Here is a 115,343-nt window from a genome sequence, read left to right as displayed (position 1 = left end):
GACTACGTTCAGCGCCAATGGCCGGGAGCACACCGTGATCCAAAACGTGTCGCAATTGCAGGCCATCAATAAGCGCCTGGACGGCCATTATGTGTTGGGTAACAGCATGGGGGCCAAGGCCAACTTCCAGGCCATCGGCGGCGAAAGCGGCACGTTTTCAGGGACGTTCGATGGTCTGGGTCACACGATTGAAAACCTCTCGATAAAGGGAAGCGGCGCCAATCTCGGACTATTCGCAGCCTCGTCCGGCGTGGTCCGTAACGTCGTTCTGCAGTCGGTGACGGTCAGCGGGCCGCGCAATAGTCTGGCAGCGATGTCGATCGGCTCGCTGGTGGGCTTGAATACCGGAGACATCTACAACGTCAAATCCTGGAGCACGTTGGTAGAGGGTGCCGCGAATCGCGAAAGTGTCATCGGCGGCCTGGTCGGCACGAACGAAGGCGCCGTGATTCAACGAGCCACGGTGTCGGGCAACGTACGAAGCAACGGTCACACCCGAGCCGCAGGCGGTCTGGTGGGCGAGAACAAGGGTAGTGCTACAGGCCGCGGGACGATCCGGGACAGCGCGTCGACCGCTACCGTATCCGGCGACATGCATCGCGGCTCGACAGGCGGCATGGGAGGGCTGGTAGGGGTCAACAACCGTGGGGCTGTCCACCATTCGTCCGCCACCGGTAAGACGGCAACCCGCAGTGATGGCATTAATGTGGGCGGCTTGGTCGGCAACCACACCTACAGCTTAATTGAGTCGTCCCAGGCGGGAGGACTCGTCCAAGGCGGAAAGCTAGGCAACACCGGCGGTCTGGTAGGGGTCAACATCGGTGGCGCGATTTACCACGCGATAGCCAGCAACGCCGTCGAAGCCTACGGCGCTGGCAACACGGGCGGAGCGGTGGGCAGCAACATCGATGGCGGTGAACTGCATAACGTCAGAGCCGCCGGAAAAGTCGCCGATTGGGAGGGCCATAACGTCGGCGGGCTGGTAGGCGAGAACATCGGTAGCGATAGCCTGATCGAGGAAGGCCATTCCGCCGGACGCGTCGACGCTCGCAAAAGCCAGAAGGGAGCGCAAATCGGGGGGCTGGTGGGCTACAACAGCGGCATCATCAAAGACTCCGAATCGCACGCTTCTGTTGAAACCGGCCATAACGCATCGGCGGGTGGCCTGGTCGGCACCAACGACGGACGGCTGCTACGCGTGAGCGCAAACGGCAATGTCAGCGCCTACAAACATTCGTCAGTGGGAGGATTGGTGGGTACCAATAGCGGCAAGATCCATTCCGCCGTCGCGTCCGGTACGGTATGGGGCCACGATCAAAGCCGTATCGGCGGAATCGCTGGTGTGAACACGCGCGATGGGATTGTCTTCAACGCGACCACTCGTGGAACCCTGGAAGGCGCTGCCCACACGACGATCGGTGGCATCGCCGGATTGAATCAAGGGCAGATTGAAAGCTCTAGCGCCGCAGCCCACATCAAGACGCATTGGTACACGTGGTTGTTGGGCCAGACGCATGGCGCGGTCGCGGGAAAGAATACCGGCATCATTCGCTAATGGACTTCAAGCCCCTTTGATCGTCTAAAGCACTTTCTACGCAGAAGCTCCAGGGCATGAAAAAGGCCGTACGGGTGACACCGTACGGCCTTCTTTTATGCAACGCCGGCATCAGGGAAATTCGATGGTGAACTCGGCTGTTCCATTCGCATGTCCGCCTGCCATCTGGGCCGGGTGCGCGGCGGTGCGCAAATAGCTGGCGCGCAGAAACATGCTTGCGCTGTCCGCGCCGGCTCTCGCCATGTCATAGAACTTGCCGAATTCGATGCGCTTGTTGGTCGCCGCGTTAATCATCACAATGCCCACGCCTTTGGCCGGTGGCAATCCCCGGTCATCCGCTTTGGGATCGAGCTTCAGCACGGTCTTGTCAGCACTGGCGCCGTGTTTGGCGGTAAAGGAAATTTTGGGTTTGGCAAGGGCGCTGCATTTGCCCAGCGTGATATTAAATGGCCTTTCTTCAGAGGTGGCTCCTTGACTGGGAAAATCACGCAGCGAGTAGGAGCCCAGCTGCACGGTTTTGGTCTGTGTCAGCCCCACTTCGCAGGCGTTGGAAAATGCCACCTCGCTGCCACCCGCCCCAAGTCCCATGATGCCGCTTCCCAGCAAAGGGCCAAACTTAGAAGAGACGCAAACCGACTGTGATCCCGGATAAGACGGAAATTGCGGAATTGTTTGCCCGAGTTGATACATACCTTTCCGAAAGGTCATTGCATACATCGTAAATCCCGCGCCAATTGAGACACCGGTCACAACAAGAGGCCCCTCGGACGGCAACTGATCCAGCGGGGAGGCCAACACAAGCTGCTGGGTCAATGCGGTATGCACCGAATCTTGCTTCGACCCGAATTTTCCGTCGTTGACAGCCAGTGCATGCTTTGCGACCACCACCGGAAAATGGCCGGGAGTCACTACCTGGCCGTTTGCCGATATCGTCATGGAGATTCCGGGAATGTTGGTCTTGGCCCAGCCATTTCGATCCACGGCTGCTTGGGGTTCCCAAAATGCCGCCACGATCAACTCGTATTCCTCCGTAGACTCGCCGTATTCCACATAAGTAAAATCCGTTGTGACAGAGGCGCCTCTTTCAGACAGCACATCACTCACTTGCGCCGCACTGCTAAGTTGCGGCCTAAGCGGATTCCATCGCGAGCCTAGCTTATTGCTCCAGGTGCAATTCCCGGCGATAAGGCCCTTCTGCGTTGACTGGCCCCACGCCATCGGCGCTGCCACCGCCAGCAACACGCCCGCCAATCCTCCCGCGCCGAGACGCCGCAACACACCCCTGCTTGCCATGTTTGTCTTCCTAGTTTGATTGACGGCGGCTTACCGGCTCCCGCCGCCCTGCTTCACTTCATCGCGCCCGTTGCGAGCGCGCTCGCCCCCTTCACCATGACGCCGTCGTCCGTCGGCGCTTCAAACCGCAGTGCGTCCCGGCCGGCTAACGGGATGACGCCCGGCGCCAGCGGAAAGCGCGTTCCGCCCATAGGCGCCACGGTCAGTCCGTCCAGCAGGACGGGGCCGCCACGGGCCTTTAATTCCACGCGGGCGAACGACACGAAGTAGGCCGACGGATTCCACGCTTCCAGCACGCCCTCGCCCTGCGCCCCCTCTACCGCATTGCGATACGCCCACCTCACCTGATCAATGGCCTCACGCGACGATCCCGCCAAGCCCGATGGCCGGTACAGCACTTTCATCCGGAAGCGATGCGACAACTTCAAGCGATTCGGCGCGTCGCCCGCCACCGACGGCGTACTCGACGGCACGTTCAGAAAATTGATCCAGAACACGGATTCACGATCCGTGGGCATGGGTTCACCCGTGTGCCGCAGCGACACCGCCGCGCGTTCATGCGCGTTCAGACGAAACACGGGCGGCGCCACAACAAACGGCACGGCCAGCTGGCTGGGGTCCGCATCACGGCTTCCTTGATCCAGCCAGACCTGCACCAGAATCGGCCGCTCGCCCGTGTTGCGGGTTTGAATCGTCAGTGATTTGTCGTTTGCCGGGTAGACATGACGCGTACCCACCACAGCGAGATCGGCGCGCGCAGCCGCGCTCAGCCCCAGCGCCAAGGCAAGACACAGAATGACTCGGTAACCAGCAGGCAAGATAGGCGCATTCATCGCATCGTCAGCGCGTCGCCCGCCGCCGCCTTCAACACCGGCGTTGCCACCCCCGCGGTGCAGGCCAGCTCAAGCACGTCATAGCCCGTGGACGTGTTCCGCTCGGGCAATTGGTAGTCAATCAGGCATTGCTCATCGTCACCCGTTCCCCACTGCACACGCACCGTACCGCTGTCTTGTTCGGCGCGCATGACGATACGGCTGCCCTGCCCGACCACGCCCACCGGCAATGCGGTTGCCACATCGATGACCTCGGCGCCAAACGGCAGCGAAGCGCCGTCGGCCTGCGTGCTGCGAATCAGCAGTTGGCGGGCACGCAGCGTCGGGTAAACCAGTTTGGCGATGGCCCCGGCCCGGGGCGCGATGTTGACCGAGCTAGTCTTCAGTTCAATGTCGTCCGGAATATTCTTGGGGTCCAGGTCTACCGAGTTCAGGCGATACGGCGTCAGATGGCCAACGATGGCGTAGCCGCGAGCGTCCACCTGATTGAAGCCGTACCCTACCCGCGCGCCCTGAGCGCCCTTGGCCTCGACCAGCGCCACGGTCTCGCCCATTGCCTGGGCGAACGTCACGCCGCCGCCGTGCACCAAGACACCGCCATTGGCGCTCATGGATGCCTGGCGGTACCCCTGGCCCGCGCCTACGCTTGCCGACACCGATACCTGAGGGAATTGGTACGCCAGGCTGGCATCCGCCGTATTGGAGCCATTGCCGCCCGCGTGAGAGGCAGATACCGAGTAAGTGCCGGCGCTTTCCTCATCCAATGCGCCCGTCACACCCGTGGTGAGGCGCGTTCCAGACTGGCTGTCGCGGCTGTAGAACGTATTCAATCGGGGCGATCCGCCCGAGGCTGCGCTGCCCAAGGGGATGGAGATATTCAGCGTCACCTGCGTGCTTCGGTCACCATTGCCACGACGGTACCCGTCTGCGCCGCCCACGTTGTGCACCCGCTGCACGCCTAAGGAATACGAAATGCGGTTCCAAGAATTGCTGTAGCCCAATGCAAAGTTCAGGGCGTTGCCCCGTTCGCTCCAGTAGTTCGCCGCCGAGCCCGCCACATACACGCTGCCCCACCGCTCACCCAGCGCCTGATTGATGTTCGCGTCGAAGCGGCTGCGCATGCCGTTGACGCGAAATGGCCGGTAGCCGTCTCCGTACGACGTTCTCCCGGCGGCGAGGGCCTCTCCCAAGCCGACGTATCCGCTGGTGGAGTACCGGTACGCCAGCAACGAAAAGCTGGTGCCGCTGTTCGGCAAATCCTTGCTGTAGGTCAGCCGGTAGCTGGCGCCGCTGCGCTTGCCCGAACCCGGCAAATCAGCGCGCGCTGTCGTGACGTCCGCCGCAAAAGCGCCTATCTGCGTACTCATCGCCGCGCCCAACAGCATCGAGCGGTAATCGTCGGTAAAGGCCAGCCCGCCGTAGGCCGTCACGGCGTCGCCCACCCCGCGTTTGAGCGTTCCTTGCAGGACGTACTGCGAACTGCCGCGCAGCCCCGGGTCTGCTGCGCGGCCCGCAGTCAGGCTGTATTGGGTCGTGCCCGGTCTGAGCAACTGCACGATCGTGGCAAACGGCACCACGAAGCTGCGTGAGCTGCCATCGGCTTCCGTCACGCGTACGTCCAGGTCGCCGCCATAGCTGTTGGCGCGCACGTCTTCAATCGCAAACGGGCCGGGCGAGACGGTCGTTTCATACACAAGAAAGCCGCGCTGATAGACCGACACCTTGGCATTGCTATTGGCCGTGCCCCGCACGATGGGTGTGTAGTACCGCAAGGTCTCGGGCAACATACGGTCATCGCTGGCAAGTTGAACGCCCCGGAACGTCACCGAGTCGAACAGTTCGCCGCTGGTGGCGCTTTCCCCCAGCAGCAACTGTGATTGCCACGAGGGCAAATCAGTTTGCACATAGTAGGAACTGGCTTGATACCTGGCTCCGTTGCGGGTGGACCAGGTGACCGATCCCGTGTGCCGGAACCGCAGCGCGCCCACATTAACGCCCAGGTTCAGCCCCGAGTATCCCCGCGTCATGCGGCGCCCCGCGCCTTCGCTGGTGTACACGTTGGCCGTGTAGTTCAGTCGCGCCGCCGTCATGCCGCTGTCCCATTGCGACGGGTCCACATACCGGTGCGACGCCGCCAGCCGTTGCAGGTATTCGGGATAGGTGATGTACAGGCGCTGTTGCGCGATATCCAGCTTTATCTGACCGCCCGGCACGTATGCCGCCAGCTCTTCGCAGGTCAGCGCGTCCGGTAAGGGATCAACCCCTTCTGCACGCGACACCTTGTTCAGATCCAACCCGCCCCGGTCGAGAAAGGCGGTGTCATAGCAAGGCACGGCGCTATCGAAGCCCTCGATGTGACGGAATTCGATGTCCTCGACCCCGCGCCATTGGCCGTTGAAGTAGACATCCAAGTGATGCGTGCCGGCCTCGGCGTAATTCACGCGCTGAAACCGGCGCGTATCAATGGTGACGCCGCCGATGCCTTGCACCAGCATGTTCGGGTCGAAGATGGCGATTTCGTCCTGCGCGTTCGTGGCGGTTGCCGCGACACCCAGGGCGAAAGCCAGCGCCATCATGCCCCCGATTGGCCGCCGCGAGGGCGCGGCAGGCGCCGCGATCAGAGGCGATGGGCGTGCAGAGACGCGAACGAAAGTCCGCAAGCGTAAAGGTTCCATCTCGGGCGAATTGGCTCCTTGGCCCAACCACAGTCAAAGTGACGGGGAGTCAATCAAGCAGGCGCATATCCTGAGGCTGCAACCCGCCGTAGTCGTTGACAATTTCGTAGCGAACGCTCAGCCCTTTTTGGGTAGCTGAAATGCCGGCCGCGGGCAATTCAAAACGTGCGGTGTCAAAGGGCGCCACCATACCGCTACCGGCATCGACTCGACCGTTCTTGGAGAACAGCCCAATGCCCACCAACGTGACGTGGTACGGCGTCGGATTGGCGACTTCAAGCACCGTCTTGCCCTTCGCACTGCGCGCGAGCTTCCAGCCGAGCTTGCCGGGCGCGCCGCCCACCCCTTGCTTCAATGAGACCGGCCGAAAGAAGATCTTGATGCGCGTTCTGATGTTGAACATCAGTGCGTTCTCAGCACCCGCCACGCGCGGAGGCGTTTCCATCACGTTCAGATAGAACAGGCTTTCGCGATCAGCAGGCAGCGGTTCACGCGTGTACGAAATGCGAACCACCGCCGAACCACTGGGTTCTACCCGAACGATGGCCGGCGTCAGGATGAACGGCACATTGATATCCGCAGGCAAGGCGTCTTGCCGCCCGTCATCGATCCAGTTCTGCGCCAGCACGGGCACGTCACCCGTGTTCTGCATGCCAAGCGTGACACTGCGCGCATCGGACGAGATCACAACGCGAGTTCCGTCCAGCACGATCGCAGCTTGGACCGGGGTGGCCCAAGCTGCCAGGATCACTGCGGACGACACAGCAAGTAACGATGCGCCGCGCGCAAGGATTCCAGAGTCAAACGTCATGTCGCTGACAGCAATTAGCGGACGTTGACCGTAAAGTTCAGGCGCGCGTTACCATCGCCCGGCGTGACCGGAGCCGCGTTGTCCCGGCGCACATACTGCGCGAAGTACGAGTACTTCGCCGCGTTGTCGACGATCTCGGCTTCCACCGCGCCAACCTGGCCAAGCAGCACCTTGTCGCCCTTCACGCCGTTCGTGCTGTTGGAGATTTCGATTTGCACGTTGCCCGCACCGCCCGCATACAGCGGAACGTTGTTGGACACCAGGTCGACGTCGTTGCGGTCGAAGCTCAACATGGCCTTCTTGCCATTGGTGCAATCGGCCCCGCCACCCACGTTGATGTCGAAACTCAGGGCCGGCGCGGTGCCGGCAATGACGGCATCCGGTTTGACGGTGCCAAACCGCACTTCCGAGCCCGTGGCCGACGAAACATCGACGGCGCACGTCGTGTCGCTGATGTCACCGCGAAATTGAATAACCCCGTTGGCGGCATACGTCGATACGGGCGCCAACACGGCCAGGAGTAAACCGGAGGCGGCAAGGGTATTCACAATACTGCGCTTCATGCGAGTTCCTCTATGCAGAGATAAAAAAGTCCATTCGAAAAAAGGCACCGCCAACAGGCAATAGCTGCTTGCCGACGGTGCTTCAAATGGCTACCAACGCTGTGAAAAGCCCAGACACGGCAATGCCGTACACAAGGCTGAAAGGACATACACAGACCTGATTGGCGGACCAAGTCGTGGATCTGTGCAGACCCACGAACGATACTTTTTTGACACGCTCAAGGAACTAGGATGATGCTTAATTCAAACCCTGATTAATCAGATATTCCCCTCGAAATCTGAGGGTGATGCGCAGGCTGTATTACTGGATTGCAAAGCGCAGTGTCTGGGCTCAGCCATCTTGGCCAAGCCACAGTGGCGGTTCGGTGCTGAACGTTCCAGTACAGGCCGCGTCGACGCAATCCGCCAAGGACCCGAAGCGTACGTTCCTGTCCACCAGCCCCGGCCCGTAATGCGCGTACTTTCCGGAATTGGTCATGACCGTCTTGACGGCGGGGTCAAAGACCGGCGCCTGGATCACGCACCAACACGTGTCCACGACGAAACTGACGCCGAAGCTGCGCAATGCCGCAACGGGCCCGGCTATTGCCGCAGAACGCAGTACGTCGCCATGGGTCGTGACCGTGATGCCCACCGTGTCGCTCTTCTTCCGGCCGGCGCATCGCTCTGCCAGCGCCGTGATTTCTTCGGCAGAAAAGTGCGGATTACCCAACGCCACCCATTCCACCTGATCCCGCTCGGCCTTGTTGAAGGCCCGCCACGCGTTTCGCAAATCTGCAACCGTGATTCGTCGCGTTGAGTTGGGCTCCGCCCCGCCCAGCGCCGCCGCCAGATCAGGCGCTTCCGGGGTGACGCCCGCGATATGGAACATGGGTGCGGACGACGTGGTGGCGAACGCGGCGCCAAACGCACGCAGCGCGTCCAGCGTGGGCGACGCGGCCTGCAGTCCATTCACCACCGGCACATCGCGGCCCGCGCAAACGCCCACGAGATACCCCAGCAGGGGCCAAAAGCTATCGTCATGATCGGCCGGCGGGTCGATGTCCACCTGCAACACGGCACGGCGGTTCTGTGTCAGATGACTGCTGGCCGCGGCGGCGCGACCGGTCAGCGCGATGAATATGTCCAGGAAATCCGGATACTTGGCCGTGCGCGCGCCGATCACGCTGTTCGCATAGACAACCGCATTGGATTCCGCCCAGGCGATCTGCTCGCCGAACCTCGGCGCCGTGGGCAGGTGATAGGGCGCACAGGTGTAGGTGGGCGCCACTCCCATGGCCACATAGGCGTCGGCCAGCGCTTCGGCTGGCACGCCCAACGTTGCCGGCACGCCCTGGGCGCGCCAGGCGCAACGGTCCACGGAAATGGCGTTCATGGTCGTGGGGATCTTCACCTTCGCGTCCCAACTGGCCAGCCGCCGGGCGAACGCCAGGCCTGCCGGCCCGGTATAGATGCAGCCGTCGATATGGCCTTGCCGGATATCAAGCAGTTGCGTCGCACCCGCCGCGCGCGCCATGCGCACGATGATCTCCATCGCAACCCGCGCAGCCTTGCCTTCGGTCCCTTGCAACATCCGCAGGTCGCCTTCGCCCAATGCCACCACCGACCAATGGGATGCATCGGCAATGATGACCGCGTCGTCCGTCTGCGCGGGCATGGGCATGGGCATGGGCGCTTCCCCTGCCTGCACCCGCAGCGATGGGCGTTGCTTCAAGGCAAGAAAGGCCGAAGCGCCGACGCTGACCACGGGGATGCTCTTGCCGAACACCGCTTCGGCCACCAGCACGCCCAGCATGAGGACGTCGTCGCGGCCGGCCAGCACCAGCGCCCGCGGGGCCCGGCCGCCCAGCAGCAATTCAAGCATGACGGCGCTGCCGGTACACGAGCCCCGACTGCCCGGCAACACCAGGATGCGGTCTGAGAGGGTTTGCCCGTGCAACGGATGATGCTTGTCGATCACCACGCCCGTGCGTGGGTCGACGCCGCCCCAGAAGCTCAAGTCCATATCGGTCCAGAGCACCTTGCCTGACGCCTCGCCAGGAACCCAGGTCTTGCCCAGCAGTTTGGGCGTGTCCGACTGAAAGCGATCCACTTTTTTCTCCCTGTTGGTCCTATTCGTACCCGGCGCGCGCGCCACGTGGGCGGCGACGCGGTTGCCACAAGCGCCGGCCTTAGCGCAGTTGCCGCAGGCGCTGGCCTTAGTTCAGGACACGCTGCAAAAACTGCCGGGTTCTTTCTTCGCGCGGTGCGTTGATGACGGTTTTGGCGGGCCCCACTTCGCACAGGGTGCCTTGATCAAAGAAGGCCACCCGATCGCCGCTTTCGCGGGCGAAGGCAATATCGTGAGTGACGACGATCATCGTCATTCCGGATGACTTCAATCGGCGCAGCGTGTCCAGCACTTCGCCCACCAACTCCGGGTCCAGCGCCGAGGTGACCTCGTCAAACAGCATGTAGTCGGGCCGCATCGCCAGCGCGCGTGCAATGGCCAGACGTTGTTGCTGCCCGCCCGACAGCTTCACCGGGCGCAGCGTTGCGCGCTGGCTCAAGCCCACGTAATCCAGATACTCGGCAGCCAGCGCCAGCGCATCCTTGCGGCTCATGCCCTTGACCACCCGGGGCGCCAGCGCCACGTTCTCCAGCGCGGACAAATGCGGAAACGCGTTGTACTGCTGAAACACGATGCCAAGCTTCTGACGCAGCTGGTTCAGGTTCGTATGCTTGTCATGCACGTCCACGCCATCCACCAGGATCTGCCCGCTTTGTATCGGCTCCAACCCGTTGATGCATTGAAGCAGCGTCGATTTACCCGAGCCGCTGGCGCCGATCAGGCACACGACCTCGCCCCGTGCAATGGTCAGGTCTATGCCTTTGATGACCTCGACCTGGCCGAACGACTTTCTTACGTTTTTGATTTCGATCATGGGGTTGCCTTGGCAGGAGTGGCGCGGCGTCAAACGCCGTCAAGACGGCGTTCCAGCGCACGGCTGTAGCGGGACACCGGGTAGCAGATCAGGAAATACGCGATGCCCACGCCGGTCAGCAGCAGCAAGGCATCGTTGGTGCGCGTAATGAGGATCTGCGCCGCGCGCAACAGCTCGACATAGCCGACCACGCTCACCAGCGCCGTATCCTTCGTCAGGCCCAGCACCGTGCCGATCCAGCTGGGAAACACCGTCCGTAACGCCAGCGGCAGGGAAACATGACGAAGCTCCTGCCAATACGTCATGCCCAGAGACCGCGCCGCCCGCGTGAGCTCGGGCCGCACCGACCGTAACCCCGAGCGCACCAGTTCCGACGTCAGCACGCCCATATAGAGGCTCAAGGTCAGCACCCCAACTTGAAGCGGATCAAGCGGCACGCCCAACACCGAGAACGCGCTGTTCACCAGAATGAACTGGATCAGCAGCGGTATGCTGCGCGTGATGTCGACATAGGGCGCCAGCAACACTGACACGGCGCCATTGGCCTCTCGCGCCCAACCCAGCAGCACCCCAAGCAGCGTGCCGAAGGTGGTGGCTATTGCGGCCAGCAACAAGGTGCGGCTCAAGCCGATCAATACGAAGGTCATGTCGCCCCACTGCAACCCGGCGTAGGCAAATTGAAATTGCATGGATCATCCCCTTCCCATCAGGCGCCAGGCCAGCATGCGCGCCGCGAAGCTGATGCCCTTGGAGATCAGGTAGTACATCGCGGCGGCGACAACGAAGAATTCAAACGTGCGAAACGACTCCGCCAGTGAGGTCTGCGTGGCGCCGGTCAGTTCGGCCACCCCGATGATCGACCCCAGCGAACTGTTCAACAGCGCCCAATTCAGCTGATTGATGTACGGGAAGAACACCATCACGAAGACCTGAGGAAAAATGACGCGGGTATACGCCTGCGTGGCCGTCAGCCCCAAGGAGCGGGCGGCGGCATACTGAGTCGCGGGCACCGACGCAATTCCGCCACGGAATATTTCAGCCAGATAGCCCGCGTTGTTGAAGCTCAGCGCGGCCAGCAGAGAGGCGTAGCTGGGGATGCCGATACCGATGGCGCCCAGACCGAAATACGCCATGTAGATCTGAAACAACGCTGGCGTGTTGCGCGACAGTTCGACCCAGGCCGTCGCCACGTAGTACCCTACGCCGCCCGCGCGGTTGCGCATCAGCGCGAGCGGCAGCGCGATGCACGTGCCGATCAGCATCGATAGCGCGGTGATCTCGATGGTGCGGCGCGCGCCATCCAGCAGGATGGGCAGCTTTGCCCACACGACGGACCAGTAGAAGGTGTAATCAAGCATGGGGCGCGAGCACTCGGATCAGAAGTCCACACCGGCCACGTTCAGGGCGGGTGCGTTGGCGGTGCCGTAATAGGTTTCGTAAAGCGCTTGATACCGGCCGGTGCGAACCTGGTTCCAGACAAACACGTTCACCCAGCGCAGCAAGGCCGTATCGCCCAACCGCACCGCAATCCCGACGAGATCAGGCGGATAGTGAGTGGCGCCCTTGGTCACGAACGACGGAAACTGTCCGCTGCGTATCAACGCGTCCGCGGTATTGGAACTGGCCACCAACCCATCGATCTTCTTTTGATTCAGCGCCAGATAGGTCTCGGCTTCGGAACCATACGTGATGAACTTTCCGCGGGCGTCGTTCCAGGCGTCGAACGACGTACGCAATTGCAGCGCTTGCGTGGTGCCGGTGACGCCGCCGATCGTGCGGCCCTTGAAGTCTTCGTAGCGATTGATCCCCGCGTCGTTGCGCGTCAGCACGACGTTCTGAAGACTGAGATAAGGCTGCGAGAACGCCACGCTCAACGCGCGCTGCGGCGTGATCGACGTGGACGCAATCAGGACGTCGATGCGGTTCGACACCAGCGCAGGAATGCGCTCGGCCGACGGCGTTTCAATGATCTCGGCCTTGACGCCCAGCGCGCGAGCCATGTCCTTGCAATACGCAACGTCGTAGCCCTCGGGCTCGTTCTTGGGCGTGCGAAAACCGGCGGGCGGAAAGTCGAGCTGCACGCCGCACTTGAGGGTGTTGGCGGCCAGCACCTTTTCAAGCGTGGGGGAGCTTTGCGCGTGGGCGGCCGAAGCCAGGACAACACCCATCAACACGGCGCAAGGCGCCAACATCGCGGCGGCACGTGCCAAAAAACGGTAGGTCATATCGATTCCTGTGTAGATCAAACGCGGCGGTTATCCAGGGCTTGGGCAATGCCAGGGGCAATGTGGACCAACCCATCAAATTAAGTCACCATTGTTCTTTGGAATCGGGATTCAAGAATGACAATGTCGTTAACACGCCAGGCCCGCTGACAGCCGTCGCGCGGGTCGGGCCCTGCAACGCCACACTGGGAGGCGCCGTGAACACGGATCACATCCATCTTTCGATAGACCAGATCTACGAACTGTCGTTTGACGTACTGACACACAACGGTTTCTCGGCGGCTCACGCCGCAGCCATCGCAAAGACCATCACTGCCGGGCAGCGTGACGATTGCCAGTCACATGGCTTGTACCGTTTGCTGGTGTGCGTGCGCACGTTGAAAACGGGCTTGGTGGACGCGGCCGCCCTGCCCTTGATTACCCATCCCACTCCCGCCGTCGTACAAGTGGACGCGCAACGCGCGTACTCGCTGCTGGCGTTTCAGGAAGGCCTGCCGCATCTGGTTGAAAAGGCCAAAAGCAATGGCGTGGCCGTGCTGGCGATTAATAACTGCTTTCATTTTTCGGCGTTGTGGCCGGAAGTTGAAGCCATCGCCCAACACGGTCTGGCCGGGCTCGCCATGACGCCCAGCCACAGCTGGGTAGCGCCCGCAGGCGGCACGCGCCCCGTCTTCGGCACCAACCCGTTTGCCTTCGCCTGGCCACGTCCGGGCGGCTACCCCTACGTGTTCGATTTCGCGACCAGCATGGTGGCGCGCGGCGAGATCGAATTGCATCGCCGCAGCGGCCGCGCCATTCCCGAAGGCTGGGCCATCGACCGCGACGGGCGCCCCACCACCGATGCCGCAGCCGGCCTGGACGGCGCGATGCTGACCTTCGGCTCGTACAAGGGGTCTGCGCTGTCGACCATGATCGAACTGCTTGCCGGCCCGCTGATTGGCGACTGGACCAGCCTGCAATCCCAGGCGTTCGACAACGGCGCAGGCGGCACGCCCCTGCATGGTGAATTGGTGATTGCGCTAGACCCGGACATCCTGGGCCGCGGCCAACGGGCCATCAACGCCAGCAGCGCCGAAGCGATGCTGGACGCCATCAGCGGCCAAGGCGCCCGCTTGCCGTCCGAGCGGCGTTTCAAAGCCCGCGCGGTCAGCGAACGGGAAGGCGTCTGGGTTGGCCGCGCGCTTTACGACGATGTGGTGGCCCTGAGCACGCCGTCATCCTCTCGCCGTACTTGAAGCCATCACCGCGGGCAACGGCGCATCCTGCACGCGCTGCCCCGGCGCGTCACGCAGGGACATGCCGTAGATCAGGCTGCGCCGCGCGCCCGCAGCCTTACACCAGGTTCTTCGCACGCGGATCATGCTTGCCCAAGCGGGTCAGCAGATGATCCACTTCGGCCTTCGCCGCGGGCGTCAACGCGCCGCCCGGACGGCGTTGCGCCGCACTGGACAAGATGCCTCGGCGCATCATCACGTACTTGCGCACGGCCAGGCCCACACCCGGCTGCTGCTCATAGCGCAACAGCGGCAAGTGCGCGTCGAACAAGTCGTGTGCGGCTTCTGTTTTGCCCTCGCCCACCCAATTGACGAAGTCGCACAGCATGTCGGGGAAGCAATACCCGGTGTTGGCGCCATCTGCGCCGCGCGCCATTTCGTAGTCCAGGAACAGGCCGTTGTTGCCGCACAGGATCGAGATGTGGCGCATGGCGCCTTCGGCTTCGAAGCGGCGCAGCGCCGAGATCTTTTCCAGGCCGGGCCAGTCTTCGTGCTTGAGCATCACGCAAGAGGCCAGGTCCGTGACGATGCGGCGGATCACCGACGGCGCCATCTGCACCGAGAACGTCAGCGGATAGTCTTGCAGCACGAACGGCACGTCATCGCCAATGGCCTCGACCGCCTGGTGGTAATACGTGACGATCTGGTCATCCGTGCGCAAGGTGTTGGGCGGCGCGATCATCACGCCAGCGGCGCCCCGGTCCATCACTTCACGCGTCAACGAGCGCATGGACGCGAAGCCCGGCGCCGACACGCCCACCACGATGGGCATGCCGCCGGCCTTGCCGATCACCTGCGAGGCGATGTCCAGCGATTCCTTGAAATCCAGCTTGGGCGCTTCGCCCAACTGGCCCAGCACCGTCAGGCCGGTCGCGCCGCACGCTTGGTAGAAATCCATCATGCGGTCGATGGACGCGTGGTCCACCGCGCCGTCGTCAAAGAACGGCGTGGGCGCAATGGGAAACACGCCCTTGGCGTCAGCAGTCAGTTTCATCTTCAACATCCTTCAATGTCGCTGCCAAGTTCGGCAACGGTTGCGTTCAGATCAATGGCGTTCAGATACTGGCGATCAGGCCGCCGTCCACGCGGATCGTCGATCCGGTGATGTAGCTGGCGCGCGTGCTGGCCAGAAACGCCACCGCGTCGCCATATTCCTTGGGGTCGCCATAGCGTCCCACCGGAATCGTGCCGGTGCTTTCGCGGCTGACGTCTTCCACGCTGCGCCCTTCGCGCTTGGCGCGCGCTTCGTCCAGGAACGTGATGCGGGCGGTGGCGATGCGGCCCGGCAGCACGATGTTCGACGTGATGCCGTCCTTGCCGACTTCGCGCGCCAGCGTTTTGGACCAGCCCACCAGCGACATGCGCAGCGCGTTTGAAATACCCAGGTTGGCGATCGGCGCAATCACGCCCGACGACGTGCTGGTGATGATGCGGCCCCACTGCCGTTCACGCATGCCAGGCAGCACGCGGTCAGTCAGTTTGATGACGGACAGCACCATGCCTTCGAAGTGCTCGCGCCACAGATCGGCCGTCTGGCCCGAGGACGGTGTGGGCGGCGGGCCGCCCGTGTTGTTGACCAGAATGTCGACCGCGCCCACGTTGGCTTCAATCCACGCGACCTGGCTGTCGATGGCGTCAAGCGCCCGCAGATCCCACTGCAGGGCCACCGCCGTCAGGCCGTCGGCGCGGAGCTTGTCCGCCGTGGCCGTGGCGGCATCGAGGTTCAGGTCGGCCACCACCACCTTGGCGCCCTCCTGCGCCAGCGACGCCGCAATCGCGCTGCCCAGCCCGCCGCCACCGCCCAACACCAGCGCCGTCTTGTTCTTGATACCCAGATCCATCGTTGTCTCCTGAAGTCAGACGTTATTTTCCGTCAGGCGACGGGGCGTGAAAAACGGAAAAACCTCATGCAGATCATTCATTTTATGAATGACCTTTGACCGAACACGATTGATTCATCTCAATATATTCCAGCGTGCCGCGGTATATTGATGCCCCACCATTCATGTATTTACAGAATGAATCCGCGCCGTCTGACCCCGTCCATGTCGCTGCTGCTGGCCTTTGAGGCCAGCGCGCGCCACCTCAGCTTTACCCGCGCCGCGACCGAGCTCGCGCTGACCCAAAGCGCCGTCAGCCGGCAGGTGCAAGCGCTGGAGGATCTGCTGGAAGTGGCGCTGTTCCGGCGCGAGAAGCGGCGCATTCTGCTGACCGAAGCCGGCATGCGGTATCAGAAGGAACTGGAGGCCGCGCTACAGCGCATTCGCAGCGCGTCGCTGCAAGCGATCTCGCACCGTACCGGCCGCGGCGACATTCATCTGGCCGCGCTGCCCACCTTTACCGCCAAGTGGCTGATGCCCCGGCTGAACCGGTTCTACGCGCGCCACCCGGGCATACTCGTCCACCTGCATTCGCGCGTGACGCGGTTCGATCTGGATCTGGCTGGCATTGATGCCGTGATCGCCGTGGGTGACGGCGACTGGCCGGGTCTGACGCCGTATCGCTTGATGGATGAATACGTCATTCCGGTCATCAGCCCGGAGCTGGCGGTCAGCCATCCGACGCGTCAACCGTCGGACCTGGCGCAACACAGCCTGCTGCAAGTGGCCGCCCGCCCGGCAGTGTGGCAGCGCTGGTTTGATGCGCACAAGCTGCCCGTACGTTCGATGCGCTGGGGCGCGCAGTTTGAGCTGACCACGCATTTGATTCAGGCGGTGGCCTCGGGCATTGGCATCGGCTTGCTGCCGACCTTCCTGGTGGAAGACGAGCTGCGGCAAGGCGTGCTGGCGCCTGCGCTGGATGAGGCATTCAGTACCGGCGCGGGCTACTACTTTTTGGCGCCGCCAGAGAAATTGGCGACCTCACCCGTTGCCGCATTTCGCGACTGGCTGCTGGAAGAAAGCGGCCAGGCGGGTAACGGTATGGCCTGCGCTACACGATAGGATCACGCTGAAACTCAGGGCGGCGGCGCATCAGCCGCGCCAGCTTTTCCAGCGCATCCGCAAGCGCCTGCCGGTCTTTCACGCCGCCCAGTGAAATACGGATGGCATTCTGCGCCGCATTGCCCATCACAGCCGTGCCCACCTGAAACGCGTCCGACGACGCCACGCTCAAGCCTTCGTCACGCGCCACGCGCGCCAGATCTGCCGCCATCCATTGCGACGGCAGCGGCTGCCACAGATGAATCCCCACCGGGGCCGAACCAAACGGGCCGGGCAACAGCTTGCGCGCCACGCGCTGGCGCGCCTGCGCTTCGGCCCGCACCCCGTTCAGCACGGTCTGCGCGGTGCCGCTCACGATCCATTGCGTGGTCAGCGCGCCCATTAACGGCGTGGCCATCAGCGCGAAGGAACGCATGGCGGCCATCACGCGCGTGCGGCTGTCTTGATCCGGGCTCAGCACGAAGGCGGTGCGCAGACCCGGCGTCAGGCACTTGGCTAGCGTGGCGATGTGAAACACCGACGCAGGCGCGAGGCTGGCCAAGGGCGGCGGCGCGTCGTCCAGGAACAGCCGATACGGATCGTCTTCAATGATGCGTGCGCCGCAAGCGGATGCCGATCGCACCAGATCACGCCGGCGGCGCGCGCTCATCGTGTGCGTGGTCGGATTCTGCAACGTGGGATTCAGATAGACCAGCCGGCTGCCGCTTTCGCGGCAGGCGCGTTCCAGGCCGGCGGGCGTCATGCCGTCGTCGTCGACCTCGGCGGCCAGCACGTGGCGGCCCAGATGTTGCGCAGCGTTGAGCAGGCCGGGGTACACCAGCGGCTCGGCAATGATGCTGTCGCCGGGTTGGCTCAGCGCCAGGATCAGCGCGGCAAGCGCCGCTTGCGCGCCGGGGCAGACCAGCACCAGTTCGGGGTCGATCGGGCCCAACGCCTGCGCCAGCCATTGGGCGCCTGCGGCGCGGCCATCGGGGCCGCCGCCCGCCAGGTGATACGCCATCATCACGTTGACGTCGTGGCGGTCCATCACCTTGGCCAGCCCGCGTTGCACCAGCTCTTGCAAGTCGCATCCCAGCGGCACGGGCGGCATGTTCATGCCCAGGTCGATCAGCTGCGTGGACTGCGCGGCGGGCCGGGCGATGAAGGTGCCCAGCGCGCCGCGCGGGTCCAGCAGCCGGCGCTGCCCGGCTTCGGCATAAGCGCGCGTGACGGTGGTCAGATCCACCCCCAGCCGTCGCGCCAGCCCACGTTGCGGGGGCAGGCGGTCGCCGGGATGGAGTTGGTTTTCAGCGACGGCGCGCTCAATGAAATCTGCAATCTGGCGGTAGCGCGGGCCACCGCCACGGATCAGATGTTGCGGCCAAATTGCATACAAATCTTCGTCTTGCATGTGTTTTAGGTGCGCCGGAATGTCGCAATGTATGGATGATACTGCACCCATTCCTCACCATGGGGGCTGGCACCCAGCCAGTACCCGGCCGTCGATGCGAATGACCGTGGATGGCGGCGGCGTGGCGGCGAATGTCATCGCCGGCCGCCTCCCGCGGCGTCACGCCCGATCCGTTATCGCCGGCAACCCTGCAAGCAACTTGTCCAGCGTAATCGGATAGTCCCGCACGCGTACCCCGGTGGCGTTGTAGACCGCGTTGGCAATCGCCGCGCCCACGCCGCAAAGACCCAGTTCGCCCACGCCCTTGGCCTTCATCGGCGACGACGTCGGGTCGGTTTCGTCCAGGAACACCACCTCTTGCGATGGAATGTCGGCATGCACCGGCACTTCGTACCCCGCCAGATCGTGGTTGACGAAGAAGCCCACCCGATGGTCCACGGCCAGTTCCTCCATCAGCGCCGACCCCACGCCCATCGTCATTGCGCCAATCACCTGGCTGCGCGCCGTTTTGGGGTTCAGAATGCGGCCCGATGCGCACACGGCCAGCATGCGCCGGATACGCGTTTCGCCCGTGTCGGCGTCGACCGCCACTTCCACGAAGTGCGCGCCGAACGTGGACTGCTGGAATTTCTTGTCCAGGTCGCCGAACTCCACGCCGCCTTCCACCACCAGCTCGCCGTCGCTAGCCGCTTGCCGCAGCAGCGCCGCCCGGCCGCCGTCCTCGGTCACCGACCCGTCGGCGAACGTCGCGCCTTCCGATTTGAAACCCAGCTTGTCCAGCACGGCTGTGCGCAGCTTTTGGCAAGCCGCGTACACGCCGGCCGTGGCGCTGTTCGCGCCCCACTGCCCGCCCGAACCGGCCGACACCGGGAACGACGAATCCCCCAGCCGCACCACGACTTTCGCCAACGGCACGCCCAGCATCTCGGCGGCGGTCTGCGCAATGATGGTGTAGCTGCCCGTGCCGATGTCGGTCATGTCGGTTTCAACGATGACCTGGCCCGCGGCATCCAGCCGTACCCGCGCGGCGGAATCCATCACCAGGTTGTTGCGAAATGCCGCCGCCACGCCCATGCCCACCAGCCATCGGCCTTCGCGCCGTGTTCCCGGCTGCGTGTTGCGCGCCGTCCAGCCAAAGCGCTCGGCGCCTGAACGCAGGCACTCGATCAAGCTGCGTTGCGAGAACGGCCGATCAGGTTTTTCCGGGTCCACCTGCGTGTCGTTGCGGACGCGAAATTCGATGGGGTCCAGCTTCACGGCCTCGGCCATTTCATCGATGGCGATTTCCAGCGCCATCAAACCCGGGGCCTCGCCCGGCGCACGCATCGCGTTGCCTTCGGGCAAGTCCAGCTCCATCAGATTCAATGCGGTCAGCCGGTTGGCGCCGGCATACAGCAAGCGCGTCTGCTGCACGGCTTCTTCAGGCTTGCCGCCGGGCAAATCGCCCGACCAGCTTTCATGCCCGATGGCGGTGATCTTGCCGTCTGGCGTCGTGCCGATGCGGATGCGTTGAATGGTCGCCGGACGGTGCGTGGTGTTGTTGGCGATCAGCGGGCGTTGCAGCGCCACCTTCACCGCGCGCTTGGCCGCCCGCGCGCCCAGCGCCGCCAGCAGCGCATCCGATCGCACAAACAACTTGCCGCCAAAGCCGCCGCCGATGTAGGGAGAAATCAGCCGGACCTTGTCCTTGGAGATTCCCAAGGTCTTGGCGACGTCGCTACGCCCCCAATCGATCATCTGGTTCGACGTCCACAACGTCAGCGCATCGCCTTGCCACATGGCGGTGGACGCATGCGGCTCCATCATCGCGTGGGTGTGGTCGGGCGTGGTGTAGGTGTGGTCGATCTTCACGGCGGCTTGCGCGAACGCGCCTTCGAAATCGCCGACGCGATCCGCCTGCGGTGGCTTGCCGGCTTTGTCTGCGGCGTCTTTTTCCGCCGCCAGATCGAATGCCCCCCGCGCACGCTCGTACTGCACGCGAATCAAGCGGCTGGCGGCGCGCGCCTGCTCCAGCGTGTCGGCCACCACCAACGCAATGGCTTGGTGATAGTGTTCAACGTCGGGGCCGCCCAGCAAGGTGGCGGTGTTCATCTTGCCCTTGCCGAGCTTGCCCGCGTTTTGCGCGGTGACCACGGCCAGCACGCCGGGCGCGCGCCGCGCGGCCTCGATGTCCATGCTGCTGATGCGGCCCTTGGCAATGGCGGAACCCAGCACGTAGCCCACGGCGGCGTCTGGCGCCGTGTCGTGGTGTTCATACGCGTAATGCGCCGTGCCGGTCGTTTTCAGCGGGCCGTCAATGCGGTCAACGCCATGGCCCACGATCTTCAATTGATCGATGGGATTTTGGGTAGCGGGAGTATCGAATTTCATCGCGTCAGGCCCTCGCTTGCGCCAGCACTGCACTCAGGGTTCGCGCCGCCAAGGTCAGCTTGAAGGCGTTGTCGTCTGTGGGGCGCGCGTTGGCCAGCAGCCGGTCGGCCACCGCTTTCGCGCCTTGCGGCACGGCGGCATCTGCCGCGTCCATGCGCCACGGCTGCGGCGCAACGCCGCCCATCGCCACGCGCCCGCTGCCGTCCGCCTGCACAATCGCGCCCACCGACACCAGCGCAAACGCAAAAGACGCGCGGTCGCGCACCTTGCGGTAGACGTGCGTGCCGCCTGCGGGCTTGGGCAAGGTGACGGCCGTGATGAGTTCGCCCGCGTCCAGCGCGGTGTCGATGTGCGGCGTGTTCCCCGGCAAACGATAGAAGTCCGCAATCGGGATCACACGCGCCGCGCCGTCCGGGCGCACGGTTTCAACCTGGGCATCCAGCAGCCGCATGGCCACCGCCATGTCGCTGGGATGCGTGGCGATACAGGCATCGCTTGCGCCAATCACAGCCAGTTGGCGCGTCACGCCGCCAATGGCCGAACAGCCGCTGCCCGGCGCGCGCTTGTTGCACGGCATGTTGGTGTCGTAGAAGTACGGGCAGCGCGTGCGTTGCAGCAAGTTGCCCGCGGTGGTGGCGCGGTTGCGGATCTGCCCGGACGCGCCCGCCAGAATCGCGCGAGACAGCACGGCGTAGTCGCGGCGGATGCGTGTGTCCGCCGCCAGATCCGTATTGCGCACCAGGCTGCCGACGCGCAAACCGCCTTCGGGCGTCTCGGTGATCTGGTCCAGGCCCAGGCCGTTCACGTCAATCAGGTGCGCGGGCGTTTCCACTTCCAGCTTCATCAGGTCCAGCAGGTTGGTGCCGCCCGCGATGAAGCGCGCGCCACGCATCTGCGCCGCGCTGGCCGCAGCTTCGGCGGGCGTGCGGGGGCGCTCATAGGTAAAGGGCTTCATGATTTGCCCCCCGCCACGTCGACGATGGCGTCAACGATGTTTGAATACGCGCCGCAGCGGCAGATGTTGCCGCTCATGCGCTCGCGGATCTCGTCTGCGCTGAGCAGCGGGCGTTCGGTCAGGCTGGCGCTGACGTGGCTGGGCACGCCTTGGGACACTTCGTCCAGCATGCCGACGGCGGAGCATATCTGCCCCGGCGTACAGTAGCCGCATTGGTAGCCGTCGTGCTTCACAAACGCCGCTTGCAAGGGATGCAGCGCGCGGGGTGAGCCCAGGCCTTCGATGGTGGTGATCTCGGCGCCTTCGTGCATCACCGCCAAGGTCAGACAGGAATTGACCCGCCTGCCGTCCAGCATCACCGTACAGGCGCCGCATTGGCCGTGATCACAGCCTTTCTTGGTGCCGGTCAGGTGCAGATGCTCGCGCAAGGCGTCAAGCAGCGTCGTGCGCATGTCCAGCGATAATTCGCGCGCGGTGCCGTTGACGCGCAAGTTCACGGTGGACGACATGGGCAGCGTGCCGGCCTGGGCCGCCTGCTGCGCGTGGGCGATTGATGGCGTGGCCATTGCGGTGGCGGACACGGCGCCTGCCTTCAGCAGATTGCGCCGGGTGATCTTGAGTGCGAGCGAATTTTCCAAGGCAGCCCCTTCATGAATTTGCAAAAGCCAGCAAGCCGCATTCCTGCAACGCTGGCGAGGTGGCAGGCGCGCCATCCAAACTGCGGATCTGCGCCGTTTGCCGGATGCGTTCCGCCGTCAGCTCCGCCAGGATCGACACCGCGATTTCCGGCGGCGTGCGGCTGCCGATGTCCAGGCCCACCGGCCCGTGCAAGCGTTGGACGGTCTCGTCCGAAAAACCAAAATGTTCGACCAGCCGTTTGCGCCGGTGCGCATTGGTGCGCCGTGAACCCAGCGCGCCCACAAAGAATGCGGGCGACGGCAACGCTTCAAGCAGCGCCATGTCGTCCAGCTTCGGGTCGTGCGCCAGCACGATGATGGCGGTGCGGATGTCGGGCGCCAGGGCGGTGACCGCGTCGTCGGGCATGGCCGTCACCAGCTGAGTACCCGGCACATTCCACGACGCCGCGTATTCGTCGCGCGGGTCGCAGACGATGACGTCAAACTCCAGCGCCACCGCCATGGGAGCCACATACCGGGCGATATCGCCCGCCCCCACCAACAGCAGGCGCCACTGCGGCCCGTGGAGTGTCGTCAGCGATGCGCCGTCCCAACGGAAGCGGCCGCCCCGCTCCGCATGCGCCAACGTCGCGGCGCCATCCTTCAACGTGACGGTGCGGCCCACGAGTTCGCCGCGGCGCAGGCGCGTATCCAGCTGCTGCAACGCCGCCATGTCGGGGGCCGGCTCAATCAGCAGTTCCAGGATGCCGCCGCAAGGCAGGCCAAAATTCAGCGCCTCGTCGCGCGTGGCGCCATACGTCAATGCGTAAGGATGCGCGGCCCACAACGCGCCGCGCCGCATCTTGTCGATCAGGTCATCTTCAATACAGCCGCCCGAGACAGAGCCGGCGATTCGGCCGTCGTCGCGCACGGCCAGCCAGGAACCCGGCGGGCGTGGCGATGCGCCCCAGGTGGCGGCAACGGTGGCCAGTACCACGCGATGCCCCTGGCGATGCCAGTCGCGGATGGCGGACAGCACTTGTAAATCCAGACTCTGCATGACGGCGCCCCCCAGATAGTCGAACGAGTCTAACAACCGGCCCCTTTCGGGAAAAAGGGGCAAAATCTGCATACACCGTTGAAACTGACTCATCAATGCCAGCCTGGCTGGCCCCTTACCCTTAGCCTGTCGCGTCTTATCGGCAAACCGCCATCGGCAAGAATCATGCCCAATCCTCTGGCCGCTACCGAATCGTCATCAATGCCCGCCACGGCGTGCGTGGGCTTGCTGCTGGCCGCGGGCCATGGCCGGCGCTTTGCCGCGATGGCGCCCGGGCAGGACAAATTACTGGCGCCGCTCACACCACTCAGGCCGGGCTGGTCCGTGGCGCAGGCCGCCGCCACCGCGCTTTGCGCCGCCACCGGCCGGACCATCGCCGTGACCCGTGCCGACCAGGCCGCGCTGCGCACCCTGCTGGCATCAGCGGGGTGCGAGGTGCTTGTCGTCGGCCCCGATGCCAACGGCATGGGCGACAGCCTGGCGGCCGCCGCGCGCCACTTGCTGAACACGGCGGCGCCGGGCGAACAAACTTGCCTGATCGCCTTGGCAGACATGCCCTGGTTGCGTCACGACACCTGCCAGCACGTGGCTGCGGCGGCGCTGGAACATGCCATCGTCGTGCCCACGTGGCAAGGCCGGCGGGGCCACCCGGTGGCATTCAGCCGCGCGCTCTGGCCGGAACTCGCCACGCTGTCCGGCGACACGGGCGCGCGATCGCTGTTGGCCCGGCATCCGGTTACGGAACTGGCGGTGGACGACGCCGGCGTGCTGGCCGACGTCGACACGCCGCAGGACTTGCACCCTTCCGTCGATGGTCGGTCCCGTCCCTGACCGGGAAATTGTGTAAATCTATAAAGCGACGACGCACCCTTCTTCACACTTCTTAAATGGATTGAAGAAGGTTGCCACGCCCCTCCCGATACATTGCCCGCCAGCGGTCGCGTGACCGCAGCGCCATGCACGGGAGGAAGCGGTGTCGGAAGTCGTCGTCTATATCAGAAGCCAGCCGCAGTGGGGCGACCAGATCGTCGCGCTGCCCACGCTGTACCAGCTGAAAACGTGGTGGGCGTCTGAACGAATCCGCGTGGTGGCGCGCGACGACGTGGGCAGCTTTTACCGGGCCGTGCCCTGGGTTGATGAGTTTGTGCGCGTTGCCTCATTCGGCGACACCGTGCGCAGCCTGACGCCGAATACACAGATGTGCGTCAGCCTGCATCACAGCAGCGAACGCGTCGGCATGGCCACCCTGCTGCGGCCGCCGGCCATTCGGCTGGGGTTTCGCAATGCGCGCTTGAGCGACCTGATCTGGACGCACTGCCACCGCAAGACCACTGCCGAATACATCGGTCTGGCCAACCTGCGCCTGCTGGCCACCTACCGGCCTTTTGACGCCGAAGACGCCACGCGGCGCTGTTTTCAAACGCTGGCCGGCCCGCATCTGCGCTCGTCACCCAGTGCCGACGTCGTCATGATTCCCGGCGGCGGCGCGGGGGCGTTCAAACGCTGGGGGCTGATGAATTACCTGCGGCTGGCTGACCGGCTCACGCCCTTGCTGGGTGCAGACGCCCGCTTCCTGTTCGTGCTGGGGCCGCAAGAAGCCGCCGAACGCGAAGCGCTTGAAGCCATGCGCCGCCCGGACTTCGCCATCGCCTATTGCCGCACCCTTTCCGAACTCAGCGCCATCATGCTGCGCGCACGGCTGGTAGTGGCTAACGATTGCGGGCCTTCGCACATTGCGCAAGGCGCCTGTGTGCCCTACGTGGGCATCTTCAACGAACCCAATCCGGAATGGTTCTGGGACCGGCCCTACTCGGCGGCCGTCGTTCCCCCCCATCCTAAAGACGGCATTGACGCCATCACGCCCGACGACGTGCTGCACGCCTGCCAAAACGTACTGGATCATCATGCGCATTCTTCATACGCTGGCTGAACACAGCCTGGGCGGACTGGAATTCCGAACGCTTGAGCAGGCCAGCTGGCTGCAACGCACAGGCTACGGCGTGGCGATCGCGGCGCCCGCCGCCAGCGCCGTCAACCATGAAGCCCGGCGGCGCAACCTGGACGTGGTGGACATCGACTTCAGCCCCGCCTACGCGCCCAGTACGGTCTTGGCGCTGCGGCGCGCCGTCAAAGCGCTGAACATCAGCGTCATCGACAGCCACAGCCGCGCCGACGGCAAGACCGCGGCGCTCTGCCGCGACCTGTGCACGGTCGTGCGGACGCGCCACTTCGCCAAGCCGATGCGCACCTCGCCGCGCCGCAGGCTGGAATGGAAGATCGGCTGTGACCACGTCATCGCGACCAGTCTGACCGGCAGGCACGAGCTGCTGGCCGCGCGGTTCGCGCCAGAAGAACGCATCAGTGTGGTGGGGGAATGGGCCGCGGATGCCTTTTTTCAAACGGGCGGCACACCCGGCCCGCGCGTAAAAGCCCGGCGCGAACTGGGGCTGCCCGCGCACGATGCCGCCTGCGTCATCGCCACGATTGGCATGCTGCGCCCGGACAAACGGCAGGCCGACCTGCTGCGCGTCGTGCAGCGGTTGCGCGCGCAGGGCGTGCCCGCGGTGGCGCTGGTCATCGGCATGCCCACGCCCGCTACCCAGCCTTATGCCTACGAGCTTTACCAATTGGCCGTGGAGCTAGGCATCTCGGAACACACCGTGTTCGCCGGGCACCGGACCGATATCGCCCAGATCATCCACGCCGCCGATGTGGTGCTTGTGCCATCGGCCACTGAAGCCTGGTCGCGTATCGTGCCCGAAGCCTTCGCCTCGGGCCTGCCCGTGGTCGCAAGCAATGTGGGAGGACTGCCCGAGATCATCTCGCCGGGTCAAACCGGGTGGCTGGCCGCGCCCGGCAATGTCCGGGAATTCGCCGACTGCATCATGCAGATCCGCGCACAGCCGGCTGACGCGCAAGCCGTGACCGCCCGCGCGCGCGCCTATGCGGAGCAGCACTTTCGGCTGTCAGCCAAAATGATCAGCACCTTGGATGCCTATAAAAAGGCGATGGGCGCGCCGGTCAGCCTCGAATTCCGGTAACCGCGCGAAGGCGGTTGACGCTGGTTTGCCGTGCGCCGATGCATCCCGCACCCTGCGGCAATTCCCATTGGATAAATACGTCTTTTCGCATCAGCACGATTATCTTTGTGCTGGCTGGCGACGCCAAACATATTATTTGCTCCATTATTGTCGGTGACGGCCAAGCCGCAAGCAAAGACGCTATAGACACTACCACTGCATTGTTCAGCATCCGGATTCGCTATCTATACGGAGCGCGCAGTGTAGTGAGGGTTATGCCAAACCCACGCTAGGAAAGGCAAACAAAGAAAACAGAAAGTATCTAACACATTAACTATATTTCGATTTATTCCGCAATAAATAATTTTGCTTATCGAACCAGTCCTATATCCAGGGCCGGTGGTGGCTACTACATTCGGCACTGAACTTTCGCCGGTTTACCGGCGCCCGACTTTATTCCAAACTGAATGCCACTGAACCGCACCCTTAATGGACACGCCACCCCAGACTTCGAACCGAGTGCGTTGGGCCTCTCTGGCCGCGTCAGCGCTGATTTGCCTGGAGCCCAAGGGGCAACGGGCCATCCTGAACGCCATCAGAGCGTTGGCGAGCTCTCCCGAAAGTGCCAGCCTGCCACACGCAGGCGGTATCTCCCGGCGCATCTTGACGGTGTCCCACTTATGGAACGTGCATTATCAATGGGACAAAAATGGAATATTGATCAAGCACCTGGAACCGTCGCCCCCACTAATCAAACCGCGCCCGCCCCTCCCCGTGAATCGGCCCCGCTAACGTCACGCGTAGACGGTGAGCCCGCTTATGTGCTCTTGCATTACGACGAGTATCTGGAACTGCTGCAAGCCAAACTGCCGGGCAACGCCGCAACGGATTCGATTACCGCCCCGTTCATTCGAGCGCCGCTCGCATGGGCGCAAAGTGACTTACTAACGGCCGCCGCGAAACAGGATGCAAACCTGGCGCATTTGGCCAGTGAAGATGCGCACGTTCCCGATGACGGCACCATCCCACAGGACGTGCTGGAAAAAGTCATCCAGAACCGTTGGCCCTTGCCGCGCGCATGGCGGGAATACTTGAAACTGTCCAAGCAGGAAGTTGCCGCGCGCGCCGATATCTCAGACCGGCGTTACGGCGAACTGGAGGACAGCTTCGTCAGGCTCAGCAAACGGCGCAAGGCCATGATTGCAGACGGCCTGGCGCTGCAAGCGGCGCAATTGCTGGCGGAATAGAACGCGGAATAGAACGCGGCAGCAGGCAGCAGGTGGCCCGGCGATCACGGCAGCGGGCGGCCCGGCGATCACGGCAGCGGTTGGCCCGGCGATCACGGCAGCGGTTAGCCCGGCGATCACGGCAGCTGGCAGCGCGTAGCCCGGCGCTTTAACCGGACAGCGAGTTCTTGTAGATCTTGCCGTCCTTCATGATCACCCGCAGGTTCTTCTCCGGGTCGCCCAGGAAATCCAGATTGCGGGCCGGGTCGCCGTCGGCCACCAGCAGATCAGCAAACGCGCCGGGAACAATGCGCCCGAGCACATGCGGATAGGGATTGCGCGCGCCAGACAAGCCCAGCAGTTCGCCGTTGGCGCCCGTGGCCTGGGCAAGCGCCGTCAGCGGGTCATAGAAGCGCACCATCTTCGCCAACTGCCTGCCCTGGCTGGGCGTGTTCTTGGCGTTAAACAGAATGTCCGTACCCCATCCCGTCTTGACGCCGTACTTCTGCGCCAAGGCATAGGCGTTGACCGTGCCTTCGGAGACCAAACGCTGGCTTTCGCGCCGCTCTGCGTCGGGGTAGGTATTGGCGTCTTCGTCCATCAAGAAGGGCTGCAAGCTCCACCACACGCCTTCGTCGCGCATCATCCGCGCGCTGGCCTCGTCCGCCAGCTGGCCGTGCTCGATGCTTTTCACGCCGGCCTTGATGGTGCGCTGGATGCCTCGGGGCGTGTAGACGTGCGCCATCACATAGGTGTTCCAATCCGCCGCCGCATCCACCGCTGCACGCACTTCGACTTCCGAGAACTGCGTGCTGTCCAAGGGGTCGTAAAGCGACGCCACGCCGCCCCCGGCCATGATCTTGACCTGCGACGCGCCCAGCATCAGCTGTTCGCGCACGCGGCGCAGCACCTGGTCTGCGCCATCGGCAATCATCGCCACGCCGCGCTGCTCCACCAGATTGTGCGGCGTGTCGGAGCCGCGCGGCACCTCGCTGCGCAAGCGAAAATCGCCATGCCCGGCCGTCTGCGAAATCATTGCCCCGCTGGGGTAGATGCGCGGGCCGGGCACCATGCCTTCATCAATGGCGCGCTTTAACGCAAACGCTGGCCCGCCCGCATCGCGTATGGAGGTGAAGCCGCGCAGCAGCGTGCGCTCGGCCTCTTGGGCCGCCGCAATATAGAGATACCCAAGGTCGGCCGTCATGGCCGTGGTCTGTGCAATGGCGGCCAGCATCGTGTGCCAATGCACATCGATCAGCCCGGGCATCACCAGCTTGCCTTGGCAATCCATCACCTGCGCGCCTTCCACGGTTTCACCGGCAGCGGGCAATGCAGTGATCACGTTGCCCTGGATCAGCACCTGCACCCCGTCCTGCACCGGCTTGCCTGAGCCGTCGAACAGCCGCAGATTGGTCAGCAGCAGGGGGCGGTCAGACGTGGCGGGACGCCGCACAAGTTCGTCTGCCGCACGCAACGACGTAAACGGAATCAGCGTCGCGGCAATGCCGCCCAGAAACAGCCGGCGCGACATGTCGGCCGTGACGCGTTGATAAATCAGCGTGCAGGCCACGCTGCCACACTGGCAGACACGATTCCGGCGGGAGAGATAACCCTGCGACGTGTCGCGGCGGGACATTGCGGGCACGCCCATAGCTAACTCCTGATTGCGCTTATTTGGCGAACGCGCGGCGCAGCCGCTCCAATTCAGCGGTGTTCAGCCGTTTGGCTTCTTGCTCCGCATAATTGCGTTCCCCCGCATCATACGAGCCTTCGTAGATGCACCGGCTACGCAGCCATTTGCAGTTGTCGCTAACCACCCGTTCCGAGGCGGCGGCGGAGCTGGAGTTTGACGCAGCACCAGACGCGCCGGGCTTCACCGACGAACAGCCGGCAATCAGCGTAGCGAACAACAGCGCCACCCCGTAGCGGCTTAGCGTTTGAACAGACATTTTCTTCAGGCCTTACATCGCAAAGACACGGTTGTAGCAAGCGGCGCGTCAAATTGGCGTTCAACACGGGGGCCTCCCCGCCACCCGAGATTCGGCTTAGTCTTCCTCGGCGCCAGACAGGTCGGTGAAGTCCACCACCTTACCGTCCTGAATGTTCACCATGATGCCGTAGGGTTCGCAGATGGGAAACACGCCGTCTGCGAAAAGAATCGACCATTCGTCTGCGCCATGGAAAATGACTTCCGGCCCCTCCACGACGGGCACGCCCGCCGGAAGCGCGAAGGATTCGTCCGCACCCAGGGCCTCGGGGTCGGATCGGAAAACGCTTTCCAGATAGGCGTTGGCTTGCGCAATCCAGCCGCCCAGATCCGCCATGATGCGTTCAAACGCCGCCAGGCCGGCTTCATTGTCTTGCGAATCCGCCAGCACCTGCACGGACACATAGACCTTGCCATCGTTGATATCGGAGGCGGTGTCGTAGTTGCCCTGAAGATAGCGCAGGCCGTCTTCGCTGGTATTGAGGGTCAGGGCGGACAAGGGGGAATCGGGGGCGGTCATGGCGTGTCCTTGAAAAAGCGGAGTCAGGGTTCATTGTGCGCGAAGTGCGGGGCAATGGGGATGACAATAAAGGTGCAGGCTGAATGCGCCCTTATGGGATGGCCATGGGAATCCGTCTGAGATATGTCGATGATGGCGGCTAGATCATTGTGTATTATTGTGTAGCCCATAACATTGGGCTGATGAACAGCACCGATATCATCAAACGACTGAAAGCGGATGGCTGGTATCACGTGCACAGCGTCGGATCGCACCACCAGTTCAAGCATCCAACCAAGCGTGGCAAGGTCACCGTGCCCCACCCTCGCCGGGATCTACCCACGCCGACCGCGCACAGCATCCTCAAGCAGGCAGGCTTGCGGTAGGCGCGATCCGCCAGGAGAACCACATGCTTTACCCCATCTACGTCCACAAGGAAAAGGGCAGCGCCTACGGCGCGTCTTTTCCTGACTTCCCAGGTTGCTACGCGGCAGCCGCCACGCTACAACGCCTACCGTCAGCGGCCCAAGAAGCCGTGGAGGCCCATTTCTTCGGTGAAACCGAACCCATTTCGCCGCCCACCGCCCCTGATGTCTGGATGAAGACAAAAGCGTTCAAAGGCGGATTCTGGATGCTGGTCGAGATCGACTTGTCGAAAGTCAATGCCAAGGCAGTTCGGCTCAATATCAGCCTGCCCGAGAATCTGGTGCACAGGATCGATGCCGTGGCGAGAGCCCGGAAACTATCGCGGTCTGCATTTCTTGCGCTGGCGGCGGAACATGAGATGGAAGCGGCGTAGTCCTGCGCAACAAAGGTAGCGGCCCGCGCAACTGACTCACCCCTGCCCCCTACCCCGCCTCCAACGTATGCGACAAACAATAAACCTCTGACCAGGCCGCCCCGGCGCCGTAGTCGCGCAACTCAGGCGCATTCAGCACATCGCCGTCACACGCCGCCACCGCATTGATTTCGTAGCCGTTGATGATGTAGATCCAGTCGGCCGCTTGATCCTTGCCGCCGCGTATCTGCTGCTCGGTCGTGGCGGCGATGGGTGGGGTTTGTGTCATCAGCAGGTGGGCGCCTGAGAGGCCCGGTTGCAGGGACACGGACGCTGCATGCGCCTTCAGATACGCGCGCAATTCGTCTTGCGCGCCCTGCCGCGGCGACAGGCGGAGGGTGAGTGCGTAACGGGCCAGGCCGCCGCCAGCGCTTTCCAGCACCCGGCACTGGCTGCGGATCATGTTGCGATGCTGCGGCATCAGGGTCGTGGACCACGGCGTCGGACGATTGAGCCGGTTCAGGTAGGCGGGGGAACTCAACGTTTCGTAGGCATCCAGCTCGTACAGAACGAAGAACCCTTCCCCTCCCCGCGCGCTCACCCATCGCGACCCCCGCAAGAAGCCCGGCACATTCATCCGCTCAGGAAAGTGTTCATGGGAATGCCAGTCTTCGAACTCAGCGCGCCAAGCGGGCGAAATGTCCCACCACATGGCGATGGCGGCTTCTCCAAGCAGCGCCATGATCAGCGCTTGGCCCGCAGCGTGGAGAGTTCGGTGGCCGTCTGCTGCATGACTTCGGGGCCGATCTCTGCCGCAAACTTATCGACCACGGGCTTCACGGCGTCGCGCAGCTGGGTGACCTGATCCGGGGTCAAGCCATTGACCTGCATCAGCTTCTTCAGGTCGTCGATGGCCACGGCTTCCTTGGCTTGCGAGATCTTGCGTTCCTGCGCCTTGGCTTCCGCGGCCGCATCCAGAATGATCTGGCGCTCAGTTTGTGTCATGCCGTCCCACGTCTTCTTGCTCATCAGAAACGGCATGCCCGTGTAGATATGACGCGTGAGCGACAGGTACTTCTGCACCTCGGCAAACTTGGCAGACTGGATGACGCCCACGGGATTGTCCTGCCCATCAATCGCCTTGGATTCCAGCGCGCCATAGACTTCGCCAAAGGTCATCGGGACAGGATTGGCACCCAAGGTTTTGAACATCTCGATATACACCGGCGCGGCAATCACGCGAATTTTCAGGCCCTGAAAATCCTGCACCGTTGAAATGGGCCGCTTGCTGTTGGTCATGTTGCGAAAGCCCAAGTCCCAGATACCCAGGCCAATCAGACCGTGATCCGCCAATCCGCCCAAAAGGCGCTGGCCGACCGGCCCATCAGACACCGCATAGGCTTCTTGCGCATCGTTGAACAGGAACGGCAGGTCGAACACCATGAAGCGCTTGTCGATGCCGGCCAACAAGCCCGTCGCCATGGACGTGAAATCCAGCGTGCCGCCACGCACCGCCGAAAGGTTCTGCGGGTCTCCGCCCAACACCGCGTTGGCGTAGATTGACACCTTCATCTTGCCGCCGCTTTTCTCGGCAACAAGATCCGCGAATTTCTGCGCGCCCTGGCCTAGCGGATGATCCTGCGCCAGGCTGAAGGCGAACCTCAAGGTGCGCGTCTTGACTTCCTGCGCGGCCGCCGAGGCCATCAGCGCCAGGCCCGCCAACAGGGATGCGGCTGCCATTGCGGCAACGCGCGCGGGCGATTGCTTCGTCTTCATCTCCAACCCCTTATTCCATTTGGTGGTGGCAAGTGGTCCGCATCCATCGACAGCCGCAGCAGACCTTATCGTTGAATATTCGGCTGCGAGCATAGGGCATAATTTTGAATGCCGTTCAAAAATTGAGTGAATTCAAAATTTGAATAATCGGCGTGACGATCTTCAGGAGAAGGCGATGAGCGGGGCAATTGAAAAGACGCTGGCGCTACTTGAATACCTGGCGGACCACCCCGACGGCGTGGCGCTTGCCAACATCGCCGACGACTTGAATCAGCTGCGCAGCGGATGCCATCGCACGCTGCACGAATTGATGAAATACGGCTATGTGCGGCAGACGCCCGTACGCGGTGAATACGCGCTGACCACCAAACTGGCTTCCATGGGCTTGAGCTTTCTAAGCCGCTCGGGCGTGGTCGACATCGCGCAACCCGTCATCGACCGCTTCGCCTTGGCCACCGGTGAACTGGTTCGGCTGGCCATCGTTGACGGCAAGCGGCTGACGTTGGTGGCCAAGGCTCAGGGCGCAAAATCCGGCCTGCTTTACGACCCCGACATGGGCATCGATCTGCGTCTGTCGTGCAGCGCCGCGGGCCACGCCTGGCTGATGACCTTGCCCGAGGACCAAGCCATTGCGTATGTCACCGAACAAGGGCTGGGCAAGCCGCGCGACTTCGGGCCGAATGCGCCGACGTCGATACGTGCGCTGCTGGCCAGCCTGGACGGCCACCGCCGGCGCGGGTACAGCATCCTGCAAGACGTGTATGCCGCCGGCATGAGCGCGATGGCCGCGCCCGTACGCCGCCCTGGCTACGCAAGCACCGGCATCCTGGTGGTTGCCGGGCCATCGCAGCGGTTGACGTTGAAGGCAATGGAGAAGTTTGGGCCCGCCTTGCTGCGCGCAGCAAGCGAGCTTGCGCAAGCGGGGGACGCGTCGCCGTTGCTGCGATCAGCACGCGTGGGAACGTGGGGCAATGGCCCGGCTGACCCCGGCTGACCCCCGCTGACCCCCGCTGATAATCGCTGACAATGGCGAATGCCGAACGCCGAATGGCGAATGCCGAATGCCGAATGCCGAATGGCGAATGGCGAATGGCGAATGGCGAATGCCGAATGGCGAATGGCGAATGGCGAATGGCGAATGGCGAATGGCGAATGGCGAATGGCGAATGGCGAATGGCGACGCGGGCGGCGCCCCCGCGCCATTACTCACTTAGCGGTATCGTCCCCGGCATTGCGGCCCTGCATCGGAAAGCGCGTGCGGAACATGGGCGAGGCCAAGCTGGCCAGCGCCAGTTCCTCGGCCGCGGCCAACAAGTCCGGGCCCAGCTCCAGCATGCGCGCTTCGGTCAAACGCATCGCAGGCCCGGCAATACTCAACACGCCGATGGCGTCTTCGCCCTTGCGCTGCACGGGCGCGGCCATGGCGGTCATGCCCGGCGCGAACACTTCATTGATCATGGCGTAGCCGCGCTTGCGGCCAGCGTGCAGGATCTTGGTCAGGGCGGTGATGGTCGTCGGCGCATTGGGGCCATATTCCTCGGGCGTGCCGAAGCCCTGCCGCGAGACCAGATCCAATGCGCGCTCATCAGACATCGTCAGCATCCAGGCGTGCCCGGATGCGCTGCACGACAGCCGCGCGTCCGAGCCCATCTCGGGGTCATAACGCAGGCCGTGCCGCGCGCCTTGCGCCTTGGCCACCCACGTCAGACGTTCGTTGTCGACGATTGCCAGGCGCACGAGTTCGCCTGAGGTTTCCGCCAGACGATCCACCAGCGGCTGCGCGATATCGACGATGCCGGTGGCGGCCAGGTAGCTCAGGCCAATCGACGCCACGCGAGCCGTCAGTGCGTAGTCGCCGTGGTCACGCATCTGCCGCACGTAGCCGCAACGGCACAGGTCGGTCAACAGACGATGCGCGGCGCTTTGCGGAATCTCGAGCTCTTGAGCCAGGGACGCAAGCGGAACACCTTCCGGCCTGGAAGAGAGGTGCTCCATGACGGCGAGGGCGCGTTCGAGGATTCCGGCCATGACATCTCAACAAGTAGTGTGGTGATGGATGATAACCCTAGGTGGAAAACTATTCCACTCGGAATTACATTCCACTACCGAGTCTTGCAAGACATCGAGAACATTCCAAAAAAACCGGAAGGAGACAACCATGAAGACCAGCATTTTCCGCTTGGCTTTGGTAGGCGCCCTGTGCTCGGCCGCCATGACGGCCACCGCGCAGGACATCCAGGAACGCACGATCCGCTTCGGCCACCTGAACAACACCGACCACCCCGTGAGCGCGGGCGTGCAGAAGTTTGCCGAGCTGGTGTCCGCCAAGAGCGGCGGCAAGATGAAGGTCAAGGAATTCCCGGCGTCGCAGCTGGGCAATGAAATGCAGCAGCAGTCGGGCTTGCAAGGCGGCGTGCAGGAAATGTCGGCGCCCGCATCGACGTCGCTGGCCGGCATCGTCAAGGAATTCGGCTTGATCGACCTGCCCTTCTCGGTCACCGATTTCGGTCAGGCGGACGCGCTGCTGGACGGCCCGCTGGGCAAAGCGCTGATCGCCAAGCTGCCCGAAAAAGGCCTGGTTGCGCTGGGCTTCTGGGACCTGGGCTTTCGCAACGTCACCAACTCCAAGCACCCCATCACCAAGCCGGAAGACCTGGCGGGCTTGAAGATTCGCGTCATTCCCAACCCGGTGTTCCTGGATACGTTCAAGGCGTTCAAGGCCAACCCGGTGCCCATGCCGTTCGCGGAACTGTACGGCGCGCTGGAATCGAAAGCGGTGGACGGCCAGGAGAATCCGTACTCGGTGATCCTGTCGAACAAGTTCTACGAAGTGCAGAAATACGTCAGCGCGACCAACCATGTGTACGCCGCGAACATCGTGCTGGTCAGCAAGAAATTCTGGGACAAGCTCTCGCCCGCCGAGCAGCGCATCATGAACGAAGCCGCGGATGAAGCGCGCGGCTACCAGCGCAAGGTCAGCCGCGACGCCGCGCAGAAGGCGGTGGCCGAATTGCAGGCCAAGGGCATCCAATACAACACGATCGAGCCGGGTGAAAAAGCCCGCATGCAGCAGGTGGTCAAGCCCGTCATCGAACACTTCACGGGCAGCTACGACCCCGCCATCGTCAAGCTCTACAACGACGAACTCGCACGCATCCGCAAGTAAACGCACCGGCGTATCCATCATGAAGATTCTTGTTCTGCACGGCCCGAACCTCAACCTGTTCGGCCGCCGCGAGCCGCACATCTATGGCACCACCACGCTGGCGGAAATCAACCAGCGGCTGGCCGCGCTGGCCGGCGAACTGGGCGTTGAGCTTGCCACGGTGCAATCCAACCACGAAGGCGCGTTGATCGATTTTCTGCACGAGAACATCGACACCGCGCAAGGCGCGCTCGTGAACCCGGCCGGGCTGACTCAGCATGGCGTGCCGCTGCACGACGCGATCAAGGCCATGCCCTTTCCCACGCTGGAAGTGCATATGTCGAACATCGCGGCGCGCGAAGCGTGGCGGGCGCATTCGATCATCTCGCCTGCCGTGCGCGGCACCGTGCAAGGGCTGGGGCCACACTCCTACCTGACGGCGCTGCGCGGGCTGGTCGATATCGTCCGGGAAGCGCAAGCATGACGCGGCCGCACCTTCATCCGATTCTTCAAGGGGCCGCGCCATGGTCTACATAGACAGATTCATTGGAGGTATCTGCCGCGTGCTGGAACTGGCCATCGCGCTGCTGCTGGCGGCGATGGTAGTGCTGGTGTTCGGCAACGTGGTCGCGCGCTATGGCTTCAATTCGGGCATCACGCTGTCGGAAGAAATCTCGCGCTGGATGTTCATCTGGCTGACCTTCCTGGGCGCCGTCATCGCGCTCAAGGAACGCGGGCATCTGGGCATGGACATGGTGGTGGCCAAGCTGCCCACGGCGGGCAAGAAGATATGCCTGGTCGTGGGGCAGGTCATCATGCTGTACATCGTGGGCCTGATGTTCAAGGGCAGCTGGGAACAGGCCGTGATCAACGCAGATGTCAGCGCGCCCGTCAGCGGCTTGCCGATGGCGATTGTCTACGCGTCGGGCTTGGTGTTCTCGGCCTTGGCCGGGCTGATCATCGCGCTGGACCTCTACCGCGTGCTCTCCGGCAAGCTGCATGAGCAGGACCTGATCATGGTGCAGGAGTCTGAAGAAGCGGTGCAGCTCAAACAGATTCTTGACGACGCCCAACAAGGCGCGCCGGGGAGAAGCGCATGACCATCGCCGTCTTCATTGGATCGCTGTTGGGGGTGATGGCGCTGGGCGTGCCGATCGCGTTTGCACTGCTGGCAAGCGGCGTGGCGTTGATGTGGCACCTGGACATTTTCGATTCGCAGATCCTGGCGCAGAACGTCATCGGCGGCGCCGACAGTTTTCCGCTGCTGGCCGTGCCGTTCTTCATGCTGGCCGGCGAAATCATGAACGTCGGCGGCTTGTCGCGCCGCATCGTAGACCTGGCGTTGGCGCTGGTGGGCCACGTCAAAGGCGGGCTGGGCTACGTGACCATCATGGCGGGCTGCCTGCTGTCCGCATTGTCTGGTTCCGCCGTAGCGGATGCCGCTGCACTCACCGCGCTGCTGCTGCCCATGATGGTCGCGGCCGGCCACAAAAAATCGACGGCGGGCGGGCTGATTGCGGCCACCGGCGTGATCGGCCCGGTGATTCCGCCCAGCATCGGTTTGGTTATTTTTGGCGTGGCGGCCAATGTGTCCATCTCGAAGCTGTTCATGGCGGCCATCGTGCCCGGCCTGATGATCGGCGGCGCCTTGTGGCTGACGTGGGCATGGCTTGTCCGCCGCGAAAAAGTCGTGCCGCCACCGCGCAAATCCGCACAAGACATTGCCATCGCCTTCCGCAAAGCGCTGTGGGCGCTGATGCTGCCGGTCATCATCCTGGTGGGCCTGCGCATGGGCGTGTTCACGCCGACGGAAGCCGCCGTGGTGGCCGCCGCCTACGCCTTGTTCGTGTCTACAGTGGTCTACCGCGAGCTGAAACTCAGTCAGCTGTACGCCGTGTTCGTGTCGGCGGCCAAGACCAGCGCCATCGTCATGTTCCTGATTGCCGCGGCGATGGTCAGCGCATGGCTCATCACCGTAGCCGACCTGCCCGCCAAAGTGGTGGAGATGTTGCAGCCGTTCATGGGCAACAAGATCCTGCTGATGGCCGCCATCATGGTGCTGGTCATGGTCGTAGGCACCGCCATGGACATGACGCCCACCATCCTGATCCTGACGCCCGTGCTGATGCCGCTGGTGCGCGCGGCCGGGATCGACCCGGTGTACTTCGGCGTGCTGTTCATCATCAACAACTCGATCGGCCTGGTCACGCCCCCCGTCGGCACCGTCCTGAACGTGGTGGCGGGCGTGGGGAGGATGAAGATGGACGACGTCACGCGCGGCGTGATCCCGTTCATGGTGGCGGAATTCCTGATCATGTTCCTGATGGTGGCCTTCCCTGCCTTGGTGATCGTTCCCGCCCGCTGGTTCGGCGGCTGACGCCCGGCGCGTTTGCCTATTCGCTTATTCGCTTGTTCGCCTACGCCCGTTCGCCCGTTCGCCTATTCGCCTGTTCGCCCGTTCGCCAGTTCGCCAGTTCGCCCATTCGCCTATTCGACTGTTCGCCTATTTGCGCCGCCAGGGCCAGTGATCTGCCCCGGCGGCATTTCCAAGGAGATTCGCTGCAATGTCTCAACTTGCTCAATACCGGCGCCCGTTCTGGGATACGCAGCCGGGATACCGTTTCGATCCCTATGGTTCCACTCAGCTGCGGTCACCCAACGAACCGCTGATCGTCGTGCCGCAAACCTTGTCGGAGATCACCGGCCCGGCGTTCGGCGGCGCGTTCGTCAAACAAGGCGACAACGATCTCACGCGCATCGCCAGCGCGGACGCTATCGGTGAACGAATCATCGTGTCCGGCCGCGTGCTGGACGAGAACGGCCGGCCCGTGCCCGATGCGCTGATCGAAATCTGGCAGGCCAACGCCGCCGGCCGATACCTGCATAAACGCGACCAGCACGACGCGCCGCTGGACCCGAACTTCAGCGGCGAAGGCCGCACCGTCACCGACGCGCAGGGCCGCTATCAGTTCAAGACAATCAAGCCGGGCGCGTATCCCTGGGGCAACCACTACAACGGATGGCGGCCGCAGCACATCCATTTTTCCTTATTCGGCCGCGCCTACGCCACGCGCCTGGTCACGCAGATGTACTTCCCGGGTGACCCGCTGCTGGAGTTTGATCCCATCTTCCAATGCGTCCCGGACGTCAAGGCGCGCAACCGTCTCGTCGCCACGCTCGACTGGGAAACCACCGTGCCCGAATACGCGCTGGGCTATCGCTTCGACATCGTGCTGCGCGGCCGCAACGCCACCCCCATGGAGTAACGCATGCTCTACCCCACCACCTCGCAAACCGTTGGCCCTTATCTGCATATCGGCTTGTCCGGCCTGAACTGTGCGGACCTGTCCGCCGGCCTGCCCGACCAGGGCGCCCCCAAGGTCGTGATTGAAGGCCGCGTCATCGATGGGCAGGGCAACCCGGTACCCGACGGCATGATCGAAATCTGGCAAGCCGATGCGCGGGGCGTGTACCGGCATCCGGATGATCCGGGCTATGCCGGAGCCGATGACGCGCGCTCGGCGTTTACTGGCTTTGGCCGTTTGCCGACGGAACCCGACGGCTCGTTTCGCTTCACCACGATCAAACCCGGTCGCGTGGCTGGCCCGGGTGGCTCGTTGCAAGCGCCGCATTTAGTCGTGTCGTTGTTCATGCGCGGGTTGCTGAAGCATCTGTCGACGCGCATGTATTTTCCGGACGAAGTGCAGGCGAATGAGGAGGACTGGATACTGCAGCAGGTGCCTGCGGCCCGGCGTGCGACGTTGGTGGCGCAGCGGGTGGAGAACGGGGAGCTGCGGTGGGAGGTCGTGCTTCAAGGGAAGGGGGAAACGGTGTTTTTTGATATTTGAGGGTGCGTGTAAGCGGCGTGGCTCGGCGCAGTAGAGCAACTGTGGCGCCGCGACGCTCATAAAACGAAGCCACCTCTTGGTGGCTTTTTTAAATCCAACCCGCCTACTGCTTAATCGGCATCAACCTACGGCGAGGGATCTATAGCGCCGGACTGTATGCGGCCAGTGCTTTTTTCAGGTCTGAATGCGGGCGCTTGCCGGTTGATGTCGTAGACCGAGATCCGCGACCGAGAACAGCCAGCGGTACCGTATCCTACAGGATACTTTTATGTTGACATTCGTATCCTTTTGGCTACACTTATCTTTCCAGTTTTAGAAAGGAGGAAGCCTGCAATGATCGGCAAGAGACATGAAAGAACTAGAGAGCACCAAAGACTATGACGAGTTCGAAGCAGACCTGAAAGATCTGCGGGCTCGCGCGCGAATCCAGGCACGTATTCAGCGGTTGCGACACGGCAACCCGGGTGACCACCGAAACCTGGAAAAAGGGGTCTCGGAATTACGGATTGATGTCGGACAAGGGTACAGGGTGTATTACACACAGCGACGTGACGGAACGCTGATCATCCTCTTAGCGGGGGGCGGCAAGTCCAGTCAACAAGCTGATATTGCTAGAGCCTACAGGCTGGCTTCCAACCTTTAGTTCATTTCTTTAAAGAACGTCAAAGCGTGTTTGCACTTTCAGCAAACACGCTGTCATATCAGCTCCCTCGGATAGGAGCAAACCCATGAAAAAGCTACAGACAAAAAAATACGACATCGCGGAACGGCTTCGTACGGCCGAAGAGATGGCGCTTTATCTGGATGCATGCATCGAAGAGAGTGAAGGTGATGCCGCGTTTATTGCAAAGGCGCTGGGAGACATTGCGCGCGCACAGGGTATGACGAAGATTGCCAAAGAGACAGGAATGTCCCGCGAGAGCCTTTACAAAGCCCTCTCAGGCGACAGATCCCCTGATTTCGCGACCATACTCAAAGTCATGGGAGCCCTTGGCATTGCGCTACACGCAGCAGTCGCCAAACCGGCGAACTCCAACGTGGCTGCGTTTGGCAACATTGCGCTGCCGGCATAACAAATTCCAAGTAGAGATATTGGCGCGGGAAGCAGCATATGATTGCTGCCACATAAATTCCGTCAGGAATCACTCCCTTTATGCATATCGAAGAGCGCATCCACATTGCAGTCCCGGTCATGGTCGTCGATCGCATTTGGAGCGAGGTCGACCGGTGGCACCTATGGGACCCGGACACCAAGCAAGCCCGTCTTAATGGCGCATTCGCCGTGGGAACAAAGGGCCGGATAATTCCCCGCAAGGGCATGGGCGTTCCGATGGTTGTCACAGAGCGCTCCGAGGGCCGCTCGTTCACCGTGGAAGGCTACATCCCCCTCTTCCGGATGCACTTCGAACATACCGTCTCTGCCGTAGATGGCGGCTCGGAAGTCACTCATCGCGTGTGGTTTTCTGGCGCCCTTGCCTTTCTGTTCGGGCCACGCGTTGCCGCGCAGATTCGAGAGGGGCTTCCTCAAACCATGCAGTCGCTCAAAGCCTATGCTGAGCAACGACAAACGGCTCCCCTCACTGCCTGATCCCACCCGCCACACCAAGGGGGTTCCCCTTGGATGCGGCGGGTGACAACGGCTTAGAAGCGGCCGCGCAAGGTCAATGCGGCGCTGCGCGGCGTCCCGTAGAAGTTGCCGTAGTCCAGGTAACCGACCGTGCTGTAGTAAGTCTTGTCGAACAGATTGTTCACGTTGACCTGCGCCGACCAGTTGTCGCTGATCTGGTATTGGGCAAACGCATTCCAGATCGCGTAGCCGGGCTGCGTGAACTTGTAAGGCGTGCTTTGCTTGCTGAGGCTGCCGTCGGCATTACGCAAGTACGCGCTGCCGCTGACATAGGTGGTGCTTTGGATACTGACGCCGCCGCCCACTTTCCAGCGATGCAGTTCGCCCGGCAACTGATAGGTCGCAAAGATCTTGGCCATGTGCTTGGGCGTCAGGGGCTGATAGCTGCCCCCCGACGCATTGCGGTCGCGATTCTGGTTGTAGTTGTAGCTGGCTGTCAGTTGGACGCCCGGCGCCACTTCCCCGCTCAGTTCCGCGTCAAAGCCCTTGCTGACGATGTTCCCGTTGGGCAGGAAGCAGCAAGTCGCGCCGTTGCCCGCCCTGCTGGACGGATAGGCCGTATCGCGCACGGCGGCATTCTTACGCTCGATCTGATAAATGGCGAACGCGCTATGCAGCTTGCCGCCCAGATGCTCGCCTTTCAGGCCGATCTCGTAGTTGCGGCCGGTTACCGGGTCCAGCGGGTTACCGGGCGCGGGGCCTTGCAGGCTGTTGGCCTGTGATTTGAAGGTTTCGGCCACGCTGGCGTAGGTGGTCCAGGTGTCGTTCAGGTCAACCGTCGCGGCCACATAGGGCGTAAAGACATTGTCGTCCTGGTACTGGGTCACCGACGTTGCCGTAACCTCCCTGGCCGCATTCAAGGTCTGGTTTGTAAATGTGTAGTCGTACCGGCTCAGGCGGCCGCCCACAATGACATGCAGCGGGTCTGCCAGATGCATGTTCAGCGACCCGTACACGCCGGCCTGCCGCGTGTCGGTGGTCTGATTCCACATCGGCGTGAAGTCTGAGCCGCGCGGGTAATCGTAAGGATTGAACTCGAAGATGTCAGGCACCGCCTGGCCGCGGTTGGACGGTTTGGAACCATAAGTGCTGGGCCGGAAACGTTCCCAACTGGCGCCCACCACCACCTGGTGGCGGCGGCCCCACAGGCCAAACGAACCATTGGCGGACAAGTCGATGGACGTGTTCTTGAAGTGCTCGTTCTGGTCGCTGGCGGCGTCGAACAGCCCGCTCCCCGTCACGGGGTCGATCGCGCCGGAGAAATAGTGATCGAAGCGGTCCTGGTGCGAGTTTTCCTGGTTGATGTCCAGGTTGGCGCTCCAATCGCCTCCAAGCTGCTGCGTCACATGCCCGAATAGATTGACGATGGTCCGGGTCGCGTGATCATCGGCGCCGCTCAGGTAGGTATTGCGGGGAAGCTTCAGGTCCTCGCCGGTGACATATCGCGGCAAACCGTAGCCCTGATAGGACGAATCCCGCTTTTGATAGGACGCCCCGACAAAGGCCGTGGTGGTGCTGGTCAGATCCGCTTCAAGAATGCCGTAGCCCAGCGTGCGGCGGCTGTGCGCCACATCGTAGAAGAAGTTCTTGTCTTCATAGGCCAGCACGCCGCGCCCACGCAACTTGCCGTTTTCCGTCAGCGGGCCACTCACGTCCAGATCCGTACGCTTATAGGCCCAACTGCCTACCTCGGCCTGCGCGATGATCTGCAATTCCGGGGTGGGTTTCTTGCGTACCAGGTTGATCGTGCCGCCCGCTTCGTTGGCGCCGCCAAACAGGCCGTCAGCACCGCGCAGCACTTCGACGTGGTCATAGAACGCCATGTCATCGTCCGCACCGAACGAGCGGTACATCGACGCCCCACCATCCACGCGCATATTGCCGATTGCGAATCCGCGCGACAGGTAGTTGCTGCTGAGCATCGCCCCCTGGAACATCGAGATGCCCGGCGTGGCGCTCATCACGTCGTTCAGGCTGACCAGACGCCGGTCTTCGATCTCTTGCCGGGTGATCACCGATACGCTTTGCGGCACCTCGCGCAGCGCTTGCGCCGTCTTGCCCCCCACCGTGGCCGAACTGGCGGTGAAAGAACCCGTGTTTTCGGTCACGCCCGCGCGGCCCAGCACGGTGACAGGCTCAAGCTGCGTCACGCCGGGCGGCGGCACGCGAACCAGGCGATACCCGTCACGCTCGGGCAGCGCCTCCAGACCCGTGCCGCGCAGCAGCGCCACCAGCCCTTCCCTGACGCTCATCACCCCGTCCACGCCCGGACTCTGCAAACCCGACGTGACGGCGGGATCGCTTGCGATCAACACCCCGGCCTGAGCGCCGAAGCTCAACAAGGCGGCATTCAAGCCACCCGCGTCAATGCGATAGGCGCGACGTTGATCGTCGGCTGCCGCCTGCGCCCAAGCAGAAGACGGCAGATGGGGAAGGATTGCGCCAAGCAATACCGACGCAAGAAGGGTGTGGCGGGCGGCTCGGGGAAAGGCCATGACTCAGAGTTCCTAGACGGTGATGGAAAACAGATACGCCGGTGTGTTGGCGCCGTTCTCTATCTCTTTCGCTTGAACGCTGAATTTCCGCCTTTCCTGTAACAACTTCGCCGCGCCATCAGCGGGCGGCGCTCAGGGTCACCCAATACCGCGTGCGGTAATGCACCCGCACGGGCAACACCCGGGGCAGCATCGTCAGGATGCTGTCGGTGTCCGCCAACGGATACGTGCCCACCACTTCCAGCCGCGCGATGGCGGGATCACAACGCAGCACGCCCGTCCGATAGCGGGCCAGTTGCGCCACGAAGTCGCTCAACGGCATCCGGTCGGCCAACAACATGCCATGCGTCCAGGCGTCCGCGCCCGGCGCCACCGGCAGCACCGGACCGGCGCCCAACGCTTGCAGCGCCGTATGCTGGCCTGCCAGCACCCGCGTCACCCGCCCATCGGCGCGCGCGACGATATCCACCGCCCCTTCGAAAACGGCAATCTCATAGCCCAGGTCATCCCCGTTGTCGCGCACGGAATAGCGCGTACCGACCGGCGTCAGCACGCCGTCGCGCGTCATCACCGACAGCGGGCCCAAGTCGTTGGAACTGGCGCTGGTGATCAAGATTTCACCCGAACGCAGCACCAGGGAGCGAGGCCGCTGGTTCAGGCGCAGGTCCAGCGCGGTGCCCGGCCCCATGACGATGCGCGTGCCGTCATCCAATGTCAGGGTGCGCAGCTCGCCCGTGCCCGTGCGCTGATCCGCCAGCAGGACGGGCCAGCGCTCCCACGGTTCGGCGGCCCATGCCAACCCGGCCACGGCACCGCCCGTCACCATCCACTTGAGCGCGTCGCGGCGCGCGCGGCGCATCGCGGCCCGCTCGATCAATTCGACCGCAACCGCAGGCGTCGCCACGGCACAGCGCGCCGCAAGATCGCCGCGCATGGCGCACATCCGCTGCCAGATGGTTTCGTTGTCGGGATGCGCCTGACGCCAGCGCAGACAGGCGGCCACCGTCGCGTCGCTGGGCTCGCCTTGCAGCCGGGCCATCCAGTCGGCCGCCTGCGCCAGGCGCTTGCGATCGACCGGCAGGCCGTCCGGGGCACGCTTGCTCAGCATCGCGGCGTCAGCCATAGATCGCCAGATAGCAATGCTGCAAGGCCTTGGACAAGGCTTTCTGTACGGCGTTGGTGGAAATGCCTAGTTCGCGGGCGATGTCGGGCTGCGACAGGCCTTGCACCTGCGCCAGCATGAACACCCGGTGCACGTGCACCGACAAGCCATCCAACACGGCGCACACCGCCGTCACCGCCTCGACCACCAGCGCCTGCTCTTCCGGCGAAGGGGCCACGTCGACGGGCTGGCGCGCCAGCACCTCGCAATAGGCCGCCTCGACGGCCGCCCGGCGGAAATGGCCGATAGTCAGCGTGCGAGCGATGTTGGTCAGGCAGGCGCGCGGCGCCGCGATGATGGCGCGGATATCGTCACGCAAGACCCGTTCGAAGGTGTCGTGCGCCAAGTCGGCCGCCTGGTCGACGTTACCCGTCTTGCGCCGCAGTAGTGTCACCAGCCAGCGGTGATGGACGCGATAAAGGTCCTCGACCGCCTGGCCTTTCATAACATCGGATGAGGAAGACACGGCTGCGCCCGCACCAAAATGGAACAATAACGATTCGCATTATAGACACAGCGCCCAGATGATTTCTGGCATTCGGCCCGTGGCTGAGAAAACCATCTGGGCCATTGAGACGATGCCCGGCATGAAGGGCTGGTTTGACGCCGAAGGCGCCACAGAATCCTTAAGCCTGCCTTCACCTGCGCCTTGGCCCTATCCCGAGATCCCAGAGCAAGAGGTGCGCGCCCTTCCTCCGGCTCAGTTGAGCGCCCTTCAAGACTTGGTCGACGAGTAAGAAGGATTTGGAGCGTCTCACAAAGAAGGGATTGCTGATGCTTCAACCCGGCGATTATGTTCGAGATCCTAAAGCTACGTATCGGATCGCCCCGCGGCGGTCGTAGACCGAGCCACGTAGGCGCGCAGGCGCGGATAGGCCCAGGGCTCAACCCGTTACCCCTGAAGAAGATCGACGGCTACCAGGTCGCGCCTGGCTCCGGGAGTGGCGCTATAGAACGCGGCTTGGTTGAAGAGGTGCCAGCCAGCGCTGCGAGTCAGCGCTTACCGAAACGGTCCCACCTCCGTTAAGGCGAAACACCGAACCTACTTGGACTGAAAGAAAGCCCGATACCACTTCTGCGTGGTGTAGTCACCCAAGCCACGTGCGAGGGGGCACATTTCGTCTTCGTCCCAGTCTGGAGCCAGTTGCGTTCCGACCAGCGTCCATGACGTTCGATACGGATTGACGTATATCTGGATTTTCCATTCGGGGGTCTGCGCGCGCTCGGCAGAAGGCTCTTGCTTATGCATCGCCTTTAGCGCTTCAGGCAGGGCATAGCTGCAGATCGGGTTCTTTTCAAGCCCGTACTCGTCAAACACAGGCACGTGAGGAGGTGCCCCGACGGCCGCCATGGAGAACGCTGCACACAGAACAATGATGCTGGTTCGGGCACATTTGCTCATAAGCATCTCCGGCTAGATGTCGCATAAGTCGAGTGAAGGCCGGCTCGGCCGCTCTTCGTTCCAGATCATCTTAGGCCTGCTGGAATCGACATGTCACCCCAACGCGAATGTCTATCCCCAGCCTCTACCTATGCCCCGCGTGCGGGGTATCGGCAGGCGATGCCGCCCTGGAACTGGAATTCCCCGCGTTATTTCATCTTTGCGCGCTCCGCCTTGCAATCGACTTCCAGTACCACTTTTCCAGTGCCTTTTTCTGTCACCTTGGACGCCAAATTCAGGTCTTTGGGGTTACCCCGATCTTTGCAAGTTTCGTATGCATAACCCTCGGCCAAAGCGAGATTTCCCCCAGGATCGGAACCAAATCCGTGCGTCCATCTACCGAACGTATCTTGCCGGGAAACTTGGTAAGTCGTAGCACTTGAAGACGGGACTGCCCCAGGTTGACCCTTCTTTGTCTTGGTGCGCTCCGCGTTGCAATCTAGTTCTACGAACACCTTTCCTGTCGCCTTCTCCGTCACTTTAGCTGCACGGTTCCAAAGCTTGGGATTACCTCGGTCTAAGCAAGCTCGGTGCGCGGCTCCGGCTGCAAGCTCAAGGTCCGTCCCCGGCTGACTCTCCGCAGGGCCTTTCCACACTCCCGCAGGGTCCTGCCAGGTGGCGATGTATTGCGCTGCCACCGGGCCAGTCAACAGCATCCCCACAATGCCCGCACCGCATAGCCATCTCTTCATGACGATCCCCTCGTTCTTTTTGCGAACAAACAGGGTAGTCGCGGAAACGGTTTACGTAACTCCACCAAAAGGGGCAGTCCAACCCGACTAGGCAGCAATTGACGCCGCAAGCCTAGACACCCCGGAAAGACGGGAACCATCAAGCCCGATCACTGCCAACGACCATGTCGCGCATGGTTAGACGTTGGATGCGTGTATTTCCGCTCTTCGGAGACGCGTCCATTCCTCAAAACCGGTTTGACCGATGACGGCGTCAGCGTCCTTTCGAGCAAGCGAAAGAAGGGGCAGGTGGAAATACTGAAGATCCGGGAATGGTCAACGCGGCTTCGTGTTGTCGTCGCCATGCTGACCCGTCCACAACCCACAAACACTACGATAGGCGGCTGGTGAAACGGGCTACGGCAACTGAGTAAAATTCTAACGCAGGCATTTTTATTCTAATGATTAACCTGCTAGCGAATTCAAAACTCACATAAAGCCTAGTATTTGCTAGATATTCTGGCGCGGCAGGAGGGGCTCGAACCCCCGACCCCGGGCTTAGAAGGCCCGTGCTCTATCCAGCTGAGCTACTGCCGCGCAGTCTTTTGACGACCCGGAACATGTCCGGGCGCCGAATTTTACCTTGTTGCGGAAAAAGGTGGGTGCGGCCTGATCCGGGCGCCTGAAGCGGCCCAGATACCGGCCCAAATACCGGCCCCTGCCGCACGCCCTACTCTTCCTCAATATCCGCGTGCGTCGACACCCACAGCACGATCGCGTCTTCCGGGCTCAGGCTGATGACCCGGTGTCCCATACGGCTGTCTATATAGAAACTCTCGCCGGCTTTCAGGCGGGCGGGTTCGTAGAATTCCGTGTACAGCTGCACCTCGCCTTCCAGCACGTAGACGAATTCTTCGCCGCCGTGGCGGCTCCAGTCTTGGAATTCGTCGAACGAGCGGGCTTTGACGCGGGTGTGGAACGGCATCATGCGCTTGTGTGACAGCGCGGTGCACAGCAGGCGGTGGTCGTAGTACGGGGTGTCGTATTGGCGGCCTTCGCCTTGGCGGCTGAGGCTGCGGCGGCCGGTGCCCATGTGGGCGTCGGACGCGGTGAAGAGTTCGGCCACGTCCAGGTCGAGGCCGGCGGCGATCTTGATCAGGTTGTCATAGGTGGGCGACAGCAGGCTGTTCTCGATTTTGGACAGCGTGGACGCGGCCACGCCGGTGGCCGCCGCCAACTGCTTCAGAGTCCAATCGCGCTCTTGGCGCAGGGCTCGCAGCCGTTGTGCCAATGCGCTCTGTTTGTTGCCTTGCATCCTGTGTACCTTGTCATGCCCGCGATGAGCGCTCCCGCCACCAGTCGCGCGCCTGGTAAGACCAATAAGTCAGTTGAACCGCCGCTGTCCCCAGCCCGCCGCCGTTCCACGCCAGCCCGAACGGTTCGAACAGCTTGTAGCGCTGCGTGTCGCCGCTGATCCCTTCGGCCACGACGCGTCCGCCGATTGAGGTGGTGTTCATGCCGTGCCCGCCAAACGCCGTGCAATACCAGACGTCCGGCGCCAGCCGGCCGATCTGCGGCATCAGGTGCCGGGCGTAGGCCATGCGCCCCGACCATGCGGTCTCGACGCGCAGCCCCTGCAATTGGGGGTAGACGGACAGCAATTCGCGGCGCAGGGACTCGGCCAGATCGGGCGGGTCATCGACACGGGTGGTGATTCTACTGCCCCAGCCGATGCGGCCGCCATCCAGCACGCGATAGTAGTTGCCGGCGCGGCGGTCATCGCCAATGGCGGCGGTGCTGCGGATGGCTTCATGCACGCGGTCGCCCAGCGGTTCGGTCAGCATGATGTAGGTGGCGATCGGCAGCATCGCGCGGCGCAGCGCGGGTACAACGTCGCCCGTGTAGCCACCGGTGGCCAGCACCACGGTACGCGCATCGATCTGGCCCTGCGCCGTCTTCAGATGCTTGATGGCGCCTTCCAAGGTGACGCCGGTGACCGGGGAATCTTCATGGATGCGCACGCCCAGCCGGACACATTCGCGGGCCAGCGCGCGGGCGTAGTTCAGCGGATGAAAGTGAAACGAGCTCGGGTCTTCCACGCCTTGGTGGTAGACGTCGGACACCAGGCGTTCGCGCACCTGGTTGCGCGTCAGAAAGCGCACGTCACGGCCGAAGTCGCGGCGCTGGGCGTCGCACCACTGGTTCAGCGCATCCGTGGCTTCGTAGCGCACCACGCGCAGCCGGCCGTCGACCTTGTGCGCGTCGGCGATGGCGAGCGTGCGGATGTTGTCGCGGATGATCTCCACGCCTTCCATCGACAGCCGGTACAGCTGGCGGTAGTGGTCTTCGTCCACGTGCTTTCTGATGGCGTCGGCGCCGGCCGAAAACGCCGGCGAGACCGAGCCGCCGTTGCGGCCCGACGCGCCCCAGGCCACGCGCTGCGCTTCCAGCACGGTGACGTTGCGGCCGCGGCGCGCCAGTTCCAGCGCGGTGGACAAGCCCGCCAGCCCCGCGCCCACCACGCAGACATCGGTGCTGGACACGCCTGCCAACGCCGGATAAGTGGTCTCGGGGTCGGACAGCGTGCGTTTGTAATAGGTGTCGATGTACTCGGAGGCCATGCCGATGCGGTCCGTGTCAGTGCAGGCTTGCGCCCTGCAAGCCGCCCGTCAAGCGCTTTTCCAGCCAGTTGGCCAGGCGCAGCAACGGGTAGCAGTAGATGAAATAGATGGCGGCGATCATGCCGTAGATGAACAGCGATTTCGCCGGGAAGGTAATGATGAACACCTMGCCCTGGCGCGTCAGTTCGGTGATGCCAACCACCGACAAGATGGCGGTGCTTTTGATCAGCATGACGTAGACGCCGCTCATGGGCTGCACGATCAAGCGCATGGCTTGCGGCAAGACCACCAGACGCAGAATCTGCAAGGGCCGCAGGCCAAGCGTCATGGCCCCTTCGGTCTGGCCGCGCGGCACAGACTGAATGGCGCCCATGACGATTTCGGCCACATAGCACGACGTATAGACGGATAGCGACACAAACGCCGCCGTGCCGGAATCCCAATGCAGCAGTTCGATGCCGGTGCTGGGCAGCACGAAGTAGAAGATGTAGAGCTGCACCAGGAACGGCGTGCCGCGCAGGATGTGGATGTATAGGCCGAGCAGCTGGTGGATGACACGAATGTGATAGCTGCGGATTACACCAATCACGAAGCCCAGCAACGAGCCCGCGATGATGGCCACGAACGAAATCTTCAGCGTTTCCCAGAAGCCCTTCAGCAGAAAGGGCAGCACGACGCCGGCAGTGGAAAGATAGGAATCCAGCATGTTTACCTCGCGTTCCAGGCCGGGCCGGCCAGCCACAGGCTGACGCCCCGTGACAACAACAGCATGCAGCCGTAGATCAGCAGATAGCCGGCGGCAATCGTCAGGAAGCTCTCGCTGGGCACGATGCGGTCGCTGTTCATCTGCACGCCTGCGGCGACCAGCTCAAACACGGTGATCAGCGACAGCAGCGACGTGTCTTTGATGAGAACGGCGGTCTGCCCCAGCAGTGGCGGCAGCGTATTGACGAAGGCTTGCGGCAGCACGACGTAGCGCAACCGCTGTTGATAGTTCATGCCGCAGGCCTTGGCGCCTTCGATCTGGCCGCGCGGCACGGACTCGATGCCCACGCGAATGATCTCGCTCATGTAGGCGGCGTGATGCAGCGTCATGGCCATGATGCCCAGGATCATTTCGCTCCAGCGCCCGGCGCCCGGAATCAGCATCGGCACCGCGTAATAGACCAGATAGATCTGCACCAGCAAGGGGGTGGAACGGATGAACTGCACATAGGCCGCCACCGGGCGCCAGATGGCGGGGCGACGCGACATGTGCAGCAAGGCCAGCGGCACGCCGGCCAACACCGACAGCACCAGGCTTGCGCCCGCCGCGATCAGCGTGTTGGCCAGGCCGGTGGCGAATTGGCCCGTGTACTGGCTGACGATGCGCCAGTTGTAGTAATCGATCAGCCAGTCCATGGGCGCTCAGGTCTCCGTGTGGTGTTGCGTGATCGCAATCGATGGATCAGTGGTCTTTCTTCCAATCCGTGGAGTACCAGTACTTGACCTGCTCGGGCAGCGTGTTGTCGGCGGTCTTCAGCGTCTGCCAGTTGTCCAGCCAGAACTTCAGGCGGAACGCATTGGGGCCGACGGCGAACGCCAGCGGCTCGCGCACCATCACGCCGTCCAGCACGCGCAGGTTGCCAAAGTCCACCAGGAACTGGTTCGCGGTGGACATGGACATGATGCCGGCGTCCAGACGGCCGCTGGACAAGGCCTGCCCGACCGGGGCGCTGCCGCCCGAGAACTCTTTCATCGTGGCCTTGGGCAGCATCTTCTTGCCCACTTCGGCATAGGTGCTGGCGCCCAGCACGCCGACATTGACGCCCGCCTTGTCGAGTTCCTCGTACGACTTGTACGGGGAATCCTTGGGCACGACGGCGACGGTTTCGGCATAGAACATCGGCGCCGAGAACAGCACCTGCGCCGCGCGCTGCGGGGTGGGCGTCATGTCGGCGGCCACCATGTCGGCCTTGCCGGACAGCAGCGCCGGCAACAGGCCCTTCCACTCGTAGTCCTGCAAAACGAGCTTCACGCCCAGGTCGTCGGCCATGCGCTTGGCCACTTCCACGGCCAGGCCCGTGCGGTTGCCGGACTTGTCCATGAAGCTCATCAGCGGGCCAGAAGTCTGCACCGCCACCCGCAATTCACCGCGCTTGATGATGTCGCCCAGCTCGTCGGCTTGCGCCGGCTGCGCAACTGTGGCGGCCGCGAATGCGACGCTGGCCACGCCCAGCCATTGTTTGATTTTCAGCATTTCAATATCCCCTAGAGGTGGATGAAGCCTTGTCGTTCCGGGCGAAGCGAATCGTGTTGCCGCAGGGCCGGCAGCGCCCGGATTAGCCGGACCGGCCTGCTTGGACTACAAAATCTTTTCCAGAAAGGCGCGCGTGCGCGCCTCTTTCGGATGACAGAACACCTCGTCGGGCGTGCCGATTTCGACGATGCGGCCGGCGTCCATGAACAGCGCGCGGTCACCGACGTCGCGGGCGAATCCCATTTCGTGGGTCACCACCGCCATCGTCATGCCATCGCGGGCCAACTGGCGCATCAGCTCCAGAATGCCGCCAACCGTTTCGGGGTCAAGCGCTGAGGTCGCCTCGTCAAACAGCATCAGCTTGGGGTCCATGGCCAGCGCGCGGGCAATCGCCACGCGCTGCTGCTGGCCGCCAGATAACTGGCTGGGATAGCGCTCGCCGTAATCGCCCATGCCCACGCGGCCCAAAAGCTCGCGGGCATAACGTTCGGCATCCGCACGGCTGCGGCCGCGCACCACGCGCTGGGGTAGCGCAACGTTGTCCAGCGCAGTACGGTGTTGGAACAGGTTGAAGTGCTGGAACACCATGCCCACTTCGGTGCGCCAGCGGTTGACGTCGGTGGCGGGGTCAGTGAGCGACACGCCATCCACGCGGATCGTGCCGCTATCGATGCTTTCCAGCCCATTCAAGGTGCGCAGCAAGGTGCTCTTGCCGGAGCCGGACGGCCCGACAACCACCATCACTTCGCCCCGATTTAGCTGGCAATCGACGGCGTCCAACGCCAGATGCGGCGGCTGGCCGTCGCGTTGGAAGGTCTTGGTGACTGCTTGCACATCAAGTAAAGCGTCTGCCACGTAGGCACCCCATCACGTTGGGCCGGCTCTAAAAAAAAGTTTCGCAATTCACGCCAGAGTTTCGTATAGTAAATTTTTTTCCAGAATCGCCACTTAGGCATAACCCTTAAGCGAAGACATGAGTTTCAAAACATGGGCTTCGCTGGCAATCCAAGGAACCGGCATGGACACCCCCCAAGACATCCTGCGCGCGCTCGGCCTGAACGCCGACGCGCTTACCGGCGGCACGCTGACCGCACGCAGCCCGATCGACGGCGCTGAACTGGCCCAGGTGCACGAACACACGGTGGCGCAGGCCCATTCGGCCATCACCCGCGCCCGTCAGGCAAGCCTGGCCTGGCGCGACGTGCCGGCCCCGCGCCGGGGGGAACTGATCCGCCTGCTGGGCGAAACGCTGCGCGAAAACAAAACCGCGCTGGGCCGTCTCGTCAGCTTGGAAGCCGGCAAAATCGTGGCCGAAGGCGAAGGCGAAGTGCAGGAAATGATCGACATCTGCGACTTCGCCGTCGGCCTGTCGCGCCAGTTGTACGGCCTGACCATCGCGTCTGAACGCCCCGGCCACCGCATGATGGAAACCTGGCATCCGCTGGGCGTGATCGGCATCATCAGCGCCTTCAACTTCCCCGTGGCCGTGTGGTCGTGGAACGCCGCGCTGGCCATCGTCTGCGGCAACGCCGTCGTCTGGAAGCCGTCTGAAAAAACACCGCTGACGGCGCTCGCCTGCCAAGCCCTGTTCGCCCAAGCCGTGCAACGCTTTGGCGACGCGCCCGCCGGCCTGTCCGAAGTGCTGATCGGCGGCCGTGAAGTGGGCGAAGCGCTGGTCGACTCGCACACCGTCGCGCTCGTGTCCGCCACCGGCTCCACCCGCATGGGCCGCCAGGTGGGCCCGCGCGTCGCACAACGCTTTGGCCGCGTGCTGCTGGAACTGGGCGGCAACAACGCCATCATCGTCGGCCCCACCGCCGACCTGGACATGGCCGCACGCGGCATCGTCTTCGGCGCCATCGGCACGGCCGGCCAGCGCTGCACCACCACGCGCCGCCTGATCGTGCACGAAAGCGTGGCCGACGCCCTGGTCCAACGCCTGCACAAAGCCTACGCCAGCGCCCCCATCGGCAACCCGCTGGACAGCGGCAACCTCGTTGGCCCGCTGATCGACCGCGGCTCGTTCGACGCCATGCAAGAAGCCCTGAAAGCCGCGCGCGAACAAGGCGGCAAAGTCACCGGCGGCGAACGCGTGCTGGCCGATGAATACCCCAACGCCTGGTACGTGCGTCCGGCCATCGCCGAAATGCCCGGCCAGACCGACGTGGTCTGCCACGAAACCTTCGCGCCCATCCTGTACGTGATGCGCTACAAGGAATTCAGCGACGCACTGGCCCTGCAAAACGGCGTGCCGCAAGGCCTGTCGTCAGCCATCTTCACCAATGACCTGCGCGAAGCCGAAACCTTCCTGTCGGCATCGGGTTCGGACTGCGGCATCGCCAACGTCAACATCGGCACATCCGGCGCTGAAATCGGCGGCGCCTTCGGTGGCGAAAAAGAAACCGGCGGCGGCCGCGAATCGGGTTCCGACGCCTGGCGCAACTACATGCGCCGCGCGACCAACACCATCAACTACTCGCGCAACCTGCCCCTGGCGCAAGGCATCAAGTTCGGCGAATAAGCCGAACGAGTAAACGCTTAGCGCTTAAACGCTTACCCTGCGCGCACTCGCCACTTGGGCCGCGCTGCAGCTTCGCCACCAAACACAAGGCCCCGCGCATTGTCATCAATGCGCGGGGCCTTGTCGCAAGCGGCAAAAGCAATGCCACGCCGACATCCTGAGTAACACCTGTTTATTACAAGCCCTACATCCGATAAGCCTGCCTTACAAACAGTTGCCGCGCGCGATGCTACATTGCCTCGTCACAAGAACAACACACCGCGCCCATGTCCCTACGCCGTCTTGCACACCCCCACTTCGCCCTGCACGCCCTGACCGCCGCCGTCGCCCTCAGCGCCGCCAGCGCCGCCACCGCAGGCGTGTCGTACCGGATGGACCGCCCGTCCGCCGCCCCCGGTGAAACCGTCACCATCGAAGCCGTGTACTTCAACGAAGGCAGCGCGCGCGCCAATTGGGAAGCGCCACCAGAACTGGTGCTGCAATGGCGCAGCCAAGACGGCCAGATCGTGCGCAGCCTGGCCAAGCTGGCCGGCGACCGCGCCAGCTACAGCGTGCCCGTCAACAACTTCGCGCGCATGGCCTGGACCGCCGTCGTCCCCAGCACCGCACGCGGCCTGCAAGCCGTCTCCATCGAAGGCCAGCCCTCGATGATGGCGCTGGACGCCACCGGCCGCGAAAGCGGCACCGTCGCCAGCACGCCCGCCCAAGGCCCCGTCGTTGACGCCCGCAGCGGCCAGCCCGTACCCGTGGCCGCCGTCACCGCCGTCGGCGCATCGCCCGAAGGCGGCCCCGCCCCCGCCGCCGCCGTCACGCCCACCGTACAACCGCAAACGGCGTTCGATCATTTCCGCAGCTCGATCTCGGAATACAAACCCGTCTACTTCGACATCGGCACGCGCGGCCAAACCACCGCCCGCTTCCAGATCAGCGCCAAGTACCGCCTCTTCAGCCCCAGCGGCGACCGCCCGGCAACCTGGGGCGAGAACTTCTACCTGGCCTACACCCAGACCTCGCTGTGGGACTTGCAGGGTGACTCCATGCCCTTCATCGACACCACCTTCAACCCCAGCGCGTTCTGGCTATCGGACAACATCTGGCAGTCGGCCAACCAGAACTGGCGCTTCGGCATGAACACGGGCGTTGAGCACAACTCCAACGGCAAGGACGGCGAAGACTCCCGCTCCGTCAACGACGGCTACATCGAACCGCGCTTCCACTACCGCTTCGACAGCGGCAGCACGCTGACCTTCGCCCCCAAGGTCAAAGCCTACTTCGCCGTGGCCGACGAAAACCGCGACTACGCCGACTACGCCGGCCGCGTCGATTGGCAGTTGCGCTGGGCGCAAGACAACGGCGCGGTGGTGTCGGCCATGTATCGCCAAGGCGACCAGAAGCGCCGCACGACGCAGTTGGACTTCGCCTGGCCATTGCAGCGCACGTTCTTGAACATGAATGGGTATCTGCATTTGCAGTACTTCAACGGGTACGGCGAGACCTTGTTGGGATACAACCAGCGCAACGAATCGCAGTTCCGCGTAGGCCTGTCATTGGTGCCGTAGCACGACGCCGTGCGATGGCGCACGCGCGATCTGCAACGGATCGCGCGTGACGCAAAGCGACGCTTCCCCCATCCCACGAATGCACAAGCCCACATGCCCACCGCCCGCCGCCCGGGCGGCAGGCGACGGGCGGCCCTGCAAGATCTTCCAAGCCAAACCCACCCCCCAGAAGCAGGCCAAGCACACCGCCCGCCCCCGCTGACGTCCAAATTTCAACCGGCGCAGCCCGGGGTGGCGGCGGGCTGGGGGGCGCGGGGAGTCGATGCGCCCGAGGGAATCTGAAGGGAGCCGAAGGCGGACGAAGATGACAACGGGGCAGTCCGGAGCGAAGGCTCCGGACCGCAATCGTTGACCCGCGCCCCCCAGCCCGCCGCCACCCCGGGCGTCAAAAGAAAACACCCCGTCAACACAAAGGGATTTCCCTCCCCCACCACACAAAGCAAACACCCACCCCGTAAACTCCCCCTAAAAAAAACCCCCGGGGAAAGCAAGAAACCATGTTCGCCGACTTAAACCATCTCTCCCACCACGCCGCCTGGCGCCGGCAGTTGGAAATGCTTCTGGAGTCCGCCGGCGAAGGCATCTACGGCATCGACCTGCGCGGCCGCTGCATCTTCATCAACGGCGCCGGCGCCACCCTGCTCGGCTACTCCCCCGATGAAGTCGTCGGCCGCAACATGCACTACCTCATCCATCACTCCCACGCCAACCGCGACCTGATGCCCGTCCACGACTGCCGCATCTTCCAAGCCTTCCGCGAAGGCCGTGGCGTGCGCGTTGACGACGAAGTGCTCTGGCGCCGCGACGGCTCCTGCTTCGACGCCCAATACGCCTCCTACCCCATCCGCAACGAACAGGAAGTCGTCGGCGCCGTCGTCACGTTTTCAGACATCACCGACCGCAAACGCATCGAACGCGAACTGCACAGCACCCAAGCCCAGCTTGAACGCCGAGTCGGCGAACGCACCGCCGAACTCACAAGCGCCCACGACTCGCTGCGCCGCCTGTCTTCCCACCTGTCCACCCTGCGCGAAGAAGAACGCGCCCACATCGCCCGCAACATCCATGACGATCTTGGCGCCTCGTTCACCGCCCTGCAGCTGGACCTGAACTGGCTGCGCCGCCAGCTGGGCGCCACGCCCCAACTGCAAACCCACGTCGACCGCATGCTGGACGTCACCCAGACCGCCATGGGCGCCACCCGCCGCATCCTCAGCGACCTGCGCCCCGTCGTCCTGGATCACCTGGGCCTCTGGGCCGCCCTGGAAACCCTGCTGCAAGACCTGCAAACCCGCACCGGCCTGCAATGCCGCTACCTGTGCCCGCCTGACACCGAACGCCGGCGCCTGGACCGCAACGCCGAAATCGCCGTCTACCGCATCGTCCAGGAACTGCTCACCAACGTCCAACGCCACGCCTGCGCCCGCAGCGTCAGCGTCAGCGCCGTGTGGACCGAAGACGGCCTGCTCATCACCGTCGAAGACGACGGCATCGGCATGCAACTGCCCGAAACCCGCCACACCTTCGGCATCCTCGGCATGCGCGAACGCGCGCGCGGCATCGGTGGCGACCTTGCCTTGGACAGCGCCCCCGGCGCCGGCATGCGCGCCCGCCTGCGCCTCAACCCCACCTGAAGTTATCGCCCCGAATTTCCCGCCCCGAACTTCCCGACCTGAATTTCCCGCGCTGAACTTCCCGCGCTGACTTCGCGCCCCGATTCCCCAAGATTCGCCATGGCCCTGAACCTGCTCATCGTTGACGACCACCTCATCATCCGCCGGGGCCTTGCCCGCATCCTGGAAGAAGACCCTCGCGTGGCGCTCGTGGACGAAGCCGCCGACGCGCCTTCCGCCTTGCGCGCCCTGCGTCAAACCCGCTACGACGCCATCGTGCTGGACGTCGCGCTAGGCGAACGTGACGGCCTGGACGTCCTGAAGACCGTACGCGCCGACTACCCCGCATTGGGCGTCGTCATGCTGTCCGTCTACCCCGAAACCCAGTTCGCCGTGCGCGCCCTGCGCACCGGCGCGCACGCCTACCTGAACAAAGGCTGCGACCCCGACGAACTGCTGTCCGCGCTTGTCAACGCCGCCGCCGGAAAACTGTACGTGACGCCCGCCGTCGCCGAACTGCTGGCCCACACCGTCCGCCAGGACACCACCCGCCTCCCACACGAACAACTGTCCAACCGCGAATTCCAGGTCTTGCAGCTGCTGGTCGCCGGCCGATCCGTATCCGCCATCGGCGAACAACTGGCCTTGTCCGTCAACACCATCTCCACCTACCGCAGCCGCATCTTCGAAAAGCTCGGCGTGCGCACGCTGGTGGAACTGGTCGCCTACGCCAACACGCACCAGCTGGGTGCGCTTTAAGCCCACGCGCACCACCCCGGCGCACACCGCGCACCGCGTAGTAAATCCCCTACACGCATATCGTCGAACCCGGGATACCGCCCCCGTGCGGCCGGCCCCATGATGGCTCCAACCCCCTCTAGGCCGGAGCCATCCCATGTCCCTATTCAGCAATCCGTTCGACGCCAACAGCCGTCTTGCCTGCGGCTGCGGCCGCCATGCCTCGCAGGCCGAACACGAACGCGCCGCGCAAGCGGCCACATCATCCGCCACGGACAGCGCGGTAGAACAGGCCGTAATGCGCGCCCTGTTCCCGCAAGACGCGCTGCGCCGCCGCTTCCTGCGCGCTGTGGGCAGCAGCACCGCCATGGCCGCCATTGCGTCGATCTTCCCGCTGGCCGCCGCCCGCGAAGCCTTCGCGCAATCCACCGGCCCGCTGGAAAAACAGAAACTCAAAGTCGGCTTCATCCCCATCACCTGCGCCACGCCCATCATCATGGCGCACCCCATGGGCTTCTACGCCAAGCAAGGCCTGGATGTGGAAGTGGTCAAGACCGCCGGCTGGGCGCTCATCCGCGACAAAGCCATGTCCGGCGAATTCGACGCCGCCCACATGCTGTCGCCCATGCCGCTGGCGATCTCGATGGGCGTGGGCGCCAGCCGCGCCGTGCCGTGGACGATGCCCGCCGTGGAAAACATCAACGGCCAGGCCATCACGCTGTCCATGAGGCACAAAGACCGCCGCGACCCCAAGGACTGGAAGGGCTTCAAGTTCGCCGTGCCGTTCGACTACTCCATGCACAACTACCTGTTGCGCTACTACCTGGCCGAGCACGGTCTTGACCCCGACACCGACGTGCAGATCCGTTCCGTGCCGCCCCCCGAAATGGTGGCCAACCTGCGCGCCGACAACATCGACGGCTTCCTGGCGCCTGACCCCGTCAACCAGCGCGCCGTGTACGACGGCGTGGGCTTCATCCACACCCTGTCCAAAGCCATCTGGGACGGCCACCCCTGCTGCGCGTTTTCCGCCAGCAAGGAATTCGTCACGACGATGCCCAACACCTACCAGGCGCTGCTGAAGTCCATCATCGAAGCCACCGCCTACGCCCGTGACCCGAAGCACCGCAAGGAAATCGCCACCGCCATCGCCGCGCCCAACTACTTGAACCAGCCCGTCACCGTGGTCGAACAAGTGCTGACCGGCACCTACGCCGACGGCCTGGGCAAAGTGCTGACCGACCCCAACCGCATCGACTTCGATCCCATGCCCTGGCAATCGTTTGCCGTGTGGATACTGACGCAGATGAAACGCTGGGGCCAGATCAAGGGCGACGTCGACTACCAGAAGGTGGCCGCCGACGTCTTCCTGGCGACCGACGCCGTGCGCCTGATGCGCGAGGCCGGCCTGACCCCGCCCGCTGAAACCAACAAGACCTTCAGCATCATGGGCAAACCGTTCGACCCCACCCAGCCTGAAGCCTATCTGGCCGGCTTCAAGATCCGGAGGACCTGATGCGGTCCATGCAATATTGGCGGGCAACGTTCCTGTCCGTCGCGCTGTTCCTCGCGTTTCTGCTGCTCTGGCACGCCGCCACTCGGCCCGACACGGGCGGTGTGGCGGTGGACCCGGCCTATGCGGCGCTGGTCGGCAATGCGGCGGCCAGCGGTTCGAAGACGCCCTTCCCCGGCCCCGCCGAGGTGGGCGAGAAACTGTGGCAACACATCAAAGACCCGTTCTACGACCGCGGCCCCAACGACAAAGGCATCGGCGTGCAGCTGGCGTATTCGGTGGCGCGCGTGCTGACGGGCTTTGGCCTGGCGGCGCTGGTAGCCATCCCGCTGGGCTTTCTGATTGGCATGTCGAAGACCGTCTACCGCGCCTTCGACCCCTTCATCCAGGTGCTCAAACCGATATCCCCTTTGGCGTGGATGCCGCTGGCGCTCTACACCATCAAAGACGCCGACACGTCCGCCATCTTCGTGATCTTCATCTGCTCGCTGTGGCCGATGCTGGTGAACACCGCGTTCGGCGTGGGCGCCGTGCGGCAAGACTGGCTGAACGTAGCGCGCACGCTGGAAGTGTCGCGCCTGCGCACCGCGTTGCAGGTGATTCTGCCTGCCGCCGCACCCACCATCATGACCGGCATGCGCATTTCGGTGGGCATCGCCTGGCTGGTGATTGTGGCCGCCGAAATGCTCATCGGCGGCACCGGCATCGGCTACTTCGTCTGGAATGAATGGAACAACCTGTCCATCGCCAACATCATCTGCGCGATCTTCTTCATTGGCCTGATCGGCATGCTGCTGGACACCTTGCTGGCGCGCGCGGCGCGGCTGGTCAGCTATCGGGAGTAACGCCATGAGCCATGCATTTCTGCAAGTCCAGGGCCTGGGCAAACGCTACCCGGGCCGCAACGGCCAACCCCAGCCGCCGGTGTTCGAGAACATTGATTTCGACATCGAGCAAGGCCAGTTCGTCTGCGTCATCGGCCATTCGGGTTGCGGCAAGACGACCATCCTGAATGTGCTGGCCGGCATCGACGACACCAGCGAAGGCGTCGTCATCATGGACGGCCGCCAGATCTCTGGCCCGTCGCTGGAGCGCGGCGTTGTGTTCCAGGCGCATGCGCTGTTGCCGTGGCTGACCGCGCTGCAAAACGTGGAATTCGGCGTGCGTTCGCGCTGGCCCGCCTACACCCGCGAACAGGTGCGCGAACACAGCATGCGCTATCTGGACATGGTGGGCCTGGCGCATGCAGCGGCCAAGAAACCCAGCGAGTTGTCGGGCGGCATGAAGCAGCGCGTGGGCATCGCCCGCGCCTTCGCCATCCAGCCCAAGATGCTCTTGCTGGACGAACCCTTTGGCGCGCTGGACGCGCTGACGCGCGGCACCATTCAGGATGAGCTGCGCAGCATCGTTCAGCAAACCCGCCAGACCGTATTCATGATCACGCACGACGTGGACGAAGCCATTCTGCTGTCGGACCGCATCCTGCTCATGAGCGCGGGCCCCTACGCCCGCATTGCCGAGTCCGTCAGCGTGGACCTGCCGCGCGACCGGACGCGCGCCAGCCTGCACCACGAACCCCGCTACTACGAAATCCGCAACCATCTCGTCGACTTCCTGGTCGACAAGGCATCCCACAAGGAGTGAATCCCATCATGATGTCCCGCGCTGAAGTCACCGAACTGATCGTTACCCGCAAGCTGGAAAAGAAGCTCAGCTGGTCTGCCATTGCCGAGGCCGTGGGCCAGAGCAAGGAATGGACCACCGCCGCATTGCTGGGCCAGATGACCCTGACCGAGGAACAGGCGCTGGCCGCCGCCCGCGTGCTGGACCTGCCCGCCGACGCCGTGGTGCAGCTGCAAGTCGTGCCTTACAAGGGCTCGCTGCCCACCTCGGTGCCGACCGACCCGCTCATCTACCGCTTCTACGAACTGATCAACGTCTACGGCACCACCTTCAAGGCGCTGATCAATGAAGAATTTGGCGACGGCATCATGAGCGCCATCGACTTCAAGATGGACCTGTCGCGCGAAGCCGACCCCAAGGGCGACCGCGTGCAGATCGTGATGAGCGGCAAGTTCCTGCCGTACAAGACGTACTGATCAGTCTTCCACCGCCAGCTCTTCCCACGCCAGCTCGCGCGTGCGGACAAGCGTGGCGGTGACCAAGGCCGCGGCCTCGCGCACGGCTTCGGGCAAGTCCTGCCCGGTCAGCAGCTTGGCCGTGACGCTGGCCATGAACACGTCGCCGGTGCCATGCACCGACGGTGGAATGGCGATCTCGGGGTGCGTGACCACGCTGACGTTGTCGCGCGTCACCACCGCCAGCTGCAAAGTGCCCGGCGCCGCCGCCATCGGCGCGGCGCTGGTCACGACAATCCATTGCGGCCCCAGCGCGATGAGTTCGCGGGCGGCCACCACCACCTCTTCCATCGTCGACAAGGCGCGGCCTGCCAGCAGCTCAAGCTCGAAATGGTTCGGCGTCATGCCATCGGCCAAGGGCACCAGCAGGCTGCGGTACTGCGCGACCAGCCCCTCGTTCACGTACAGGCCATCGTTGCGGTCGCCCATGACGGGATCAATGTGCACGCGCACGTCCGGCCGCGCCGCACGCAAGGCCGGCAGCCATTGCGCCAGCAAGTCCGCCTGCCCCGGCTGACCCAGATAGCCGCAGACGACCGCGCGCGCCACCTTGGTGACGCCACGCTCGTCCAGGCCCTTCAACAAGCCTTCGAACCAGTCCAGCGGCACCGCGCCGCCATGCAGCGTGGGATAGTGCGGCGTGTTGCTCAAGAGCACCGTCGGCACGGCAATGGCCCGCAGGCCGGCGCGGCGAAATACCGGCATGGCGGCGTTGTTGCCAACATAGCCATAGACGACTTGGGACTGGATGGAAACGATGTCCACCTGCGCGGTGTAGGCGGGCAACGCTGCGCCCGTCTCGGGGGCAGCGGAGATTGCGGTCATACGTCGGGCTCCTGACAGGAACGAAAGGCACGCCGGCCCACGCCGGCTGTGCCACATTCTAGTCCTGCCCGCCCCCGGCATCCGCCGCGGCCAGCCAGGCGGCGTCTTCCCGCACCGCGCGGGCGATGCCCGCCAGGTGTGGCGCATAGGGATACGCCACTGACGACACGATCTGGCATTGCGACAACTGGGGATGCGCCGCGTTCAGCAAATACTGCACGCCCCCCGCCGCCGATGGCACACGCAGCAGCAGCGACTCGCCGCTCGCCAACCACGCGTTGCCCAGCGCGCGGGTGGCGGGCAGATCCGTTTGCCAATGCACGGGCAGATCGGCCTCGCTGACGACATCGCTGACGGCCCCGCCGGGCGCCTTCACTTCCAGCAGGAAGTAGTGGCGCGGCAAGGCGCGCGGATGCGCGACTTCGGACAACGCCAGCCGGGCGAACGCGGCGGCGGCGGGATTCGCATCCAGCACCACCACCGGCGCGCCGGCACTGTGCCAGCGGCCCGCTGGCCGCGCCCTAGGCTGCAAGTCCTGGCTATTGCTTAAGCGCCAGAGCGCAATCATGGGCCGTTTCCTTCATCAATATCGACCAGCCATTCTTCAATGACCGCGGCGTAGCGCCCGTGTTGGCACAGCAGCAACGGCACCCGGCCATGCAGCCGCCGCTTCGGCGTGCATAGCCAGCGCCGCGCCTCATCGCGGCCGCCGAAGATAAGCTCGGCCAGCCACGCCACGCGAATCGCCCGATACAGCACGCGCAGGTCGGCCAAGTCCAGGCCGAGCGCGCGCGCCGGGTCTCGCCCGCGACGGGATGCGGGCTGCGGCAACGCGAATGGCGACGGCAGGGGCGTAGACCTCGCCAGGGGCATCGACGACGCCCCCGCCACGGTCATCGATGACGCCCCCGGCAACGACATCGGCATCAAGGGAAACCAGCGCGCAAGTTCGTCGGGAAACGTCAGCCGTAGCGCCTGCAACAGCGCCGCCGCGTCTTGCATGCTGGCTGGCGGCTGGGCGCTGCCCAGCGCTTGCGTCAGGCGCTGGTCAAGCGCGTGGGTGATCGCGCTTGCCGCGTCATGCAGGCCACCATGAAGCCCATCATCAAGCGCGTCTTGCCCCCCATCCTGAAACCCATCACGGGGCGCGTGCGACGGACGGGGCGTTGGACGTGGGGCTGAATCCGCCTGCCGCGCTTTCTTCAAACGCGGCATTGAGGGCTGCGCCATCGATGCTGACGGTTCCGGCATTCAGCAGTCCCTCCATATAGGCCCGCGCGGCCAGTTCCTGACGTTGATTACGCAGCGCAACGCGCAGCTCGTCCTTCACCTGCTCAAACGGCGTCACACTGGCCGGCTGCGACGCCGTCAGCTTCAGGATGTGAAACCCCGCCGCCGACTGCACCGGGGCCGACACCTCGCCCGCCTTCATCTGCGCCACCACCGGCCGCATCTCGGGCGTCAGCTGCGCCAAGGGCACGTAGCCAATGTCGCCGCCTTGCGCCCGCGTGGTCTCGTCGCGCGATTGGCTTTGGGCCAACGCCGCGAAATCGGCCTTCGGCGCCTGCGCGCGTTTGGCCAGGTCTTGCGCCTGCTTGCGCGCCGCCGCCACCGCGTCCGCATCGCTTAACGCCGCGGGCAAAAAGATCTGGCTGACGCGGTACTGCGCCGGCACCGTCAGCTGCGGCTTGGCGCGTTCATAGGCGGCTTGCAGATCGGCGTCCGACGGATAGGCGTCGGGTGCGCGGCTGACGGAATCCAGATAGCTCTGCACCACAATGCGCTCCTGCGCCGCTTGCACGGCGCGCTTGATCTCGGGCTTGTCCTGCCAGCCCTGCGCACGCGCCTGCTCGATCAGCGCACGCTCGGCCAGACGCGCGCGCAGCCATTGTTCCAGACCCGCCCGGTTGTCCTGCAATTGCTGGCGCGCCTGCGGCGGCATGGTCTGCAACTGGCGCAGTAGTTCGTCGCGTTCGACGCGAACCGCGCCCAAGGTGGCGATGGGTGGCGCTTGAGGCGCGGGCGCGGCGGCGGACGACGCGACCGATGGGGCGGCGGAGGCGACGGCTTTGGCCGGAGCCGAAGCCAGCGTCGGGGCTGGGCCAGAATTTTTGGCCGGGGTCGCCTCGCTGCTTTGCGCATCGTTGCCGCGCATCAACGCCACCGCGCCCGCCAGCACGGCAATCAACAACACGGCCGCCGTCAGGCGCAGGCGGTTCGAGGAAGTCAGGGTCTTGGTCATGAAGAGTGCCTCAAGGCATCAATGCGCGGTAGCGGCTTCGGTCTCGGCGTTGGCATCAGGCGCAGGCGCGGCCTCGCCATCCTGCCCCGTTGCATTCGCGCGCAGGAACAGCAGAAACTCTTGCAGCAAGCGGTCCCACAGTTCCGTCGTTGCGCGCAAGTACGATTCCGACACGCCGCCCGCCACAATCACGTCCAGCTCCAGCACCAGAAACACGCCTTGCACCGACAGGCGGGCAAAGCGCTTTTCCACGTTCCAGCGCTCGGCAAGCCCCGGCGGCACGTCGCCTTGCACGCGCAGCGCGCAGCTCAGCGTGTAGTCCAGATAGTGGCCGTCGTGCTGGGCGGGGTTACCCATGCGGGCGGCAAAGCCCACGCCTTGGCTGGCGCTCAGCAACTGCACCGAGCCGTTCTGTTCGGACAGCGTCACGCGGTAGCCCACCGATTGCAGCAGCGCTTGCAGGCGCTCGGCGTTCACGTCAAGAATCAGGCCGGCCTCGGCCATGGCAACGTCAGCCGTTGCCACTTCGGTCGTTTCAATTTCAGTCATTTCAAATTTCCTGGATAGGCAAAAATTAATCTGGAACAGACTACGGGTTGGACGTTGCAGCCGCTTGACTGCGCGGCGCCTGCGCGTCGTACAGCTTGTCGCCATAGGCTTGCGCCTGTTCCTCAAACTGCACGCGCGCCTTGCCGGCAAACGGTTGCTTCAGCGCCAGGATGTCGCCGGTGCTGATGCGTTCATAGGCGTTAAGAATTTCCTTGCCGGCCGCATACATCTCGCGGTTCTTCGCCACGCATACCTTGACCTCTTCATCGCGCTGGGCGAGCGTGCGCGCCAACGCCACGCGCTCGGTTTCCTTTGCGCGCGACAGCGTCAGCAACTCGTCATACGCGCCCTTGTACTTGCCCAGCTGCGCATGGCTGGCCGCGGCTTGCGCCTGGGCGCTTTCCAGCATGGCCTCTTGCTGACCGGCCAGCTTTTCGGCCTGCCCACGGCTCTTGGCCAGTTGCGCACGCAGCGACTCCAGCTCTTTCTGCGCGGCGTCGCGTTGCGTTTCCGCGGCCGTCTTGGCCGCGTTGATCTGCGCCTGCTCGCTTTGCAATTGCTGCAGCTGCTGCGTGGTGCTGCGCAGTTGCGCACGCAGGCGCTCTTCCATGCTTTCAGCCTGCGCGGCGCTCCCTATGCTCAAGCCCGCCGCGCACAAGGCCACGGCGGCGGCCAGGCGCCGGCCGCGCCCGGACGAATGGCGGGATGCATCCCCTACGATGTGCATGTTCATGGCCTTAGAACCTGGCGTTGATTTCAAACTGCATCGTGTCGATGGCCAAGGGCGCACCATAGATCTCCTTGGTGCTCATCCAGCGGAACACGCCGTACACGTTCTTCTCGAATGCGTAGCCCGCGCCGATGTAGTAGCCGCGCGCATTCGTGCCGCCCTGGTGGAACGACGAATCGTTGAACGCATCGGGCAGCGCGTCCGGCTGGATGTACTTGTAGCCAACAAAGGCCAGCCAATCGCCCTTTTCCTTCAGGTCGTACGAACGGCCCAGCGTGGCTTGCAGCATCCAGGCGTTCGGGCCGCTTTCGATGTCGCCGTTGTCGCCGAAGTTATTGACGATGTAGCCTTGCGAGCGGCTCGCCATCTTGCTCTTGCTATAAGCCAGGTTGCGGATGTAGTTACCGTTCAGGCGCAGGCCCAGGCCGTCAAACACGCGCGTGTCCCAACGCAGGTTCAAGTCCAGCAAGTCGAACTTGGACGCCAGGCCCACGTATTGCGGCTGGGGCGTGTCGGCCGGGTTGAGCGGGTTGGGCGCGATGTTGCGCAACAGGAACAGCGTGTTGCCCTTCTGCATGAAGGCGGGACGCGACCAGTCGGTGTCGCAGCTTTCATCCCCCGCCCACGGCGAACACGCGCTGGAGCGCTTGCCCGCGATGTTGTCGAAGTGGTAGTAGGCCAGCGCGCCGCGCAGGCTGTTCTGGTTGTTGATCTTCCAGTCGGCGCCCACTTGCCCGCCCAGCAGCCACTTGTTCTCGGTGGCGCCTTCGCTCATCGACGACGAGTTCCAGCCGTTGTTCGCGTACTCCGTCGCAAACGCGCCCAGCGTGCCGAACAGCGTCACGTCACGGCCTTGCAGCGGCTGCTTGAAAATCGCGGCGATGCCGTCAAAGTTCAGGTCGTTGGAGAACAGCGTGTCGGTGGATTCGAAGGGGTTGGCGATGCGCCCGCCCGTCACCGTGGCCCACTTGGCCGGGCGATAGGTCAGGTAAGCCTGATCCAGCCAGATGTCTTTCTTGCCCATGCCGCCACCCAGCGTTTGCGACGTGGAGACCGGGCTGTCGTCGCTGCCGGTCGCCAGCCGGATGCCGGCCGTCCAGTCGTCGGAAATCTCGGCGCGCACGCCCAGGCGGGCGCGAATGCGCAGCTGATTGCGGCGGTCTTCGCGCGTGTTCAGCATGGGCGGATAGCCGCCGTTGGTGTTGGGGTTGACGTCGTACGGGCCATTGGCGTTCAGCTTGGCGAAGTCGGTGATTTCGTTGCTGTTGCCGCCGTTATAGAAACGCGATTCGTCGCGCACGCGCACGTCGCCTTCCACCGTGATGCGCGACACCCAATCGGGGAACGTGTTGGGCTGCGCCCAGTTCTCTTCCTTGGCCTGCACCATGACTTCGGCCTTGACCTCGTCACGGATCTGATCGCGTACGGTCTGCGGAATGTAGGGCACGCGCACATCGCCCGCTTGCGCGACGGCCGCGCCGCGGTCAGGCGTGGCCTGGCGCGCCGTCTTGGCTTCAGCTTCGGCCTGCGCGACCAGCGCGTCGGCCTGTTCGGGCTTGAGCACGCCTTGCTGCACCAGCAGGCGGATCAGGTTGATGGTGGCGTTCTCGGACGGCGCGGGCGCGGAATGCGCCGGCAGCGCGGCGGCGCCTGCGGCGGCCAGCGCCAGCGATGCCGCCAGCCGGTTCAGTTGGAACTTCATGCTTAGGTCACTCCAGGATCGGTTCTATTCAGGACATCAAGAGGGGCGGCGGCCGGTGAGCGAGGCGCGGATCGGCATGTTGGCCGAGGCCGGCGGGCGTTCATCCAGGCCTGGCACGGCGCGCAACGCCGCGACCACGCGGGCGTCGACATCGGCGTCACCACTGCCCCGGGTCAGTTCCACGCGCGTGATCTGGCCGGACGCTGTCAGCCAGATGTTGGCTTGCAGGCGGAAGGTCAGATTGCGGGTGCGTTCGTCTTCGCGCAGGATCTTTTGCAGCGCGTAGGCCAGGTACTGGCTGTAGGTGGCGTTGCCCGCCCGGCCGCCGCCCCCACCCGACATGCCCTTGCCCTGCCCCGCGCCGATGTTGAACGCGTCGCTGCCGGCTTGCGCGTCGCCATCGATCTGCATGGGGTTGGCCAGGTCATCGGCGGGGCGCGGCGGCGCTTCGTCCTGCGGTTTGGGCGGTTCGGGCGTAGGCGTCGGCTCGGGCTCGGGGGTGGCCACCGGTTCTTCCTTGGGCGGCTCGGGCTCCGGCGGCTTCTCGGGTTCGGGCGGCGGCGGCGGGGGCGGCGGCAGCGGGATGATGGCCGTGACCTTGGGCGCATCGCGCCGGACACCGGACATATCGTTGGCCCAGCGCCAAAGCGCGTAGGCCGCCACGATCGCCGCCACCGCCACGGCCGCCAGCTTCAGCCAGCGGCGCGCCGGATGCGGAACGCGCGAGGAATCGGATGCGTGTTGCGGCATGACGTTGGTCCCAGCCCCTATTGCGGCTTGCCGGTAACGAGACCGACCTGCGCAAGTTCCAGGCGGCGCAACAGGTCCAGCACTTCCACGACCTTCTGGTATTGCACGGCGGCGTCGCCGCGCACAATGACCGGGAAGTCAGGGTTCAGCGCTTTCTCCGTGCGCAGCCGATCTTCGAGCTCGGGCAAGGTGACCGGGTAGGCGTCCAGGAACACCTGGCCGGCGTCGTTGACGGAAATCGCCTTGGTCTTCGGCTGCGACAAGGCCATGGTGGAACTGGCCTTGGGCAGGTTGACCTTGATGCCGGCGATTTGCGCGGTGGCGGTCAGAATGAACATGACCAGCACCACCATCAGCACGTCGACCAGCGGCGTGATGTTGATACCGTCGACGGGTGCGTCGTCATCATCGTCCTGGGAGGCGGATACGGAAGCCATGGTTGCTCCTTACGCTTCGGCGGCTGCGGGTTGGACGTCGCGGCCCACCTCGCGCGCGGCGGGGCGGCTCGCGGCCGGCGCACGCGTGGCGGGGTGATGGGCAGCTTCCTGCGCCTGCGATTCGCCGTGCACTTCGGCCAGACGCGTGACGAACTCGTCGACGAACACGCGCATGTCGGCGCTGACTTCCTTGTTGCGCGACACCAGGCGGTTGTAGCCAAACAGCGCCGGGATGGCCACGAAGAGACCCATCGCGGTGGCCAGCAAGGCCGCGGCCATGCCGGGTGCGATAGCGTTGATGTTCACGTCGCCCGCCATGGCCGTACCCAGAAACACCACCATGATGCCCAGCACCGTGCCCAGCAGGCCGATGTACGGGCCGCCGGCAATGGCGTTGGACAGCGAGCCGAGCTTGGCGCCCAGCACCTGGTTTTCCTTGGTGCGCACGGCGTCCATCGATGCGCGGATGGCTTCGATGGTGGCTGCCGAGATCGACGTCGTATCCGCGCCTTGCGCACGGCGCGTGCGGATTTCATTGATGGCCACGCGGTACAGGCGCCACAGGGACGCGTGTTCCAGGCGCGTGGCCAGGCCCTTGTCATCGGCCAGCAATTCCAGGCGCTGGCCCACCGTGGCGAACGACTCGCGGAAGGCGTCATTGGCGCGCGCCAGACGCGCCACGTGGCGGCTCTTCTTGATCATGATGATCCAGGACTGCACCATCATCAGCACCAGCACGCCGATGATGATCCACGCGTCCACCGGCACAGCCTTGAGCAGAAAGCCCAGCCCGCCGAAGCCGAAGCCCGACTGCTCTTCGTCAGCGCCATACGCCACCAGACGCGACTCTGCGCCTTGCGACGTGGCGTCGGCGTAGATCAGCGCGGCGGGGCGCGCCACCTTCGACAAACGCACTTCATCGATGGCGCCCACGAACGGCGCGTACACCGGACGCGGCGCGGGTGCGGCTTCAGCGGGCGTCGTGCCGTCAGCAGCAGGCGTGGCCGCGGCCGGGGCGACAGGCACAACCGGCATCGGCACATCGCCACCCAACGCGGCGGTGGTCGCCAGCGGCGGCAGGCTCGCGGCCAGCGACGCGGTGGCGCGGCCGTTCACATACAGATGGACCTGGCTGCCATCGGCCGTCACGGCCAGATGCTGCCAGGCGGCGGGGGTCAGCGGCTGGCCGGGCTGGCTGCGCTGGCCGTTCACTTCCACAAACGGCACGCCTTGGTTGAGTCCGATCAGCAAGGCGTTGCCGGCGTCGCGGCGGGCATAGACGAGCTGTTCGCCGGCCGGCTGGTCAGCGCGCACCCAGGCGCTGAACGTGAACGCGCCCGCGGCGGGAATGGCCAGCGAGGGGCTGGCGGGCAACATCAAGGGGGCTGCGCCCGTGAACTGCGCGGCGCGTCCAATCACGCCATCAACGGCAGCGCCCGTGGGCGTCTGGCCGTGGTTGCTGTAGGCCGTGGTGTCGCGCGGCGGCGCACCGGCCGCGCCATCAAAGTGATAAACCAGCGTGTAGTTGGGGTCAAACGTCAGTTGGCCATTGGCGGACGCCGGCGCCTTCTGGTTGCCGTAGTACATCCAGATGTCCTGGCGCTGGCCGTCGGCCACCTCCGGCACGTCCACCCATACCAGCGCCATGCCCAGCAAGGGGTCGAACGATTCCAGCTGGTGGTTCAGCACGGTCTGGTCGTCAGCCGCCACGAAGCGGATGTCGGCGCCCTTCTCATGGATGCCATCGAACGTGAAGTTGCCGGTATGCAGGCGAACCAGCAGCGGCGTGCGGCCGGCGGCGCCGCCCAGCGGCATGCCTTGCGCGGTGCTGTCGACGGTGATCTGTTTGCGGTACTGCCAGTCTGGCTGCCACCAGGCGTGGGCGGCGGACGGCAATACGCCGGCCAGCACGGTCAGTAGGAGCATCAATAGGCGTTGCATGGATAAGACTCCGGGGGTGAATGAGGAAACGGCGCGCGCTCAGAAGCTGGCGCGAACGCTGAAGTTCAGGCGGGGATCATGTTTGCGGGTGTTGGGGCCGTCTTTCAGCGGATAGCCCCAGTCCAACGAGCCGGACAACCAATCCAGCACCTGCATGCGGGTGCCCAGGCCGACGCTGGCCAGCGAGTAGCTGGAATCCTGTTCGGGCAAGGGGTCGCGCAGGCGCAGGCTGGCGGCGTCGGCAAAGGCGTAGAAGCGCCACTCGTTGACGTTCGCGCCCAGCCAGCGCGCAAGCGACGGCGTGCGCCATTCGACCGAGCCCAACACACCGTCGTCGCCCGTGCGTTCGGCGGCCAGGTAACCGCGCACGCTGGTCGCGCCGCCGGCCGAGAATTGCTCGTTGGACACGAGCGCGCCAGAGGCCAGCTGGAAAGCACCGCGCAGGCCCAGCTGCCAGTCGCCAAACAGGTTTTGCGTATGCGTGCCGTCGCCACGCAGCAAGGCGAAGCTGGGGCTGGCTTGATAGCGTTTGTCGTCGAATTCCTTCCAGTCGCTGCCTTGGTTGAAGAACGAACCGCTGGCGCCCACGATGGACAGGCCCACACTGCTTTGCGACGACTCGGAATAGCGGTAGCCGTTGTACGCAAGCGTGAACGGCAGGTACTTGATGGGAATCTGGTCTTCGTTGGCGCCAAAGCGGGTGGACTCGTCGAACTTCTTGTAGTCCAGGCCAACAGACAGCGAATTGCTCCAGTCGCCCTGCGGGTCCATCGTGTAGATGGCCGACAGCCCGAACGAATAGCCCTTGCCCAGCACGTTGGTGCCGCCGATGGTGGCCACGTTGCTGTCGCTCTTGTAGCCCGAGAATTGCAGGCCCCAGCGCGGCGCAAGCGGCATCGAGTACGAACCCGACCACACCTTGGCGTTGTCGGTTTCCTGGGGCGCGGTGAAGAACGTCAGGCTGACGGAATGCCCCAGCTGCCACAGGTTGTCGTAGCCCAGCGACGCGGTGCTGCGCAAACGCGTGGTGTCGGCGCTGTAGTCGTTGTTCAGGCCAACGCTGGCGTGCCAGGGGCTTTTGTCTTCGACCTTCAGGTCCACGTCCATCGTGCCGGGCATGCGCCCTTCCTTCACCACCGGCACCACCTGGCGGCTGGCGCCCTTGTTCAGGTTGGTCAGCTCGGCTTGTGCGCGGTTGAAGTTGGGCACTTCGCCTTCCTTCAAGGCGGGCACTTCGTCGCGGATCGTCAGCGGCGAATAGTGCTGCGCGCCCACCACCCGCACGCGGCCGACCTTGGTCTCGGAGACTTGCAGGAACACGATGCCATCGGCCACCTGCTGCTCGGGCAGGTCCACATACACCGACTGAAAGCCGCGTTCCTGATAGATCGTCTGCAAGGCTTCGCGCGCCGATTCAATATCGGCCAGCGTGCGGTCAGGGCCCAGGTAGGGGTAGACGGCGCGCTCGATGTCGCGCGCCTCAAGCACGGTGTTGCCCCGCACGATGTACTCGTTGATATTGACCAAACGTGCGGCGGCCTCGCCTGGCGCGCCCTGCGCCCCGGCTGCGTTGATCGCCAGGGCCAGAACAAGCGCTTGCGGCGCGCGGCGCAATATGGCGCGCAAGGCGCTGCCCCTACTGTCGAAATCATGCATAGCGATGCACTCAGTTCCTTGTGTGAAAACCGGTCAAATACCGGCTGCTACCGTGCAGCGCTTCGCGACAATCCCGTTACGGTTTTCGCCCGCAACCCTGCGTCTACAGCTTCTGCTTGTTACTAGACGTACTGGCACGCCCAAGACCACGCGTTGTAAGAAAAACTTCATGAAAAAAATCACGGCGGGAGTTCAAGGGGGCTGTCATGGCGCAGGGTTCGGCTTGGATGTCGGCTTGGATGTCGGCGTGAATGTCGGCGTGGATTTCCGCGTGGATCTCGGCGTGGATTCCCGCGTGGATTCTGGCCGCGCAAGATGACGGCGCTAGCGCTTCGTTGCGCAAATTTCCCGGCACGAATTCCTTGCCGAAAAAAAAGGCGGCCAGTGATCACTGGCCGCCTCATGACAAGGGGATGACGGCCAGCAACGCGCTGGCCGCCCCTGGCATCGCCTGTCCCGTCACATCGTCAGCTTGCGCCGCTCCTCCGCGCTCAAGGCCCCGGTTTCGCTGGCGTCCAACGCCCCCGCGCCCAGCACCTGTACGGCGCTGGCGGCGTCGTACTTCGGCGCGGCGGATGCCGATCCGCCCGACGGCGTGGTGGTGATTGCACCCGCCACCGGCTCGTCGCCATACCCCAGGATCTGCACATTGATCACCGACGGCTGGTTCTGGCGCGCTTCGTTCTGCGCACGCTGCGCGGAATCCTGCGCGGCGTTCACGGCGGACGTGGCGGCGGCGCTGGCGGACGACAACGCGCCGGTGTTGACGGACGCCGTCACCGGCACGCCCAAGCTGTCGCCTTGCGCCTGGATGTTGGCGGCGTTCACCACCTGCAAGGCCGCGATGTTCACGTTGCCCGACACGCGGATACCGGCTTCCCCCGCGTCAATCGTGCCAAGCGGGGCGTACAAGTCCACGTCGCCGGCCGGCACTTCCGGCAGCGGCGCCAGCGTAGCGATGCCCGCGCCGGTGCTGGGCGCGTTGGGCGACAAGGTCACGTTGCCAACGTCGTCGTAGACGCGCTTGGGCGGCGTGTACAACACCGTCGTCTTCGACCCCCGGCCGGCGTTGATATCGCCTTGGGCCGACCACGCGGTAATGCCGCCGCCAAAGGTCGTCATCACCCGGCTTTGGCCCAGCAAGATGCTGCCCTGCGCATACAGCTGGATGTTGCCCTCGCCCTGCGTGATGATGCCGGCGGTAGCGGGCGGCGCCACGCCTTCCACGCCAAACACCTGCTGCCCGCCCGGCGTCATCAGTTGGATGTCGCCGCCGAAAGTGCTGCGAATTCCGGCCGCGCCATACAGCGTCAGATCACCTTGATAGGCGCCCGGCGTGGTCTCGGGGAACAGCGTGGCAATGGCCTGGCGGCCGCGCAAATAGCTGCCGTTGCGCGGGTTGGCCTTGTCGTTGTATTCACGGCCACCGGCACGCAGCTCGGCAAAGTAAACCTGCCGCGCGAAGATGCGTTGCTGCTCGGCGGGCAGCGCCGCGAAATAGGCGCGCGCGTCGTCCGTGTTGCCGGCAAAACCGTAGCGCTGCGTCAGCCACAGCAGCAGTTCCGCTTCGTAGGTCTTGAACGCCAGGCCCTGGTCCACCAGCGGGCGGCTGGGGTCCGCCGCCATGGCCGGGTCCAGATAGCGCGCGATGAAGCCCGCGTAGTCCGGCCCCTTGGCGCCCACGCCCGCTTGCACGGCGATGGACGCGCCCGGGCGGCGATCACCCGGCAATACCGCGCCCAGGCTGGTGATGGACGCGCGGTCCGCCATCAGCACATGGCGGCCGGCAGACACTTCCAGCACGCCCGGCCCCGCCACCTGGAACGAGCTGTACAGGATGTCGCGGCCCGCCGACACGCGCGACACATCCAACGCGTCGCGGTGCAGGAACAGGTTACCGGTGGACGTCGCCGACGCGCCGCTTGCTCCAAAGAACAGGCCGTTGGTGGATGGCACGTCGGTCGACACGCCCGGCGCGGTGCCAGATGCCACGATGTCGCGACCCGCCATCATCCACACCGGCCCCGACGCTTCGTACCACGTCTGACCCACATTCGGCCCCTGCACAATCGCCAGCGCTTCGCCCGTGCGCAGCCCCACGATGTCGCCATCTCGGGCATAGAAGCGCGTGACGGTATTGGAACCCGCCGTGCTGGCCGTCAACGCATCGAAATAGAACAGGGGGAAGTGGGCGTCACGGCTGCCCGCGATGCCGTTCTCGCCCTGGTTGCCCAAGACGACATTCGAATTGGCCTCCGACGCGTAGCCCGAGAAGGCCGGCCGGAGCACACTGGCCACGCTGGCCGGGTCGGCGCCCGAGCGGTTGATGGCGTAACCGCCCGCGTAGATGGAATTGCCCGCCAGCATTTCCAGCTGGCCGCGCGTGCCGGGCGCCAAGGTCAGCGAGTACGGCAGGCCCGAATCTTCGTTGTTCAGATAGGCCGCCGACAACCCCGCATAGATGCTGCCGTCAAACGCCGTGGCGCGCAGGATGGACGGGTACAGATAGCGCCCGTCCGACGGCGACGTGTTGCGCCCTGTGCGCACCGCCAGGCCTTGCGCGCTATTCGACGTCTGGCGGCTGGGCGTGAGGTTGCCGCCCGCGCTCGACAGTTCGATGGCCGTGTTCTCCGTCCACATCGAGAACCAGCTGTAGCCGCCGCCATCGCGCAAGGTGCCGTCCGTCATGCGGTACGGGGTGCTGTTCGGCAAGGCGACACGGCCGGGGTCGCTCGCGCCGCCCACCACCAGATCGCCACGCGTATCCAGACGCATGACCGAGTCGCCAGGGATCAGCACCAGCCCGCCCGTGGCGCTGGCCAGCGTGGACACATAGGGGTCGTAGCCGCGGCTGTCTTTGGCGTCTTGCTGGTTGGCTTCGTTGCCGTACCGCAAGTCCAGGCCGCCCACCGCGCCGCCGGACAACTGCGCATGGCCGCGCAAGTTGATCAGCGCGCCTTGCAGATCCAGCGCGGGTTCGCCGTAATACGGCGTGGGGCCCGAGGTGGACGACACCACCCCGCGCGCGCTCTGCGTGGGGTTCAAGCCGCCGCCCACACGGATGTCGATGTCGCCGCCACCCGTGAGCGTCATGCCGCCGTCTGCCGCCACGCGGCCGGTGCTGCCCACGGCCACGATCAGGCCCTGGCTGCGCGGGTTGCTGATGGAGCCGCGCGATTCGATGTTGCCCGCATCGCCATCCACACGCACGCTGACGTTACCGCCGCCCAGCGCGCCAAAGCCCGTGAAGCCGACCAGCAGCGGCGTGTTGTCCTTGAATGCGGACGGTGCGCGGGTATAGCTGCCGAAGTTGATCCACCATGCGGTCGGCGTGTCGCCGCCGTTGGCGCTGCCGGTTCCTTGGCGCCACAGCCAGTTGCCGATGCCGACGCTGGGATCGATCACGCGCGCATCGTAGGGGCCGCCCGTGGACTTGCCCCACACGTCGCCGCGCAAGGCGCCACCCGTGTACAGGCTAAGGTTGCCGCCCGCTTCCGGATACCACGCCTGATAGCCGGCGCCCGCCGTCACAAAGGGCTCGTACGTGGTCGAATGATCATCACCCAGCACGGTGGCTTCATAGCGGCCGCGCGGCAACTGGTAAGCCGGCGCCACGTTGGCCGATTGCGTACCCGCCGTGTAAACGCCATAGGCCGACATCAGGCTGATATCGCCGCCCGCCGCTAGGTTCAGGTCGCCCGTGCCGGTGCGCAAGACGCTGAAGTTCTGCGTGTGCGCGGTGACCGTGGTCGACGATTTGTTCTCGTAGCACTGGTCGGCGGATAGCTCGCAGTTTTTGAGATCTTCGTCCGCCACGGGCGAGCCTGCGGGATGCCCGAACCAGTTATCCGGCCCCCACGCGATGGCGGGTGGCGGCACGCATAGGCCTTCAATCACGTCACACAGCCACAGCAGGTCCTCCGGCACGGGTGAGTACGGGTCAAAGCCCGACAGCTCCGCCTCGGGTGCCCAGACCAGACGCGCGCCTTGTATCAGGCTGGCGTTGTAGTGCGTGTCGGCCAGCGTGAGCTTGCCGGCGTTCGGGCCGGGCAGCACACGCAACGGATCGGCGGCGTCCAAGTCCGCGCCCGCCACCAGTTGCACCGACCACGACTGGCTGCCTGCCGGCAGCATCTGCGCCACCGCCCAGTTGCGCCGCTGATCCGCCGCCGTGCCGGGGCGCAGCTCCACATAGTCCACGCCGTCGGGAAACACCAGCTTCGTTTGCGACGGAATGAAGGCGCCCTGCTTGAGCGTGATGCTGCCGGCCATCAGCAGCACATTCGGCTCATAGCCTTGCGTGGTGTGCAAATTGGGCAAGGCCACGTTCGCCGGCCACGTGAACGCCTGCATGGCGGTGCCTGCCGTCAGCACGGTGCCTGCGCCCAAACGCGTGCCAACGGGCAAGTCCACCGCTTGCTTGAGGATGCTGCCCGCCGCGTACAGCAACTGCCCCGAAGCGTCGCGCACATCGCCCGACAACACCGTGCCTGCGGCGATCGACAGCGCTTGATTCAACGCAGCTTCGACCGGCAGGCGCGTGCCAGCGGCCAGCGTCGTCGCCTGCAACGGCAAGGCGTAGTTCAGGGTTTTACCGCCCGGGAATTCCGTGCCATCCGCCAGTACGACGCCGCCGCGCGGCAACACCACGTCGCCGCCAAAGGCTTGCGCACCCGGCGTCAGAATCCAGCCATGCTCGTCATCGGGCGTGGCCTGCGGCGGCGCGAAGCCGTCGTTGATGCTGCCATACACATCCAGGTTGCCCTTGGCGCGCAGCGTCAGCGCACCCGCTTCGCCCGAGCCATAGGCGGACGTCATCGCCGAACGCGGGTTCAGGCTGGCGTAGCGATAGCGCGACAAATCCAGGTCGCCTTGCACGACCAGATCACCGTCGCTGGTCTTGCTGACAATCTCCACGCCCGGACGCAGATGGAACACATCGCGGTAGGTGGCGTTGTTCAGGCCGGCCAGCTTGCCGTTCAGCAGATTGCCGTTGGCCAGCGCATTGCCGATGAACGTTGCGCTGTCGCCATGCAGGGTGTCCAGGTAGGCCTGATCAATGATCTGATAGCTGCGGCCATTCGCACGATCCGCCGCGTCGCCGGGGCGGGCATCGTCATAGCGCTGCGTGGCGACCACCGAGATGGACTTGGCGCCGTCGATGGTGACGGGGCCGCGCGCCTCGATGGCGATATCGCCATAGGTCGCGGCCGCGCCGCCGTTGATACCCGCGTTGCCGGCCGCATCAATACGCGGCGCCAGCAAGTCCAGCGTGCCGCGCGATGCGCCGTCGTGCTGGCCCGCGCCCGTGCCGGGCGCGGCGGACGTGCCATGGCGCAAGTCGATGCGCGCGCCGCTGGCCAAGGTCAACACGCCGCGGCCGGCGTTCAATTCCACCACCGCCCGGTTGGGCGCGTCGATGATCTTGCCGTAGCTGTCCACGCGCAGCACGGTGCCGTGCGCATCCAGCACCGCGTTCGAGGCCAAGGTCAGCCCATCGCGCGCAGCCATGCGGATGCGGCCCACGCGTTCTCCGCTGGCGTCAACCAGGCCGGCCACCGTCAGGCTTCCGCTGTCGATCGACAGGTTGATGTCGTTGGCGCGCAGCGTATTGCCCACCGTCAGGCTGCCTTGCTTGAACTGGAAGCTGCGCGCGCCGGTGACACCACCGTCATTCAAGCGCTGGTTCAAGGCGTCGAAATCCGTGCTGAGCGAACCCGCCGCCCCCAGATGCTGCGCGCGGATATCGATGCTGCCCGCGCGGTACGGCACGGCAGTGCCGCCCGCATCGTAGTACCCCGAGCTTGCGCCCAGAAGGCGGCCTTGCAGGTCCACCACCCCGGCTGACGCCGCGAGCGCGTCGGCCCGCAGGCTGCCCGCGTTGTTCTGCTGCGCCGACACATCGATCAACGCCCCGCCTTCCTGCCGGATGCTGCCCTGGCTGCTTTCCAGGATGACGTCACCGCCCCAGCTGTAGCGCATCACATCGTTGAACGCGATGGCGCGCCCGGACAGGTCAATCTGCGATGCCCCCGTCAGCAAGACGCCATCGCGCCCTTGCACCGTTAGCTTGCCGCTGGGCAGCACGATCCGGCCGTCGATCTGCACATTCGCGCCAGACAGACTGATCTCGCCTCCCAAGTCCTGCACCGCCGCCGCTTGCCCGCCCGGCATCGCCGCCAGACGCACATCGCCGCCCGCGGTGAGCCGGTTGACGGAGCTCGCCCCGCCGGTCAGCAGCGGCGTATTCAGATTCAAGTTGCCGCCGCTATAGGCGTAGCGTCCCGTCGTGCTGTCGAACGCGCCTTGCGATGCGTAGACCGACAGGCTGCCGCGATGGTTGGCCGTGATGCGGTCGCTGGCGTTCAAGTTGACGTTGGCAAAGCCCAACGCCAAGCGCGCGTTGTCATCCTGGCCATCCGGCTGGGCGCCTTGCGCGTAGCCGAATTCGATGCGTTCGGCGTCGAGTCGCAGCGTGCCTTTACCCGTGCCGGCGCCGCCCGCCACCACTGCGCCGGGCGCTTGCGTGGCGCCGTTCCAGATCAGGTTTTGCGTGCGGATGCTGGCCTCGTCGCCCGCGTCGCCATAGCCATAGATGGCCGGCGTGCCAAGGGCCAGCGTGGCCAGGCTGTATTTGCCGGTGACGGGGTCGCGTGTGTCCAGCGCCACGGTGCCGTAGAAGTTCATGGCTTCGCGCGCGGTCAGCGTCAGGACTTCCAGCGCGGGCGCGCCCGTGCTGGTGTCGCCGCGCAGCAGACGGCCCAGAATGTCCTGGTTCAGCGTCAGCCCGCTGGGCAAGATGCCGCGCGCCGCCGCGTTCGCCAGCGCCTCGGCCGTACCGGCGTTCACCGCGCCCACGGCCAACGCCAGGTTGCGGGTGCCGTAGCGCACCTGCTCGCCCAGATCAAAGGTGCCGTTGGTGGCGGCGGCGATGGTGCCTTCGGAGTACAGACCCGTCACGCCGTCGCAAGCCGACGCCGCGCAGGTGCCGACGCGGATGGCGCCCGAGGCCAGCGCGTCGGGCGCCAGCACGTCCAGACGGCCATTCGATACCGCCAGCAAACTGGCCTTGCCGGGCTGGAAGGCGTAGCCGCTGGACGAATCCACCGACGGCGCACCTCGGCCCAGCGTTGAAATGCCTGCACCCGCCTCAAGCTCGATCGTGCGCGACGAGATCAGCACTTCCGGCCCCGTCAGTTGCGCACCGGCCCGCAGCACGACATTGTTGGCGGACGCCTGGAAGGTGTAGAAACGCCCGCCCTGCCCGTACTGCACCATCGGCAACGCGCCGATGATCAGCCGGCTGGCGCCCAGCGCGGTCAGCGCATCGGCTTGCACCGACGTGCCATCGAACCCCGCCGTGGGCGACTGCCCCGCCGCCAGAATTTCTACCGTCGTGCTTCCGCCATTCAGCGCCACCGCGCCGCCAAAACCACCCTGCGCCGCCTTGAAGTTCGCCAAGCCTTCGAAGCTCAGCGCCTGCCCGTCGGCGGACCCGGGGTGGATCGCCAGCCGCAAGGTGCGCGCATCGGCGGGCAGCATGGCGCGCGGCACGCCACGCGTCACGGCGTCCGCCGCCACAAAGCTGGCGTAGCTCATCTCGTTGTATTGCGACAGCGTGCGCAGCACCTTCGCCGGGGTCAGGATGACCGCGCTGGCCAGCGGGTTCGCCACGTTGGTGCCTGCCGTCGACAAGGTGCCGCTGGCCGCCCACGACTGGTTGCGCATCTGCATCGGCGCCACCGCCGCGCCTGCCGACGCACCACCGTTGATTTCGACGCGGAACGCGCCGGGCAGCAGGGCATAGGTAGACGGCATCAGCGTGTAGGTGCCGGCCGGCAAGCCAGGCACGCCTGCACCCAGCGTAATCTGCTGGCCCACGCCCGGTGTGGAGGCACCGGCCTCGCCACCCGACGGCGCTACGGGGGCTTGCGCGCCCGGCACAATCGCGTAGACCGGGTTGCTGGCCAGCCCCGGCAAGGTGAACCCGCCATTGGGATTCATGCGGACCAGCGGCGCATAGCGCGCATCGGTTGACCCCCCACGGCCCGACACGAAGCCCGCGCCCGTCAGTTCACCGCCGCCCGACAGGTCGATCTCCGAGCCCGGCATCGCGTCCACGTCGCGGAAGCCCAAGGTAATACCGGTGCGCAGGTTCGCCTGCCCATCCACGCCGATTGCGCCGCCCACGCCCACCAAGGACACGTCCGCACCCTTGAACTTGTACGACACGCCATCGGTCGTGCCGCCGTATGGCATGAGCAGGCCCGCGCCGCTGACGGACGTGACGCTGCCCGGCAACAAGGTCAGACGTTGCGTGCCCATCAGTTCGCCCAGATCGCCCAGCGTGATCGCGCCCAACGGCGCACGCAGCACACCGCCCTGCTCCACCGTGGTGGCGGCCAGACGCAAGGTGCCAAACGCCGAATAGGGCGTTGCGGGCAATGCGTCCGTCGTCCCTTCGTGGCGGCCGATCCGCAAGCTGCGGTCCGGGTCAAAGCCCTGCGTGCCGTCCGGCTTGCGCGTGTAGCCCGCCAGCACTTCGGCTTCGGCGCCCGTGGCGGGATAGATCTGCGCGGCGATCAGCTCCAGATCGCCCCGGGTCCACAGACGCGAGCGCGGTTCGTTGTCGTTGTTCGCCAGAAAGCGCAGGTCGCCCGCGCTGTCCAGCGTCACCCGGTCAAAGCCGCTGCGTGCAATCGCCAACGCGCCGCCCACGCCGCGGTTGATCGAGCCCTGCGTGCCGAAGGACAAGCTGTTGCCCACATCCAGCAGGCGGCCGGCGCGCACGGTGAACGTGCCCTCGCCCACATCCGCCGCGTCGGCGAACAACACGCGCGGGCGCAATACGCCCGTGGTGGCCGCGTACTTGCCTAAGCCGGACAAGCGCACATACGACGACGCCAGTTCGACGCGTGTCTGGGCATCGGCCTCGGGCGCCAGTGAGAATGCGCCGGCGTACAGACGCAGGCTTTGCGGCGTTGCGACGCGGACGTCGCCATCGAAAGACATCAGGCCGTTGGACAACAGCCCCAGATGATCAAAGCCACCGCCGGCCAGCAGACGCGCCGAGTCCAACCGGGTTTGGCCATAGCGCAGGCCATCGTCCGCCTCGCCCGGCTTCAGGTCGGCGTTCAGACCCTTGCTGCCGCCGCCTGCCGCCAGCACCAGTTCGCGCGGCACCTGCACATCCATGCCTGCGGCGCCCTCCCCCGCGACGCGGTAGAGCGGCGTTTCCAGCGCAATGTCCAAGGTGCCACCCGACGCGTTCGCCCCACCCGCCCGCGCAATGAACGTGCCGTCCAGATACAGGCCGTTGTACGAGCTAAGCGAAATCCGGCCGCCGTCGCGGTTCAGTTGCACCGGCCCCACGCCGTTAACATCCACCAGCGCACTGGCGCCCGATGCATCCAGCACCGCACCCGGCCGGACAATCACATACGCATCGGCGGACGTTGCGGTTGCGCGGTCGTGATCGATCTCGCCTCCGATCACGATGACGCCGCCCGCATCCGCCACGCCATAGCGGCGGCCCTGCGCGTCGACGCCCGTTTCCGCACGGCCGGCGACATTCAGCACGGCGTTTTCGCCAATCCAGATTGACCGGTTGTGCACCTCGCCAGCGGCCGTATCGAATGACTCGGCCACATCCAGCGTGCCGGTGCGCAATTGGCGGATATCAATCTTGCCGCCCGCCGCCGTCAACGCGCCGGATACGGTGATCTGCCCCGCGCCCAGCAACTGAATGGTCTGGCCCGGGTCCACGTTTACCTGCGCGCCCCGGCCGATGTTCAACTCGGCATCGGTGTCAGCGCCCGCTGGCGCCAGCGTGCGTCCGCTTTGCAGCAGCAGGCTTGCGCCGCGCCGCCGCGTGGCCGTGCCTGCCACGATGTCGTGCTGATACAGCGGCGGCAACCAGGTGTCCAGCACCGCCGACGGATCAGAGCCCGTGGGCAAGCCCGCCGCGCCCGACACCAGGCGCGAGACCGGCATCAACACATCGACGCGAGCATCCTCAGCCACCGTCAGGCCCTTGCGTCCGGTCACCTCGTAGCGCGCATAGCCTTGCTGAAAGAACGGGGCGGCAAGCGTCAGTACGTCTGCGTCAGCGGCGGCGGGTTGTGCGCCGGACTCAACTCCGGGTTGGGTGCCGGATTCAACGCCGCGTTGCGCACCGGATTGGGCATCCGTTTTTTCACCAAGGTTGCCAACCACAGCCACCTTGCCCGCCACCACCGTCAGCGTTCCCCCGCCTTCCACGCCGTAACCGCGCAGTTCGGCGCCCAGGGTCACCACGCCGCCCGAGCCGTCATTCCCGGCCACCGCATCAATCGTGGTGTTGCCGCCCTTGCCGCCCGTCACCTTGTTCTTCTTGCCCAGCAACGCGCCCGAGCTGACGTCAATCACGCTACCGGCGTCCAGCTGGATGTCTCCGCTGCTGCGCACCGAGACCGAACCGCCGTTCAAGTACGGCATGCCGGCGGTCTGCTCAGGCGACATCGCCAGGTTCGTCCACATGCCCCGGGTGTCCAGACGGCTGCGGCTGCTCAACGTCACGTTCGGCTGTTCTGCCACGCCCGAAAAAGTGTCCACTGCCCCAGTCGCCGAGAACTGATTCAGCACATTGCCCAGACGGATGCTGCCCGCGCGCGCGGTCAGCGTGGCATCCACCGACACCTGGTTCGCGAACAAGGTGATGTCGCCCGACGGCCCCACCGTCAGGTCCGACTTCACCGTAATGTCCTGCGCCGCAATCTTGATGGCGCCCAGCTTCGCGCGGTTCAGCTGCGCCGTGTCCAGATGCAGAATGCCCGTGCGGTCCTCGGGCAAAGCCGTGTCCAGCTCCAGCCCGGCCGCAATGGCGGCCACCTGATCAGACAGCTGAACGTGCTGGATCGTCGCCTCCGACATGCCCAACGCGTATTGCAACGCCCCCGTGCTCTTGACGTAGTACGGCGTGTACGTGCCGGCAATCAGTTGCGCGCCGCGCGCCGCCGCGCGTTGTGATTGCTGATAGCCGTCCAGCCCGGCCTGCGCGGCGGCGGTCTGGCGCTCGCCCTGATAGGTCTCGCCCACCAGCTCGCCTTCCAGCACGGCGCTCTTCGTGCCGATGACCAGCCGGCCCGCATCGCGGCCCACCGTGTAGCCGGTCTCGAAGCGTTCCTTCGGCGCAATCAGCGGGTTGTAGAAATAGTGCGTCTGGCCCCAGCGCTCGTGCGTGGCCTCGTAGCCCTTGTACAAGCCCGTATACGCCAGGTCACCCGGCGCGCTCGACACCTCGTACAGCCGGCCATCCACCGCCCGCAACCACGTCTGCTGGATCTTGCCGTCCTGCACATCCAGCGTGCCGCCCGACACGTTAATCTGCGACCCCGCGCGCGTCACGACGTCGCCGCCGGTGAATTCAACGTTGCCGCCCTGCGCCATCCATTCGTTGACGGCATGGCCTTGCGTGCCCAGATACCCGCTCACTTCCAGCAGGCCGCCGGCCGTGTACCAGCGGTCGGTGGCGTAGCCGTTGGTGCCGGCCGGCACCAGGACGAGGTCACGCGCATCCACCCAGATGTCGTTGCTGTTCAGCTTGCCGCTGTCGCGGTTGATCGGCGCATCGCGCTGCTCATTGCCCTGCACGTTGATCTTGACGCTGTTGTTTTCCATGGCCACGGGCACGCCCACGGCGCCGGCCACGTCCAGGATGGCGCCCTCGCGCACCAGGCTGCGCTTGGCGGCCTGCACGGCGATCTGGCCGCCCGTGGCCAGCGTGATGGAACCGGATGCGAAGTCCACCGTGCCAGCGCTTGAGATTTCCACGCGCGACAGTTCGCGGCGGTCGGCGCCCGCCGCCACAATCGGGGAATTGGCAGCGGTCGTGGCCGCAGGCGCGCGCAAGCCGTCGCGCTGGCTGTCCAGCGCCAGTGCGCCGCTGCGGTCCAACAGAATGGCCGTGGTGCTGCCTTCGGCCAAGGTGATCTTGCCGCCGTCGCCCAAGGCGTTCAGGTGCACCGTGCCGCGCGTGTCAACAGACGTGCTGGACAGCACCACGCCGCCTTGCACGACATCGCCGCCCGTCAACGTTACGTCGCCCATTGCGGCCTGCATCAGACCCGTGTTCACCACGCGGCCAGGCGTGCCGCCGGGGGTGACTTCGTTGCCCTTGGTCGTGGACGCAAGATTGCCCGACGTGCCTTGGCCGCGCTTGATCACAAAGCTGTCGCCCGCGGCCATCAGCGTCTGGCCGGACGGGGTGTTGATGGCGCCCGCGTTCGCGCCTTCCTTGCCCAGCAGCAGCACATACCCGCCGCCCGCGGTCGACGAGGCCGGGGCCGCCGTCTGGATCAACGCGCCCGCTTGCACATCGATGTTGCCGCGCGCATCCAGGAAGGTCGGCTGCGTGCCGTTGTCGGCGTACAGGCCCTTGTCGCGGAATTGGGCATCCGTGATCGTGGCGGCCGCGGCCACCAGGTTGCGCGCGTTCACCTGGCTGGTGCCGGTGAAGATCACGCCGTTCTGGTTCACCACCATCACGGTGCCATCAGCCTTGATCGCGCCCTGAATCTGGCTCGGCTTGGCCGCCGCGCCCACCACCCGGTTCAGCACCGCATCGTCGGTGCCCTGCTTGAATTGCAGCGTCGTGTTGCGGCCGACGTTGAAGGTGTCCCAGTTCAGAATCGCGCGCGACTGCGTCTGTTCAATGGTGACGATCTGGCGTCCGTTTTCCACGCTGGGGGTCGCGGCCTTCGCGCCTTCCCATTTGGCCAGCTCGCCCTTGGCCACCGACAAGCCGCCTTCGACAAGACCATCGGGGGCATCGCCGCCATTGTTGGCGGCGGCGGCTGCACGTGCCGCCGCCTGCGCCGCCTGCTGCGCCGCGACGGCCGCCGCCGTGCGGTTCAGGTTGTCTAGCGAGCGCTGCAATTGCTGACGCGACTGCGCCTGCTGGCGCGCGCTGTTGCCAATGCCGGCCAGGCTGCCATCAGGCATGCGGCCCGTGCGCTGCGCGGTGGATTGCACCGCGTTCTTGTCAGAGAACCAGCCCGGGCTGAAGGCGCGCTGCTGCGCCTGCGCGGCCCCGCTTGCGCTGCCCGCAATCAGCAGCGCCGTCACAGCCTGGGATAGCGGCGTCGGACGCCACTTCGGGCGCGCCCGCGCCGGTGCGGTCCCCGTGTTTCGCTTGCTGCCCATTCCCGACATCCGTGCCTGCATGATCGCCATCCCTTGTTCCAATCGCGCGTGTTCGTCACCTAGAACAAGACAGACGGATGGAAAAATGCCGACCGGCACCCTGTCACAAATAATTCATCAAGGGGCCGTCTTTGTGGCGCGCTTATGACAGCAACACGACGCCTGCGGGCAGATGTGTCACACGCGCGCCATACGCGTCGCGGATCAAGCGTTCGGCGTCGGCCACCTGCGCCAGCGAAAAACGCGCCTGCACCAGACGCTTGCCCAGCTGTTCATTCATCAGCACCAAACGCCCGCGCCGATAGCGGTTCAGCTCGTCCACCACTTGCGCCAAGGGCTGCTGATTGAATACCAGCCAGCCTTGCCGCCACGCGGTCACGACATCGGGGTCCACCTGCACCGGCGGCATCACCCGCGCATCGTCGTAGCGCAGCTCGCGGTTGGCCACGACATCGAACACGCCCTGCGCATGCACCAGCCGCAACGCGCCCGACAGGCAGCACAGCCGCGCCTCGCCATCGATGTAGCGCAAGTTGAAGGTCGCGTCGCGCGCGGTGATGCGGCCCTTGCCGGCCACCACGACAGCGGGCGTGGAGCCGCTGCGGATTTCCGCTTCGCCATCAGCCAGCTCAATGACCGCGCCATGCGCATCGCTGCCCACATTGATGCGCGTCAGCGTGTTCATGTCCACGTCCAGCGCATTGCCCAGCGACACGCGCCGCTGTTCGCCCGCGGCCGTGCGATAGTCCGCGCCCAAGGTATCCACGCCGGGCCACAGGCCCAATGGCGGCTTGAACGCCAGATAGGTGGCGGATGCCGCCAACGCGCCCCCAAGAAAGGCGCGCCGGCCCGTCACGACAGGTTTGCGCTTGCGCGCCGCCACCACGTTTTGAATCGCCGGCCCCACGTTTTGCCACAGCTGCTTCTGCTCGGCAAAGGCGGCCTGATGCCGGGCATCCGCGCCCAGCCAATGGCGAAACGCTTGCGCATCGTCCTCAGTGGCGCGGCCCGACGTCAACGCCAGCAGCCACGCCCGCGCCTCGCGCGACGCCGCGTCTTCGTGCTTGTTTCTTCCGGGCATGCTCATCGTCAACGCCATGGTTCTTCGTCCTGGTGCAACTCCCGCGCGCAATGTTCCAGCGCACGCTTGAGTTCTTTGGAGACGATGCGTTCCGACACGCCATAGCGGCGCGCAATCTCCGCGTGCGGCAAGTCGTGCACCCGCGCGGCCAACACCATCTGCTGCGTGCGTTCGGGCAATTTGCGCAGCGCGCGCCCGAAGGCGTCGATCTGATTGCGGCCCTGCGCAATACGCGCGGGGTCTGCGGCCTCGTCCGTGATGTGGATCAGTTCACTGATCTCTACCCCCGTCAGCAAACGGGAATCCCGCCGCCGCTGGTCTTCCGCGATGTTCAACGCCACCCGGAAAAGATAGGCCGCGGGCTGTTGAATCGACGCGCTAGCGGGCAGATCATTGACCTTCAAGAACGCTTCCTGCATCGCATCGTGCGCCAGGTCTTCCGACCCCAGACGGCGCTTGAGCTGATTACGAAAATCGTTGTAGCGCTCAAGAAACAAGGAACGCAACGACGTGTCGGCCGGCTTATCCCGCATGGACGGCTCCCGGCATATCGGCGCATTCCGCCGCACTGCGCGGCGTCAACAACACCGTCAACGGTTGCGGCAAGGTAGCAGGCAACGGGCCGATCACCACGCCGCGCAAGGCCGCTTCCAGCCGGTCATCCAGGCCAGCCTGTCCGGTAGAGGCCACCCAGCCCACGCGCGTCACGCGCCATGCCTTGTCAAACCACAGCTGCACCAGCGCACGATAATTGCCCGGCTGCGTGGCCGCCGCGGCGCACAGGGCGCGCTTCAATGCGCCCTGCACGACGGCGGCGTAAGGCGTATCGCGCAGGCGCTTGCCCGAACGCGCGGTGGCCGCGGCCGACTCATCCGGTTTCGCCACCAGCGTGAACGAGCGCTCGCTGGCGTAGCGGATCGCCAAGGGCGAATCGACCAGCAGCTTGCGCAGGGCGTCGCCCGGCGTATAGCGGCCGACAACTGCCGGGGCCTGCCGGCCCGCCGTCAAGGTACTGTCGACCAGCACCGTCAGGCCGCTGGCCAGACTGTATTCGACCAGCGCCTGCGCCAGCGGCTGCGCCGCAATCGCAAACTCAATGGGCTTGGCAGGCGGCGCGGCCCCGGCTGACGGCGCCAGCGCCAGCAGGCCCAAGGCCAGACAAGCGCGCAGCGCCACGCCACGCCCCTTGAAGGCGCCGCTCATGAACGTGACCGCAAGGGGGAAGTGCCTGACATGGCCGCCACACAGGACGCCTGGGCGCCCGCCCTAACAAAAGCCGCCATGCTAGAGGCGCTGAATGACGCATTCGTGACACGACGCGCCCCCCGCACGCGCCGCCGCCACGCAACGGTCACCTGCGCGCCCGTGGCCGTCCCTATACTTTGCGGATTGCACCGGCTGCAACAGGCCGGGTTTGTTCAAGGAGCGCGCATGCGCACAGTGTCACGGGTGATTGGCTTTGTTGTGTTGGCGCTGGCCGGGTCGCCGTCGTTCGCGGCCGACACGCAACCCGCCGCCGCAGCCGGCGCATCCGGCGCACGCGGTGCCCCCGCGCCCGCCGCAGCAGGCGGCGCCTGCATCGAAACCGAGGTCAACGGCTATCGCGCGCTGTCCTATGACTGTCTGAACCAGAAGATGGCGCCTGCTGCGCCGGTGAGGCCCGCTCCGAGTTTGGAGTCTGAAGCCGTCACGCAGCGCCCGCCCAATCAGATGGGCCTGCCCACGCCGGCCACCATTGGCAACCGCATGGGCAATACGTTCGGCACGTCAGCGTATCCGCAACGGCCACAGCCGTAACGGGCATGCGCGTGGATGCGCGTCAGGCCAGGCGCGTGATGAAGTAGATCTTCTTCACGAATTGGTCCACTTCCCAGCGGCCCGTGTAGCCCTCGGGCATGACGAAGGCCTCGCCCACGGTCAGTTCATGCACGGTGCCGTCGGGGTCGACCAGCCGGGCCGAACCTTCGATGATGGTGCCAAATTCGATATAGCCCGTGGTGTTTGCCTGGAAGACGCCCGCCGTGCTTTCCCACACGCCGGCTTCCGCCTTGCCCGCATTGCCTTCAAAGGCGGTCACCGTCAGAAAAGCAGCGTCGCCCGAAATCGGGCGGCGGGGCTTGCCCGGCACCGGGTTCATCAGCGGGCCGGTATCGATGCGGACCAGCCGCGATTGATCATGTTTCATGAGATCCCTGTGTGTCGTTATCGGTTTGTGCGTTGCCGGCGTCCCGGCGAATCAATGCGCCGCCACCACCAGCACCTCGGCCAGGGCGCGGCTGACAGTGCGCATGCGATGCGGCAGTTCGGAATCAAAGTAGACGGAATCGCCCGTGTCCAGGCGGAACTGGCGTTCGCCCACTTGCACTTCTATCGACCCTTTGATCACCAGCAGGAACTCTTCGCCCGGATGCGGAAACACCGCGGCGGCGTCTGGAAAGTCGCGCGGCGGATGCACCACAAAGGGTTCCATCGCCTTGACCTTGCGGCGCCCGGCCAGCGATTCGTACCGGTATTCCGCGCCCAAGCCGCCTCGTTGCAGGGCTTCGCGGTCGGCCACGCGCACCACGCTGACCACTTCGTCTTGCGCGGCGTCGTCCGCCCCCACCAGTTGCGACACGCCCACGCCATAGGCTTCTGCCAGCCGCAGCACGGTGGAGATCGACGGCTCGCTCAAGCCCCGCTCAAGTTTGGAGAGGTAGCTTTTGGTCAGGCCCGTACGTTGCGCCAGCTGTTCCAAAGACAGGGATTGCTGGCGGCGCAGGGTGCGAAGGCGGTGCGGCAGGTCGATCATTGGGGCAAGGGTCGAAAAGACGACCGGTAAGCATGCCCGAAACCGGCCCGGCCGTCGAGCGGGCAGCATCTTCCTGCCCCGCTGCGCTCCGCTCGCCTCTGCCTGCCGCCCCCGCCACAAAACGCCCGCAGACGCCAGCAGACGCCAGCTGCCCCGGTTACGCCAATACGTCCGGATGCGCCCGCAGCGCCCGACGCGCGTAGTACGAAAACCCCACCTGCGAGCGCTTGGGCGTCAGAATCCAGTCGTGCGCCTCGCGGCCCAGCGCCGGCGGAATCGGCTGAATCTTGCCCGCCGACATCGCCAACAACTGCATGCGCGCCGCGCGTTCGAATTGCAGCGCCAGCACGCAGGCCTCTTCGACCGAGCCGGCCGCAATCAGCATGCCGTGGTGCGACAACAAGATGGCGCGCTTGCTGCCCAGCGCCGCCGAGATGATCTCGCCTTCTTCATTGCCCACCGGCACGCCCGGCCAGTCCTTCAAGAAGGCCACGTCGTCGTACAGCGTGCAATTGTCCATGTGCGAGACCTCAAGCGGCACCTCCAGCATCGACAGCGACGCCACATGCAGCGGATGCGTGTGAATGATGCAGTTCACGTCCGGACGCGCGCGGTAAATCCACGAATGAAAACGGTTGGCCGGGTTGGGCATGCCCCCGCCTTCCTGCACACGCAGGTCTTCGTCCACCACCAGCAGGTTGCTGGCCGTGATCTCGTCAAAACCCAGCCCCAGCCGCTGCGTGTAATAGCGGCCCGGCTCCGTCGTGCGCGCGGTGATCTGCCCGGCCAGACCAGAATCGTGACCGCCATCGAACAAGATCCGGCACGTCAGCGCCAGGCGCTCGCGCAGGCTCCATTGCGGCGTCTCGAACTGACGCTGCATTTCGGCTTGCGCCCGCGCGATCAGTTCGTCTTTTCCCAGGTGCATCGTATCGTTCATCATGTCTCCGTCAGGCCGTTTCCATCAACGGCGTAAATCCCGGCAAGGCGCGCATGCGCGCCAGCCAGGCAGTGATATTCGCGAAGGCGGACAGGTCGTAACCGCCCTCCGCCGCCATGCTGGTGTAGGGGTACAAAGCCACGTCAGCAATCGTCGGCGCCCTGCCCACCAAATAATGGCGGCCCGCCAGATGCGCATCCATCCACGCCGCGGCCTTCATCCCAATCGCACGCCACGCCACCATCGCCGGATCGTCCACGCGCGCCGTCTGGCGCAAATGAACCAACAAGCGCGGCTGCGCAAACGCGTGCATGTGCTGTGTCTGCTCGAAGCTCAGCCAACTGCACACCTGCGCGCGCGCCAGGCGGTCACCAGGCAGCCATGGCGTGCCTTCGGCCAGATACCAAAGAATCGCTTGCGACTCGGCCAGCCACTCGCCTTGCGGCGTCAACAACGCCGGCACCTGACGCCACGGATTGATCCGCGCAAACGCGTCGGTCTCCAGATCGCCATTCACAATATCAAAGGTGCGCCGCGTCACCGGCAGGCCCATCAGCCCGCAGGCGAGCCTGATTTTCCACGCATTGCCCGACCGCAACGTGTCGGCCAATTCCAGCGGCTTGCCCGCCAGCGGATGAGAAGTCAGTGCCATCGCGTCAGTCCATCTTGATGTTGGCGCGCTTCACGATCTCGGCCCACTTGGTTTTTTCGCCCGAGATGAAGCGCTGATATTCGTCGGGCGAACCCGTGTAAAGCTGCGTGCCTTGCGCAGCCAGGCGTTCCTTCAGGTCAGGCGACGCCAACGTTTTCTGCAACGCCGCATTCAACGCGGCCACCACCTCGGGCGGCGTGCCTGCCGGCGCAAAGAATGCGTTCCACGAACTAATCTGCAACCCGGCATCGCCCACTTCGGGGCTGGCCGGCACCGCCGGCGCGGACGGCAAACGCTTGTCGGCCGCCACGGCCAAGGCGCGCAGCTTGCCAGACGCCACGTGCGGCATGATGACGGGGCTGGCGTCCATCACCACATCCACCTGCTCACCAATCGCGGCGTTAACCGCTTCGCTGCCGCTCTTGAACGGCACATGCACAATGTCCAGCCCCGCCGTCAGCTTCAGCAGCTCCAACCCCAGATGCGGCGAACTGGCGTTGCCCGCTGACCCAAAGTTCAGTTTGGCCGGATTCTTCTTGGCATACGCCACGAACTCAGTGAACGACGCCGCCGGCAGCCCGGCCCGCACGGCCAGCAAGTACGGCGACCCCGACACCATGCCCACCGGCGCAAACTTGTCCGCGTCATAGCTCAGCTTGCTGTAGATCAGCGGGTTCACAACCTGCGTACCCACGGTGCCCATGAAGATCGTGTAGCCATCAGGCGCAGCCGTCGCCGCCACTTGCGCGGCAATCACGCCGCCCGCACCGGGCCGGTTTTCAATCACGACGCCCTGCCCCAGCACATCGCCCATGCCCTTGCCCACCTGACGCGCCACGATATCCGTGATCCCGCCAGCGCCAAATGGCACAACCAAACGGATAGTCCGCTCAGGGTAAGCCGCATGCGCGCTGCCTGCGAATCCCACTATTCCCGCCGACAACGCCAGCGCAACTACCTTGCCAAAAACCGTCATGCCATTCCCCTTGATTGCGCCGTGTCGGCTCTAATGACACAAAGTGTCCTATAGGGGATTGAGTTTCCGCAAGGAGAATGTGATTGGGGGAATCCCTGAGGGGTGCGGCCCTGCCTGGCAAGCCGATGGCAAGACGCCTTGCTGGCGTCCGCCGCGCCGGTCTGGCCTTAATCGATGACGATGTTCTCCCGCTTGACGACTTGAGAAAGCTGATCGACCTCATGCCCGATGCGCGTGGACAATTCCTTCGGATTGCGCATGACGACGATACCCTGCGCACTGAGTGAGGTATTGGCGGCGGGCTGCTCCATCGCGCGCTTGGACTGCTCATACAAGGTGTCGACGATCTGTGCAGGCGTGCCCGCCGGGGCGAACAGGCCCAGCCAGAAAGTGACATCGATGTTCGGAAAGCCTGCCTCGGCCATCGTGGGGATATCCGGCATTTGGGAAATCCGTTGCTTCTGCGTGACTGCCAGGGCTTTCAACTTGCCGGCCGCCACTTGCGGTGCGCTGGCCAGCGTATCGAAAGACGTGTTCACCTCGCCCGACATGACCGCCATGCTTGCTTGCGAGGCCGACTTGTAAGGGACATGGGTTGCCTTGAACTGGGCGTCATTGCTCAGTTGCGCAAACGCCAGATGGGCCAGGTTGCCTTGGCCTCCCGACCCATAGGTGAGCTCGCCCGGATTCTTCCTGGCGTACGCAACCAGATCCTTGACCGACTCGATGGCGTGCTTCTTGGCCCATTCGGGGTTGACGTTCAGAATGAACGGCGCGTCCAGTACCAGGGCGATGGGAGCGAAGTCTTTAGCCTTGTACTGGGAGTTTTTGTAGATCAAGGGATTGACGGTGATGCTGCTGCTGTTGGTGGCCAGCAGCGTGTAGCCATCCGGCGCCGAACGGGCCACCTCGGCCGCCCCGATCGATCCATTGGCGCCGCCCTTGTTCTCCACAATGACGGGCTGCTTGAGCGTCTTGGACAAAGAATCCGACAGCAGGCGAGCCATCGTGTCGGTGATCGAACCGGCCGGAAACGGCACGATGATCTTGATGGCTTTAGTGGGCCATGCCTTGTCCTGCGCGAACGCGGCAGGTGACCCCAACCCCAATGCCGAAGCCACGGCGAGGTGCGCGGAAGTGATGAGGAAGTTACGGCGGGAATCGGATGTAGTCATTGTTTGTCTCCACGAAGGTTAGATCTTGTGCATTGCATCGTGCTTACGCGGCTTGTCAGGCCGCCTTCCTGGTTGCGGTGTTTCCTATGATTCCGTCTCGTTCCAGTGTCTGTTGCTGCTCCGCGCTCATGCCCAGTACGCGCGAAAACACATCGCCATTGTGCTGCCCGAGCGTAGGCGCCGGACGCACCGCCGCGACCGTCGCGGCCGGCTCCCTGAACCAGGGCGTGGTCGCCAGAAACTCGCCGATATAAGGGCGGGAAGTCGCCTTGAAAAACTCACGGCCCCTGAGATGCGGGTCATCAAGCACCGTCCAGACCGGCTTGACTTCGCCTGCGCTGATGCCGGCCTGCTGCAGTTCGGCCATTGCGCTTTGCGCGGAGCGCGCGCGGGCCCATGCGTTGATCCTGCGGTCTATCTCTTCCTGCCGTGCCCGTCGGCCTGCCGCCTTCTCCAGAGCAGGGTCCAGGGCAAGGTCAGCCGCCTGCATGACCGCCAGCAATGCCAGCCATTGCGCATCGCTCGTGATGCTCACCACCACCCAGGCGTCATCGCCCGCGCACCGGTAAATCCCCTGCGGGGCATGTAGAGGATGCGCATTGCCGCTGCGGGGCGTAGTAGTGCCGTGCACGGACTGCTCAATGAGGAACGGCGCTGTCATGGGCAGCATGCATTCCACCTGAGACAGGTTGACGTGGCGCCCCTTGCCCGAGCGTTGCTGCACGAACAGCGCCAACAACGCCGCCGCCCCCCCGTTGAAGCCACCCACCGGATCACCATAAGCGTAGGAGGTCAGCGCCGGCGGGTCCTGCGCGAAACCGGTGTGCTGCGGCAGGCCGCTAGCCTGCTCCAGCGTGCCGCCATAGGCCCTGATCGTGCTCCATGCATTGCCCGACCCGAATGCCGGCATGGATACCATGACCAACCGCGGATTGACCTGGGACAGCTCGGCATAGTCCAGCCCGAGTTTGGGCAACACCTCGGTCGAGTAGTTCTCGATGACGATATCGGCCTTGGCCACCAGATCGAACAGAACCGCACGTCCTTCAGCACGGGTCAGATCAAGCGTAATGCCCAACTTGTTGCGGTTCATCAGCGCAAAGTTCGAGTTCTTTTCGTACAGCTTTTCCTGATAGAACTCATCGGTGTAATGCGTGCCCCGCCACCAGTCCGGATAGCCCGTGCTTTCCACCTTGATGACTTCCGCGCCAAAGTCCGCCAGCGTCCTTGCCGCCAATGGCCCGGCCCACCCCATCGTCAGATCCACCACCCGGATTTTTCGTAAGGGCAACGCGTCTGGCGCAGCCCTGGCCATGCCGGCGGCCGGCGTCAGACTCTCCACTTCACGGTAGCGGGGGCCGTCAGCGTCCAGGAGCGCTGCCTTACCGCCCGGCAAGGGCCCCGCATCGCCCATGGGCAGCGGAACGACCGGCCCCTCGAATTCGGCCGCCCCCACCTTGACGGGAACAAAAGCGCCGCGTTCGCGATGCACGCCTTGTTGAAGCAGTTCTGCCATGGTCGGCACGATGACAGCGGGGAATTTCTCCTTGCGCAGCACGTCGAACCATTCCTCGGCTGTCCTGGCGCGCAGACTGGGAATCAGGAACGCATCGATTTCGTCCGCATGGACCATACGGGTCGGCCCGCTCGCAAAACGCGGCTCCTCAGCCAGGTCCGGATGGCCGATGGCGGCGCACAGCGCTGCCCACTGCGGGCCGGTATGGGCGAACAGCCCAATCCAGCCCTCCTTTGTCTCGTAGATGCCGGCAGGATGCGTCGTGCAGAACCGATTGACACCCAGCCGAGCCAAGGGATGCCGGCCATCCTGCACCATGCCGGCTTCCATCTCCACCAGCGAAAACGCAATCTCATGGATGCTCAGCAGATAACGCCGGCTGCCGTCGGATCGTCCCAGCAACGCGGCGGTTGCGCTCGAGAATGCTGCGACACCGGCGGCAATGGCGGTCTGAATGTCGTGCGGTAGATGGGGGGGGCCTTGCGCCGCGCCACTGCAATACACCGCGCCGGACAGGGCGCGGCACACGGCCTCGGTTCCCGAGAAACCACTGTAGGGCCCGGACTCGCCGAACCAAGTCAGACATACTTCGATCGGCGCAATGCCCTGGCCGTCATTCCCATCGCCCGCGTACGCGGGGCGCTTCAGAACCTCCAAGCCTTCGTCCAGGGCCCGGGCGTCGAGAATCACATCGCATGTCCGCGCGAGCCCAGACAGCCACGTGGTATCCGCGCCTGTCTTTCTAGGATGAACTACGCTGCGCTTGTTGGTATTGAGCCAGGCATACAAGGCACTTTCGGGTTCGCCATCGGCCTTATTCAAAAGGGGCGGCAGGCGGCGCAGCGTGTCGCCGCCGGGGTCCTCCAGCTTGATGACCTCAGCGCCAAAATCCGCAAAAAGCTTGCCGGCATAAGCCACTGCCGCTCCGCAGCCGATTTCCAGCACGCGCAACCCGGAGAAGGCGAGCCGGCTTTCAGATGTTTGCATCGTCGCAACCTGTTCCAAGAGACTTCGCCTCGATTACCAGGTATCGACAAAGGCGCGGCGGGCCCGGCCGGCGCGCACAGATGCCGACGCGATGCCTTGGCGTATCCACGTGCGTGTCTGCGCGGGATCGATGACGGCGTCGATCTCCGTCGTGGACGCGACATTGATGGCGTGCCCGCGCTCGTAGGCGCGCGCCACCAACTGGTCGTAAAGCGCCTGGCGCTCCGGCCCCTCGGGGACGTTCTCGAGTTCCTTCTTGAAGCCCAGCCGGATGGACCCTTCCAGGCCCATGGGGCCGAATTCGCCCGTTGGCCACGACACCGCGCAACTGGCCGAGCGAAAGCCCCCGCCGGCCATGGCCATGGCACCCAGACCGTAGCCCTTGCGCAAGGCAATTGCCAAGATGGCGACCCGCAGCTTGGCCGCGACCACGAACATGCGCGACACATGCCGGACTTGCGCCTTGGCCTCTTGCTCCGGCCCGACCATGAATCCCGGCGTATCGATCAACGAAATGATGGGCAGACCGTGGACATCGCAAAGATTCATGAAGCGTGCCGCCTTGTCGGCTGCATCGGCATCGATGGCGCCTCCGAGGTGATGCGGATTGTTGGCGATGATGCCTACAGGCTGCCCTTCCACGCGAGCCAGGGCGGTGTGCATTCCCTGACCGAACCCCGAGCGCAGCATCAATACACTGCCTACGTCGGCAATGCCTTCGATGACCTTGCGGCTGTCGTAGACACGCAAGCGATTCTCCGGCACCACATGACGGAGGTGGCGCGGGTCGGGCGCCACCCAGTCCTTGGTGCGGCCCTGGAACATGGACAGATAGTGCTTCGCCGCCACGACGGCCTGCGCCTCGTTGTCGACCAGGATGTCGATGACGCCATTGGCGAACTGCACCGGCGCGGGGCCGACGTCCTCTGGCCGGAAGATGCCCAGTCCTCCGCCTTCGATCATCGCCGGGCCGGCCATGCCGATGTTGGCGCTCTTGTCCGCGATGATGACATCGCAGACCCCCAGGAAGGCGGCGTTGCCCGCGAAACAGCGTCCGGAAACTATGCCGAGCAAAGGCACTTCGCCACTGAGTTCGGCCAGCGCGGCGAACGACGGCTGATACAGCCCGGATACGAATGGAAAATCGACATCGCCCGGCCGGCCGCCTCCGCCTTCGGCGAACAACACCATCGGCATTTCGTCGCGGCGGGCACGTTCCACCAGCCTGTCGGTCTTGATGTGGTTGCGTTTGCCCTGCGTGCCCGCCAGCACCGTCGCGTCATAGGCCATCACGGCGGTCAGCGACCCGTCGTAGCCGAATGTGTCGCCGTTGATGTTGCCAATGCCGGTGACAATGCCGTCCGCTGGCGTGTTGGCGATCAGGTCTTCTTTGCTGCGGCGGCTTGCCTGCGCGGCAATGACCAGTGCGCCAAACTCCACGAACGAGCCTTCATCGCACAGATCGTCCACGTTCTCCCGTGCGGTGCGCTGCCCTCGCGAACGGCGCTTTGCCACGGCCTGCGGGCGCGCGTCATCATAAATCGACGCATGGCGGTCGAGCACGGCTTGCAGATCAGGGCGCACGGCATCCAGATCGATCGCGTCTGTCACGACCTCGGTGTCGACACCACTCGATTCCTGTTCCAGCAAGACCAGGATCTCGCCTTCGAGCACATTGCCGCCACTGGCGGCCGGCACCTCGACGACCCTGCCATTGAAATCGGCGACGACGGTGTACTCCATTTTCATCGCTTCGATCACGGCGATGGGTTGGCCCTTGAGGACGAGAGCACCAGCGCTCACGGACACCTCGACCAGGCGGCCGCTCAACGGCGCGCGCGATGCCGATAGCCCTTCCGGCACCGCGGCCTGCGCTGCCTGCGGCAGGTTGGCCACCGAAGCGCTGCGCCCGCCCGAATCGCCGATCAGGCTGTCCTTGGCCTGCTGCGCTTGCGCGTACTGCTCGGCCGCTGCAAGCAGTTCCCCGAGGATGGACTCGATGTAGCGCGTATGGTTGCGCTGCGACAGGAAGTCCTCCCGGGCCACGAGCGCCTGCAAAAGATGGATATTCGTCGCGACACCGGCAATCCGGAACTCGGCCAGGCAGCGGCGCAAACGCCGCACCACTCCCGAGAAATCGTCACTGCCGCTGAACACGATCAGCTTGGCCAGCAGCGTGTCGAACGCCGGGGCGGGCGAGTACCCGCTGTAGGCATGGGTGTCGACGCGCACTTCGGGGCCGGCGGGCGGCTCGAAACGCTCCAGCCTGCCGTGTGCCGGGCGCGCCATGCCCGTGGCATCGGTCGATTCCGCATTGATGCGGACCTGAATGGCATAACCGTTCAGCCCCGGCGGGTTGGCCGGGTCCACGCCCAGTTCGGCCAGGCGCTTTCCCTGCGCGACCCCGATCTGCAAGGCCACCAGATCCACGCCCGTGACCTGCTCGGTAATCGTATGTTCGACCTGCAGCCGGGGGTTGGCTTCGATGAATACAAAGTCCGTCTGCACCCCCTGCTCGTTTTCTTCGACCAGGAATTCAAAGGTTCCCAGGCTGCGGTACTCCACCCTAGCCGCCATTTTCTTTGCCGCGGCAAGAATGGCGGCGCGCAGCGTGGCGCTCAGCACCGGGCTGGGCGCGATCTCAATCACTTTCTGAAAGCGGCGCTGCAGCGTGCAATCCCGATCGCCAAGCGCGACCACCGATGCACCATCGCCGACGATCTGCACTTCGATATGACGTGCGCGATTGACCAGACGCTCCGCGTACAGCGCGTCCACACCAAAGGCCGACATGGCTTCCGACCGGCAGCGGGCGTAGAGCTCGGCGATATCGGCTTTGGACTTGACGACGCGCATCCCGCGTCCGCCGCCTCCGCCGACCGCCTTGATGACGATCCCGACCCCGCCCTGCTTGTCGAAGAACTGTTCGACGTCCGCAAGTGTTGCACCACCCGGCGTGGCGGGCATGACCGGCACGCCGCATTCGCGGGCCAGTTGCAAGGCGCGGCCTTTGTCTCCGAACAGAGCGAGGTGATCGGCGTTCGGGCCGATGAACGTGATTCCCGCCGCATCGCAAGCCAGGGCAAAATCCGCCCTTTCACTCAAGAAGCCATACCCCGGATGGATGGCATCGCAATGCTCGGCCGTGGCTGCAGCAATGATGGCGTCGATATCGATATAAGCCGCCGGACCGGAGCCAGTCAGCGCAACCGAGGTATCCGCGAGAATTCGATGCCTCGAGTTTGAATCGTCCTGGGAATACACCGCGACGCTTTCCAACCCAAGGTCGCGCACGGCGCGAATGGCTCGCACGGCGATTTCGCCACGATTGGCAATCAACACTCTCTTCATGGTGGTCCTATGTCTCTGCTCTAACTCTTATGCTCAAGTCCTTAAGCTGCTGCCCGTAGCCATTGCATGTTCCTGCCAGACGAGGCGCGCCTGCGGGCAGGCGCCGAAAAGCACTAACATGGAAACGGATACGCGCAATCGCAGCCCAGCTTGATCCGGCGGTTGTCGTTAACTTGGTGAGGATGGTAGGAGTCGTGCGACAGCCGCACAATTCACATTTTTCTCTGACCCCTATAGCCGTTTGGCATGTGTCTCGATAAAAGCAGGCGGAAATGGAACTCAGGCAGTTAAGAACGGTTTTGGCGATCGCGGAAACCGGCAGCCTCACCAAGGCGGCGGAACTGCTGCACGTTGTGCAGCCCGCCCTGTCCCGACAGCTGAAACAGCTGGAAGACGAACTGGGCACTCCGCTTTTCGAGCGCAACCGGCTCGGGATGGTGCTGACCGTGCCAGGCCGCCGGTTTGTCGATCAGGTGCGGCTTTCCCTTAAGGGGCTTAATGAAGCCCGGGCCGACATCGGCGCCGCAAAATCGGATCTGCTTGGCACGGTGTCCATCGGCATGCTGCCCAGCCTGGCGGCCGCGCTTGCCGGCCCGCTCGTCATCGCGCTGCAGCAGCAGTATCCCAACCTGCGCGTGCGCATCGCCACCGGCTTCTCGGATTTCCTGCAAGAAGGCCTGGAGGGCGGCAAGCTTGATATCTGCCTCATGGGCGACTATCTGCAATCCGAACTTCTGCAGACCTCGCCCGCTTATTCAGAGCCCATATACGTCTTCGGCATGCCGGGGTCCGGATTGTCCGAGGACGCCCCGATGACGCTCGAGGCCGTCTCCAGAATGCCCATGGTGGTTCCGGAAGCGCGCAGCTTGCGCAACGTGATAGATCGAGCCTGCACCATCCTCGGCGTCAACCTGAATCTGGTTGCCGAGTCGGACAGCACGACGGTCATTCTCGATCTGGTGTTACGCGGCGTCGGCTACACCATCCTGCCAGTCATCCCCATCATGACGATGCTGGCTGAGAAGCGCATCGAAGGCGCACCCATCATCAGCCCCACGCTGCAACGCACGGTGATCATCGGCACCGCCGTCCTGAACCGCAACCCCCGCCTCGTAAATGCCCTGCATGCCGAGCTGATCCGCGTGCTTGAGCCCTACATCAAACAGTTCGGCCACGTCGGCGTACGCTGGCTGGCTGACTGAATACGCCCTCCGCGCGCGAATCTGGCACGCACCGGGCCTCGGCCGAGCTATGCCCAATCGCTATGACCCTCGTCAAAATTAGTTAATTGTCCCGAGACGGATCGCCCCCCTAACATCATTCGAGCGTCGTGGCATCGCCAGCAGACAAGCCATACACCAACGGGTGCATGTCCCATCCGCCTGCCGGCCTGCCGCGGCCAAAGAATCTTGGGAGGCGAATGTGCAGAATTCCTCAAACAGCACACACACAGCGGGCGACGAGGCAGTCGGCCCGGAGCAGTACTTCCAGCGCATGCTCGAACAAGGGCAGTTCATGATTCAGCGCTGCGAAACAACCGGCCGCGCCGTTTTCTATCCTCGAGCCATCTCCCCTTATGGCGGCGGACGCTTGCGCTGGGAAGCCGCCAATGGCGACGGCACCATCTATTCGACCACCGTCGTGCGCCAACGCCCCGAAAGGGGTGGGGACTATTGCGTCGTCCTGGTGGACCTTGAAGAAGGACCGCGCCTGATGAGCACCGTTGTCGATATCGAACCCCAGGCGGTGACGATCGGCATGCGAGTCCGTGCAGAAGTGCGCCGCCAATCCTCTGGCGTGCCGCGCGTGGTGTTTGTGCGCGCGGACTGACCGCCGTTGGTGATTGCGCGCGCGGACTGACCGCGCGACCCATGATAATTGGAATGAATTGATGGCTACTAGTACAAGAGGGGCCTCGGCGATTGTCGGGATCGGCACCACGCCTGGCTGGAACAGCCCCGGGTTCTCGGCGTTGGATCAACTCGGCATCGCCGTTCAGGCGGCTGCTGCCGATGCGGGCATCGGCGTGGACCAGATCGACGGCTTGTTCACGTCCACCCTGACGCATTTCATGCCCGCCCTGTCCGTGGCGGAGTATCTCGGCATCCATCCGGCCTATATGGATGGCACCAACATCGGCGGCTCCTCATTTCTGGCTCACCTGTTGTCGGCCACGCTTGCCCTGCAAGCCGGGCTGTGCAAAGTGGCCTGCATTTGCTATGGGTCGAACCAACTATCGGCGGGCGGCAAGCTGACCACCCTGACCGAACCCGCACCCTGGGAGGCGATGTATTCCCCGCGCAACCCCATCAGTGGCTACGCCTTGGCTACCGCGCGCCACATGCACCAGTACGGAACCACGCGCAAGCAGTTGGCCAGCGTTGCGGTCGCCGCGCGCCAGTGGGCGCAGCTCAATCCTGCCGCGCACGAGCGCGGCCCCCTGAGCATCGCCGATGTCCTGGATTCCCGGCCCATATCCGATCCACTCACGCTGCGGGATTGCTGCCTGGTGACCGACGGCGGCGGAGCGATGATTCTTGTCGGCGCAGAGCGCGTGCCGGAATTTGCCAACACGCCGGCCTATGTTCTGGGTGTCGGCGAGGCAACCACGCATCGCCAGATTTCGAGCATGGAAGACCTCACGGTCACGGGTGCCGTGCACTCCGGCCAACGCGCCTTCGAGATGGCGCGCGTCGCGCCACAAGAGATCGACGTCCTGCAGCTCTATGACGCATTCACCATCAACCCGATTCTGTTTCTTGAGGACCTGGGTTATTGCGCCAAGGGCGAAGGTGGCGCGTTCGTGGCGTCAGGCGTGACCGCGCCCGGCGGCGCACTGCCGGTCAACACCAACGGCGGCGGCCTGTCCTGCAATCACCCGGGCATGTATGGCATTTTCGCGGCCATCGAGGCGGTGCACCAGATCCGCCGCTCCGCAGGCGCCAGACAGGTTGACGGCGTCGATCTGGCCCTGGCCCACGGCAATGGCGGCCAGTTGGCCAGCCAGGTCACCGCGATTCTCGGATCGCGCGCCACCCTGTAAACGCAGAAACCTGGGACACAATCATGAGCAGCACCACCAGCACGCCAGTCGTCACCTACCATCCCTTCGCGGGCGAAGGTCAATTGCACAAGCTGCCGTTCGCGGCCAAGGCCAGGTCCGTCAGCCGCGCGGCGGTGATAGGCGCCGGCACGATGGGCGGCGGCATTGCGATGTGCTTCGCCAACGCCGGCATACCCGTGCTGCTGCTGGAGAAAGACGCCGAGCGCCTCAGTCAGGGCTTGGCGCGCATCGAAGAAAACTACGCCAACTCCGCTCGGCGCGGCCGAATCAGCGCAGGCGACGTCGCGCAGCGTCTCGCATGCATACAGGGCAGCACTCGCTTCGAGGATCTGGCCGACGTGGATCTGGTCATTGAAGCGGTGTTCGAGGAAATCGGGCTTAAGCACGAGATATTCAAGACGCTTGATCGGGTCTGCAAGCCCGGCGCCATCCTGGCCTCCAACACCTCTTACCTGGACATCGATACTATCGCGAGCGCCACCCGGCGGCCCCAGGACGTGGTCGGGATGCACTTTTTCAGTCCCGCCAACGTCATGCAGTTGCTGGAGAACGTGCGCGGCTCCGCCACCTCTGACGACGTGTGCGCCACCGTCATGGAAGTGGGCCGCCGCCTGGGCAAGGTCGCCGTGCTGGTGCGGTCCTGCGACGGATTCGTCGGCAACCGCATGTTGGCCAAGCGTACGCGCGAAAGCTATTTCCTGCTCCAGGAAGGCGCCTCGCCCTTTCAGATCGACCGTGTCCTGCGCGACTTCGGCCTCCCGATGGGGCCGTTCGCCATGGCGGATCTGGCCGGTTTGGACGTGGGCTGGCGCAATCGCCAGAGCCGCCTGCAGAACCTGACGCCGCGCGAGCGCGAGTGCGACATGCTGGACCGCATGGTCGCCGCAGGCCGGCTGGGCCAGAAGACCCAGGGTGGCTTCTACGACTATGACAGTGACCGCAAGGCCACCCCGTCACCGGCTGCCGAAGCCCTGGTCGCCGCACACCGCGCCGCCTCCGGCCGACAAGCGCGGCAAATCTCCGACCAGGAAATTCTGGAGCGCTGCCTGTACTCCATGATCAACGAAGCTGCCTATATCCTCGAGGAGAATATCGTCGAGCGCGCCTCCGACATCGACGTCGTCTGGCTCAAAGGTTACGGCTTTCCCGCCTATCGGGGCGGCCCGCTGTGCTACGCGGACCAGATCGGCCTGCCTGCCATCCTGGCTGGGCTGCGCAAGTACGAAGCCGAGCACGGTTCGCAATACTGGAAGCCGGCCAATCTCATCGTCAAGCTCGCTCAGGAGGGGCGAGGTTTTCACGATGGCTCTGCCTGAAGGCGCGCACACGCATTAAGAGAGAGCACGTCAACGGTGTCCCCAAGGGATGCAGGCACGGTCAATACCTGACCTGCGTGGGCAGCGGACCTGGCATATACAGAGGTTTTGATAACTACAACAAACCGGAGACAAGCGTGTCTGACAAGCAACTGCATCGCATCCCTTTGGGCCGCAATCTTGCCACCATCATCATCTGCGGCAGCAGCGCCCTGCTCGCGCCTGGCGTCGCGGCTGCCGCCGATTGGCCCGACGGCAAACCCATCACCATCGTCGTCCCGTTTTCGCCTGGCGGTTTCACGGATCTGGTTGCGCGCCGCTTCGCTCAGGACCTGGGCAATGAGTTGAAGACGACCATCGTGGTTCAGAACAAGCCCGGCGCCAGCGGCCAGATCGGCACTGCGCTCGTCGCGCGCGAGAAACCGGACGGCTACAACCTGCTCGTTACGGCCACGCAGCACGTGATCTATCCCGGCCTGCAGCCCAACCTGCCCTACGACCCGAAGAAAAGCTTCTCAAACGTGGCCATTCTGGCTTACGCGCCTAACGTCCTGCTGGTTCCCGCCAAATCTCCCATTTCCAACGCCAAGGAATTCACGGCCTACGCCAACAAACAACCTGGCGGTCTGGCTTTCGGCTCCAGCAGCGTGGGCGGCTCGGCACACATGTCCGGCGAACTCTACAAAATGGTCGCCGGCGCAAATCTGCGCCATATCCCCTACAAGGGCGCAGCTCCTGCCGCCACCGACCTGATAGGCGCGCAGATCCCGGCGGCATTCTTGGACGCCACATCGGCAGCCGCCTTCATCCGCTCGGGCGACGTCAAAGCCCTGGCTGTCACCTCAAAAGACCGCCTGCCCAGCTTGCCCGATGTCCCCACCGTGGCCGAATCTGGCTATCCGAGCTATGAATCGCAGGCCTGGATAGGCCTCTTCGGCCCCGCCGGCATGCCGACACACATCGTGCAGAAACTGAACCAGATCGCCATCGACAGCGCCAACACCGAAGCCAACATCAAATGGCTTAACGACAACAATGCCACGCCGGCCAAGCTCTCGCCGGCACAGGTCACGGGCTTCGTCGACGCCGAGCTCGACAAATGGAAAACCGTTATCGACCAGGCGCACGTCACGGTCCAGTAGCACTGGTAAGGCGCTCGCAAACGGGCGCCGTAACCCCGAAGCGGCCCGGGGCCGGCCTAACTTCGCGTGGGAGAGCCGTCCATATCTTTATGTATGGGTTTTTTCCACTTTCATTAACCACCAAAACCATACAAGCAGAACAATTCAACAACTTGTATGGAGCTTGGCGGTAAAATCTGGCTTCCTATGGGGAGCACGGCGCTCGCTCTCCCCAATCCCCCGCTCTCAGCGTTGCCATTTTTTAAGCAGCCACGAGATGAAGCTGCTGAAGCAGCGTTTCGAGGAAATGATGAATTTTTGGGTCCCTGTAATCTTCGGTACGTTCAAGGTCCTCGTGTTGGGCACCGGCATGTTTCTCGCCATCAAGTCGCATTACGACGGAGAGAAAAAGGAAAAGAAGGAGAAGGAAAAGGAGATGAACGCACCGCAGTAGAGGCGTCGTAGGTAGAGGCGTCGTTGGTAGAGGCTTCGATGCTATCGATGCGGTGGCCGGCGTTCTGCTCGGTGCGGGCGGCACGGCCGTGGCGCAGTTCGGTCAAGAGCCGCCATTCGTGGACGACGGCGTTCAACCCAAGGCGGGCGTCGACATGGCCACGCCCCGCTCGCGGCTGTGGCAACGCGAACATTGCCCCATCAATCTGAGAGCTTCTTCAAGTCTCCAGGCTTCCATTCTTTGTCAAAGAACGCCTTGGTAGGCCCGTAAAGGCGAAGAATGACGAAGAAGCCTTTTCCAGGCAGCGTCTTAATCCAGTTTTTACCGGGCCGCGGCCGGACGCTGGCGCTGAAGGATCGTAGTGCCCATTAGCTGGCGCTTTCTGATCGAGGCACCTTGTGATCGTAAAAGCAACGGAGATTGTCTTGCGCACACCCCAAGCCTGCTACCGCCTCCATTACTTTCATGAATCAGAGAGTAGCTACTCACGCCACATCGACAAGCGCTGTACCGACTGATCGAGGCGCTTTGTATTGATGGCACGAAGGCGCTTGTGGCCAGCGACTACTTCGGCCAAATGCAGACATGAGAAAATTCCCCCGTGAAAAATATGACCGGGCATCTCATGAAGCGTGACGCACCTATGAACCGCCTTGACGACCTCGGCTCGCGCATCTGCATTTTGGGCCCCAGCAACAGCGGCAAGTCCACGCTGGCCCAAGCCATTGCGCGCAAACGTGGACTGCCGGCCATCCACCTCGATCAGCTGTTCCATCTGCCCGGCACCGACTGGCAGCCCCGTCCCGAAGCAGAGTTCCTTCGGCTGCACGACCAGGCGATACAGCAGGAACAGTGGGTGGTTGAGGGGAACTACACGCGCAGCATCGGCCAACGCCTAGCGCGCGCCACGGGATTCATTCTGCTCGACTTGTCGACAGCGGCAAGCCTGTTTCGGTACTTTCGCAGGACCTGGTTCGAGCGCGAGCGGCGGGGCGCACTGGAAGGCGGCCGGGACTCCGTGAAGTGGCGAATGATTCACCATATAGCGGTCGTCACGCCGGCCAACCGGCGGAGGTACGAAGAAATGTACGAGAGCATTGTCCTGCCCAAAGTGAAACTGGCGACGAAGGGTGATCTCCGGCGCTTCTATCGGAGAGAGCGGCTCGACAGGTAGGCCCCCGGCCAGCTTGCCGGCAGACAACAGCGCGTCACGCCCATCACGTTGTTCGCCAGTCCATAGCCGGATTCCTGAAGCACTGAACGCCCTATCCGCGATGCGCTGACTCGTGCTCCAGGAAATGCTCCATGATCCCCAGCAATGCGAACTCCGCGCTCGCCTCGCGTATCCCGTTGCGATCCCCTGAGAACTGTCGAGTTGCGGTGTACACCATGGGACTGGCATCCGCCCGGCCTCGCTTGAACACCCAGGCGTAGCACTGCGTACCGCTGGGGATTCGGTCATCAACCGCGTCGGTGACGCCGGTGTTAGCCACTGCCACGTTGGCGTGGCTCTTGCGCGCCGCACCCAGCGCCATGTCCAGGGCCACGGCCTCGCTCGTCAGGTTATGGGAGGACAGCGTCGATTGCGGCACACCCAGGCAACGGCGCTTGGCCTCAACGGAATAGACGACAAACGCGCAATCCAACAGCTGGCCGGCTCCGGGAACATCCGCTAACTTTGCCGCGATCAGCCCCGCCGTGCACGACTCCGCTGTGACCAACGTGAGCTTGTTTTCCAGCATGAATCTGGCGACTCGTTCAATGGCGTTCATTGGCGTGCTCCCGAGGGTTGCAACGCTTGCAGCAAGGCGTGTACCCAAGACGCTTGACGATCTTGAAGTCACGCCAATCCGTGATACTTCCTGCCGATTTCCATGGTGGCTTGGTAAAAGCCTTCTTTGCTGCCGCAGTCGTAGCGCGTGCCGTCGTACTCGTAGCCAAATACCGGTCGCGCTGCCATCAGGCTGGCGATGGCGTCAGTCAACTGAATCTCGCCGCCCACACCAGGCTGAGTGTTATGCAATGCCTGGAAAATGGACGGGTCCAACACATAGCGCCCTACCACCGCCATATCAGAGGGGGCGTCGGCCGGATCAGGTTTTTCCACGATGCCGGACAGCCGCAAAACGTGCGCGGCCGCCTTCTGGCCTGACACGATGCCGTACTGCCGCGTGGCCGCCGCGGGCACGCGCTGGATCGCCAACACACTGCCCTGGAACTCTTTCGCCACCTTCATCATTTCGCCAATGACGGGTGAGTCCGCATCGATCAGGTCATCGGCCAGCAACACCACAAACGGTTCGTCGCCCACGATCGATTCGGCGCACAGCACGGCATGCCCCAGGCCCAACGCGGCGGGCTGTCGCGTGTATACGCATTTGACGTGGTCCGGGATTACGCTGCGCACGCTATCCAGCAACGCCACCTTGTTCTTCGACTCCAACTCCAATTCCAATTCGGGAACCCGATCGAAGTGGTCTTCGATCGCCCGCTTATTCCGGCCGGTCACGAAGACCAGTTCCGTAATCCCCGCCGCCACCGCTTCTTCGACCGCGTACTGAATCAGGGGCTTGTCGACGACGGGTAGCATTTCTTTGGGCATGGCTTTCGTGGCTGGCAGAAACCGCGTGCCCAGCCCGGCCACCGGGAATACCGCTTTGCGTATGGGAAACATAAATGCCTCTGTCTCGTGATCCGTCGCCCCTTGAACGATGGGGCGCACTGGCGGTTAGCAAATTACGTGCCCAACAGACGGAACCCCAGAAGTCAGTCGCCGCCGACACCGTCGCAACGTTATGTTGATCGAAGCTTCACAAACACAAGCTCGGGATCGTTGTCATCCAGATTTTCAATCCGGCCGCTTTCGATATAACCCAGGCGGCCGAGCAATTGGCGCATCGCGATGTTCGACGTATTGGTTGATGTGAACAATTTTCCTTGGCATTGCAATTCCAGCGTCCGCATGATGGCAGTCGCTACCCCGCGGCGCCGTGCAGAAGCCTTTACGACGATCAGCGGGATGAAATCGTGCTCGAAAAAAGATTGGTTCAGTACGCCGTAACCAATCACCGCCGACGCATCCGCCGGCTCTACGGCGGCCCAGCATTGGCCAGCGGCCACCGCCTTGGTGATAAACGTTCTTCTGCCCCGTTCCTGCTTGGCAATCGGGTCCAGCTCAATGATCGAATCGATGTCTTCACGAGAGGCGGGTCGGACGTTCGTTGGGGAAAGCATGGTCGCGATCCATCAGGAAGGAAGAACGGTGAGTCTATCTCGTTACTTCATGAGCACCGTGGCCGCCTGGGCCCGCGCGGCCCGAAGGGTCAAACCGGCGCCGATCACCAGCACCGCTGCACTCGCGATGAAGGTGCTTTGATAGCCGTTCGCATCGAACAGTATCCCGCCCAGGGTTGAGCCCAGCGCAATGGAAAACTGAATCACCGCCACCATCAGGCCGCCGCCGGCCTCGGCGTCGTGGGGTAGCGCGTGCGCGACCCAGCTCCACCAGCCCACGGGTGCAGCAGTCGCCATCAGCCCCCACAGGCCCAGCAGAACGGCCACGGGCGCGACCCAGCCGCCAAGCGGAATCAGCGCCACGGCAATCACCGACATGAGGATCGGAATGATGGTCAGCGGACCATACAAACTTCGCTTGAGAATCGAGCCGATCACCGCCGTGCCGATGAAGCCCGCAACACCGATCACCAGCAGCAGGAGCGATAGCGTGGAGACGCTGACGTGTGTCACCGTTTCGAGGAAGGGGCGCAGATAGGTGAACAGCGTGAATTGGCCCATGAAGAAGGCGCCGCACGCCGCCATGCCGTAGGCCACATTGCGGCGCTTGAGCACGTTGAACACGTTGCCGGACCCCGCTGCGCGCGCCCCGGTCTTCATGGCGGGCAGCGCGATCCATTGCCAGGCGAAGGCGATCAGCGCCAAGGGGACCAAGGCGAAAAACGCGCCTCGCCATCCGATGATCGAACCCAGGTAGCTTCCCAATGGAGCGGCAATGACCGTCGCCAAGGCATTGCCGCCGTTGAAGATCGCCAGGGCTTTCGGCACTTGACTGGGGGGCACCAGACGCATCGCCATCGCGGCCGACATGGACCAGAAGCCGCCGATCACCACGCCAAGGAGCGCGCGGCCGGCCATGTAGGTCAGGGTGTTCGGGGCGAACGCCACGGTGGCGCCGGAGACGCCCATCAGAACGGTCAGCGCCAGCAGCAGCGTCTTGCGATCCATCGTGCCGGCCAACGCGGAAATCGACAGGCTGGTCAACACCGCGAAGGCGCCCGAGATGGCGATGCCCTGCCCGACCCGGCCTTCGGTAATCTGCAGATCCGTGGCAATCGGAGACAGCAGGCTGACGGGCATGAACTCAGAGGCCACCAGMGCGAAAACGCACAGCGACATCGCGAAGACGCCGCTCCAGCAGGCAGGCCGGTCTTCCGATACGAGTTGCCCCCCCGCCGGGGCGTCAGCGAGGTGGGTGGTCATGCCGAAGCCAGGTGCTGCTTGAAGAATGCCGTCAGCTTGCCGAACGGAATCACGTCCGTCCGATCGTACAAATCGGTGTGGTTGGCGCCCGGGATGATCATGAGTTCCTTCGGCTGCGCCGCGGCCGCATAGGCGGTTTCGCTGAAGTAGCGCGAGTGGGCTTTTTCGCCATGGATGAACAGGATCGGACGCGGGGAAATTTCCGGGATGTACGTCAGGATCGGCATGTTCATGAACGACAACGGCGTGGTGATCGTCCAGGCGTTGCCCGAATTGACCGCACGCGGATGCCGCCCGCGCGGCGTCATGTAGTAGTCGTGATAGTCCACCAGGAACTGCGCGTCGCCTCCCTTGAGTTCGTTGTAGGGCGCTTGGTAGGCGGGCGCGCCTTTTTCTGCGTCCGCCCAACGTTGCTGGCTCAGCGCCTCCAGTGTTTGCGTGCGCAGTTCGCGTGTGACGCGATCGTCATAGCCCTTGGACATGACGCGCGTCATGTCGTACATGGTGCTGGCGACGACGGCCTTCACGCGCTTGTCCACGGCGGCGGCGTTCAGAGCCATGCCGCCCCACCCGCAAATGCCAATCACGCCTATCCTTTCGCGGTCAACATCGGGTTGCAGGCCAAGGCAATCCACAGCGGCGCTCACGTCTTCGGTATTGATGTCCGGCGAGGCGACATTACGGGGTTCACCGCCGCTCTCACCGGTGTAAGACGGATCGAAGGCCAGCGTGACAAAGCCCTGCTCGGCCATGGTTTGCGCGTAGAGCCCCGAAGACTGTTCCTTCACCGCACCGAACGGGCCGCAGACGACGATAGCGGCCTGCTTGCCGCGGACGTTCCGGGGTTGGTACAGGTCGCCCACCAGCGTGATGCCGTAGCGGTTCTTGAAGGTGACCTTCTTGTGCTCCACCTTGTCGCTCTTGGCGAAGGTCTTGTCCCATGTGTCGCCGGGCGTTACCCGCGGCTGGGCGGCGGCCGGTCCCGCAGCAATGGCCGCCACGCTCAGGGCCGCGATGCCGGTGCCGGTCATCTTCAGGATGTCGCGGCGGCTCACGTCCTTGCCGTCTTGCACCGCAGTTGCAGCGCGCGCTTCGTTTCTCTGGGCCATGGTGTTTCTCCTTGAATGCTGGGACGGGTGCGTCCATCGGTATGACGCAAATTTTCCTGCGCAGGGCACACCATGACTAGCTAATGAATACTTAAAGGGCTTATAAGTTCCACTAATGAAAAGTCCGTGGGAAACTGACAGCATGGTCCGGCGAAATCTGAACGATCTCCTCTCATTTGTCACCGTGGCGCGGGAAGGCAGCTTCACGCGTGCGGCCGCGCTGCTGGGCGTCACGCAATCAGCGCTGAGCCAGGCAATCAGCGGCTTGGAGGCCAGGCTGGACATCCGCCTGCTGACGCGCACCACGCGCAGTGTGTCGCTGACCGCTGCCGGGGAACGGCTGTTGCAGGCCATCGGGCATCGCTTTGACGAAATCGAAGCAGAGCTCGATGAGCTCTCGGAACTTCGCGACAAGCCGGCCGGCACGGTACGCATCACCTGCGGCGACCATGTGCTCAAGACCACGCTGTTGCCGAAGGTTGCGCCGCTGCTGCACAAGTACCCGGACGTCAACGTTGAATTCGACGTCAATTACGGCTTCAGGGACATCGTGGCGGATAGATTCGACGCGGGGGTGCGCTTGGGAGACACCATCGACAAGGACATGATCGCGATGCCGATCGGCCCCAAATTGCGGATGGCCGCCGTCGCTGCGCCGGCCTATTTCGCCAAACATGCGAAGCCGAAGAAGCCGGAAGACCTGACGACGCACAGCTGCATCAACATGCGCTTTCCCACGCATGGCGGTCTTTACGTTTGGGAGTTCGCGCGCAAGGCGAAGCAGTTGAACGTGCGCGTTGAAGGACAAGTCACGCTCAACAGTACGCCGCACATCGTTCAGGCAGCGCTGGCGGGCCTGGGCATTGCCTATCTGCCCGAAGAAGAGTTCGCGCCCCACATCGAGAAGGACCGCCTCATCCGGGTGCTGGAGGAATGGTGCCCCGCCTTTGACGGTTACTACCTCTATTACCCGAGCCGGCGGCAGCCGTCTCCTGCGTTTTCATTGGTGCTGGACGCGCTGCGTTTGCCCCCGCAAGGAATCTGATGACGCAGGCTGACACCCGGTATCTCAGCGCGCCCCTTTATGGTCTTTTTGCCCCACATTCTTGTGGCGCCCCACCACCTCGGCCATTTCGGCCTTGCGTTGTTGCTGCGACGCTTCCTCCTTCGGATCGGAGGGCGTCTTTCTCTGTTTGTTCTGCGGCGTTTTTCCAGGTTGTTCCATGTTGATCTCCAGGGGTTGTGGATCAGGGATCGGTTGAGCCGCCCGTCACGGCGTACGGACCAGCAATACGGGAACAGGAGAGGTGCGCAGCACGGCTTCGGCGCTGCTGCCCAGCATTGCGCGCGTCACGCCACGCCGACCGTGTGTGCCCATCACGATCAGGTCGGCTGGCCAGTCCCGGGCGGCCATCACAATTCGCTCTTCCACCGGCAAGCCCAGATCATCGTAAAGCACCGTTTCCACCGGCAGTTCTGCCGCGGTGGCGCGCGTGCGCGCTTGGTCCAGAATCTTCACGCCTTCCTGCTTCAGATTCTCGATCAGCTCGCCCGTGTAGTAGCCCGCGTAGGGGTTGGTGGCAATAAAGAGCGACAGGTCATCCAGCACATGGATGATGCGCAGCGTCGCGTGCGCCCCCTTTGCGATCTTGATGGCTTCGTCCAGAGCCCGATTGGATGCGTGGCTGCTATCAACCGCGACAATGATGCGTGTGTACATGATCTCGTCCTTGCTGGGGGCGCGGCATCGCCCCATGCCTTGAGTCCTATAGTGCGCTATCGCGATCAACGCATGTTGACCATTGTCAATTCGAAAACGGGGACGAAGATCTGCCCCTGCGCCATGCAGCCGGGTTGCAATGAAGTTGACCGGCGTCAATGGAATCCATCACCGCAGTGCCATGATGGAGTTCATACCGCAAACGGCCTTCTAGCGAAGACCACCCCTGCACTCAGGAGGCATCGTGAAAAACGTTCTGATTCCCGTAGACGGCTCGGCCAACGCGTTACGCGCCGTGGGCTACATGATTGACCACGTCCGTGAAAATGGCCCTTGCACCCTGCATCTGCTCAACGTGCAACCCCCTATCGTGTCCGGCACGGTGCTGGGGTTCGTTTCCAAGGACATGATTCAGGAGTACTACCTGGACGAGGCCAAGATGGCGCTGGCCGACGCCAAAGCGGCGTTGGACAAGGCGGGGGTGATGTATCAAGAGGCGCTTCGGGTTGGCCACATTGCCGAATCGATCAAGGCGTACGCCACCGAGCATCAATGTGACCACATCATCATGGGCTCACGTGGACTGGGCGCGGCGGGGAGCCTGCTGCTGGGATCGGTGGCGTTGAAGGTGCTGCACACCATCCATATCCCGGTCGTCCTGATCAATTAGGCCAAAGCGCATGAATCCGCGGCCCCTCCAGCGTCGCGCCATACCGGCGTGGGTGACCGCGGGTGCAATGGTTGCCGCGCCCCTGGCCGGCAACGTGACGGCCTGGGCGCAAGTCTCGGTCGAGGACGTCGAGCGCGCCTTCCGCCAAGAGGTCACCCCTGCGCTGGCCCTGCCCGCCGACGAGCAGACGCGCTATGCCAACCTGGCCTTGCAAACGCTGCAAATGGCGGGCATCGATTTGTTAGGCCCCCAATATGTGCTCGTTGTGGACCGGCATGTGAAAGTGCAGGCCGCGATGCTTTACTGGATGCGCCCTGCTGCCCCGGCCACTTATATAGGCGCGGCACCGGTGTCCACGGGCCGGGTCGGCCAGTTCGATCATTTCGAAACCCCAACGGGCGTATTCGCGCACAACTTGAATAACCCCGATTTCCGCGCCGAGGGGACGAAGAACGCCAATGGCATTCTTGGCTATGGCGCAAAAGGCATGCGCGTCTACGACTTGGGCTGGCAACAGGCCCGCCAAGGCTGGACCACGGATGGTGTGAGCACGATGCGCTTGCAGATGCATGCGACAGACCCGTCTCTGCTGGAGTCCAAACTAGGCACGCCGCAGTCCAAAGGGTGCATCCGGATTCCGGCAACGCTCAATCAGTTGATCGACCGGCTGGGCCTGTTGGACGCCGACTACGAACTCGCCGCCGACCTCGTTTCCACGCCTTGGGTGTTGCGGCGCGACCGAACGCCTGCCTATGGCGCGGGGCGTTACCTTATCGTTGTTGAAACCGTGCGCGATGGGCGCCCCGCCTGGTCGCTGGCCCCCGGCCACACGAAGGGAAAACCATGACTAGCGCATCGCCGAACACCCAGCTGGACCGCATCCACGCCTACTGGCAGGCCAGCAATTACCTGTGCGCCGGCATGCTCTATCTGCGTGACAACGCGTTGCTGAGAAGGCCGCTGCACGCGGATCACATCAAGCGCCGGATTCTTGGCCACTGGGGTACCTGCCCGGGGCAGTCCTTCACGCTCACGCACTTGAATCGGCTGATTGTCGAGCACGACCTCAACCTGATGTATGTGTGCGGCCCGGGGCATGGGGCAGCGGCGGTGCTCGCGCACGCCTATCTGGAAGGCCACTATTCGGAACGCTATCCCGAGTGTTCACAAGACGAAGCCGGGATGCTTCGCCTATTCCAGAAGTTCTCGGCGCCAGGCGGTGTCGGATCGCATTGTTCGCCTCATACGCCCGGCTCCATTCACGAAGGCGGCGAGCTGGGCTACAGCTTGTCGCACGCGTTTGGCGCGGCGTTCGACAACCCCGATCTCATCGTGGCCGCGATGATTGGCGATGGCGAAGCCGAGACCGGCGCGCTTGCAGCGTCATGGCATTCCAGCAAGTTTCTAAATCCGGCGCGCGACGGCGCGGTGCTTCCGATTCTGCATCTGAACGGATACAAGATCGCCAACCCGGCCATCCTGGCTCGCATTCCGCATGCCGAGCTGCTTGCGCTGTTTGAAGGCTACGGCTATCGGCCGATTTTCGTCGAAGGGTCCGACGCGCCCGCCATGCATCGCAAGATGGCGCGCGCCCTGGACCAGTGCGTGGCGGATATCCAGGCCATCCAAGCGCGTGCGCGAGCAGGCGGCGCGAAGACGCGGCCTTGCTGGCCGATGATCGTCTTACGCACGCCCAAGGGCTGGACGGGGCCGCAACGCGTGCACGGCCACGCCGTTGAAGATTCCTGGCGGGCGCATCAAATCCCGGTGTCCGACCCGGAAGGCCGCCCTGACGAGCTGCATGT

At 64.1% G+C, this 115,343-nt stretch carries 104 protein-coding genes, 1 tRNA gene and 1 pseudogene (2 of these 106 cut by a window edge); 41 read left to right on the top strand and 65 right to left on the bottom strand.

The annotated features are described in order from the left end of the window. A protein-coding gene (locus AC1DB0_RS14590) for a two-partner secretion domain-containing protein (protein ID WP_476757200.1) crosses the window boundary here: on the top strand, positions 1-1,555 show its 3' portion. It extends 1,421 nt beyond the left edge of the window; the window shows 1,555 of its 2,976 coding nt (coding positions 1,422-2,976); its start codon lies beyond the left edge, outside the window; the stop codon is at positions 1,553-1,555. A 111-nt stretch (positions 1,556-1,666) separates the two neighbouring features. Here AC1DB0_RS14590 and AC1DB0_RS14585 read toward each other — a convergent pair whose 3' ends face one another. From AC1DB0_RS14585 to AC1DB0_RS14540, 10 genes are all read right to left on the bottom strand, one after another. Beyond that, complete coding sequence (locus AC1DB0_RS14585) at positions 1,667-2,848, bottom strand: fimbrial protein (RefSeq protein WP_476757199.1); 1,182 nt, start codon at positions 2,846-2,848, stop codon at positions 1,667-1,669. Positions 2,849-2,901: 53 nt separating this feature from the next. After that, on the bottom strand, positions 2,902-3,681 hold the full coding sequence (locus AC1DB0_RS14580) for a fimbria/pilus periplasmic chaperone (RefSeq protein ID WP_476757198.1): 780 nt from the start codon (positions 3,679-3,681) through the stop codon (positions 2,902-2,904). Continuing rightward, positions 3,678-6,257 carry a fimbria/pilus outer membrane usher protein gene (locus AC1DB0_RS14575; RefSeq protein ID WP_476757197.1) on the bottom strand — a complete coding sequence of 860 codons (2,580 nt, stop codon included), beginning with the start codon at positions 6,255-6,257 and terminating at the stop codon, positions 3,678-3,680. The genes AC1DB0_RS14580 and AC1DB0_RS14575 overlap by 4 nt, the downstream gene beginning before the upstream one ends. A gap of 148 nt (positions 6,258-6,405) precedes the next feature. Further along, complete coding sequence (locus AC1DB0_RS14570) at positions 6,406-7,065, bottom strand: fimbrial biogenesis chaperone (protein ID WP_476758692.1); 660 nt, start codon at positions 7,063-7,065, stop codon at positions 6,406-6,408. A gap of 116 nt (positions 7,066-7,181) precedes the next feature. Continuing rightward, positions 7,182-7,730, bottom strand: coding sequence for a fimbrial protein (locus tag AC1DB0_RS14565; protein WP_175171203.1), 549 nt, complete (start codon positions 7,728-7,730; stop codon positions 7,182-7,184). 331 nt (positions 7,731-8,061) lie between these two features. Then, entirely contained in the window at positions 8,062-9,822 is a 1,761-nt protein-coding gene (gene lhpI, locus AC1DB0_RS14560; RefSeq protein ID WP_476757195.1) for a cis-3-hydroxy-L-proline dehydratase, read from the bottom strand. Between the two features lie 106 nt (positions 9,823-9,928). Then, the gene (locus AC1DB0_RS14555; protein WP_476757194.1) at positions 9,929-10,654 is read right to left on the bottom strand and encodes an amino acid ABC transporter ATP-binding protein; all 726 of its coding nucleotides are present in this window, start codon (positions 10,652-10,654) and stop codon (positions 9,929-9,931) included. Positions 10,655-10,683: 29 nt separating this feature from the next. After that, positions 10,684-11,343 carry an amino acid ABC transporter permease gene (locus AC1DB0_RS14550; RefSeq protein ID WP_342066980.1) on the bottom strand — a complete coding sequence of 220 codons (660 nt, stop codon included), beginning with the start codon at positions 11,341-11,343 and terminating at the stop codon, positions 10,684-10,686. 3 nt (positions 11,344-11,346) lie between these two features. Further along, positions 11,347-12,012: an amino acid ABC transporter permease gene (locus AC1DB0_RS14545; protein WP_476757193.1), complete on the bottom strand. Its 666-nt coding sequence runs from the start codon at positions 12,010-12,012 to the stop codon at positions 11,347-11,349. An 18-nt stretch (positions 12,013-12,030) separates the two neighbouring features. Beyond that, the gene (locus AC1DB0_RS14540) at positions 12,031-12,879 is read right to left on the bottom strand and encodes a transporter substrate-binding domain-containing protein (protein WP_476757192.1); all 849 of its coding nucleotides are present in this window, start codon (positions 12,877-12,879) and stop codon (positions 12,031-12,033) included. Positions 12,880-13,076: 197 nt separating this feature from the next. Here AC1DB0_RS14540 and AC1DB0_RS14535 point away from each other — a divergent pair, with 197 nt between their 5' ends. Further along, positions 13,077-14,114 (top strand): Ldh family oxidoreductase, encoded by a 1,038-nt coding sequence (locus AC1DB0_RS14535; protein ID WP_476757191.1) that lies wholly within the window; start codon positions 13,077-13,079, stop codon positions 14,112-14,114. Between the two features lie 97 nt (positions 14,115-14,211). Here AC1DB0_RS14535 and AC1DB0_RS14530 read toward each other — a convergent pair whose 3' ends face one another. Together AC1DB0_RS14530 and AC1DB0_RS14525 are read right to left on the bottom strand one after the other, a co-directional pair. Continuing rightward, the gene (locus AC1DB0_RS14530; RefSeq protein WP_427947374.1) at positions 14,212-15,147 is read right to left on the bottom strand and encodes a dihydrodipicolinate synthase family protein; all 936 of its coding nucleotides are present in this window, start codon (positions 15,145-15,147) and stop codon (positions 14,212-14,214) included. 61 nt (positions 15,148-15,208) lie between these two features. Further along, a complete protein-coding gene (locus tag AC1DB0_RS14525) occupies positions 15,209-15,994 on the bottom strand; it encodes an SDR family oxidoreductase (protein ID WP_054427807.1) in 786 nt (261 codons plus the stop codon). A 177-nt stretch (positions 15,995-16,171) separates the two neighbouring features. Between AC1DB0_RS14525 and AC1DB0_RS14520 the strand changes: the two genes are divergently transcribed. Continuing rightward, the gene (locus AC1DB0_RS14520; RefSeq protein WP_427947369.1) at positions 16,172-17,095 is read left to right on the top strand and encodes a LysR substrate-binding domain-containing protein; all 924 of its coding nucleotides are present in this window, start codon (positions 16,172-16,174) and stop codon (positions 17,093-17,095) included. Here the strand turns inward: AC1DB0_RS14520 and AC1DB0_RS14515 are convergent. From AC1DB0_RS14515 to AC1DB0_RS14495, 5 genes are all read right to left on the bottom strand, one after another. After that, entirely contained in the window at positions 17,085-18,485 is a 1,401-nt protein-coding gene (locus AC1DB0_RS14515; RefSeq protein ID WP_476757190.1) for an aminotransferase-like domain-containing protein, read from the bottom strand. The two genes, AC1DB0_RS14520 and AC1DB0_RS14515, sit on opposite strands and share 11 nt — an antisense overlap. A gap of 159 nt (positions 18,486-18,644) precedes the next feature. Then, positions 18,645-20,855, bottom strand: a complete 2,211-nt coding sequence (gene paoC, locus AC1DB0_RS14510) for an aldehyde oxidoreductase molybdenum-binding subunit PaoC (RefSeq protein WP_476757189.1) — start codon at positions 20,853-20,855, stop codon at positions 18,645-18,647. 4 nt (positions 20,856-20,859) lie between these two features. After that, positions 20,860-21,810 (bottom strand): FAD binding domain-containing protein, encoded by a 951-nt coding sequence (locus tag AC1DB0_RS14505; protein WP_342066987.1) that lies wholly within the window; start codon positions 21,808-21,810, stop codon positions 20,860-20,862. Next, complete coding sequence (gene paoA / locus AC1DB0_RS14500; RefSeq protein WP_054427812.1) at positions 21,807-22,448, bottom strand: aldehyde dehydrogenase iron-sulfur subunit PaoA; 642 nt, start codon at positions 22,446-22,448, stop codon at positions 21,807-21,809. Before paoA ends, AC1DB0_RS14505 begins: the two co-directional genes overlap by 4 nt. A gap of 10 nt (positions 22,449-22,458) precedes the next feature. After that, positions 22,459-23,487 (bottom strand): XdhC family protein, encoded by a 1,029-nt coding sequence (locus tag AC1DB0_RS14495; RefSeq protein WP_476757188.1) that lies wholly within the window; start codon positions 23,485-23,487, stop codon positions 22,459-22,461. 165 nt (positions 23,488-23,652) lie between these two features. Here AC1DB0_RS14495 and AC1DB0_RS14490 point away from each other — a divergent pair, with 165 nt between their 5' ends. From AC1DB0_RS14490 to AC1DB0_RS14475, 4 genes are all read left to right on the top strand, one after another. Further along, positions 23,653-24,318 carry a nucleotidyltransferase family protein gene (locus AC1DB0_RS14490; RefSeq protein ID WP_476757187.1) on the top strand — a complete coding sequence of 222 codons (666 nt, stop codon included), beginning with the start codon at positions 23,653-23,655 and terminating at the stop codon, positions 24,316-24,318. A gap of 142 nt (positions 24,319-24,460) precedes the next feature. Further along, positions 24,461-25,417: a glycosyltransferase family 9 protein gene (locus AC1DB0_RS14485; protein WP_175171193.1), complete on the top strand. Its 957-nt coding sequence runs from the start codon at positions 24,461-24,463 to the stop codon at positions 25,415-25,417. After that, on the top strand, positions 25,392-26,528 hold the full coding sequence (locus AC1DB0_RS14480) for a glycosyltransferase family 4 protein (protein ID WP_476757186.1): 1,137 nt from the start codon (positions 25,392-25,394) through the stop codon (positions 26,526-26,528). The genes AC1DB0_RS14485 and AC1DB0_RS14480 overlap by 26 nt, the downstream gene beginning before the upstream one ends. 659 nt (positions 26,529-27,187) lie before the next feature. Next, positions 27,188-27,754, top strand: a complete 567-nt coding sequence (locus tag AC1DB0_RS14475; RefSeq protein WP_476757185.1) for a hypothetical protein — start codon at positions 27,188-27,190, stop codon at positions 27,752-27,754. 148 nt (positions 27,755-27,902) lie between these two features. On the opposite strand, the gene AC1DB0_RS14470 is transcribed toward AC1DB0_RS14475, so the two are convergent. From AC1DB0_RS14470 to AC1DB0_RS14460, 3 genes are all read right to left on the bottom strand, one after another. Further along, positions 27,903-29,384, bottom strand: coding sequence for a metal-dependent hydrolase family protein (locus AC1DB0_RS14470; RefSeq protein ID WP_476757184.1), 1,482 nt, complete (start codon positions 29,382-29,384; stop codon positions 27,903-27,905). Positions 29,385-29,403: 19 nt separating this feature from the next. Then, positions 29,404-29,682 (bottom strand): hypothetical protein, encoded by a 279-nt coding sequence (locus tag AC1DB0_RS14465; RefSeq protein WP_054427817.1) that lies wholly within the window; start codon positions 29,680-29,682, stop codon positions 29,404-29,406. Positions 29,683-29,778: 96 nt separating this feature from the next. Beyond that, entirely contained in the window at positions 29,779-30,240 is a 462-nt protein-coding gene (locus AC1DB0_RS14460) for a hypothetical protein (protein ID WP_476757183.1), read from the bottom strand. 182 nt (positions 30,241-30,422) lie between these two features. Here AC1DB0_RS14460 and AC1DB0_RS14455 point away from each other — a divergent pair, with 182 nt between their 5' ends. Both AC1DB0_RS14455 and AC1DB0_RS14450 read left to right on the top strand, forming a co-directional pair. Beyond that, positions 30,423-30,605 carry a type II toxin-antitoxin system HicA family toxin gene (locus AC1DB0_RS14455; protein ID WP_175171189.1) on the top strand — a complete coding sequence of 61 codons (183 nt, stop codon included), beginning with the start codon at positions 30,423-30,425 and terminating at the stop codon, positions 30,603-30,605. 23 nt (positions 30,606-30,628) lie between these two features. Continuing rightward, a complete protein-coding gene (locus AC1DB0_RS14450; protein WP_054427819.1) occupies positions 30,629-31,018 on the top strand; it encodes a type II toxin-antitoxin system HicB family antitoxin in 390 nt (129 codons plus the stop codon). Positions 31,019-31,067: 49 nt separating this feature from the next. Here AC1DB0_RS14450 and AC1DB0_RS14445 read toward each other — a convergent pair whose 3' ends face one another. Together AC1DB0_RS14445 and AC1DB0_RS14440 are read right to left on the bottom strand one after the other, a co-directional pair. Then, positions 31,068-31,739 (bottom strand): hypothetical protein, encoded by a 672-nt coding sequence (locus AC1DB0_RS14445; RefSeq protein WP_447982224.1) that lies wholly within the window; start codon positions 31,737-31,739, stop codon positions 31,068-31,070. Between the two features lie 2 nt (positions 31,740-31,741). Further along, positions 31,742-32,773 carry a TRAP transporter substrate-binding protein gene (locus AC1DB0_RS14440; RefSeq protein WP_476757182.1) on the bottom strand — a complete coding sequence of 344 codons (1,032 nt, stop codon included), beginning with the start codon at positions 32,771-32,773 and terminating at the stop codon, positions 31,742-31,744. Positions 32,774-32,948: 175 nt separating this feature from the next. On the opposite strand from AC1DB0_RS14440, the gene AC1DB0_RS14435 reads away from it, so the two are divergent. Continuing rightward, positions 32,949-33,767, top strand: coding sequence for an IclR family transcriptional regulator (locus AC1DB0_RS14435; RefSeq protein ID WP_054427822.1), 819 nt, complete (start codon positions 32,949-32,951; stop codon positions 33,765-33,767). A gap of 212 nt (positions 33,768-33,979) precedes the next feature. On the opposite strand, the gene AC1DB0_RS14430 is transcribed toward AC1DB0_RS14435, so the two are convergent. After that, complete coding sequence (locus AC1DB0_RS14430; protein WP_476757181.1) at positions 33,980-34,801, bottom strand: IclR family transcriptional regulator; 822 nt, start codon at positions 34,799-34,801, stop codon at positions 33,980-33,982. Between the two features lie 130 nt (positions 34,802-34,931). Between AC1DB0_RS14430 and AC1DB0_RS14425 the strand changes: the two genes are divergently transcribed. The 9 genes from AC1DB0_RS14425 (at position 34,932) to AC1DB0_RS14385 (ending at position 41,354) form a co-directional block, all read left to right on the top strand. Then, positions 34,932-35,939: a TRAP transporter substrate-binding protein gene (locus AC1DB0_RS14425; protein WP_342066995.1), complete on the top strand. Its 1,008-nt coding sequence runs from the start codon at positions 34,932-34,934 to the stop codon at positions 35,937-35,939. A gap of 19 nt (positions 35,940-35,958) precedes the next feature. Continuing rightward, positions 35,959-36,402 (top strand): type II 3-dehydroquinate dehydratase, encoded by a 444-nt coding sequence (locus tag AC1DB0_RS14420; protein ID WP_054427825.1) that lies wholly within the window; start codon positions 35,959-35,961, stop codon positions 36,400-36,402. A gap of 49 nt (positions 36,403-36,451) precedes the next feature. After that, positions 36,452-37,018, top strand: coding sequence for a TRAP transporter small permease (locus AC1DB0_RS14415; RefSeq protein WP_420865351.1), 567 nt, complete (start codon positions 36,452-36,454; stop codon positions 37,016-37,018). Beyond that, the gene (locus tag AC1DB0_RS14410) at positions 37,015-38,295 is read left to right on the top strand and encodes a TRAP transporter large permease subunit (RefSeq protein ID WP_175171183.1); all 1,281 of its coding nucleotides are present in this window, start codon (positions 37,015-37,017) and stop codon (positions 38,293-38,295) included. Before AC1DB0_RS14415 ends, AC1DB0_RS14410 begins: the two co-directional genes overlap by 4 nt. Before the next feature lie 187 nt (positions 38,296-38,482). Continuing rightward, positions 38,483-39,184, top strand: coding sequence for a protocatechuate 3,4-dioxygenase subunit beta (pcaH, locus tag AC1DB0_RS14405; protein ID WP_054427828.1), 702 nt, complete (start codon positions 38,483-38,485; stop codon positions 39,182-39,184). A 3-nt stretch (positions 39,185-39,187) separates the two neighbouring features. After that, a complete protein-coding gene (pcaG, locus tag AC1DB0_RS14400; RefSeq protein WP_476757179.1) occupies positions 39,188-39,766 on the top strand; it encodes a protocatechuate 3,4-dioxygenase subunit alpha in 579 nt (192 codons plus the stop codon). Between the two features lie 349 nt (positions 39,767-40,115). Next, positions 40,116-40,409 carry a type II toxin-antitoxin system RelE/ParE family toxin gene (locus tag AC1DB0_RS14395; protein ID WP_175171181.1) on the top strand — a complete coding sequence of 98 codons (294 nt, stop codon included), beginning with the start codon at positions 40,116-40,118 and terminating at the stop codon, positions 40,407-40,409. An 85-nt stretch (positions 40,410-40,494) separates the two neighbouring features. Next, a complete protein-coding gene (locus AC1DB0_RS14390; RefSeq protein WP_476757178.1) occupies positions 40,495-40,839 on the top strand; it encodes an addiction module antidote protein in 345 nt (114 codons plus the stop codon). An 80-nt stretch (positions 40,840-40,919) separates the two neighbouring features. Further along, the gene (locus AC1DB0_RS14385; RefSeq protein WP_476757177.1) at positions 40,920-41,354 is read left to right on the top strand and encodes an SRPBCC family protein; all 435 of its coding nucleotides are present in this window, start codon (positions 40,920-40,922) and stop codon (positions 41,352-41,354) included. A 53-nt stretch (positions 41,355-41,407) separates the two neighbouring features. On the opposite strand, the gene AC1DB0_RS14380 is transcribed toward AC1DB0_RS14385, so the two are convergent. The 3 genes from AC1DB0_RS14380 to AC1DB0_RS14370 all read right to left on the bottom strand — a co-directional run bounded on the left by AC1DB0_RS14380 (position 41,408) and on the right by AC1DB0_RS14370 (position 45,516). Further along, positions 41,408-43,888: a TonB-dependent siderophore receptor gene (locus tag AC1DB0_RS14380; protein ID WP_476757176.1), complete on the bottom strand. Its 2,481-nt coding sequence runs from the start codon at positions 43,886-43,888 to the stop codon at positions 41,408-41,410. Between the two features lie 118 nt (positions 43,889-44,006). Next, positions 44,007-45,011, bottom strand: coding sequence for a FecR domain-containing protein (locus AC1DB0_RS14375; protein WP_476757175.1), 1,005 nt, complete (start codon positions 45,009-45,011; stop codon positions 44,007-44,009). Further along, on the bottom strand, positions 45,004-45,516 hold the full coding sequence (locus tag AC1DB0_RS14370; protein WP_245636504.1) for a sigma-70 family RNA polymerase sigma factor: 513 nt from the start codon (positions 45,514-45,516) through the stop codon (positions 45,004-45,006). Before AC1DB0_RS14370 ends, AC1DB0_RS14375 begins: the two co-directional genes overlap by 8 nt. 79 nt (positions 45,517-45,595) lie before the next feature. Here AC1DB0_RS14370 and AC1DB0_RS14365 point away from each other — a divergent pair, with 79 nt between their 5' ends. After that, the gene (locus tag AC1DB0_RS14365) at positions 45,596-45,787 is read left to right on the top strand and encodes a hypothetical protein (protein WP_476757174.1); all 192 of its coding nucleotides are present in this window, start codon (positions 45,596-45,598) and stop codon (positions 45,785-45,787) included. A 305-nt stretch (positions 45,788-46,092) separates the two neighbouring features. Here the strand turns inward: AC1DB0_RS14365 and AC1DB0_RS14360 are convergent, their stop codons facing one another. From AC1DB0_RS14360 to AC1DB0_RS14325, 8 genes are all read right to left on the bottom strand, one after another. Further along, a complete protein-coding gene (locus tag AC1DB0_RS14360; protein ID WP_175171175.1) occupies positions 46,093-46,452 on the bottom strand; it encodes a hypothetical protein in 360 nt (119 codons plus the stop codon). 1,230 nt (positions 46,453-47,682) lie between these two features. Further along, positions 47,683-47,759, bottom strand: a tRNA-Arg gene (locus tag AC1DB0_RS14355). A 133-nt stretch (positions 47,760-47,892) separates the two neighbouring features. After that, complete coding sequence (locus AC1DB0_RS14350; RefSeq protein WP_342067001.1) at positions 47,893-48,477, bottom strand: helix-turn-helix domain-containing protein; 585 nt, start codon at positions 48,475-48,477, stop codon at positions 47,893-47,895. 13 nt (positions 48,478-48,490) lie between these two features. After that, positions 48,491-49,783: an NAD(P)/FAD-dependent oxidoreductase gene (locus tag AC1DB0_RS14345; protein ID WP_342067002.1), complete on the bottom strand. Its 1,293-nt coding sequence runs from the start codon at positions 49,781-49,783 to the stop codon at positions 48,491-48,493. A 16-nt stretch (positions 49,784-49,799) separates the two neighbouring features. Then, positions 49,800-50,489, bottom strand: coding sequence for an amino acid ABC transporter permease (locus tag AC1DB0_RS14340; RefSeq protein ID WP_476758691.1), 690 nt, complete (start codon positions 50,487-50,489; stop codon positions 49,800-49,802). A 2-nt stretch (positions 50,490-50,491) separates the two neighbouring features. Beyond that, positions 50,492-51,184, bottom strand: a complete 693-nt coding sequence (locus AC1DB0_RS14335; RefSeq protein ID WP_054427839.1) for an amino acid ABC transporter permease — start codon at positions 51,182-51,184, stop codon at positions 50,492-50,494. A gap of 46 nt (positions 51,185-51,230) precedes the next feature. Beyond that, positions 51,231-52,022, bottom strand: coding sequence for an ABC transporter substrate-binding protein (locus AC1DB0_RS14330; RefSeq protein ID WP_054427840.1), 792 nt, complete (start codon positions 52,020-52,022; stop codon positions 51,231-51,233). A 105-nt stretch (positions 52,023-52,127) separates the two neighbouring features. Then, complete coding sequence (locus AC1DB0_RS14325; protein WP_054427841.1) at positions 52,128-52,877, bottom strand: amino acid ABC transporter ATP-binding protein; 750 nt, start codon at positions 52,875-52,877, stop codon at positions 52,128-52,130. A gap of 163 nt (positions 52,878-53,040) precedes the next feature. Here AC1DB0_RS14325 and amaB point away from each other — a divergent pair, with 163 nt between their 5' ends. The 8 genes from amaB (at position 53,041) to cynS (ending at position 62,065) form a co-directional block, all read left to right on the top strand. After that, on the top strand, positions 53,041-54,543 hold the full coding sequence (gene amaB, locus AC1DB0_RS14320; RefSeq protein ID WP_175171172.1) for an L-piperidine-6-carboxylate dehydrogenase: 1,503 nt from the start codon (positions 53,041-53,043) through the stop codon (positions 54,541-54,543). A 266-nt stretch (positions 54,544-54,809) separates the two neighbouring features. Further along, positions 54,810-56,102, top strand: coding sequence for a phospholipase A (locus AC1DB0_RS14315; RefSeq protein WP_054427843.1), 1,293 nt, complete (start codon positions 54,810-54,812; stop codon positions 56,100-56,102). Between the two features lie 497 nt (positions 56,103-56,599). Further along, positions 56,600-57,736, top strand: a complete 1,137-nt coding sequence (locus AC1DB0_RS14310) for a sensor histidine kinase (RefSeq protein WP_175171170.1) — start codon at positions 56,600-56,602, stop codon at positions 57,734-57,736. Between the two features lie 99 nt (positions 57,737-57,835). Next, the gene (locus AC1DB0_RS14305) at positions 57,836-58,474 is read left to right on the top strand and encodes a response regulator (RefSeq protein ID WP_476757173.1); all 639 of its coding nucleotides are present in this window, start codon (positions 57,836-57,838) and stop codon (positions 58,472-58,474) included. Positions 58,475-58,610: 136 nt separating this feature from the next. After that, a complete protein-coding gene (locus AC1DB0_RS14300; protein WP_476757172.1) occupies positions 58,611-59,969 on the top strand; it encodes a CmpA/NrtA family ABC transporter substrate-binding protein in 1,359 nt (452 codons plus the stop codon). Next, a complete protein-coding gene (gene ntrB / locus AC1DB0_RS14295; protein WP_054427847.1) occupies positions 59,969-60,811 on the top strand; it encodes a nitrate ABC transporter permease in 843 nt (280 codons plus the stop codon). The genes AC1DB0_RS14300 and ntrB overlap by 1 nt, the downstream gene beginning before the upstream one ends. Before the next feature lie 4 nt (positions 60,812-60,815). After that, the gene (locus AC1DB0_RS14290; RefSeq protein ID WP_054427848.1) at positions 60,816-61,610 is read left to right on the top strand and encodes an ABC transporter ATP-binding protein; all 795 of its coding nucleotides are present in this window, start codon (positions 60,816-60,818) and stop codon (positions 61,608-61,610) included. Positions 61,611-61,621: 11 nt separating this feature from the next. Beyond that, positions 61,622-62,065, top strand: coding sequence for a cyanase (gene cynS, locus AC1DB0_RS14285; RefSeq protein WP_054427874.1), 444 nt, complete (start codon positions 61,622-61,624; stop codon positions 62,063-62,065). Here the strand turns inward: cynS and pdxK are convergent, their stop codons facing one another. From pdxK to AC1DB0_RS14230, 11 genes are all read right to left on the bottom strand, one after another. Beyond that, complete coding sequence (gene pdxK / locus AC1DB0_RS14280) at positions 62,066-62,929, bottom strand: pyridoxine/pyridoxal/pyridoxamine kinase (RefSeq protein ID WP_342066607.1); 864 nt, start codon at positions 62,927-62,929, stop codon at positions 62,066-62,068. A gap of 58 nt (positions 62,930-62,987) precedes the next feature. After that, positions 62,988-63,497, bottom strand: a complete 510-nt coding sequence (locus AC1DB0_RS14275) for an RES family NAD+ phosphorylase (RefSeq protein ID WP_476757171.1) — start codon at positions 63,495-63,497, stop codon at positions 62,988-62,990. Then, positions 63,494-63,931, bottom strand: coding sequence for an MbcA/ParS/Xre antitoxin family protein (locus AC1DB0_RS14270; protein WP_476757170.1), 438 nt, complete (start codon positions 63,929-63,931; stop codon positions 63,494-63,496). Before AC1DB0_RS14270 ends, AC1DB0_RS14275 begins: the two co-directional genes overlap by 4 nt. Before the next feature lie 136 nt (positions 63,932-64,067). Beyond that, complete coding sequence (locus tag AC1DB0_RS14265; RefSeq protein WP_054427852.1) at positions 64,068-65,171, bottom strand: peptidylprolyl isomerase; 1,104 nt, start codon at positions 65,169-65,171, stop codon at positions 64,068-64,070. 18 nt (positions 65,172-65,189) lie between these two features. Beyond that, entirely contained in the window at positions 65,190-65,675 is a 486-nt protein-coding gene (locus AC1DB0_RS14260; RefSeq protein WP_346553289.1) for a YbjN domain-containing protein, read from the bottom strand. 85 nt (positions 65,676-65,760) lie between these two features. Beyond that, complete coding sequence (locus AC1DB0_RS14255) at positions 65,761-66,453, bottom strand: DNA repair protein (protein WP_476757169.1); 693 nt, start codon at positions 66,451-66,453, stop codon at positions 65,761-65,763. Between the two features lie 4 nt (positions 66,454-66,457). Further along, positions 66,458-68,152, bottom strand: coding sequence for a putative porin (locus tag AC1DB0_RS14250; RefSeq protein WP_054427854.1), 1,695 nt, complete (start codon positions 68,150-68,152; stop codon positions 66,458-66,460). A 36-nt stretch (positions 68,153-68,188) separates the two neighbouring features. Beyond that, positions 68,189-68,902 (bottom strand): TonB C-terminal domain-containing protein, encoded by a 714-nt coding sequence (locus AC1DB0_RS14245; RefSeq protein ID WP_054427855.1) that lies wholly within the window; start codon positions 68,900-68,902, stop codon positions 68,189-68,191. A gap of 17 nt (positions 68,903-68,919) precedes the next feature. Then, the gene (locus tag AC1DB0_RS14240; protein WP_006222018.1) at positions 68,920-69,339 is read right to left on the bottom strand and encodes an ExbD/TolR family protein; all 420 of its coding nucleotides are present in this window, start codon (positions 69,337-69,339) and stop codon (positions 68,920-68,922) included. A 9-nt stretch (positions 69,340-69,348) separates the two neighbouring features. Continuing rightward, entirely contained in the window at positions 69,349-71,280 is a 1,932-nt protein-coding gene (locus AC1DB0_RS14235; protein ID WP_476757168.1) for a DUF2341 domain-containing protein, read from the bottom strand. Positions 71,281-71,319: 39 nt separating this feature from the next. Beyond that, the gene (locus AC1DB0_RS14230) at positions 71,320-72,936 is read right to left on the bottom strand and encodes a ShlB/FhaC/HecB family hemolysin secretion/activation protein (RefSeq protein WP_476757167.1); all 1,617 of its coding nucleotides are present in this window, start codon (positions 72,934-72,936) and stop codon (positions 71,320-71,322) included. Between the two features lie 169 nt (positions 72,937-73,105). On the opposite strand from AC1DB0_RS14230, the gene AC1DB0_RS14225 reads away from it, so the two are divergent. Next, positions 73,106-73,255: a hypothetical protein gene (locus AC1DB0_RS14225; RefSeq protein WP_454669473.1), complete on the top strand. Its 150-nt coding sequence runs from the start codon at positions 73,106-73,108 to the stop codon at positions 73,253-73,255. Between the two features lie 140 nt (positions 73,256-73,395). Here AC1DB0_RS14225 and AC1DB0_RS14220 read toward each other — a convergent pair whose 3' ends face one another. From AC1DB0_RS14220 to AC1DB0_RS14205, 4 genes are all read right to left on the bottom strand, one after another. Further along, positions 73,396-86,148, bottom strand: a complete 12,753-nt coding sequence (locus tag AC1DB0_RS14220) for a filamentous haemagglutinin family protein (protein ID WP_476757166.1) — start codon at positions 86,146-86,148, stop codon at positions 73,396-73,398. A gap of 112 nt (positions 86,149-86,260) precedes the next feature. Continuing rightward, on the bottom strand, positions 86,261-87,199 hold the full coding sequence (locus AC1DB0_RS14215) for a FecR family protein (RefSeq protein ID WP_476757165.1): 939 nt from the start codon (positions 87,197-87,199) through the stop codon (positions 86,261-86,263). A gap of 8 nt (positions 87,200-87,207) precedes the next feature. Then, on the bottom strand, positions 87,208-87,732 hold the full coding sequence (locus AC1DB0_RS14210; RefSeq protein WP_476757164.1) for an RNA polymerase sigma factor: 525 nt from the start codon (positions 87,730-87,732) through the stop codon (positions 87,208-87,210). Next, entirely contained in the window at positions 87,722-88,402 is a 681-nt protein-coding gene (locus AC1DB0_RS14205) for an STN domain-containing protein (RefSeq protein WP_476757163.1), read from the bottom strand. The genes AC1DB0_RS14210 and AC1DB0_RS14205 overlap by 11 nt, the downstream gene beginning before the upstream one ends. A 228-nt stretch (positions 88,403-88,630) precedes the next feature. On the opposite strand from AC1DB0_RS14205, the gene AC1DB0_RS14200 reads away from it, so the two are divergent. Further along, the gene (locus AC1DB0_RS14200) at positions 88,631-88,996 is read left to right on the top strand and encodes a hypothetical protein (protein ID WP_476757162.1); all 366 of its coding nucleotides are present in this window, start codon (positions 88,631-88,633) and stop codon (positions 88,994-88,996) included. A gap of 22 nt (positions 88,997-89,018) precedes the next feature. Here the strand turns inward: AC1DB0_RS14200 and AC1DB0_RS14195 are convergent, their stop codons facing one another. The 8 genes from AC1DB0_RS14195 to AC1DB0_RS14160 all read right to left on the bottom strand — a co-directional run bounded on the left by AC1DB0_RS14195 (position 89,019) and on the right by AC1DB0_RS14160 (position 99,587). Next, positions 89,019-89,384, bottom strand: a complete 366-nt coding sequence (locus AC1DB0_RS14195) for a cupin domain-containing protein (RefSeq protein ID WP_054427862.1) — start codon at positions 89,382-89,384, stop codon at positions 89,019-89,021. A 51-nt stretch (positions 89,385-89,435) separates the two neighbouring features. Next, complete coding sequence (locus AC1DB0_RS14190) at positions 89,436-89,990, bottom strand: helix-turn-helix domain-containing protein (protein ID WP_054427863.1); 555 nt, start codon at positions 89,988-89,990, stop codon at positions 89,436-89,438. 157 nt (positions 89,991-90,147) lie between these two features. After that, positions 90,148-90,930 (bottom strand): aldolase, encoded by a 783-nt coding sequence (locus AC1DB0_RS14185; protein ID WP_054427877.1) that lies wholly within the window; start codon positions 90,928-90,930, stop codon positions 90,148-90,150. A gap of 10 nt (positions 90,931-90,940) precedes the next feature. Beyond that, positions 90,941-91,582 carry a glutathione S-transferase family protein gene (locus AC1DB0_RS14180; RefSeq protein ID WP_476757161.1) on the bottom strand — a complete coding sequence of 214 codons (642 nt, stop codon included), beginning with the start codon at positions 91,580-91,582 and terminating at the stop codon, positions 90,941-90,943. Positions 91,583-91,586: 4 nt separating this feature from the next. Further along, the gene (locus AC1DB0_RS14175) at positions 91,587-92,558 is read right to left on the bottom strand and encodes a Bug family tripartite tricarboxylate transporter substrate binding protein (RefSeq protein WP_054427864.1); all 972 of its coding nucleotides are present in this window, start codon (positions 92,556-92,558) and stop codon (positions 91,587-91,589) included. Between the two features lie 167 nt (positions 92,559-92,725). Further along, entirely contained in the window at positions 92,726-93,733 is a 1,008-nt protein-coding gene (locus AC1DB0_RS14170; RefSeq protein ID WP_054427200.1) for a Bug family tripartite tricarboxylate transporter substrate binding protein, read from the bottom strand. Between the two features lie 55 nt (positions 93,734-93,788). After that, positions 93,789-96,254 carry a CaiB/BaiF CoA-transferase family protein gene (locus AC1DB0_RS14165; protein ID WP_476757160.1) on the bottom strand — a complete coding sequence of 822 codons (2,466 nt, stop codon included), beginning with the start codon at positions 96,252-96,254 and terminating at the stop codon, positions 93,789-93,791. 15 nt (positions 96,255-96,269) lie between these two features. After that, positions 96,270-99,587, bottom strand: a complete 3,318-nt coding sequence (locus tag AC1DB0_RS14160; RefSeq protein WP_476757159.1) for an acetyl-CoA carboxylase family protein — start codon at positions 99,585-99,587, stop codon at positions 96,270-96,272. 272 nt (positions 99,588-99,859) lie between these two features. Here AC1DB0_RS14160 and AC1DB0_RS14155 point away from each other — a divergent pair, with 272 nt between their 5' ends. From AC1DB0_RS14155 to AC1DB0_RS14130, 6 genes are all read left to right on the top strand, one after another. Continuing rightward, positions 99,860-100,789 (top strand): LysR family transcriptional regulator, encoded by a 930-nt coding sequence (locus tag AC1DB0_RS14155; protein ID WP_082387253.1) that lies wholly within the window; start codon positions 99,860-99,862, stop codon positions 100,787-100,789. Between the two features lie 220 nt (positions 100,790-101,009). After that, positions 101,010-101,417: a Zn-ribbon domain-containing OB-fold protein gene (locus AC1DB0_RS14150; RefSeq protein ID WP_245636460.1), complete on the top strand. Its 408-nt coding sequence runs from the start codon at positions 101,010-101,012 to the stop codon at positions 101,415-101,417. Between the two features lie 61 nt (positions 101,418-101,478). Further along, entirely contained in the window at positions 101,479-102,630 is a 1,152-nt protein-coding gene (locus AC1DB0_RS14145) for an acetyl-CoA acetyltransferase (protein ID WP_342066630.1), read from the top strand. Positions 102,631-102,653: 23 nt separating this feature from the next. Then, the gene (locus AC1DB0_RS14140; protein ID WP_454669482.1) at positions 102,654-103,967 is read left to right on the top strand and encodes a 3-hydroxyacyl-CoA dehydrogenase; all 1,314 of its coding nucleotides are present in this window, start codon (positions 102,654-102,656) and stop codon (positions 103,965-103,967) included. A 137-nt stretch (positions 103,968-104,104) separates the two neighbouring features. Then, on the top strand, positions 104,105-105,109 hold the full coding sequence (locus AC1DB0_RS14135; protein ID WP_476757158.1) for a Bug family tripartite tricarboxylate transporter substrate binding protein: 1,005 nt from the start codon (positions 104,105-104,107) through the stop codon (positions 105,107-105,109). A 256-nt stretch (positions 105,110-105,365) separates the two neighbouring features. After that, positions 105,366-105,542, top strand: coding sequence for a hypothetical protein (locus AC1DB0_RS14130; RefSeq protein WP_181953224.1), 177 nt, complete (start codon positions 105,366-105,368; stop codon positions 105,540-105,542). Positions 105,543-105,742: 200 nt separating this feature from the next. Here the strand turns inward: AC1DB0_RS14130 and AC1DB0_RS14125 are convergent. Next, positions 105,743-105,865, bottom strand: a pseudogene (locus tag AC1DB0_RS14125) (hypothetical protein); the annotation flags it as partial. Between the two features lie 287 nt (positions 105,866-106,152). Between AC1DB0_RS14125 and AC1DB0_RS14120 the strand changes: the two are divergent. Continuing rightward, positions 106,153-106,716: a P-loop NTPase family protein gene (locus tag AC1DB0_RS14120; protein WP_476757304.1), complete on the top strand. Its 564-nt coding sequence runs from the start codon at positions 106,153-106,155 to the stop codon at positions 106,714-106,716. Positions 106,717-106,807: 91 nt separating this feature from the next. Here AC1DB0_RS14120 and AC1DB0_RS14115 read toward each other — a convergent pair whose 3' ends face one another. The 5 genes from AC1DB0_RS14115 to AC1DB0_RS14095 form a co-directional block, all read right to left on the bottom strand. Further along, entirely contained in the window at positions 106,808-107,314 is a 507-nt protein-coding gene (locus AC1DB0_RS14115; RefSeq protein WP_175171135.1) for a CinA family protein, read from the bottom strand. 68 nt (positions 107,315-107,382) lie between these two features. Continuing rightward, entirely contained in the window at positions 107,383-108,216 is an 834-nt protein-coding gene (galU, locus tag AC1DB0_RS14110) for a UTP--glucose-1-phosphate uridylyltransferase GalU (protein ID WP_054427194.1), read from the bottom strand. Between the two features lie 119 nt (positions 108,217-108,335). Then, a complete protein-coding gene (locus tag AC1DB0_RS14105) occupies positions 108,336-108,776 on the bottom strand; it encodes an N-acetyltransferase family protein (protein ID WP_476757157.1) in 441 nt (146 codons plus the stop codon). A 42-nt stretch (positions 108,777-108,818) separates the two neighbouring features. After that, a complete protein-coding gene (locus tag AC1DB0_RS14100) occupies positions 108,819-110,039 on the bottom strand; it encodes an MFS transporter (protein ID WP_476757156.1) in 1,221 nt (406 codons plus the stop codon). Further along, positions 110,036-111,148, bottom strand: a complete 1,113-nt coding sequence (locus AC1DB0_RS14095) for an alpha/beta hydrolase (protein WP_476757155.1) — start codon at positions 111,146-111,148, stop codon at positions 110,036-110,038. The genes AC1DB0_RS14100 and AC1DB0_RS14095 overlap by 4 nt, the downstream gene beginning before the upstream one ends. 142 nt (positions 111,149-111,290) lie before the next feature. On the opposite strand from AC1DB0_RS14095, the gene AC1DB0_RS14090 reads away from it, so the two are divergent. Next, positions 111,291-112,193, top strand: a complete 903-nt coding sequence (locus AC1DB0_RS14090; protein ID WP_476757154.1) for a LysR family transcriptional regulator — start codon at positions 111,291-111,293, stop codon at positions 112,191-112,193. A gap of 24 nt (positions 112,194-112,217) precedes the next feature. Here AC1DB0_RS14090 and AC1DB0_RS14085 read toward each other — a convergent pair whose 3' ends face one another. Continuing rightward, positions 112,218-112,373 (bottom strand): hypothetical protein, encoded by a 156-nt coding sequence (locus AC1DB0_RS14085; RefSeq protein ID WP_175171129.1) that lies wholly within the window; start codon positions 112,371-112,373, stop codon positions 112,218-112,220. A gap of 45 nt (positions 112,374-112,418) precedes the next feature. Further along, positions 112,419-112,868 carry a universal stress protein gene (locus AC1DB0_RS14080; protein WP_175171128.1) on the bottom strand — a complete coding sequence of 150 codons (450 nt, stop codon included), beginning with the start codon at positions 112,866-112,868 and terminating at the stop codon, positions 112,419-112,421. A 244-nt stretch (positions 112,869-113,112) separates the two neighbouring features. On the opposite strand from AC1DB0_RS14080, the gene AC1DB0_RS14075 reads away from it, so the two are divergent. The 3 genes from AC1DB0_RS14075 to AC1DB0_RS14065 all read left to right on the top strand — a co-directional run. Continuing rightward, positions 113,113-113,538 carry a universal stress protein gene (locus AC1DB0_RS14075; RefSeq protein WP_391569600.1) on the top strand — a complete coding sequence of 142 codons (426 nt, stop codon included), beginning with the start codon at positions 113,113-113,115 and terminating at the stop codon, positions 113,536-113,538. A gap of 67 nt (positions 113,539-113,605) precedes the next feature. After that, positions 113,606-114,385 (top strand): L,D-transpeptidase, encoded by a 780-nt coding sequence (locus tag AC1DB0_RS14070; RefSeq protein ID WP_254600695.1) that lies wholly within the window; start codon positions 113,606-113,608, stop codon positions 114,383-114,385. Further along, on the top strand, positions 114,382-115,343 hold the beginning of the coding sequence (locus tag AC1DB0_RS14065) for a phosphoketolase family protein (RefSeq protein WP_476757153.1). The gene runs 1,423 nt beyond the window's last position; 962 of the gene's 2,385 nt are visible here — the first part of the coding sequence; the start codon lies at positions 114,382-114,384; the stop codon falls past the right edge of the window. Before AC1DB0_RS14070 ends, AC1DB0_RS14065 begins: the two co-directional genes overlap by 4 nt.

This window comes from Achromobacter sp. 10T422 (assembly GCF_056394065.1).
The sequence above is the reverse complement of the archived record's forward strand: the minus strand, read 5'-3'. Positions and strand labels throughout refer to the sequence as shown.

Coding starts and splice junctions, on each gene's coding strand:
- AC1DB0_RS14190 (WP_054427863.1), bottom strand. CDS start 89,990: ATGATCGACCTGCCGCACCGCCTTCGCACCCTGCGCCGCCAGCAATCC.
- AC1DB0_RS14425 (WP_342066995.1), top strand. CDS start 34,932: ATGAAGACCAGCATTTTCCGCTTGGCTTTGGTAGGCGCCCTGTGCTCG.
- AC1DB0_RS14495 (WP_476757188.1), bottom strand. CDS start 23,487: ATGCAGAGTCTGGATTTACAAGTGCTGTCCGCCATCCGCGACTGGCAT.
- AC1DB0_RS14435 (WP_054427822.1), top strand. CDS start 32,949: ATGAGCGGGGCAATTGAAAAGACGCTGGCGCTACTTGAATACCTGGCG.
- AC1DB0_RS14390 (WP_476757178.1), top strand. CDS start 40,495: ATGAAAAAGCTACAGACAAAAAAATACGACATCGCGGAACGGCTTCGT.
- cynS (WP_054427874.1), top strand. CDS start 61,622: ATGTCCCGCGCTGAAGTCACCGAACTGATCGTTACCCGCAAGCTGGAA.
- AC1DB0_RS14230 (WP_476757167.1), bottom strand. CDS start 72,936: ATGCATGATTTCGACAGTAGGGGCAGCGCCTTGCGCGCCATATTGCGC.
- AC1DB0_RS14375 (WP_476757175.1), bottom strand. CDS start 45,011: ATGGCTGACGCCGCGATGCTGAGCAAGCGTGCCCCGGACGGCCTGCCG.
- AC1DB0_RS14205 (WP_476757163.1), bottom strand. CDS start 88,402: ATGAGCGGCGCCTTCAAGGGGCGTGGCGTGGCGCTGCGCGCTTGTCTG.
- AC1DB0_RS14070 (WP_254600695.1), top strand. CDS start 113,606: ATGGTTGCCGCGCCCCTGGCCGGCAACGTGACGGCCTGGGCGCAAGTC.
- AC1DB0_RS14235 (WP_476757168.1), bottom strand. CDS start 71,280: ATGCAACGCCTATTGATGCTCCTACTGACCGTGCTGGCCGGCGTATTG.
- AC1DB0_RS14450 (WP_054427819.1), top strand. CDS start 30,629: ATGCTTTACCCCATCTACGTCCACAAGGAAAAGGGCAGCGCCTACGGC.
- AC1DB0_RS14550 (WP_342066980.1), bottom strand. CDS start 11,343: ATGCAATTTCAATTTGCCTACGCCGGGTTGCAGTGGGGCGACATGACC.
- AC1DB0_RS14350 (WP_342067001.1), bottom strand. CDS start 48,477: ATGCAAGGCAACAAACAGAGCGCATTGGCACAACGGCTGCGAGCCCTG.
- AC1DB0_RS14130 (WP_181953224.1), top strand. CDS start 105,366: ATGAAGCTGCTGAAGCAGCGTTTCGAGGAAATGATGAATTTTTGGGTC.
- AC1DB0_RS14505 (WP_342066987.1), bottom strand. CDS start 21,810: ATGAAGCCCTTTACCTATGAGCGCCCCCGCACGCCCGCCGAAGCTGCG.
- AC1DB0_RS14305 (WP_476757173.1), top strand. CDS start 57,836: ATGGCCCTGAACCTGCTCATCGTTGACGACCACCTCATCATCCGCCGG.
- AC1DB0_RS14215 (WP_476757165.1), bottom strand. CDS start 87,199: ATGCCCGGAAGAAACAAGCACGAAGACGCGGCGTCGCGCGAGGCGCGG.
- pcaG (WP_476757179.1), top strand. CDS start 39,188: ATGCTCTACCCCACCACCTCGCAAACCGTTGGCCCTTATCTGCATATC.
- AC1DB0_RS14330 (WP_054427840.1), bottom strand. CDS start 52,022: ATGCTGAAAATCAAACAATGGCTGGGCGTGGCCAGCGTCGCATTCGCG.
- AC1DB0_RS14430 (WP_476757181.1), bottom strand. CDS start 34,801: ATGGCCGGAATCCTCGAACGCGCCCTCGCCGTCATGGAGCACCTCTCT.
- pdxK (WP_342066607.1), bottom strand. CDS start 62,929: ATGACCGCAATCTCCGCTGCCCCCGAGACGGGCGCAGCGTTGCCCGCC.
- AC1DB0_RS14270 (WP_476757170.1), bottom strand. CDS start 63,931: ATGCAAGACGCGGCGGCGCTGTTGCAGGCGCTACGGCTGACGTTTCCC.
- AC1DB0_RS14360 (WP_175171175.1), bottom strand. CDS start 46,452: ATGAGCAAATGTGCCCGAACCAGCATCATTGTTCTGTGTGCAGCGTTC.
- AC1DB0_RS14200 (WP_476757162.1), top strand. CDS start 88,631: ATGCGCACAGTGTCACGGGTGATTGGCTTTGTTGTGTTGGCGCTGGCC.
- AC1DB0_RS14555 (WP_476757194.1), bottom strand. CDS start 10,654: ATGATCGAAATCAAAAACGTAAGAAAGTCGTTCGGCCAGGTCGAGGTC.
- AC1DB0_RS14085 (WP_175171129.1), bottom strand. CDS start 112,373: ATGGAACAACCTGGAAAAACGCCGCAGAACAAACAGAGAAAGACGCCC.
- AC1DB0_RS14180 (WP_476757161.1), bottom strand. CDS start 91,582: ATGGCACTGACTTCTCATCCGCTGGCGGGCAAGCCGCTGGAATTGGCC.
- AC1DB0_RS14170 (WP_054427200.1), bottom strand. CDS start 93,733: ATGACTACATCCGATTCCCGCCGTAACTTCCTCATCACTTCCGCGCAC.
- AC1DB0_RS14490 (WP_476757187.1), top strand. CDS start 23,653: ATGCCCAATCCTCTGGCCGCTACCGAATCGTCATCAATGCCCGCCACG.
- AC1DB0_RS14255 (WP_476757169.1), bottom strand. CDS start 66,453: ATGAACATGCACATCGTAGGGGATGCATCCCGCCATTCGTCCGGGCGC.
- AC1DB0_RS14345 (WP_342067002.1), bottom strand. CDS start 49,783: ATGGCCTCCGAGTACATCGACACCTATTACAAACGCACGCTGTCCGAC.
- amaB (WP_175171172.1), top strand. CDS start 53,041: ATGGACACCCCCCAAGACATCCTGCGCGCGCTCGGCCTGAACGCCGAC.
- AC1DB0_RS14120 (WP_476757304.1), top strand. CDS start 106,153: ATGACCGGGCATCTCATGAAGCGTGACGCACCTATGAACCGCCTTGAC.
- AC1DB0_RS14220 (WP_476757166.1), bottom strand. CDS start 86,148: ATGGCGATCATGCAGGCACGGATGTCGGGAATGGGCAGCAAGCGAAAC.
- AC1DB0_RS14175 (WP_054427864.1), bottom strand. CDS start 92,558: ATGACGGTTTTTGGCAAGGTAGTTGCGCTGGCGTTGTCGGCGGGAATA.
- AC1DB0_RS14335 (WP_054427839.1), bottom strand. CDS start 51,184: ATGGACTGGCTGATCGATTACTACAACTGGCGCATCGTCAGCCAGTAC.
- AC1DB0_RS14210 (WP_476757164.1), bottom strand. CDS start 87,732: ATGCGGGATAAGCCGGCCGACACGTCGTTGCGTTCCTTGTTTCTTGAG.
- AC1DB0_RS14265 (WP_054427852.1), bottom strand. CDS start 65,171: ATGACCAAGACCCTGACTTCCTCGAACCGCCTGCGCCTGACGGCGGCC.
- AC1DB0_RS14090 (WP_476757154.1), top strand. CDS start 111,291: ATGGTCCGGCGAAATCTGAACGATCTCCTCTCATTTGTCACCGTGGCG.
- AC1DB0_RS14185 (WP_054427877.1), bottom strand. CDS start 90,930: ATGAACGATACGATGCACCTGGGAAAAGACGAACTGATCGCGCGGGCG.
- AC1DB0_RS14290 (WP_054427848.1), top strand. CDS start 60,816: ATGAGCCATGCATTTCTGCAAGTCCAGGGCCTGGGCAAACGCTACCCG.
- AC1DB0_RS14095 (WP_476757155.1), bottom strand. CDS start 111,148: ATGGCCCAGAGAAACGAAGCGCGCGCTGCAACTGCGGTGCAAGACGGC.
- AC1DB0_RS14145 (WP_342066630.1), top strand. CDS start 101,479: ATGGCTACTAGTACAAGAGGGGCCTCGGCGATTGTCGGGATCGGCACC.
- AC1DB0_RS14410 (WP_175171183.1), top strand. CDS start 37,015: ATGACCATCGCCGTCTTCATTGGATCGCTGTTGGGGGTGATGGCGCTG.
- AC1DB0_RS14260 (WP_346553289.1), bottom strand. CDS start 65,675: ATGGCCGAGGCCGGCCTGATTCTTGACGTGAACGCCGAGCGCCTGCAA.
- AC1DB0_RS14445 (WP_447982224.1), bottom strand. CDS start 31,739: ATGGCGCTGCTTGGAGAAGCCGCCATCGCCATGTGGTGGGACATTTCG.
- AC1DB0_RS14395 (WP_175171181.1), top strand. CDS start 40,116: ATGAAAGAACTAGAGAGCACCAAAGACTATGACGAGTTCGAAGCAGAC.
- AC1DB0_RS14515 (WP_476757190.1), bottom strand. CDS start 18,485: ATGCAAGACGAAGATTTGTATGCAATTTGGCCGCAACATCTGATCCGT.
- AC1DB0_RS14475 (WP_476757185.1), top strand. CDS start 27,188: ATGGAACGTGCATTATCAATGGGACAAAAATGGAATATTGATCAAGCA.
- AC1DB0_RS14530 (WP_427947374.1), bottom strand. CDS start 15,147: ATGAAACTGACTGCTGACGCCAAGGGCGTGTTTCCCATTGCGCCCACG.
- AC1DB0_RS14310 (WP_175171170.1), top strand. CDS start 56,600: ATGTTCGCCGACTTAAACCATCTCTCCCACCACGCCGCCTGGCGCCGG.
- AC1DB0_RS14380 (WP_476757176.1), bottom strand. CDS start 43,888: ATGGCCTTTCCCCGAGCCGCCCGCCACACCCTTCTTGCGTCGGTATTG.
- paoC (WP_476757189.1), bottom strand. CDS start 20,855: ATGAAATTCGATACTCCCGCTACCCAAAATCCCATCGATCAATTGAAG.
- AC1DB0_RS14080 (WP_175171128.1), bottom strand. CDS start 112,868: ATGTACACACGCATCATTGTCGCGGTTGATAGCAGCCACGCATCCAAT.
- AC1DB0_RS14315 (WP_054427843.1), top strand. CDS start 54,810: ATGTCCCTACGCCGTCTTGCACACCCCCACTTCGCCCTGCACGCCCTG.
- ntrB (WP_054427847.1), top strand. CDS start 59,969: ATGCGGTCCATGCAATATTGGCGGGCAACGTTCCTGTCCGTCGCGCTG.
- AC1DB0_RS14480 (WP_476757186.1), top strand. CDS start 25,392: ATGCGCATTCTTCATACGCTGGCTGAACACAGCCTGGGCGGACTGGAA.
- AC1DB0_RS14160 (WP_476757159.1), bottom strand. CDS start 99,587: ATGAAGAGAGTGTTGATTGCCAATCGTGGCGAAATCGCCGTGCGAGCC.
- AC1DB0_RS14250 (WP_054427854.1), bottom strand. CDS start 68,152: ATGAAGTTCCAACTGAACCGGCTGGCGGCATCGCTGGCGCTGGCCGCC.
- AC1DB0_RS14575 (WP_476757197.1), bottom strand. CDS start 6,257: ATGATGGCGCTGGCTTTCGCCCTGGGTGTCGCGGCAACCGCCACGAAC.
- AC1DB0_RS14385 (WP_476757177.1), top strand. CDS start 40,920: ATGCATATCGAAGAGCGCATCCACATTGCAGTCCCGGTCATGGTCGTC.
- AC1DB0_RS14465 (WP_054427817.1), bottom strand. CDS start 29,682: ATGTCTGTTCAAACGCTAAGCCGCTACGGGGTGGCGCTGTTGTTCGCT.
- AC1DB0_RS14585 (WP_476757199.1), bottom strand. CDS start 2,848: ATGGCAAGCAGGGGTGTGTTGCGGCGTCTCGGCGCGGGAGGATTGGCG.
- AC1DB0_RS14545 (WP_476757193.1), bottom strand. CDS start 12,012: ATGCTTGATTACACCTTCTACTGGTCCGTCGTGTGGGCAAAGCTGCCC.
- AC1DB0_RS14155 (WP_082387253.1), top strand. CDS start 99,860: ATGGAACTCAGGCAGTTAAGAACGGTTTTGGCGATCGCGGAAACCGGC.
- AC1DB0_RS14140 (WP_454669482.1), top strand. CDS start 102,654: ATGAGCAGCACCACCAGCACGCCAGTCGTCACCTACCATCCCTTCGCG.
- AC1DB0_RS14455 (WP_175171189.1), top strand. CDS start 30,423: ATGAACAGCACCGATATCATCAAACGACTGAAAGCGGATGGCTGGTAT.
- AC1DB0_RS14115 (WP_175171135.1), bottom strand. CDS start 107,314: ATGAACGCCATTGAACGAGTCGCCAGATTCATGCTGGAAAACAAGCTC.
- AC1DB0_RS14105 (WP_476757157.1), bottom strand. CDS start 108,776: ATGCTTTCCCCAACGAACGTCCGACCCGCCTCTCGTGAAGACATCGAT.
- AC1DB0_RS14195 (WP_054427862.1), bottom strand. CDS start 89,384: ATGAAACATGATCAATCGCGGCTGGTCCGCATCGATACCGGCCCGCTG.
- AC1DB0_RS14275 (WP_476757171.1), bottom strand. CDS start 63,497: ATGATTGCGCTCTGGCGCTTAAGCAATAGCCAGGACTTGCAGCCTAGG.
- AC1DB0_RS14240 (WP_006222018.1), bottom strand. CDS start 69,339: ATGGCTTCCGTATCCGCCTCCCAGGACGATGATGACGACGCACCCGTC.
- AC1DB0_RS14420 (WP_054427825.1), top strand. CDS start 35,959: ATGAAGATTCTTGTTCTGCACGGCCCGAACCTCAACCTGTTCGGCCGC.
- AC1DB0_RS14470 (WP_476757184.1), bottom strand. CDS start 29,384: ATGGGCGTGCCCGCAATGTCCCGCCGCGACACGTCGCAGGGTTATCTC.
- AC1DB0_RS14460 (WP_476757183.1), bottom strand. CDS start 30,240: ATGACCGCCCCCGATTCCCCCTTGTCCGCCCTGACCCTCAATACCAGC.
- AC1DB0_RS14440 (WP_476757182.1), bottom strand. CDS start 32,773: ATGAAGACGAAGCAATCGCCCGCGCGCGTTGCCGCAATGGCAGCCGCA.
- AC1DB0_RS14520 (WP_427947369.1), top strand. CDS start 16,172: ATGAATCCGCGCCGTCTGACCCCGTCCATGTCGCTGCTGCTGGCCTTT.
- AC1DB0_RS14580 (WP_476757198.1), bottom strand. CDS start 3,681: ATGAATGCGCCTATCTTGCCTGCTGGTTACCGAGTCATTCTGTGTCTT.
- AC1DB0_RS14565 (WP_175171203.1), bottom strand. CDS start 7,730: ATGAAGCGCAGTATTGTGAATACCCTTGCCGCCTCCGGTTTACTCCTG.
- AC1DB0_RS14525 (WP_054427807.1), bottom strand. CDS start 15,994: ATGGATCTGGGTATCAAGAACAAGACGGCGCTGGTGTTGGGCGGTGGC.
- galU (WP_054427194.1), bottom strand. CDS start 108,216: ATGTTTCCCATACGCAAAGCGGTATTCCCGGTGGCCGGGCTGGGCACG.
- AC1DB0_RS14540 (WP_476757192.1), bottom strand. CDS start 12,879: ATGACCTACCGTTTTTTGGCACGTGCCGCCGCGATGTTGGCGCCTTGC.
- AC1DB0_RS14225 (WP_454669473.1), top strand. CDS start 73,106: ATGAAAAAAATCACGGCGGGAGTTCAAGGGGGCTGTCATGGCGCAGGG.
- pcaH (WP_054427828.1), top strand. CDS start 38,483: ATGTCTCAACTTGCTCAATACCGGCGCCCGTTCTGGGATACGCAGCCG.
- AC1DB0_RS14245 (WP_054427855.1), bottom strand. CDS start 68,902: ATGCCGCAACACGCATCCGATTCCTCGCGCGTTCCGCATCCGGCGCGC.
- AC1DB0_RS14300 (WP_476757172.1), top strand. CDS start 58,611: ATGTCCCTATTCAGCAATCCGTTCGACGCCAACAGCCGTCTTGCCTGC.